General features: G+C 36.2%; 104 protein-coding genes and 2 tRNA genes (1 of these 106 running past the window's edge). 51 read left to right on the top strand and 55 right to left on the bottom strand.

Features of this window, described 5'->3' with window-relative positions; all coding sequences use genetic code 11:
* A protein-coding gene (locus DUT69_RS07675) for a SusC/RagA family TonB-linked outer membrane protein (protein ID WP_240186678.1) crosses the window boundary here: on the bottom strand, window positions 1–526 show its start. Its footprint begins 2,795 nt before the window's first position; the window shows 526 of its 3,321 coding nt (coding positions 1–526); its start codon is at window positions 524–526; its stop codon lies beyond the left edge, outside the window.
* Window positions 527–825: 299 nt separating this feature from the next.
* Window positions 826–1,590: a DeoR/GlpR family DNA-binding transcription regulator gene (locus DUT69_RS07670; RefSeq protein ID WP_113652653.1), complete on the bottom strand. Its 765-nt coding sequence runs from the start codon at window positions 1,588–1,590 to the stop codon at window positions 826–828.
* Between the two features lie 153 nt (window positions 1,591–1,743).
* On the opposite strand from DUT69_RS07670, the gene DUT69_RS07665 reads away from it, so the two are divergent.
* Genes DUT69_RS07665 through DUT69_RS07655 form a run of 3 tightly spaced genes read left to right on the top strand, consistent with a single transcriptional unit; the run spans window position 1,744 to window position 5,607 of the window.
* A complete protein-coding gene (locus DUT69_RS07665) occupies window positions 1,744–3,333 on the top strand; it encodes a glycerol-3-phosphate dehydrogenase/oxidase (protein WP_113652652.1) in 1,590 nt (529 codons plus the stop codon).
* A gap of 21 nt (window positions 3,334–3,354) precedes the next feature.
* The gene (gene glpK / locus DUT69_RS07660; RefSeq protein ID WP_113652651.1) at window positions 3,355–4,845 is read left to right on the top strand and encodes a glycerol kinase GlpK; all 1,491 of its coding nucleotides are present in this window, start codon (window positions 3,355–3,357) and stop codon (window positions 4,843–4,845) included.
* A gap of 21 nt (window positions 4,846–4,866) precedes the next feature.
* Window positions 4,867–5,607, top strand: a complete 741-nt coding sequence (locus DUT69_RS07655) for an MIP/aquaporin family protein (RefSeq protein WP_113652650.1) — start codon at window positions 4,867–4,869, stop codon at window positions 5,605–5,607.
* 376 nt (window positions 5,608–5,983) lie between these two features.
* On the opposite strand, the gene DUT69_RS07650 is transcribed toward DUT69_RS07655, so the two are convergent.
* The 9 genes from DUT69_RS07650 to DUT69_RS07610 all read right to left on the bottom strand — a co-directional run bounded on the left by DUT69_RS07650 (window position 5,984) and on the right by DUT69_RS07610 (window position 15,418).
* Window positions 5,984–6,964: a phosphotransferase gene (locus DUT69_RS07650; RefSeq protein WP_113652649.1), complete on the bottom strand. Its 981-nt coding sequence runs from the start codon at window positions 6,962–6,964 to the stop codon at window positions 5,984–5,986.
* 77 nt (window positions 6,965–7,041) lie between these two features.
* On the bottom strand, window positions 7,042–7,386 hold the full coding sequence (gene rplT, locus DUT69_RS07645; protein WP_113652648.1) for a 50S ribosomal protein L20: 345 nt from the start codon (window positions 7,384–7,386) through the stop codon (window positions 7,042–7,044).
* A 70-nt stretch (window positions 7,387–7,456) separates the two neighbouring features.
* Complete coding sequence (gene rpmI, locus DUT69_RS07640) at window positions 7,457–7,657, bottom strand: 50S ribosomal protein L35 (RefSeq protein WP_113652647.1); 201 nt, start codon at window positions 7,655–7,657, stop codon at window positions 7,457–7,459.
* A 25-nt stretch (window positions 7,658–7,682) separates the two neighbouring features.
* Window positions 7,683–8,252, bottom strand: coding sequence for a translation initiation factor IF-3 (infC, locus tag DUT69_RS07635; protein ID WP_113652646.1), 570 nt, complete (start codon window positions 8,250–8,252; stop codon window positions 7,683–7,685).
* A 12-nt stretch (window positions 8,253–8,264) separates the two neighbouring features.
* A complete protein-coding gene (thrS, locus tag DUT69_RS07630; protein ID WP_113652645.1) occupies window positions 8,265–10,190 on the bottom strand; it encodes a threonine--tRNA ligase in 1,926 nt (641 codons plus the stop codon).
* Window positions 10,191–10,341: 151 nt separating this feature from the next.
* Complete coding sequence (locus DUT69_RS07625) at window positions 10,342–11,220, bottom strand: hypothetical protein (RefSeq protein ID WP_113652644.1); 879 nt, start codon at window positions 11,218–11,220, stop codon at window positions 10,342–10,344.
* Window positions 11,221–11,407: 187 nt separating this feature from the next.
* Complete coding sequence (locus tag DUT69_RS07620) at window positions 11,408–12,136, bottom strand: (Fe-S)-binding protein (protein ID WP_113652643.1); 729 nt, start codon at window positions 12,134–12,136, stop codon at window positions 11,408–11,410.
* Between the two features lie 22 nt (window positions 12,137–12,158).
* Window positions 12,159–13,472, bottom strand: coding sequence for an MFS transporter (locus DUT69_RS07615; RefSeq protein ID WP_113652642.1), 1,314 nt, complete (start codon window positions 13,470–13,472; stop codon window positions 12,159–12,161).
* Window positions 13,473–13,525: 53 nt separating this feature from the next.
* Window positions 13,526–15,418, bottom strand: coding sequence for a RecQ family ATP-dependent DNA helicase (locus tag DUT69_RS07610; protein WP_113652641.1), 1,893 nt, complete (start codon window positions 15,416–15,418; stop codon window positions 13,526–13,528).
* Between the two features lie 120 nt (window positions 15,419–15,538).
* On the opposite strand from DUT69_RS07610, the gene DUT69_RS07605 reads away from it, so the two are divergent.
* Window positions 15,539–18,784 carry an amidohydrolase family protein gene (locus DUT69_RS07605; protein WP_113652640.1) on the top strand — a complete coding sequence of 1,082 codons (3,246 nt, stop codon included), beginning with the start codon at window positions 15,539–15,541 and terminating at the stop codon, window positions 18,782–18,784.
* A 232-nt stretch (window positions 18,785–19,016) separates the two neighbouring features.
* On the opposite strand, the gene DUT69_RS07600 is transcribed toward DUT69_RS07605, so the two are convergent.
* From DUT69_RS07600 to proS, 6 genes are all read right to left on the bottom strand, one after another.
* Window positions 19,017–21,236: a B12-binding domain-containing radical SAM protein gene (locus DUT69_RS07600; protein WP_240186677.1), complete on the bottom strand. Its 2,220-nt coding sequence runs from the start codon at window positions 21,234–21,236 to the stop codon at window positions 19,017–19,019.
* A 151-nt stretch (window positions 21,237–21,387) separates the two neighbouring features.
* Window positions 21,388–21,900 (bottom strand): YdeI/OmpD-associated family protein, encoded by a 513-nt coding sequence (locus DUT69_RS07595; RefSeq protein WP_113652638.1) that lies wholly within the window; start codon window positions 21,898–21,900, stop codon window positions 21,388–21,390.
* A 59-nt stretch (window positions 21,901–21,959) separates the two neighbouring features.
* Window positions 21,960–22,850 carry a TIGR02757 family protein gene (locus tag DUT69_RS07590; RefSeq protein ID WP_113652637.1) on the bottom strand — a complete coding sequence of 297 codons (891 nt, stop codon included), beginning with the start codon at window positions 22,848–22,850 and terminating at the stop codon, window positions 21,960–21,962.
* A 3-nt stretch (window positions 22,851–22,853) separates the two neighbouring features.
* Entirely contained in the window at window positions 22,854–23,993 is a 1,140-nt protein-coding gene (locus DUT69_RS07585) for a cystathionine gamma-synthase (RefSeq protein ID WP_113652636.1), read from the bottom strand.
* A gap of 1 nt (window position 23,994) precedes the next feature.
* Window positions 23,995–24,687, bottom strand: a complete 693-nt coding sequence (locus tag DUT69_RS07580) for a hypothetical protein (RefSeq protein ID WP_113652635.1) — start codon at window positions 24,685–24,687, stop codon at window positions 23,995–23,997.
* Between the two features lie 75 nt (window positions 24,688–24,762).
* Window positions 24,763–26,235, bottom strand: coding sequence for a proline--tRNA ligase (gene proS / locus DUT69_RS07575; RefSeq protein ID WP_113652634.1), 1,473 nt, complete (start codon window positions 26,233–26,235; stop codon window positions 24,763–24,765).
* A 162-nt stretch (window positions 26,236–26,397) separates the two neighbouring features.
* On the opposite strand from proS, the gene DUT69_RS07570 reads away from it, so the two are divergent.
* A complete protein-coding gene (locus tag DUT69_RS07570; RefSeq protein WP_162796213.1) occupies window positions 26,398–27,366 on the top strand; it encodes a hypothetical protein in 969 nt (322 codons plus the stop codon).
* A gap of 20 nt (window positions 27,367–27,386) precedes the next feature.
* Window positions 27,387–28,901, top strand: coding sequence for an OmpP1/FadL family transporter (locus DUT69_RS07565; RefSeq protein WP_113652632.1), 1,515 nt, complete (start codon window positions 27,387–27,389; stop codon window positions 28,899–28,901).
* A gap of 56 nt (window positions 28,902–28,957) precedes the next feature.
* On the opposite strand, the gene DUT69_RS07560 is transcribed toward DUT69_RS07565, so the two are convergent.
* Window positions 28,958–30,790, bottom strand: coding sequence for a UbiD family decarboxylase (locus DUT69_RS07560; protein ID WP_113652631.1), 1,833 nt, complete (start codon window positions 30,788–30,790; stop codon window positions 28,958–28,960).
* 260 nt (window positions 30,791–31,050) lie between these two features.
* On the bottom strand, window positions 31,051–31,530 hold the full coding sequence (locus tag DUT69_RS07555) for a Dps family protein (protein ID WP_113652630.1): 480 nt from the start codon (window positions 31,528–31,530) through the stop codon (window positions 31,051–31,053).
* Between the two features lie 176 nt (window positions 31,531–31,706).
* Between DUT69_RS07555 and DUT69_RS07550 the strand changes: the two genes are divergently transcribed.
* Window positions 31,707–33,083: a LysM peptidoglycan-binding domain-containing protein gene (locus tag DUT69_RS07550; RefSeq protein ID WP_113652629.1), complete on the top strand. Its 1,377-nt coding sequence runs from the start codon at window positions 31,707–31,709 to the stop codon at window positions 33,081–33,083.
* A complete protein-coding gene (locus DUT69_RS07545) occupies window positions 33,070–33,705 on the top strand; it encodes a uridine kinase family protein (RefSeq protein WP_113652628.1) in 636 nt (211 codons plus the stop codon). The genes DUT69_RS07550 and DUT69_RS07545 overlap by 14 nt, the downstream gene beginning before the upstream one ends.
* On the opposite strand, the gene DUT69_RS07540 is transcribed toward DUT69_RS07545, so the two are convergent.
* A complete protein-coding gene (locus tag DUT69_RS07540; protein ID WP_113652627.1) occupies window positions 33,706–35,334 on the bottom strand; it encodes an acyl-CoA carboxylase subunit beta in 1,629 nt (542 codons plus the stop codon). It lies immediately after the preceding gene.
* A gap of 218 nt (window positions 35,335–35,552) precedes the next feature.
* Between DUT69_RS07540 and DUT69_RS07535 the strand changes: the two genes are divergently transcribed.
* Both DUT69_RS07535 and DUT69_RS07530 read left to right on the top strand, forming a co-directional pair.
* Window positions 35,553–36,263 (top strand): hypothetical protein, encoded by a 711-nt coding sequence (locus DUT69_RS07535; RefSeq protein WP_113652626.1) that lies wholly within the window; start codon window positions 35,553–35,555, stop codon window positions 36,261–36,263.
* Window positions 36,264–36,311: 48 nt separating this feature from the next.
* Window positions 36,312–36,752, top strand: a complete 441-nt coding sequence (locus tag DUT69_RS07530; protein WP_113652625.1) for a DUF2721 domain-containing protein — start codon at window positions 36,312–36,314, stop codon at window positions 36,750–36,752.
* Window position 36,753: 1 nt separating this feature from the next.
* Here the strand turns inward: DUT69_RS07530 and DUT69_RS07525 are convergent, their stop codons facing one another.
* From DUT69_RS07525 to treZ, 6 genes are all read right to left on the bottom strand, one after another.
* Window positions 36,754–37,338 (bottom strand): LOG family protein, encoded by a 585-nt coding sequence (locus tag DUT69_RS07525; protein ID WP_113652624.1) that lies wholly within the window; start codon window positions 37,336–37,338, stop codon window positions 36,754–36,756.
* Window positions 37,339–37,494: 156 nt separating this feature from the next.
* On the bottom strand, window positions 37,495–40,083 hold the full coding sequence (locus DUT69_RS07520) for a TonB-dependent receptor (protein WP_113652623.1): 2,589 nt from the start codon (window positions 40,081–40,083) through the stop codon (window positions 37,495–37,497).
* Window positions 40,084–40,677: 594 nt separating this feature from the next.
* Window positions 40,678–42,147, bottom strand: coding sequence for an IMP dehydrogenase (gene guaB, locus DUT69_RS07510; protein WP_113652621.1), 1,470 nt, complete (start codon window positions 42,145–42,147; stop codon window positions 40,678–40,680).
* 97 nt (window positions 42,148–42,244) lie between these two features.
* On the bottom strand, window positions 42,245–42,904 hold the full coding sequence (locus tag DUT69_RS07505; RefSeq protein WP_162796212.1) for a hypothetical protein: 660 nt from the start codon (window positions 42,902–42,904) through the stop codon (window positions 42,245–42,247).
* A gap of 104 nt (window positions 42,905–43,008) precedes the next feature.
* The gene (gene treY, locus DUT69_RS07500; RefSeq protein ID WP_113652619.1) at window positions 43,009–47,094 is read right to left on the bottom strand and encodes a malto-oligosyltrehalose synthase; all 4,086 of its coding nucleotides are present in this window, start codon (window positions 47,092–47,094) and stop codon (window positions 43,009–43,011) included.
* A complete protein-coding gene (treZ, locus tag DUT69_RS07495; RefSeq protein WP_113652618.1) occupies window positions 47,081–48,934 on the bottom strand; it encodes a malto-oligosyltrehalose trehalohydrolase in 1,854 nt (617 codons plus the stop codon). The genes treY and treZ overlap by 14 nt, the downstream gene beginning before the upstream one ends.
* A gap of 179 nt (window positions 48,935–49,113) precedes the next feature.
* On the opposite strand from treZ, the gene DUT69_RS07490 reads away from it, so the two are divergent.
* From DUT69_RS07490 to DUT69_RS07475, 4 genes are all read left to right on the top strand, one after another.
* Entirely contained in the window at window positions 49,114–50,271 is a 1,158-nt protein-coding gene (locus DUT69_RS07490) for a zinc-dependent alcohol dehydrogenase (protein ID WP_113653430.1), read from the top strand.
* Window positions 50,272–50,554: 283 nt separating this feature from the next.
* A complete protein-coding gene (locus DUT69_RS07485; RefSeq protein ID WP_113652617.1) occupies window positions 50,555–51,190 on the top strand; it encodes a response regulator transcription factor in 636 nt (211 codons plus the stop codon).
* Window positions 51,191–51,277: 87 nt separating this feature from the next.
* Window positions 51,278–51,994 (top strand): DUF481 domain-containing protein, encoded by a 717-nt coding sequence (locus DUT69_RS07480; protein WP_113652616.1) that lies wholly within the window; start codon window positions 51,278–51,280, stop codon window positions 51,992–51,994.
* Between the two features lie 132 nt (window positions 51,995–52,126).
* A complete protein-coding gene (locus tag DUT69_RS07475) occupies window positions 52,127–52,495 on the top strand; it encodes a response regulator (RefSeq protein WP_113652615.1) in 369 nt (122 codons plus the stop codon).
* A 10-nt stretch (window positions 52,496–52,505) separates the two neighbouring features.
* Here the strand turns inward: DUT69_RS07475 and DUT69_RS07470 are convergent, their stop codons facing one another.
* Window positions 52,506–52,706, bottom strand: coding sequence for a hypothetical protein (locus DUT69_RS07470; protein ID WP_113652614.1), 201 nt, complete (start codon window positions 52,704–52,706; stop codon window positions 52,506–52,508).
* Between the two features lie 201 nt (window positions 52,707–52,907).
* Between DUT69_RS07470 and DUT69_RS07465 the strand changes: the two genes are divergently transcribed.
* Window positions 52,908–53,540: a response regulator transcription factor gene (locus tag DUT69_RS07465; RefSeq protein WP_113652613.1), complete on the top strand. Its 633-nt coding sequence runs from the start codon at window positions 52,908–52,910 to the stop codon at window positions 53,538–53,540.
* A gap of 49 nt (window positions 53,541–53,589) precedes the next feature.
* Here DUT69_RS07465 and DUT69_RS07460 read toward each other — a convergent pair whose 3' ends face one another.
* Both DUT69_RS07460 and DUT69_RS07455 read right to left on the bottom strand, forming a co-directional pair.
* A complete protein-coding gene (locus DUT69_RS07460) occupies window positions 53,590–54,333 on the bottom strand; it encodes a DUF72 domain-containing protein (protein ID WP_113652612.1) in 744 nt (247 codons plus the stop codon).
* 9 nt (window positions 54,334–54,342) lie between these two features.
* Window positions 54,343–54,948, bottom strand: a complete 606-nt coding sequence (locus DUT69_RS07455) for a hypothetical protein (protein ID WP_113652611.1) — start codon at window positions 54,946–54,948, stop codon at window positions 54,343–54,345.
* A 142-nt stretch (window positions 54,949–55,090) separates the two neighbouring features.
* Between DUT69_RS07455 and DUT69_RS07450 the strand changes: the two genes are divergently transcribed.
* Window positions 55,091–56,059: an SDR family oxidoreductase gene (locus DUT69_RS07450; protein WP_113652610.1), complete on the top strand. Its 969-nt coding sequence runs from the start codon at window positions 55,091–55,093 to the stop codon at window positions 56,057–56,059.
* A gap of 1 nt (window position 56,060) precedes the next feature.
* Here DUT69_RS07450 and DUT69_RS07445 read toward each other — a convergent pair whose 3' ends face one another.
* On the bottom strand, window positions 56,061–57,866 hold the full coding sequence (locus DUT69_RS07445) for a sensor histidine kinase (RefSeq protein WP_113652609.1): 1,806 nt from the start codon (window positions 57,864–57,866) through the stop codon (window positions 56,061–56,063).
* Window positions 57,867–58,038: 172 nt separating this feature from the next.
* Here DUT69_RS07445 and DUT69_RS07440 point away from each other — a divergent pair, with 172 nt between their 5' ends.
* A complete protein-coding gene (locus tag DUT69_RS07440; protein ID WP_113652608.1) occupies window positions 58,039–60,141 on the top strand; it encodes an ATP-binding protein in 2,103 nt (700 codons plus the stop codon).
* Between the two features lie 57 nt (window positions 60,142–60,198).
* A complete protein-coding gene (locus tag DUT69_RS07435) occupies window positions 60,199–60,726 on the top strand; it encodes a DUF421 domain-containing protein (RefSeq protein WP_113652607.1) in 528 nt (175 codons plus the stop codon).
* 52 nt (window positions 60,727–60,778) lie between these two features.
* Here the strand turns inward: DUT69_RS07435 and DUT69_RS07430 are convergent, their stop codons facing one another.
* Window positions 60,779–62,710, bottom strand: coding sequence for a family 43 glycosylhydrolase (locus tag DUT69_RS07430; RefSeq protein ID WP_113652606.1), 1,932 nt, complete (start codon window positions 62,708–62,710; stop codon window positions 60,779–60,781).
* A gap of 13 nt (window positions 62,711–62,723) precedes the next feature.
* On the bottom strand, window positions 62,724–63,764 hold the full coding sequence (locus DUT69_RS07425) for a glycoside hydrolase family 43 protein (RefSeq protein WP_113652605.1): 1,041 nt from the start codon (window positions 63,762–63,764) through the stop codon (window positions 62,724–62,726).
* A gap of 179 nt (window positions 63,765–63,943) precedes the next feature.
* Between DUT69_RS07425 and DUT69_RS07420 the strand changes: the two genes are divergently transcribed.
* Both DUT69_RS07420 and DUT69_RS07415 read left to right on the top strand, forming a co-directional pair.
* Window positions 63,944–65,929, top strand: coding sequence for a DUF3857 domain-containing protein (locus tag DUT69_RS07420; protein ID WP_113652604.1), 1,986 nt, complete (start codon window positions 63,944–63,946; stop codon window positions 65,927–65,929).
* Window positions 65,929–67,824: a DUF3857 domain-containing protein gene (locus DUT69_RS07415; RefSeq protein WP_113652603.1), complete on the top strand. Its 1,896-nt coding sequence runs from the start codon at window positions 65,929–65,931 to the stop codon at window positions 67,822–67,824. Before DUT69_RS07420 ends, DUT69_RS07415 begins: the two co-directional genes overlap by 1 nt.
* Window positions 67,825–67,856: 32 nt before the next feature.
* On the opposite strand, the gene DUT69_RS07410 is transcribed toward DUT69_RS07415, so the two are convergent.
* Genes DUT69_RS07410 through DUT69_RS07400 form a run of 3 tightly spaced genes read right to left on the bottom strand, consistent with a single transcriptional unit; the run spans window position 67,857 to window position 70,833 of the window.
* Window positions 67,857–68,315: a GNAT family N-acetyltransferase gene (locus DUT69_RS07410; protein ID WP_113652602.1), complete on the bottom strand. Its 459-nt coding sequence runs from the start codon at window positions 68,313–68,315 to the stop codon at window positions 67,857–67,859.
* 12 nt (window positions 68,316–68,327) lie between these two features.
* Window positions 68,328–69,602, bottom strand: a complete 1,275-nt coding sequence (locus DUT69_RS07405; protein WP_113652601.1) for a M16 family metallopeptidase — start codon at window positions 69,600–69,602, stop codon at window positions 68,328–68,330.
* Window positions 69,595–70,833 (bottom strand): M16 family metallopeptidase, encoded by a 1,239-nt coding sequence (locus tag DUT69_RS07400; protein WP_113652600.1) that lies wholly within the window; start codon window positions 70,831–70,833, stop codon window positions 69,595–69,597. Before DUT69_RS07400 ends, DUT69_RS07405 begins: the two co-directional genes overlap by 8 nt.
* Window positions 70,834–70,965: 132 nt before the next feature.
* Here DUT69_RS07400 and DUT69_RS07395 point away from each other — a divergent pair, with 132 nt between their 5' ends.
* Window positions 70,966–72,090 carry a CofH family radical SAM protein gene (locus tag DUT69_RS07395; RefSeq protein ID WP_113652599.1) on the top strand — a complete coding sequence of 375 codons (1,125 nt, stop codon included), beginning with the start codon at window positions 70,966–70,968 and terminating at the stop codon, window positions 72,088–72,090.
* A 168-nt stretch (window positions 72,091–72,258) separates the two neighbouring features.
* Here the strand turns inward: DUT69_RS07395 and DUT69_RS07390 are convergent, their stop codons facing one another.
* The 6 genes from DUT69_RS07390 to DUT69_RS07365 form a co-directional block, all read right to left on the bottom strand.
* Window positions 72,259–72,573 carry a hypothetical protein gene (locus tag DUT69_RS07390; RefSeq protein ID WP_113652598.1) on the bottom strand — a complete coding sequence of 105 codons (315 nt, stop codon included), beginning with the start codon at window positions 72,571–72,573 and terminating at the stop codon, window positions 72,259–72,261.
* A gap of 61 nt (window positions 72,574–72,634) precedes the next feature.
* Window positions 72,635–73,087: a GNAT family N-acetyltransferase gene (locus DUT69_RS07385; protein ID WP_113652597.1), complete on the bottom strand. Its 453-nt coding sequence runs from the start codon at window positions 73,085–73,087 to the stop codon at window positions 72,635–72,637.
* 93 nt (window positions 73,088–73,180) lie between these two features.
* Entirely contained in the window at window positions 73,181–73,570 is a 390-nt protein-coding gene (locus DUT69_RS07380) for a response regulator (RefSeq protein WP_113652596.1), read from the bottom strand.
* A gap of 108 nt (window positions 73,571–73,678) precedes the next feature.
* Window positions 73,679–74,056, bottom strand: coding sequence for a YchJ family protein (locus DUT69_RS07375; protein ID WP_113652595.1), 378 nt, complete (start codon window positions 74,054–74,056; stop codon window positions 73,679–73,681).
* Window positions 74,057–74,506, bottom strand: a complete 450-nt coding sequence (locus DUT69_RS07370; protein WP_113652594.1) for a hypothetical protein — start codon at window positions 74,504–74,506, stop codon at window positions 74,057–74,059.
* On the bottom strand, window positions 74,507–75,178 hold the full coding sequence (locus DUT69_RS07365; protein WP_113652593.1) for an arylesterase: 672 nt from the start codon (window positions 75,176–75,178) through the stop codon (window positions 74,507–74,509).
* A gap of 103 nt (window positions 75,179–75,281) precedes the next feature.
* Between DUT69_RS07365 and DUT69_RS07360 the strand changes: the two genes are divergently transcribed.
* Window positions 75,282–75,971, top strand: coding sequence for an ABC transporter ATP-binding protein (locus tag DUT69_RS07360; protein ID WP_113652592.1), 690 nt, complete (start codon window positions 75,282–75,284; stop codon window positions 75,969–75,971).
* A 1-nt stretch (window position 75,972) separates the two neighbouring features.
* Window positions 75,973–78,504, top strand: a complete 2,532-nt coding sequence (locus tag DUT69_RS07355; protein WP_205314234.1) for an ABC transporter permease — start codon at window positions 75,973–75,975, stop codon at window positions 78,502–78,504.
* On the opposite strand, the gene DUT69_RS07350 is transcribed toward DUT69_RS07355, so the two are convergent.
* Window positions 78,505–80,451, bottom strand: coding sequence for a sensor histidine kinase (locus tag DUT69_RS07350; RefSeq protein ID WP_240186676.1), 1,947 nt, complete (start codon window positions 80,449–80,451; stop codon window positions 78,505–78,507).
* A 297-nt stretch (window positions 80,452–80,748) separates the two neighbouring features.
* Between DUT69_RS07350 and DUT69_RS07345 the strand changes: the two genes are divergently transcribed.
* Together DUT69_RS07345 and DUT69_RS07340 are read left to right on the top strand one after the other, a co-directional pair.
* Window positions 80,749–81,036 carry a hypothetical protein gene (locus DUT69_RS07345; protein WP_113652591.1) on the top strand — a complete coding sequence of 96 codons (288 nt, stop codon included), beginning with the start codon at window positions 80,749–80,751 and terminating at the stop codon, window positions 81,034–81,036.
* A 159-nt stretch (window positions 81,037–81,195) separates the two neighbouring features.
* The gene (locus tag DUT69_RS07340) at window positions 81,196–81,558 is read left to right on the top strand and encodes a response regulator transcription factor (RefSeq protein ID WP_113652590.1); all 363 of its coding nucleotides are present in this window, start codon (window positions 81,196–81,198) and stop codon (window positions 81,556–81,558) included.
* Between the two features lie 65 nt (window positions 81,559–81,623).
* Here the strand turns inward: DUT69_RS07340 and DUT69_RS07335 are convergent, their stop codons facing one another.
* Complete coding sequence (locus DUT69_RS07335) at window positions 81,624–82,580, bottom strand: YihY/virulence factor BrkB family protein (RefSeq protein ID WP_113652589.1); 957 nt, start codon at window positions 82,578–82,580, stop codon at window positions 81,624–81,626.
* Window positions 82,581–82,711: 131 nt separating this feature from the next.
* On the opposite strand from DUT69_RS07335, the gene DUT69_RS07330 reads away from it, so the two are divergent.
* Window positions 82,712–83,131, top strand: coding sequence for a hypothetical protein (locus tag DUT69_RS07330; RefSeq protein WP_113652588.1), 420 nt, complete (start codon window positions 82,712–82,714; stop codon window positions 83,129–83,131).
* Between the two features lie 2 nt (window positions 83,132–83,133).
* Here DUT69_RS07330 and DUT69_RS07325 read toward each other — a convergent pair whose 3' ends face one another.
* The 5 genes from DUT69_RS07325 to DUT69_RS07305 all read right to left on the bottom strand — a co-directional run bounded on the left by DUT69_RS07325 (window position 83,134) and on the right by DUT69_RS07305 (window position 88,200).
* Window positions 83,134–83,475 (bottom strand): HopJ type III effector protein, encoded by a 342-nt coding sequence (locus DUT69_RS07325; protein WP_113652587.1) that lies wholly within the window; start codon window positions 83,473–83,475, stop codon window positions 83,134–83,136.
* Window positions 83,476–83,616: 141 nt separating this feature from the next.
* On the bottom strand, window positions 83,617–85,023 hold the full coding sequence (locus DUT69_RS07320) for a hypothetical protein (protein ID WP_113652586.1): 1,407 nt from the start codon (window positions 85,021–85,023) through the stop codon (window positions 83,617–83,619).
* A 12-nt stretch (window positions 85,024–85,035) separates the two neighbouring features.
* Complete coding sequence (locus DUT69_RS07315) at window positions 85,036–85,395, bottom strand: hypothetical protein (RefSeq protein WP_113652585.1); 360 nt, start codon at window positions 85,393–85,395, stop codon at window positions 85,036–85,038.
* A 123-nt stretch (window positions 85,396–85,518) separates the two neighbouring features.
* Window positions 85,519–86,265, bottom strand: coding sequence for a LytR/AlgR family response regulator transcription factor (locus tag DUT69_RS07310; RefSeq protein ID WP_113652584.1), 747 nt, complete (start codon window positions 86,263–86,265; stop codon window positions 85,519–85,521).
* Window positions 86,266–86,283: 18 nt separating this feature from the next.
* Window positions 86,284–88,200 carry a histidine kinase gene (locus DUT69_RS07305; RefSeq protein ID WP_113652583.1) on the bottom strand — a complete coding sequence of 639 codons (1,917 nt, stop codon included), beginning with the start codon at window positions 88,198–88,200 and terminating at the stop codon, window positions 86,284–86,286.
* 252 nt (window positions 88,201–88,452) lie between these two features.
* On the opposite strand from DUT69_RS07305, the gene DUT69_RS07300 reads away from it, so the two are divergent.
* The gene (locus tag DUT69_RS07300) at window positions 88,453–89,454 is read left to right on the top strand and encodes a glycoside hydrolase family 43 protein (protein ID WP_113652582.1); all 1,002 of its coding nucleotides are present in this window, start codon (window positions 88,453–88,455) and stop codon (window positions 89,452–89,454) included.
* Between the two features lie 7 nt (window positions 89,455–89,461).
* Here the strand turns inward: DUT69_RS07300 and DUT69_RS07295 are convergent, their stop codons facing one another.
* The 6 genes from DUT69_RS07295 to DUT69_RS19180 form a co-directional block, all read right to left on the bottom strand.
* On the bottom strand, window positions 89,462–89,746 hold the full coding sequence (locus tag DUT69_RS07295; protein WP_113652581.1) for a hypothetical protein: 285 nt from the start codon (window positions 89,744–89,746) through the stop codon (window positions 89,462–89,464).
* Between the two features lie 88 nt (window positions 89,747–89,834).
* Complete coding sequence (locus DUT69_RS07290; protein WP_113652580.1) at window positions 89,835–90,824, bottom strand: hypothetical protein; 990 nt, start codon at window positions 90,822–90,824, stop codon at window positions 89,835–89,837.
* Between the two features lie 109 nt (window positions 90,825–90,933).
* Entirely contained in the window at window positions 90,934–91,326 is a 393-nt protein-coding gene (locus DUT69_RS07285; RefSeq protein WP_113652579.1) for a VOC family protein, read from the bottom strand.
* 4 nt (window positions 91,327–91,330) lie between these two features.
* A complete protein-coding gene (locus tag DUT69_RS07280) occupies window positions 91,331–92,200 on the bottom strand; it encodes a DUF808 domain-containing protein (RefSeq protein WP_113652578.1) in 870 nt (289 codons plus the stop codon).
* Window positions 92,201–92,310: 110 nt separating this feature from the next.
* Window positions 92,311–93,051: a DUF3108 domain-containing protein gene (locus DUT69_RS07275; protein WP_113652577.1), complete on the bottom strand. Its 741-nt coding sequence runs from the start codon at window positions 93,049–93,051 to the stop codon at window positions 92,311–92,313.
* 1 nt (window position 93,052) lies between these two features.
* Window positions 93,053–93,229: a hypothetical protein gene (locus DUT69_RS19180; protein ID WP_162796211.1), complete on the bottom strand. Its 177-nt coding sequence runs from the start codon at window positions 93,227–93,229 to the stop codon at window positions 93,053–93,055.
* A 116-nt stretch (window positions 93,230–93,345) separates the two neighbouring features.
* Here DUT69_RS19180 and DUT69_RS07270 point away from each other — a divergent pair, with 116 nt between their 5' ends.
* The 6 genes from DUT69_RS07270 to DUT69_RS07245 all read left to right on the top strand — a co-directional run bounded on the left by DUT69_RS07270 (window position 93,346) and on the right by DUT69_RS07245 (window position 98,316).
* The gene (locus DUT69_RS07270; protein ID WP_162796210.1) at window positions 93,346–93,615 is read left to right on the top strand and encodes a hypothetical protein; all 270 of its coding nucleotides are present in this window, start codon (window positions 93,346–93,348) and stop codon (window positions 93,613–93,615) included.
* Between the two features lie 81 nt (window positions 93,616–93,696).
* Entirely contained in the window at window positions 93,697–94,779 is a 1,083-nt protein-coding gene (locus DUT69_RS07265) for an AI-2E family transporter (RefSeq protein ID WP_113652575.1), read from the top strand.
* 99 nt (window positions 94,780–94,878) lie between these two features.
* Window positions 94,879–95,169: a hypothetical protein gene (locus tag DUT69_RS07260; RefSeq protein WP_113652574.1), complete on the top strand. Its 291-nt coding sequence runs from the start codon at window positions 94,879–94,881 to the stop codon at window positions 95,167–95,169.
* A gap of 117 nt (window positions 95,170–95,286) precedes the next feature.
* A complete protein-coding gene (locus tag DUT69_RS07255) occupies window positions 95,287–96,210 on the top strand; it encodes a lysophospholipid acyltransferase family protein (protein WP_113652573.1) in 924 nt (307 codons plus the stop codon).
* A 43-nt stretch (window positions 96,211–96,253) separates the two neighbouring features.
* Window positions 96,254–96,673 carry an acyl-CoA thioesterase gene (locus DUT69_RS07250; RefSeq protein WP_113652572.1) on the top strand — a complete coding sequence of 140 codons (420 nt, stop codon included), beginning with the start codon at window positions 96,254–96,256 and terminating at the stop codon, window positions 96,671–96,673.
* Between the two features lie 218 nt (window positions 96,674–96,891).
* Entirely contained in the window at window positions 96,892–98,316 is a 1,425-nt protein-coding gene (locus DUT69_RS07245) for an MATE family efflux transporter (RefSeq protein ID WP_113652571.1), read from the top strand.
* 371 nt (window positions 98,317–98,687) lie between these two features.
* Here the strand turns inward: DUT69_RS07245 and DUT69_RS07240 are convergent, their stop codons facing one another.
* Window positions 98,688–99,671, bottom strand: coding sequence for a D-alanine--D-alanine ligase (locus tag DUT69_RS07240; RefSeq protein ID WP_113652570.1), 984 nt, complete (start codon window positions 99,669–99,671; stop codon window positions 98,688–98,690).
* Between the two features lie 118 nt (window positions 99,672–99,789).
* Here DUT69_RS07240 and DUT69_RS07235 point away from each other — a divergent pair, with 118 nt between their 5' ends.
* The 18 genes from DUT69_RS07235 (at window position 99,790) to DUT69_RS07150 (ending at window position 115,014) form a co-directional block, all read left to right on the top strand.
* Entirely contained in the window at window positions 99,790–100,557 is a 768-nt protein-coding gene (locus DUT69_RS07235) for a PASTA domain-containing protein (protein ID WP_113652569.1), read from the top strand.
* Between the two features lie 22 nt (window positions 100,558–100,579).
* The gene (gene mltG / locus DUT69_RS07230) at window positions 100,580–101,635 is read left to right on the top strand and encodes an endolytic transglycosylase MltG (protein WP_113652568.1); all 1,056 of its coding nucleotides are present in this window, start codon (window positions 100,580–100,582) and stop codon (window positions 101,633–101,635) included.
* Window positions 101,635–102,045 (top strand): acyl-CoA thioesterase, encoded by a 411-nt coding sequence (locus DUT69_RS07225; RefSeq protein WP_113652567.1) that lies wholly within the window; start codon window positions 101,635–101,637, stop codon window positions 102,043–102,045. The genes mltG and DUT69_RS07225 overlap by 1 nt, the downstream gene beginning before the upstream one ends.
* 3 nt (window positions 102,046–102,048) lie before the next feature.
* Window positions 102,049–103,041 (top strand): YihY/virulence factor BrkB family protein, encoded by a 993-nt coding sequence (locus tag DUT69_RS07220; RefSeq protein WP_113652566.1) that lies wholly within the window; start codon window positions 102,049–102,051, stop codon window positions 103,039–103,041.
* A 94-nt stretch (window positions 103,042–103,135) separates the two neighbouring features.
* A tRNA-Ser gene (locus DUT69_RS07215) sits at window positions 103,136–103,223 on the top strand.
* A gap of 232 nt (window positions 103,224–103,455) precedes the next feature.
* Complete coding sequence (locus DUT69_RS07210) at window positions 103,456–104,547, top strand: hypothetical protein (RefSeq protein ID WP_162796209.1); 1,092 nt, start codon at window positions 103,456–103,458, stop codon at window positions 104,545–104,547.
* Window positions 104,548–104,677: 130 nt separating this feature from the next.
* Window positions 104,678–104,762, top strand: a tRNA-Ser gene (locus tag DUT69_RS07205).
* A 69-nt stretch (window positions 104,763–104,831) separates the two neighbouring features.
* Complete coding sequence (locus DUT69_RS07200) at window positions 104,832–105,140, top strand: hypothetical protein (protein ID WP_113652564.1); 309 nt, start codon at window positions 104,832–104,834, stop codon at window positions 105,138–105,140.
* A 36-nt stretch (window positions 105,141–105,176) separates the two neighbouring features.
* On the top strand, window positions 105,177–106,364 hold the full coding sequence (locus tag DUT69_RS07195) for a DUF1624 domain-containing protein (protein WP_113652563.1): 1,188 nt from the start codon (window positions 105,177–105,179) through the stop codon (window positions 106,362–106,364).
* A 122-nt stretch (window positions 106,365–106,486) separates the two neighbouring features.
* The gene (locus DUT69_RS07190; protein WP_113652562.1) at window positions 106,487–107,245 is read left to right on the top strand and encodes an ROK family protein; all 759 of its coding nucleotides are present in this window, start codon (window positions 106,487–106,489) and stop codon (window positions 107,243–107,245) included.
* The gene (locus DUT69_RS07185) at window positions 107,245–107,853 is read left to right on the top strand and encodes an HAD-IA family hydrolase (RefSeq protein WP_113652561.1); all 609 of its coding nucleotides are present in this window, start codon (window positions 107,245–107,247) and stop codon (window positions 107,851–107,853) included. Before DUT69_RS07190 ends, DUT69_RS07185 begins: the two co-directional genes overlap by 1 nt.
* A gap of 1 nt (window position 107,854) precedes the next feature.
* Complete coding sequence (gndA, locus tag DUT69_RS07180) at window positions 107,855–109,279, top strand: NADP-dependent phosphogluconate dehydrogenase (RefSeq protein ID WP_113652560.1); 1,425 nt, start codon at window positions 107,855–107,857, stop codon at window positions 109,277–109,279.
* Between the two features lie 11 nt (window positions 109,280–109,290).
* Window positions 109,291–110,805 (top strand): glucose-6-phosphate dehydrogenase, encoded by a 1,515-nt coding sequence (gene zwf, locus DUT69_RS07175; RefSeq protein ID WP_113652559.1) that lies wholly within the window; start codon window positions 109,291–109,293, stop codon window positions 110,803–110,805.
* A 199-nt stretch (window positions 110,806–111,004) separates the two neighbouring features.
* Window positions 111,005–111,727, top strand: coding sequence for a 6-phosphogluconolactonase (gene pgl / locus DUT69_RS07170; protein ID WP_113652558.1), 723 nt, complete (start codon window positions 111,005–111,007; stop codon window positions 111,725–111,727).
* 303 nt (window positions 111,728–112,030) lie between these two features.
* Window positions 112,031–112,639 carry an alpha-ketoglutarate-dependent dioxygenase AlkB family protein gene (locus DUT69_RS07165; RefSeq protein WP_113652557.1) on the top strand — a complete coding sequence of 203 codons (609 nt, stop codon included), beginning with the start codon at window positions 112,031–112,033 and terminating at the stop codon, window positions 112,637–112,639.
* A 588-nt stretch (window positions 112,640–113,227) separates the two neighbouring features.
* Window positions 113,228–113,872: a DUF5343 domain-containing protein gene (locus tag DUT69_RS07160; RefSeq protein ID WP_205314233.1), complete on the top strand. Its 645-nt coding sequence runs from the start codon at window positions 113,228–113,230 to the stop codon at window positions 113,870–113,872.
* Entirely contained in the window at window positions 113,865–114,458 is a 594-nt protein-coding gene (locus tag DUT69_RS07155; protein ID WP_113652555.1) for a Swt1 family HEPN domain-containing protein, read from the top strand. The genes DUT69_RS07160 and DUT69_RS07155 overlap by 8 nt, the downstream gene beginning before the upstream one ends.
* A 166-nt stretch (window positions 114,459–114,624) precedes the next feature.
* Complete coding sequence (locus tag DUT69_RS07150) at window positions 114,625–115,014, top strand: hypothetical protein (protein ID WP_113652554.1); 390 nt, start codon at window positions 114,625–114,627, stop codon at window positions 115,012–115,014.
* The last annotated feature ends 329 nt before the right edge of the window (window positions 115,015–115,343 follow it).

The raw sequence follows: 115,343 nt of genomic DNA, 5'->3' as shown, positions 1-115,343 counted from the left end.
AGGTAGTACTATCTAATTTAGTAATAGCATAACCTAGCGCTTTCTCCTCTCTTTTTATACCCAAAGCCGTTACCACAACAGCATTTAAAGTGTTAGTAGATGATTTTAATCGTATTACTACGTTGCTCTGATTCTCATTAAAACTTCTGGTAACGGCCGTATAACCTATCATACTGAAAGAAGCTGCACCACCCTTTGATAAAATGATGGTAAACTCTCCTTTTTCATTTGTTAAGCCAACCACCTTCCTGTTGTTATCTACAATGCTAATACCAGGGATGGTAGTGTTGTCATCATCATCAACTACTGTACCCTTGATAGTAATATTTTGTGCAGCCGGCTGCTGAGCAGTAGCTTCTGTTGATACCAAAATACAAATTAAGGTACTAGGTAAAACAAAGTTGATGAGCAATGCCGAAACAAAAGATAATTTTCGAATCTGTTTAAATGGCTTTTCTTTGTTTTCGCTTTCGATGCGTAAGCATTGCATCCACGTTGCAAAATGTCGAGTAAATGTTTTAATCATAATTATGTATCTGGTTAGAATTTTCTTAAAACAATCTTTAAGTATGGCAAAACCTAGATGATGCAAAACTATTACATCAATGTTAAATTAAAGTTAATAGCAATATATAAGTATAAAAACTTTCTATCCATTGCGAATTAACAAAAACCTACTTATTAACTATTTCGTTATAAAAATATAAAAACAAATTGAAACTTCAAGTAATTTTTATTTTACTTAAAAAAACATAACGAAACCTCAAGGCAAAATAAAAGCGTCGGCAATTTAGTGCCGACGCTTAAAAAAAATGGCGCAGAATTTTAAACTATCGTAACAGTAACACCTAGGCCCTCTAAATGATTTACAATCTGCTGCGAAATACCTTTATCTGTGATAATATGGTCAACATCCTCTAAACCGCAAATTTTACCAAACCCTCGTTTACCAAATTTTGTAGAATCCGCCAATACAATTGTTTTTTGCGATACGTCTATCATTTTTCTATTTAAATGAGCCTCCATAGCATTCGTGGTAGTTAAGCCATAATCCAAATCGATACCATCTACCCCAAGAAACAAGGTATTGAAATAAAAATCCTCCAAAATCTGCTCCGCATAAGCCCCCATTACAGAAGAAGAGCTTTTCCTCATCATTCCACCTAACTGAATTACTTCAATACCAGGTTGTTGCGCTAGCTCTAACGCAATATTTAACGCAGATGTTACCACAGTTAAATTTAGATCGGGCTGAATATTTTTCACAAAATACTGCAACGTTGTGCCCGAGGCAATTACGATTGAATCATTTGGGGCCAACAATTTCGCAGCTGCTAAACCTATTTTATTTTTTTCTGCCGACTGAAGTTTCTCCTTTTCATTTACAGGCCTATCTACCGTATATGGATTATTTACTGTAGCGCCTCCATGTGTTCTAAAGAGTAATTTTTTATCCTCCAGCAACTTCAAATCTTTTCGAAGGGTTACCGAAGAAACCTTAAGTTCTTTACAAAGCTCTACAACATTAATGTACTGATCTCGCTGTATGCGAGTTAAAATAAACTGGTGCCTTTCAGCTAAATTCATCATTGGTTTGAGATAATCGTTTTGTGCAAATTAGTAAAAATTAAACTTAAGTCAGTCCAAACACATAATTTAATAAATACTTAATATTAAATAACATAATTTCGATTACTATTTTTTATACTTGCGTATTGTTTCTTTTTATTACTTTTTAATTTAATGCAACGTTTACATCAACATAACATAGAAAACAACGGCAATTGGGATGTCATTATAATCGGTGGTGGCGCAACTGGGCTTGGAAGCGCATTAGACGCAGCGAGTAGAGGCTTGAGAACTTTGCTTTTAGAACAATCAGATTTTGCAAAAGGTACCTCTAGCAGAAGTACAAAATTAGTGCATGGTGGCGTTCGCTATTTAGCACAGGGTGATATTGGACTTGTTAAGCATGCTTTACGCGAGCGTGGTTTGTTAGAAAAAAATGCTTCGCATCTAGTGCAAAAAGAAGAATTCATCATCCCATGTTACGATTGGTTTTCTGTTGCCAAATATTTAACGGGTTTAACGCTTTACGATTGGCTGGCCGGAAAATACAGCTTCGGCAAATCTAAATTCCTATCGAAAAAACAAACCTTGGCTTTGATGCCGGGCATTAAAGAAAAAGGGTTAAAAGGTGCAATTAGTTATTTTGATGGAAAATTTGACGATGCTAGATTGGCGGTAAACATTGCCCAAACAGCCAAAGAACAAGGTGCAGTGTTGGCAAACTATATGCGTGTTGTCAATTTAATAAAAAACGGAGAGAAAGTTGTTGGTGTAGAGGCAGAAGATAGCATAACTAAGGAAGTTTTTAAGGTTTATGCCAAAGTGGTAATAAATGCTACAGGAATTTTTGTAGATGAGATCCTGAAAATGAACAATCCGAATGCTAAAAAAATGGTTAGGCCTAGTCAAGGTGTACACATTGTGCTAAACAAGCATTTTTTAGATAGCGATTCCGCGTTAATGATTCCAAAAACCGCCGATGGTCGTGTACTTTTTGCTGTGCCTTGGCATAATCATTTATTAGTTGGCACAACAGACACACCACTAAACGAACATAGTTTAGAACCAAGGGCATTAAAAGAGGAGACAGATTTTATTCTATCAACCGCTACTTCTTATTTTAATACAAAACCTACAGAAGCTGATATATTGAGCGTATTTTCAGGTCTAAGGCCTTTGGCGGCGCCTACCGATTCTAACAGCAACAGCACAAAAGAGATTAGTAGAGACCACAAACTAATTGTGTCTGCCAAAGGTTTAATTACAATTACCGGCGGTAAATGGACTACTTACAGAAGAATGGCAGAAGAAACCATCGATCTTGCTATTTCGCAAGGCGAATTGAAAAATACCGCTTGTATTACAAAAGAGCTTAAGATACATGGTTGCCAGGATAGGGAAATTGGTAATTACTTGAGTATTTATGGTTCAGACCAACGTAAAATTCAACAATTAATAGATGAGAATCCTTCATTAAGCAAAATAATACATCCTAATTTTCCGTACACTGAAGGCGAAGTTTTGTGGATTGTTAAAAACGAAATGGTAGAAACTGTTGAAGATGTGTTAAGCAGGCGATTAAGAATTCTTTTTATTGACGCAAACGCCGCTATTGAAATGGCTCCGGCAATAGCAGCCATAATAGCCAGAGAATTTAATAGAGATAAAGCTTGGGAAGAAAATCAAATAGAATTGTTTAATAAATTAGCTTGTGGCTATATTTATAATATTAAAGCTAAAGACATTCCTGCATTAGCAATGTAATACCTAACCAAATTTAAACGTATGAGCAAGTATATTTTATCTCTCGATCAAGGAACCACGAGTTCGAGAGCTATAGTATTTAATCACGATGGAGAGATTGTGGCCATCGCCCAAAAAGAATTTACCCAGATTTACCCTAATGCTGGCTGGGTAGAACATGATCCACTAGAAATATGGTCCACACAATTAGCAGTGGCAGCTGAGGTAATCGTAAAAGCGGGCTTATCTGCAACCGACATACAAGCGCTAGGCATCACCAATCAGAGAGAAACTACCGTAGTTTGGGATAGAGAAACTGGTAAGCCAATTTACAACGCTATTGTTTGGCAAGATAGGCGTACATCAGATTACTGTGATAGTATCAGAAAGCAAGGTTTATCTGAAAAAATCCAGGAAAAAACTGGCTTAATAATAGACTCCTATTTTTCTGCAACCAAAGCAAAATGGATTTTAGAAAATGTTGAAGGTGCAAAAACCAAAGCTGAAGAAGGAAAATTGGCCTTCGGTACCATCGACACTTGGCTAATATGGAATTTAACCGGCGGAAAAACACATGTTACCGATGTGACCAATGCATCGAGAACTATGCTCTACAATATCAAATCCTTAAGCTGGGATGAAGATTTATTAACGCTTTTCGGTATTCCAAAATCTATGTTGCCAGAAGTAAAATCGTCGAGCGAAGTTTACGGGGAAACTGCAGGGAATATTCTTGCTGCTAAACTTCCAATTGCAGGTATTGCCGGCGATCAACAATCTGCACTTTTCGGCCAGATGTGTACAGAAGTTGGCATGGTAAAAAATACTTACGGAACAGGTTGTTTTATGTTAATGAACATTGGTGAGGAACCTAAGATATCAGCAAACAATCTTTTAACAACAATTGCTTGGCAGATTAACGGAAAAGTTAATTATGCGCTTGAAGGCAGTATTTTTATTGGCGGAGCTGTTGTGCAATGGCTTAGGGATGAGTTAGGAATGATTTCTCGATCTGCCGATGTAGAAACACTTGCATCGCAAGTTAAGGATACACAAGGTGTTTACATTGTGCCTGCTTTTGCTGGATTGGGCGCACCTCATTGGGACCAACACGCTCGCGGAACAATTACCGGATTAACTAGAGGAACGAATAAATCGCACATAGCTAGAGCAGCTTTAGAAAGTATAGCCTACCAAACTATGGACGTTTTGAAAGCAATGGAGGCAGATGCTGGAGTTGGCATAGCCGAACTTAGGGTTGACGGTGGCGCTACCGCGAATAATCTGTTGATGCAGTTTCAGGCAGATTTATTAAATTGTAAAGTAATTAGACCAGAAGTAACGGAGGTTACCGCTATTGGCGCTGCTTATTTAGCAGGTCTGGCTACCGGATTCTGGGAAAGTATTGATCAAATTAGAGCGCAATGGAAAGTAAATAAAACATTTGTCGCGGAAGAAGGAATAGACAATACCCAGAGAGTTAAAGGTTGGAATAGGGCTGTAAAAGCAGCTAGAGTTAACGCAGAAGACTAATTAAACCAAATAATACTAAATATGAACGTTTATCTTGCAGAATTTATTGGTACTGCGTTAATGATTTTATTGGGCAACGGTGTTGTAGCAAATGTTGTTTTAAAAGGCACCAAAGGTAATAGTAGTGGATGGATTGTGATTACCACAGCATGGGCCTTGGCAGTTTTTGTGGGCGTAGTTGTTGCTGGTCCACATAGTGGTGCGCATTTAAACCCAGTGGTTACGCTAGGGCTTACTATTGCAAAAGGATTTGATGTTGCTTTAGTGCCTGGATACATTTTAGCACAAATTGCCGGTGCAATGACTGGATCCTTTATCGTTTGGTTGATGTACAAGGATTATTTCGATGCAACTGAAGATGTGGGCCTAAAAGCGGCACCCTTCGCCACGGCACCTGCAATTAGAAACTACGGTTCTAATTTAATTTCTGAAATTGTTGGAACTTTTGTACTAATCTTCGTAATATTTTATTTTACAGAAGCAAGCATGGGCACCAAAGATGCAACCACTCCTATCGGACTAGGTTCATTAGGTGCTATTCCAGTTTCGTTTTTAGTTTGGGTAATCGGTCTATCTCTTGGTGGCACAACAGGTTATGCAATTAACCCGGCTCGAGATTTAGGACCTAGAATTGTTCATGCGCTTATACCGATGAAGGGTAAAGGCGGAAGTGACTGGGCTTATGCATGGGTCCCAATTTTAGGGCCAATTATAGGCTCAACTTTAGCGGCACTCGCCTTTTTAGCAATCAACTTTAAGTAAGATTTTTCAATTTAATTTTTGAGCCTCGATTTATCGGGGCTTTTATGTTTATATCCTCTGACTATTTGAAAGGAATGTCTAATTTACGCATCCGATTCAATTGCCAGCTACAAATTAGCAAAATTGGTCTTTAATTACGCTCAGACTGATAAATTTGATAATGGAGCTTTGCCAAGCAAACGTAAATAGTTGTACAGTAGAAATTAATTAAACCTGATTGAAATGAAAAGCCCGCAGGTGAGTTCTTCACGAACCGAGGACTTGTAATGAAAAGCAGGGCTGACTTAAGTTTTTAGCAACGAGCTGATTTTCAAAAATTACAAATAAACATGATTTCGAATTTCCCTACAGTGCTGAAGAATAAATTTTTAGGTTATCAAAAAGCCAATTTATTAAAATCAAACCAGCGTTTAATTCTCAAGTCAATCAGTCGTTTTAAATGCATTTCATTAAGGAAAACGTTGCTCCAATCATCAAATCTCTTACACTGCACACCTACATAAAAAACGTAAATAGCTAGACCTAAAACTGGCAACAACCTACGTTCTTCCGTTGAAATTTTAGTAATACTTTCATACCCATTTAAAAAACTGCTCACTTTCAACTCATAGTCTGCCGTGCTAACTTCCGTGCTATGAATTTGCATAATGTAGTAGGCTAAATCGTAAATCAGCCAACCGTTTCCGCAAAAATCGAAGTCAAATATTGTGATATCATTTCCATCAATATTCATGTTATCAAACCAAACATCTAAATGAACAACGCCTTTTCTCAACTCTTCCACTTTAGCGTAAGAAATTGCTTGTTTTAAATAAACGCTAAGTTTTGATAAAAATTGATACTGATCGGTATCTTCCGGTAAAAAGTTAGGAAGATAATTGAAGGTATCCGTTAATAGGTTGTCAGCATTATAACTTATCCTATCAATATATTTATCCATACCCACTTTATGCATTTTCGCCATTATCTGACCAGTTCTAAAATGCAAATCTTCAGAATATGTCAATAATTTTTCGCCTTTTGCGTAAGAAAACAGCACTCCATACCTCAACCCTTCTACAGCGTTAATATTGCAAATAAATTTCCCTTCACTATCCGATATCGGATACGATATTGGTATTCTATTTTCTTTTAACAGATTCAGATAATCTACCTCTGCTTTTATTTCAGTTAAGGATCTCCAATTAAAACTATAAATTCTAAAGACAAATTTTTGATCTATATTACTTACCAGATAGCTGTGGTTAACACCCGCTTTCAGAAGCCTCACATTACAATTGAAACCGTATTTTTCATTTAGAAATTCGGCCACTGCAATTGGATCGATTGTGGCGCAGATAGGTTTTAAAGTTTTCATAAATAAATTTGTGTGAGCTGGCTATAAATAAAAAAAGGGGAACAAATTGCTCCCCTTTTTCGTAGAAATTAAATTTCTTATTTTACTGCATCAATGATTGCTTTAAAAGCATCTTTATGATTCATAGCTAAATCTGCTAAAACTTTACGGTTTAAGCCGATGTTTTTAGTAGCTAATTTACCAATTAATTGAGAGTAAGATACACCATGCTCACGTGCACCAGCGTTAATACGTTGGATCCATAAGCTACGGAATTCTCTTTTCTTAACTTTACGGTCACGGTAAGCATATTGCAAACCTTTTTCTACCGTGTTTTTAGCAATGGTAAATACCTTGCTTCTTGATCCCCAATAGCCTTTGGCCATATTTAGGACTTTTTTTCTTCTGCGTCTAGCAGCTACTGCGTTTACCGAACGTGGCATAGTGTGTTGTTTTTGATAAGCGGTGTTGCATTAAGCAAACTTGGAAACCGAGTACCTGGTTAAAAAATTTTTATTTACCGATTGCAAGCATACGTTTAACGTTGCCCATATCAGCATCACTTACCAGACTTGTCTGGCCTAAGTTACGCTTACGTTTAGTGCTCATTTTTGTTAAAATGTGACTTTTGTATGCGTTCTTTCTTTTGATTTTACCTGTTCCAGTAAGCGAAAAACGCTTTTTAGCACTGGAATTGGTTTTCATTTTTGGCATAACCTTGTTTTAATTTATATATGTATTACTTCTTTGCTACTTTAGGCGCTAAGGTTAAGAACATACGTTTACCTTCTAATTTAGGCAACAATTCTACCTTCCCTATTTCTTCTAATGCTTGGGCAAACTTCAACAATAAGATTTCGCCTTGTTCTTTGTAAACAATAGCTCTACCTTTAAAGTGTACGTAAGCTCTCACTTTTTCGCCGTTTTCTAAAAAGCTAACCGCATGCTTTAACTTAAATTGAAAATCGTGATCATTGGTGTTAGGACCAAAACGAATCTCCTTAATTACAGTTTGTTTAGCATTTGCCTTAATCTCTTTTTGCTTTTTCTTTTGCTCGTAAACAAATTTGCTATAATCGATAATACGGCAAACAGGTGGAACCGCGTTTGGAGAAATCTCAACCAAGTCCAATTCCAACTCATCAGCAAGTGCCAAAGCTTTTGCCAAAGGGTAAATTCCTGGCTCAACATTATCTCCAGCCAACCTCACCTCTTGAGCTCTGATGTACTGATTAATATTATGTTCTGCTTCTTTTTTCTTAAAAGGAGGACGTGGTCCCCTATTAAATCCTGGTCTTCCTAATGCCAAATGTAAATCCTGTTAAACTGTTATTTCTTTAATAATTAATGCACTAAATTCTGCCAAAGTCATCGAACCTAAGTCCCCTTCGCCATGTTTACGTACCGATACTTTCCCTTCTTCCATCTCCTTCTCGCCAATTATCAGCATATAAGGCAATTTTTTAACTTCAGCATCTCTGATTTTTCTTCCAATCTTCTCATCTCGAAAGTCTATCAGCCCGCGAATATCGGAATTATTTAGTTCATCTGAAACTTTTTTTGCATATTCTTCATATTTTTCAGAGATAGGAAGAATAATGTATTGTTCTGGAGAAAGCCATAACGGGAAATTACCTGCACAATGCTCAATCAAAACAGCGACAAAACGCTCTAAAGAACCAAATGGAGCACGGTGAATCATTACCGGACGATGTTTTAGGTTATCACTACCAGTATATTCTAATTCGAAACGTTCTGGCAAATTATAATCTACCTGAATTGTTCCTAACTGCCATTTTCTACCCAACGCATCCTTAACCATAAAATCTAGTTTCGGACCATAGAAAGCAGCTTCGCCAAGTTCAACTACGGTCGGCAAGTTCATTTCTTCGGCAGCTTCAATAATTGCAGTTTCCGCAAGCGCCCAATTTTCATCGGTGCCAATATATTTTGCTTTATTTTCTGGATCGCGAAGCGAAACTTGAGCAATGTAATTATCAAAACCTAAAGATTTGAAAACGTACAATACCAAATCTATTACTTTTTTAAACTCTTCTTTAACTTGATCCGGACGACAGAACAAATGCGCATCATCTTGAGTAAATCCACGTACTCGGGTTAATCCATGTAATTCTCCACTTTGTTCGTAACGGTAAACTGTACCAAATTCGGCAAAACGAACCGGCAAGTCTTTATAAGAACGAGGTTTAAATTTATACATTTCGCAATGGTGCGGGCAGTTCATCGGTTTTAAGAAAAACTCCTCTCCTTCTTGAGGTGTTTTTATAGGCTGAAAACTGTCTTTCCCATATTTATCGTAATGTCCGGAAGTTACATAAAGGTTTTTATGACCAATGTGCGGGGTAATTACTTGTTCGTATCCAGATTTAATTTGTGCTTTTGTTAAAAACTGGGCTAAACGCTCACGCAAAGCAGTTCCTTTTGGCAACCACATTGGTAAACCAGCACCTACTTTCTCAGAAAACATAAACAACTCTAATTCCTTACCAAGTTTACGATGATCACGCTTTTTAGCTTCTTCAATCATTAACAAATACTCTGTTAATTCGCTTGCTTTAGGAAAAGTTACGCCATAAATACGGGTTAATTGTTTTTTAGTTTCATCTCCACGCCAGTAAGCTCCAGCAACATTCATCAATTTAATGGCTTTAATAAAACCAGTGTTCGGAATGTGTGGTCCACGACATAAATCCGTAAATTCACCCTGTGTATAAAAAGTGATTTTTCCATCATCTAAGCCTTCAAGAAGGTCTAGTTTGTACTCGTCTCCTTTTTCAGTAAAATATTTTATTGCATCAGCTTTGCTTACACTTTCTCTTTTAAAAGTTTCCTTTTGTTTAGCAAGTTCAAGCATTTTAGTCTCTATAGCTTTGAAATCGTCTGAAGAAAATTCTCTATCGCCAAAGTCAACATCGTAATAAAAACCAGTTTCTATAGCAGGCCCGATACCGAATTTAGTGCCAGGATATAGCGCTTCTAAAGCTTCGGCCATAATATGCGCAGACGAGTGCCAGAATGTAGCTTTACCGGCTGTATCATTCCATGTTAGTAATTTTACATTCGCATCGGTTTCTATTGGGCGTGAAGAATCCCAAACCTCTCCGTTTACTTCTGCAGCTAAAACGTTTCTTGCTAAGCCTTCTGATATTGATAAGGCAATTTGATGGGCAGATGTGCCCTTTTCATACTGACGAGTAGAACCGTCAGGTAAAGTAATGTTAATCATCTACAACTATGATTTAGAGTTTAAAAAAATTATTAGAAAATCACCTACTACGTGATTTTTGGAAAGCAAAGATAAGATATACCTACATTAAATAATAGTGTAAAATAAAAAAGCCCCAGATAAATCTGAGGCTCAATATTATTTAAATAAATTAGTTTATTCTGATACTTCTTGGTTGACCGCCACCTGAAAATCTTTTCATCATTGCCTCCATTTTAGCTTTGTACTCTTCTTGAGTTATAGGCAATGCTTTTTTAGGGGCAGTTACATCTTTTGCACTTACATTTCTGTACTCTATGCTGGTAGCAGTGGTAGCTTTACCCTTGTTTTCAATTGCTAATACCACTCCTTCTGTCCATAAATTTGGGTCTGGAGAAAAATTAAAACCTAAATCTGTAGTGTACCATAAAGCAGTTTCATCGGTAACATCTTTATCTTCTCCTAAAACTTTCGCTTTGCGGATAGATTTAACAATCACCTTTTTACAGTTAAAATCTAGGATCTTTTTAGTTTCGTCAGTCTTTACAACTTCTAAAGTTGGTGGACCTGGTAAAAACTGAACTGCACTATTGTTTTGTGGTGCATTTTGGTTTTGTGGCCTATTCATTGCCAAACTTGGTGGGTTTGCAACGGTTAACTTGCTTGGCATTGCATAGGTTGTATCGCTAACGTCAAAAACCTCTACCAGTTTCTGATCTGCAAAGGTGTAATAGTATTCCCTAGCCCCACCAGCGCCACCAAAACGCATCATCATGCGTCCCATGCCGCCACCGCCACCACCATTGCTATCTTCTGTATCTTCTACTGGCATGTAACTTGCGTTAGTGGCATTGTATAATAATTCGAAATTTGTTTTAACCGATTTTGGCATTCTCGCTTTCATTTCGTCATTCATTTGAAAGCCGTTAGCAGCAGCAACTGCAACTGGATCTGTAGAACTAACGAACTGGATAGCTCCGGATTTTTTTTGTGCTTGAGTTGTTAAAGCCAATGATAATAAGCCAACAATGGCTACCATAGTTTTTTTCATGGGTATTTTTGTTTTGATGCTACAAATTTATTGTAGTTTTTAGACAAGAAATGTTAAAAAAAGTTAATTTGTTTGATTATCACTAATCTTTTTACAAAGGATTATTTGCTGTAAGAATTAGTTAATAGTAGACGGATTTTCTACATTAAAGTTTAAAGCCAAGAAATATTTTTGCTAAAGATTGATTTTAATAGTCCAACCAGCCATTGGCCAATACATCTGCAATGTGCATGGTTTTTATCGGGATATTATTTTTTTTAATGTAACCATCCAAATGCAATAGACAAGATAAATCTGTGGAGATAATGTACTCTGCCTCCATTTCTAATGCGTTATTTATTTTTTGTTCGGCCATGGCCGATGAAATTGCATCAAACTTAACGGCAAAAGTACCACCAAAGCCACAACACATATCGGTATCTTTCATTTCTACCATCTCTAAACCAAGCACCTTCGAAAGCAATTGGCGTGGCTCCTCTTTAATTTTGCACTCCCTTAATCCACTGCAAGAATCATGATAAACGGCTTTACCATCTAGCTCAGCTCCAAAATAGTCCTTTTTTAAAATATTGACTAAGAAATCTGAAAGTTCAAATATATTAGCTTGAACATTACGGCATTTATTATGAACTATAGTATTCGTAAACAAATCATTGTATCCATTTTTTACCATTCCAACACAAGATGCGGATGGTGCAACGATGTAATCAGTTTCAGAAAAATCTTCTAAAAACTTGCCACCAATTTCCTTAGCCTGTTCCCAATAACCTGCATTGTAAGCAGGTTGGCCACAACAAGTTTGTTTGGAATTATAAAAAACCTCACATCCAGCCTTTTCTAAAACTTTAATGGTATTAAAAGCAGTTTCTGGGTATAATTGATCTACAAAACAAGGTATAAATAATTCTATCTTCATTGGTGGATGTGTTCTATCGGGCTTAATCTACTTTAACGGACTTAGGCTCGACCTTTTTCAAAGCCAGCAAAAATAGCAAACCTAAAACGAAAAACACCGTTAAAGCGATAACAGAATTTCGCATTCCTAATTGTTCGTCTATAAAACCGAAGATAAATAAACCAAAAACAAGCGCAACTTTCTCGGCAACATCGTAAAAACTAAAGAAAGAAGTATGATCTGGACTATCTGGTGGCAGAAATTTAGAATAAGTTGAACGAGATAAGGATTGAATTCCGCCCATAATTAGACCTATAACAGCAGCTAGAATATAAAACTGCATTTCGGTGTTGATAAAATAAGCGGCCAGACAAGCACCTATCCAAATCACAACCACACCAATTAACACGTTTACGTTACCATATTTTTTTGACGATAGATAAGACATTAACATAGCTCCAGGAATAGCTACCAGTTGCAATATTAAAATAGTCGCAATAAGTTTTTCCGTCGGCAAATGCAATTCCTTTTCGCCGAAAATGGTTGCAATTAACATTACTGTTTGCACGCCCATAGAATAGAAGAAAAACGAAAACAGGAATCTCTTCAAATATTTCATTTCTTTTACTTGAGACCACACCTTTTTCATTTCTACAAAGCCACTGGTTACCACGTTTTTTGTTTCACCTTTAAAGTTAGGGCTCCCCTTTGGCAGGTTTTTAAAAGGAATCTGCGCAAAAACTATCCACCAAACACCTACCATAACAAACGAAAGCCTTGCAGGAATTGACTCATCGGTTATACCAAACCAATCTGGCTTAAATACAAAAACGAAACAGATAATTTGCAAAATTATACTTCCAATGTAACCGTAGGTAAATCCCTTTGCGCTTACGTTATCCTGCTGATCTACAGTAGCAATTTCTGGTAAATAAGAGTTGTAAAAAACCAAACTACCCCAAAAGCCAATGGCTGCAACTACACATAAAATTACGCCTATCTCTAAAGTTTTTGCTTCGAAGAAAAATAATCCACAGCAAGCAAACGAGCCCAAGTAGGTAAACATCTGCATAAATATCTTCTTATTTCCCCTAGTATCTGCTATAGACGATAGGATTGGCGAAAGTATAGCAATTACCAAAAAAGCAAATGCCATAGCGTAGCTGTATAAAGCTGAATTAACAAATTTTCTACCAAAAAACGTTACGTAATCTATCGTGTCGTTGTTTTTATCTGATGTTATTGCAGAATAGTAAGCGGGAAAAATTGTTGAGGTAATTACTAAATTATAAGCAGAATTGGCCCAATCGAAAAAAGCCCAAGATCTAATTACTTTTTTATCGTTTTTCTGTAGCATAAATTAAAGCGAGACTAAAAGTAGATAAAAGCTAATTAAATAGCCTTCAAATTTTACAAATAATATTTCTTCCCATCGGTTTTAATTTTTCCAGCATCCAGCAAATCTCTAATTCTTTCAATTTTATCGTTTTCATTTCCACTTGATATTTCCCTAACCAAATCATCTAACAAGAAGTGTTGCATTTTAAGCAAGGTTACGATTTCAAAATCGATTTTATCTTTTAGCTGCGCTTGTTCCTCAATTTTTCTTTCTGCTAAGCAAATGTCGCAAAAGCCACATTTCTCTGCACTTAGCTCACCAAAATATATAAGTAATTGTTTACTCCTGCAGAGCGATGTTGATGCATATGCTAAAACGGCTTTAAGTTGGTCGTTTTGTATTTTTTGCCTTAAGGCGATGTATTTCGCATCGATATCTAAATGCAAGTGATCTACTCTAGGCACCACAAATTGCAATTGAGGCTGATCTGTTTGAGGCAAGTACGAAATTATTTCTAGCTGTTGCAAACGCTCCAAAAGTGCAACTACATCGTTAAAAGAAATTTTTAAACGGTTTGATAGATCGGACTCTTTTATCTTAACGTAAGCATCAAAAGCACCGCCATAAGATCTTTGGATTGTTTTTATCAGGGCATCATAACCAGAGTTTTCAATTTGAAAACGGTAAACATCTTCGTGGCTTGCTGTAAACATTATCCTCGACTGCAGAAAAATATTTTCAGACAAAGCTACGTATCCATCTCTTTCCAGAAATTTTAAGGCACCTAAGGTTTTAATTACGCCAATGTTAAAACGCTTACAAAAATCGGCCAAATCAAATGCCAAGCTTAAACCTTCTCCGGCACCATAACCCAACTGAAAGTAACTGCCCAAATAATGGTAAACCTTTTTAATTTCATCAACCGTAGGGAAGCTATCTGCGTACTTTGCATTTAAAATAAGTTGATCTGATTTGTTGGCCAACAAAACTGCAAATGCCCTATTTTCATCTCTCCCTGCCCTGCCTGCTTCTTGGTAATAAGCTTCCAAACTCTCTGGCAAATCCATATGAATTACAAAACGAACATCGGGTTTATCTATCCCCATACCAAAAGCGTTGGTTGCCACCATTACCCTAATAATATCTTTTTTCCAATCTTTTTGCTTTTTAAAACGAAGATCCTTTTCTATTCCTGCATGATAGAAATCTGCAACTATACCGTTTCGCTGTAAAAAATGTGCTATTTCGGCAGTTTCACGTCTATTGCGAACGTAAACTAAACCACAACCCTTTACATTTTTAATAATTTCAACAAGTTTTTTATGCTTGTCTTCCAAATCATAAACTACGTAGCTAAGATTTCTCCTGGCAAAGCTTTTTACAAATACTTTAGCGTCTTTTAGTTCGAGTTTTTTTATAATATCTTCTCTAACAAATGGCGTTGCCGTTGCCGTTAATGCTAAAACAGGCTTATCAGGATGAATTTCTCTAAGCTCCTTAATTTTAAGATACGGTGGTCGAAAATCATATCCCCACTGGGAAATACAATGCGCCTCATCTATCGCTATCAAATTAACATTCATGTAAGCTATTCGCTTACGAACGATATCAGAAAGAAGTCTTTCTGGCGATAGATATAGAAATTTGATGTTACCGTATATGCAATTATCAAGCAAGATATCTATTTCCCTTTTGCCCATACCCGCATAAATCGCAATCGCTTCGATACCCCTGGCCTTTAAATTTTCAACCTGATCTTTCATCAAGGCAATTAAGGGAGAAACAACAATGCAAATACCTTCCATTACCATCGCCGGAACCTGAAAGCAAATAGATTTTCCGCCACCAGTAGGCAGTAATGCAAGCGTATCGTTATTATTTAAAACAGACTGTACAATTTCATCCTGCAAAGGTCTAAAATTATCAAATCCCCAGTATTTTTTTAAAATCTCAGCTTGCGTCATAAAAAAGGTAGCATCAAAACTAACAAAAATGGTCTGATATTATTAAATTGCGAGCTTAATATAGCTAATTTAATAGAACAGGGTTTAATAATGATGTTCTGTTACTAACCTTTCCGTAAAATGAAGAAAAATCTCCTTTTTGTTAGTTGCTTATTTTCTGCACTTAGTTTAACAGCACAAACTACAAAAGATGCCACAAAGTGGGATGTTGAAAAGTACAAAGGCCCCACAAAAACATTTACCATAAATACAAATGAAGGTACTTGGATGAATTTAGATGTGAGCCCAGACGGACAAGAAATTGTTTTTGATCTATTAGGCGATATCTACAAAATGTCTATAAATGGAGGTCCGGCTAAACTTGTTAGTGGTGGCATTGCATGGGAAGTACAACCTCGATTTAGCCCAAATGGAAAATACATCTCGTTTACTAGCGACAGAAGCGGTGGCGACAACATTTGGATAATGGACAAAGAAGGGGGTAACAAAAAACAGATTACCAAAGAAAGCTTTCGTTTGCTAAACAATGCTACTTGGATGCCAAATAGCGAATATATAATTGCCAGAAAGCATTTTACGGGTTCTAGATCTTTAGGTGCTGGCGAAATGTGGATGTACAGTATTTATGGTGGTGATGGCGTTCAATTAACTAAAAGAAGAAATGATCAGCAAGACTCTGGCGAACCAAATGTATCGCCCGATGGAAAATTCTTATATTTTAGTGAAGACGTCTCTCCTGGTCCGAACTTCGAATACAGTAAAGATCCCAACGGATTGATTTATGCGATTAAACAATTGGATTTAACGACTGGAAAATTAAGCAATCTAATTGCCGAACAAGGTGGCTCGGCTCGTCCACAAATATCGCCAGATGGAAAGTTAATGGCTTACGTAAAACGTGTTCGTTTAAAATCTGCTTTGTATGTGCAAAATATCAAAACTGGAGAACAGTGGCCGTTAACAGAAGATTTAACCCACGATCAGCAAGAAACCTGGGCAATTTTTGGTGTTTATCCAAACTTCGCTTGGACACCAGATGCTAAAAAAATTGTTTTTTACGCGAAAGGAAAAATCAAGCAAATTGATTTAAGCAATTTGAATATTACCGATATTCCCTTCGAAGTTAACAGCCAACAAACTGTACAAGACGCAGTTCATTTTACACATCCGGTTTATATGCCAGAGTTTACTGCTAAAATGATTAGACAATTAACTACTTCGCCTGATGGCAAAACGGTAGTGTTTAACGCGGCTGGTTTCCTTTACAAAAAAGAGCTTCCAAATGGCACACCAGAACGTTTAACAAACAGTATTGATTTTGAATTTGAACCTAAATTTAGCCCTGATGGCAAATTTGTGGTTTATACTACTTGGAGCGATGAATTTAAAGGTTCAATTAAAAAAACTGATATAAAGAGTGGAAAAACTACTTTAATAACAGATGAAAAAGGCTATTATTATTCTCCATCCTTTTCTAGCAAAGGAGATAGAATTGTATTTAGAAAAGGTAGCGGAAACGAAACTTTAGGCTTAACCTATGGCAAAAACACAGGTGTGTTTATTGTTTCTGCAAACGGTGGTGCTAAAACCCTGGTAAGCGAAAGTGGCATTAAACCAACGTTTAACCAAGACGATACCCGTATTTTTTATCAAGGATACGAGGCTGGAAAAAAGGCTTTTAAAAGCATGGACCTAAATGGAAACAACGAGCGTACGCATTATACTTCGCAATACGCAAATCAATTTGTACCAAGTCCGGACGGCAAATGGATGGCTTTTACAGAATTATTTAACGCTTACATTACACCGATGGTTACCACAGGTTTACCGATGGATTTATCGGCAAACAACAAAGCTATTCCATTGGCCAGAGTTACTAAAGATGCTGGGACATTCTTGCACTGGAGTGCTGATAGTAAAAAACTACTTTGGACGCTGGGTGAGCAATATTACAATCGCGAGGTTAAAAATTCTTTCACTTTTGTTGAAGGCGCACCGCAAATATTGCCAGAACTTGATACTGCGGGTATTGCTTTGGGTTTAAAATTGAAAACAGATATCCCGACAGGACTTTTAGCGCTTAAAGGTGCTAGAATTATTACTATGAAAGGTGATGAAGTAATTGAAGAAGGAACAATCCTGATAGAAAACAATAAAATTACATCAGTTGGTAAAGACATTTCCATTCCGGAAAATGCAAAAGTTGTTGATGTAACAGGCAAAACAATTATGCCTGGAATGATTGATGTTCATGCACACTTACGTACAAGTCCAGATGGAATTAGTCCGCAACAAGACTGGTCTTATCTGGCAAATCTCTCTTTCGGCGTTACCACATCCCACGATCCAAGTAGCAATACCGAAATGGTTTTTAGCCAAAGCGAAATGCTAAAAGCAGGCCGAATGATTGGACCACGTTTATATTCTACAGGTTCTATTTTATACGGTGCCGACGGCGATTTTAAGGTAACGATTAATAGTTTAGACGATGCACTATCGCACTTAAAAAGACTGAAAGCCGTTGGTGCATTTTCAGTAAAATCTTATAACCAACCTCGTAGAGATCAGCGCCAGCAAATTTTAGAAGCTGCACGCCAGTTAAAAATGGAAGTTGTGCCAGAAGGTGGTTCAACCTTTTTCCATAATATGAATATGGTTGCAGATGGACATACAGGTATTGAACATAGTATTCCGGTAGCGCCAGTTTATAAAGATGTAACTAGTTTCTGGAACAAAACAAATGTTGCCTATACTCCTACACTAATTGTTGCCTACGGTGGCCAATGGGGAGAAAATTATTGGTACGATAGAACTAACGTTTGGGAAAACGAAAGGTTATTAAGTTTTACGCCACGGGCGATAATTGATTCTCGATCTAGAAGACGAACAACTTCTGAATACGGTGATTACGGCCATATTGAAGTTGCAAAAGCGGTTAAGCAAATTGCTGACGGCGGTACCAAAATTAACTTAGGTGCACACGGACAAATACAAGGTTTAGGCGCACATTGGGAACTTTGGATGTTTGTACAGGGCGGTGCTACGCCGTTGCAGGCTATTAGGTATGCAACTTTAAATGGCGCTTCTTATTTAGGCATGGATAAAGAAATCGGCTCGTTAGAAACTGGAAAACTTGCTGACTTAGTTGTTATGGATTCGAATCCTTTAGATGATATTAGAAACTCTGAAAAGATAAAATACGTAATGGTTAACGGTAGATTATATGACAGCTTAACCATGAACGAAACCGGCAGTAGAGAGAAAGTACGTAGTAAACTTTGGTTTGAATTAGATAGAGGCGTTGCGTTTTCTATTCCTTATAAAATGTCTGAAACTTGGACCTATACTATTCCTAATTGCGATTAAGAAACACCAATTTTTGATAAATGAAATCTGCGAAACAAAATTCGCAGATTTTTTTGTTTAGTGGAAAACCTGTAAAATCGTCACGCTGAATTTCTTTTTTAATCTATAACGACCTTAGGATAAATGTAAAATAAGGTTAACGTGAACAAATAGAGCTGTTAAAAAAATGCTAATCGATATTTGTAATGTCGATTTTCCTATAGTAGCAATTTTAATTCTTAATCGGCGATTATCAAAGCACTAACAATCCGAACTCTCTTAATTTATAAATCGGCTTTGCGTACCAAAACAGCTCGAAGTGTTCTAAATTAGTTTCAAAATCTGCCTTTAAATCCTGAAATGTAAAAACCTTCTCGTTTGATACAGCAATTTTAGCGAGCACAGAAACTAACCACGCCCCTTCGTTTTGGTTCAGCTGAATAGAAAAAGTTTCTTTCTTATGATGGAAAGTTAAGGTCATCATCTGCCAAGAACTCCCTTTCTTAGATTTAGTAAAAACCTCAGTAAATGGTTTTCCACCTAGCCAAACAACTTTAGCAGTAGATTTAGTATTAAAACTATCATCCGCTTTTAAAGCACGATCAATAAAATCTGAGGCGACAGTTGTGCGAGGAATTTTGAAATCGAACCAATCTTGCAATTTATAGTCGAAACAAATGCCGTGCATAAAATTATAAAGCGATTTCTTTAAGCCAAAACTAAACTTGTTATGATCGATGCCCGTTTTGTCTGTGTAGTTGATATCATTATTGGCAAAAGTACCTATCTTTTCGGTTTCTTTAACAACACCAAACCTATCTGGATACATACCCACCGGGCTATGTGCAGTCATGGCAAACTGGTGCCAAAAACCAGATTGTAGAACACCAGCTTCAAATAACTGGCGTACCATTTCTAAACTATCAACAGTTTCTTGAATTGTTTGAGTAGGATAACCGTACATTAAGTAAGCATGTACCATTATTCCCGCTTCGGTAAAGTTTCTAGTAACTTTTGCAACTTGTTCTACCGTTACACCCTTATCAATCAGCTTTAGCAACCTATCAGAAGCAACTTCTAGGCCACCGGAAACTGCAATGCATCCAGATGCCTTTAGTAGCATACACAAATCTGCTGTAAAGCTTTTTTCGAACCTGATGTTCGTCCACCAAGTAACCGAAATCTTTCTGCGTAAAATCTCTAGTGCAACTTCTCGCATTAAGGCTGGTGGTGCAGCTTCATCCACAAAGTGAAATCCATTTTGCCCCGTACTAAGTAGCAGGTCTTCTATCCTATCTACAATCAGCTTTGCTGCAACTGGTTCGTAAACTTTTATATAATCTAAAGAAATATCGCAAAAAGTACATTTACCCCAATAACAGCCATGTGCCATCGTAAGTTTATTCCATCTTCCATCGCTCCACATTCTGTGCATCGGGTTTACAATCTCAATTACTGAAATGTAATTATCCAACTTTAAGTCGCTATAATCTGGTGTACCCACATCGGCTTGCTTATAATCACTCCTTAAAGCATCATTCCTGTAAACAACCTTTCCATCCTCTAACAAAAATGTTCTTTTATATAAATTAAAAGAAAGATTTTTAGTGACTGCTTCGTATAACAACTCTATCGGAAGTTCGCCATCATCTAAGGTAATGAAATCGAAAAACTCGAAAACCCTAGCATCAGAAAGCGAGCGCAATTCGGTGTTGGCAAAACCGCCACCCATAGAAATTTTAACTGCCGGAAAGTGTTTTTTAACGTATTGCGCACAGCGGAAAGCAGCGTACAAATTTCCAGGAAATGGAACCGAAATCAGAAAAATTTTAGGAACTACAGCTTCCACTCTTTCATGCAGAATCCTCATCAAAATTTTATCAATATAAGTTAGTTCCTGATTTAAAATACCGTAAAGCTCGTCGAATGAGTTGGCACTTCTCCCTAATCGCTCTGCATACCTACTAAAACCAAAATTAGGGTCAACACATTCTACAATGAAATCTGATAAATCTTCTAAATAAAGGGTTGATAAATGCTTTGCTTTGTCTTGTGTGCCCATTGCTCCGAAAGCCCAGTCTAATTCCTCTAATTGGGCAAATCGAGATGCTTCTGGCAAATAATCTTCAAGGCAAATTTGTAAGGCTAGCGTTGGATTTTTACCCTGCAAAAATAGGATTACCGGATCTATGGTTTTAAGATACTCTTCTTTTAACGCAATGATTCGCTGTGCGTTAAAAGAAAGGGCAGCATTATTTGAATAAGCCTCGGCATGACTAAATAAATCTGTTAAACCTTCTTTAGAAAATAGCGCAAGGATTACTTCAATACCTAGATCTGCCTGTACAGAACTAATATTTTTTGTATTAAGAAAACCTTTAATATACGCAGTAGCCGGATACGGTGTATTCAGTTGTGTAAATGGCGGGGTAATTAAAAAAAGGTCGGCTTTCAAAAGATTTATTTTCTGCAAAAATACAGTTTTTATAGTTTCAACCGAACAGAGATTTTGGAAGATTCTCTTTGGGTTTGATTTTTTTATCCTTTCACCTTACCAAATACAAGAGGATAAAGACTTTGGATGTTTGCAAGGCCAGAGGAATATTAAAAGTTATTAGAGCTGATTAAATAGCTGTTTTCTTATTACTTCTAAGCATTAAACCGAAATCTTGTTTCTTTGCCATCGCATCAACAATCATAATTAAACGTTTTGTTCTGGTAGCTTCAGTTTTTGCTGTATTTAACCATACAATAAAATAATTTTGATGAGACTTTGTGTAGGATAAAAAATGTTCTAGCAAGCCTTCTTCTTGTGCTAAACAAACCTCTAAATCTTCTGGCATATCAATTTTAAAATCAATATCGTGCTCCAAAGAAACGCTAACTGGATTACCCGCAACCTTATTAAGTTGTTTACGAAGTTTTGCATCGAGTGTTAAAATAAAATCGCCACCACCTATGGGCAACAAACTTTTCCCAACGATCGATATGTTATCAATCGTTCCACGCACCCGCATTCCACGCTTATCATCAGGTTTAATTTGTTGGGCAATTTCTGCCGGTATAAAAACGTAAGACCAGCCGGTTTTTTCGCCGTTGGCATCAAACTTTTCTATCTCCGATTTCAATGTAATCATGATTAAAGATAAAAGAACAAAAATAAAGGAACAATGATTAAAATAAAAAATTATAGCGCTTAAAACCGCTCTTCTATCCCTAAACCAAAAAGTGCGAAATCATATTTAACAGGATCGTTTGGATCAAGTTTTTTCAGGTTTTCCGTAAGTTCAACGGCAGTTAACCAATCTGTCTGTTTTCTTTTGATCAATTCTAATCTTCTCGCAACACGATCTACATGTAAATCGCAGGGACAAACCAAACTTGAGGGTTTAATCGTATTCCATAAGCCAAAATCTACGCCTGCATTGTCTTTTCTTACCATCCACCTTAAAAACATATTTAAACGTTTGCAAGTAGACTTTTGCAATGGCGAAGAAATGTGTTTCATCGTTCTACGCGGAAAATCTGGCAAGCTGAAAAAATAGGCTCTAAAATAATTAAGTGCTTGCTCAGCCGAAACTTCAGTATTAGAAAAATTGCTTATTGCACATGGTGATGAAGTCAACTCAATTTCGTTAGATGCTAAATCTGGCAAATAGCCTGAAATAATGCGGTTACTTGGAAGAAATGCAGTTTCTAATGAACTTGAATTAGTATAGTGATGCTTAAAAAATGAAACGAAATAAAGCAAATCGGTATCGTTAAAAGTTCGATGCTTAAAACCCAACAATCCTTTTAAATCCGCATCGCTGTGATTGAGCATAAACTGATAAGGCTGATTATCCATCCTTAAAAAAAGCTCATTACACTTATTAATAATAGTTTTGCGTTGGCCCCAAGCTAAAATTGCCGCAAAAAATGCGGCAATTTCTATGTCTTGCTTTAATTGGTACTGGTGCGGAATACAGATTGGATCATTGGCTATAAAATCAGGCTGGTTGTATTGCTCAACCTTTGCATCTAAAAATGTTGCCAATTCTTGTCCCCTAAATTTCGATAAAGGGATTTGTACTTTAATGCCCGCCATTTATTAAGCTAGAGCTTGCTCCAAATCAGCCAACAAATCGTCTATATCCTCTACTCCTACGCTTAAACGCAAAAGATTGTCGGTTACGCCAACCTTTTCACGTTCTTCTTTCGGGATAGAACCATGCGTCATTGTGGTTGGATGATTAACTAGAGACTCTACACCACCTAAAGATTCTGCCAATGAGAATACCTTGAATCTTGATGCAATTCTAAATGTTTCCTGCAAATCCGCATCTTTTAACGTTATGGAAACCATACCTCCAAAACCACGCATTTGTTTTTTAGCGATGTCATGGTTTGGATGATCTTCAAAACCTGGCCAGTAAATTTTATCAATTTTTGGATGTTTTTTAAGATAATGCGCTACTTTTTCTCCGTTTTCGCAATGCGCTTTCATACGCAAATGCAAAGTTTTTATCCCTCTTAATACCAAGAAAGAATCTTGTGGACCTGGCGTGGCGCCACATGCGTTATAAATGAAAAACAAATCTTTGTAAAGTTGTTCGTTATTGGTTAACAAAGCACCCATTACCACATCAGAGTGACCACCGATATATTTAGTAACCGAATGCATAACGATATCGGCTCCCAGATCTGCTGGATTTTGCAAGTATGGTGACGCAAAAGTATTGTCAACCGTTAACAAAATGTTTTTCTCTTTAGTGATTTTCGCAACACCTTCTATGTCTATAATACGCATAGTTGGGTTGGTTGGTGTTTCTATCCAAACCAATTTTGTTTTTTCATTCACATAAGGAATAATATTTTCTGGCTTAGATAAGTCTATGAAGTGGAATTTAATTCCATATTTAGCATATACCTTGGTGAAAATACGATATGAACCTCCGTACAAATCATCTCCTGTAATTACCTCATCACCAGGTTGCAATAGTCTTAAAACAGTGTCTGTTGCTCCCATTCCGCTACTAAAAGCTAAGCCATACTTACAATTTTCAAGCGCTGCTAAACAATCTTCTAGTGCCTTGCGAGTTGGGTTTGTACCTCTAGAATATTCGTAGCCCTTATGTTCGCCTGGCGATTTTTGCCAGTAAGTAGAAGTTTGATAAATTGGGGTCATTACAGCGCCCGTTGTTGGGTCTGGTTCCTGACCAGCGTGTATAGCTTTTGTTGCAAATTTCATGTTATAATGTATTATTTTGCTGAATTTCTGAATTAAATAAATAGCCTAAACGTTTACCCGTTGGATAACCGCTTGCAGCGATTAATGATTGTTTTTGATGCAATGTTACATCTTTAATTTGTGCAAACGGTGGTAAAATCAAATCGGCATTAAGGCATAATAATATAGAACGTTCTAAAATGTCGGTTATTTTTTCTTCGGTAATTATGTTTGTAGCCAGATCGTCATATAAAAAACCGAGAGCGCCTTCTCCTTCTACCACAAAATGTTTGTCTTTATTTACTAAAATCCTAGCAATTAAACTTCCCTCATCAGCTAGACGATTATATTTTATAGAATCTGCCAAAAAGTTGTGTACGTAAATTGCACCGCAAAAGCTTAAGCTCTCATCTGCTTTAACGTAACTGGTTTGAAAAATAGAATGAGCCTCATCAAAAGTAAAAACATTACTATGCATAGAAAGCATGAGCATATCTCCAGAGAATTTTAATTGCGCTTCAAACTGGTTGTTTTCCTTATAATTTATCTCTACAGAAGAATCTTTACTTGTATAATCATGATGAAGTTTAGATCCTAACTTTGAAAGTACCGTTTTAGTTAAAGCAAAAACTTCAGCTGTGCTACGATATATTGATTGTTTCAAAGACGCCTTACTCGCTAACTTTGAAAGTATCTCTTGGTAATTTTCGTTCATATTTTAGGTACGAAGTAATAAAGATTAAGAATTAGAAAAATTAAATTTCCAATTCTTAATCCCGAGCCTTACAATCTAGTAAGCTCTAGCAAATAATACTCTCTGAATAGAAGGTTTTCCTGTAACCATACAAACACCATCTTCCAATTTATTATCTAGTGGGATACATCTAATCGTTGCTTTTGTTTCCTCTTTAATCAACTTTTCGGTCTCGGCTGTGCCATCCCAATGTGCCGCAATAAATCCTGTTTTTGTATCTAAAAGCTGTTTAAACTCTTCGTAAGAATTAGCCTCGGTAATGTGTTCTTCTCTAAACTTGTGCGCTTTATTAAAAATATTTTCTTGTATCTGGTGTAGCAGTTGCACGATATAGATATCCAAACCCTCTTGCGGAACGGTCATTTTCTCCCTAGTGTCTCTACGAGCAAGTTCTACAGTGCCATTCTCCATATCTCTTCCACCAATTGCCAAACGTACTGGCACACCTTTAAGTTCGTATTCTGCAAATTTAAAACCTGGTCTTTGGCTATCGCGATCATCGTATTTTACAGAAACGCCTAAACCTTTTAACCTTGGAATCAATTCATCAACAAATCCAGATATTTTGGCTAAATCTTCTTCTCCTTTATAAATCGGAACGATAACTACCTGAATAGGAGCTAATTTTGGTGGAAGAACTAAACCTGCATCATCACTATGTGACATAATTAACGCACCCATTAAACGCGTTGAAACACCCCAAGAAGTTGCCCAAACGTGTTCTTGCTTACCTTCTTTGCTGGTAAATTTAACGTCAAATGCTTTAGCAAAGTTCTGACCTAAAAAGTGCGATGTTCCGGCTTGTAAAGCTTTACCGTCTTGCATCAAAGCTTCAATACAATATGTATCTAATGCGCCAGCAAAACGTTCAGTTGGTGTTTTTTTACCTTTAACAACAGGCACAGCCATCCAATTTTCTGCAAAATCGGCGTACACATCTAACATTCTTTCAGTTTCCTCGATTGCTTCTTTTGCGGTAGCGTGTGCAGTGTGTCCTTCTTGCCATAAAAATTCTGTAGTACGCAAAAACAATCTTGTTCTCATTTCCCAACGTACCACATTTGCCCATTGGTTAATTAATAAAGGCAAATCACGGTAAGATTCTATCCAGCCTCTATAAGTGTTCCAAATAATAGTTTCAGATGTTGGACGAACGATTAGTTCTTCTTCTAATTTCGCGGTTTCGTCAACTATAATGTTGCCATTTCCGTCATTTTTAAGACGATAATGTGTCACTACGGCACACTCTGTAGCAAAGCCTTCTACGTGTGCTGCTTCTTTACTAAAATATGACTTTGGAATGAACAAGGGGAAGTAAGCGTTACTGTGACCAGTATCTTTAAACTTTTGATCTAAAACCGCTTGCATCTTCTCCCAGATAGAGTATCCGTACGGCTTAATAACCATACAACCCTTAACTGAAGAATGCTCTGCTAGGTCGGCTTTTATAACAATGTCGTTATACCACTGAGAATAATCATCATTTTTGCTTGTAATACCTTTGCTCATAACTATTTGGAACGTTTTTTGTGTTAAAATTCTTGTAAAGTTGTTTACAAAGCTATAAATTTATAGCTACAATTTGATTCAACATACAAACAAAACACATAGATCAAGAAATAAGCCATTCGCTAATTTCTTGTGGCAATTGATAACATAAACAAAACACACATGAAACCTAACCATTTATTCACCAGTTTGCTCGCAGCAACCGCCTTGTTGGTCGCTTCGTGCTCTACATCAAAGATGGCAAGTAATGCTAGTCACGATGATGTTTACAATACAACGGCACAGGCTAAGGAATATAAACCGGCACCGCCTGTTCAAAATCAAATGTCAGATCAGTATGCAACAACCGATGAGGTTGATGAGTACTACGGTAAAAGTGATCCATATTACGACATGGATTATTCTTCGCGTATAGACCGTTTCTATTATGGTTCTCCATACAGAAACTACTATGATCCATTTTATAATTACTACGGATATAACTCTTTCTATAGCCCATACAACAACTACTACTTTGGTGGTGGATTTGGATTAGGATTTCAGTTTAATAACTGGTTTAATAATCCTTGGAACGGTTGGGGTTTCAACTACGGTTGGAATCCTTACAACAACTTCTGGGGTCCATACTCTTGGGGCGGTGGCTTTTACGGTGGCGGTTTCTACGGCGGTGGCTGGGGAGGCGGTTGGAATAATGGTGGCTATTGGGCCGGCAGAAATACCTACAACCCTAACTATGGCGCTAGACCAAGCAGAGGTTCTGAAAATGGTGTAAGTAGACCAGGAAGAGCTAATGGTTATTTTGGTGGTGCTAACGGCGTTCCAGCTCGAGGCAATAGCGGTCTTGGTAATAACAATGCCATTGGTGGTACTAGATCTGAAAGATACAATCCTTCAAATAATGGAGGTGCAGTATCTCGCCCAAATCCTTCTAGCAACACCAGACCAACTAGAGGTGGTGAAGTTAACAGATCTGCACCTACCAGAAGCGAGGCACCAACTAGAACACAACCAACTTACACTCCTCAACAAAGTTCTCCTCCACCATCAAGCGGTGGATCTAGAGGTGGTTCTTCTGGAGGCAGTAGCGGTGGTAGCTCTGGTGGCGGAAGACCAACTAGAGGTGGTAGATAATCTAATTAACGCATACACAAATGAAAAAAATGATATTAATGCTTGCGGTAGCTACAGTAGCTACCGCCGGTAATACTTACGCTCAATATGCGAATGACGCATTAAGATTCTCTCAAACCAATTATGGAAGTACAGCCCGTTTTAAAGCAATGGGTGGCGCACAAATTGGTGTTGGTGGAGATATGAGTTCTTTAGGTGGTAACCCTGCAGGACTTGGTTTATTCACTAAATCGGAATTTAGCTTAACGCCAGAGTTTAATCTTAACAATGTAAAAGCCTCTTATTTAGGTGAGAACACCAATACCGACAAAAGTAAATTAAATTTAAATCAAGTTGGTGCTGTTTTCTATGCTCCAGTTTATAAACAAACTGGTCAAGACACCAAAAAAGGTTTAATAAGTTCGGTTTTTGGTATTGGATATAACAGAACTAATGATTACACCATGGAAGCGAATTATGGTGGTAGAAATGGAAGCAACTCTATAACTGATTATTTTGCAGAATTAGCTGGCTCTACCGCACCAAATAATCTTGCAACCGGAAGTTTGGAACGCATGGCGTATGATAATTACCTGATCACGAGAGATGACGTAGCAAACAACTATTTTTCTGAAACATTTGTTGATGGAACATTAAATCAGTTTAATAACCAACAGAAGAACGAGATACGTTCTGGATCAGTTTCTGAATTTAATTTTTCTGGTGCTTTAAATATCTCTAATCAGGTTTACATTGGTGCTACCATTGGTTTAATTGATTTAAGATACAATTCTGATGCGCAATTTAGAGAAACAGGTACTGCAAGAGAATATAATAACGATGCACTTACAGGTAATAATATCAATTATGATTTATTATTCAACCAAAGCCAAGAAACTAGAGGTTCTGGTATAAACGGTAGATTAGGTATAATTGTGAGACCTGTTGGCGATTTGAGATTAGGTGCCACCTTACAAACGCCTACTTGGTTCGCGATAGATGATCGTTACTCTGAAGGTTTGGATAATAGAGGAACAATTAGAGGAACAAATCAGAGTGAAACATATGATTTCAGCTACAATCTTAGAACTCCCTTAAAAGGTTCATTCGGTGCTAGTTATATTATAGGCGGACAAGGTATTATCTCTGCTGATATTGATTATGTAGACTACGCTAGTATTAAATTATCATCTAACGATGGAATTGGAAATAGTACTTTGTTCAGAGAAAACAATGCTCAAATTAGAGAAAACTATCAAGGTGCGATAAACTACAGGGTTGGTGGCGAGTACAAAATTGAAAATTTGAGTTTGAGAGCCGGTTACGCTGTAAACGGTAGCCCTTACAAAAATGACGATGATGGAAAATTTGATGTAAAAATTATCAGCGCTGGTTTAGGTTATAGAGTAAGTAACTATTCTATTGACTTAGCTTACCAACGTATAAACAGCGACTTAACATCAAGCCCGTATACTTTAAATAATTTTACTGAGCCTGTTGCCAATATTAAAAACAGCATGAACAATGTATTTTTAACCTTAGGATTAAGATTCTAAAATTTATAATTACATAAAAAAGCGTCGCTAAATAATTTAGCGACGCTTTTTTTATTTTAGATAATTCCAAACAAGGAACCACCTTTTTCGGCAAGGCGATTTATGCGCTTCTCCACCGCTTCATCTTTAATTAACTCTGGTGCATGATGTGGCTTTTTCCGAGCGTCAATAATAACAGGTCCTTTGCAACCCCAATGCTTGTTTTCGGTAAAGGCATTTACACCATCAATATCACTTGCCGGATTACTTCTTGTAAAGGTTACCCAAACCAGATTATTTATATTTTCAGCAGTAAATTGCGCATCGTCGCATACTACTATTAAAGGCAAATCAAAGAGATCAAATTCCTTTAAAACAGTTTTCAAATTTTCAATATCCTTCAAGGCATCAGCTTTGCTTAAAAAGCCGGGCGCCGTTACAGCCAAAACTCCAGGTATAGCTATTTTATAATCAAACCCCTTTGGTAGAGAAAACTCCTTTGGCAAAATACGCATCAGGTCTCTTCGCTTCTGCCCTGCTGCTGCAAAAACAACTTTCGATCCAGCGTTCAATCCCTCGCCACTATAATCAAGCGTATCTATTGTTGTATTGGTATAAAAGTGTAAATCTTTCTCTAAATCGATACGTTCTAAAACATGGGTTATAAAGCCTTCAATGTTATTTGCACTTAAGGTTTCATCGTCTTCCCTAGCAGCGATAAAAAGATATTTAGCTAAACTTAATTGGTTTTTACCTAAAATATGATTGGCGATTGTTAAAATTTCCTGCGGTTTGCGGTGTTTTAAATACGGAGTATATCGCTCGCTACCAATAGCAAACAATAATGGATGTACACCAGCAGCATCTACCGCGTTAACTTCTTTTAAACCATGTATTTCTTTTGGAATCGCAGAACCGGTTATTTCATGAATTAGCGCACCAAAACTGGTATCTTCCTGCGGTGGCCGACCAACAACTGTAAACGACCAAATTGCATCTTTTTTATGATAAACGTTATGCACTTTCATCAAAGGAAACGGATGAGTCAAGCTGTAATAACCTAAGTGATCTCCAAAAGGACCTTCTGGTTTATTTTCTTGTGGATAAACCGTTCCGGTAATTACAAAATCAGCATCTGCTGAGATGCAAAACCCTTCCTCATCTCTAAAATACCTAAATCGCCTTGCGCCTAATGCACCCGCAAAGGTTAATTCAGACAAACCTTCTGGTAAAGGCATTACAGCTGCTAATGGGTGTGATGGTGGTCCACCTACAAAAATACTCACCTTTAAAGGTTCCCCTTTGGCATTTGCTTTAGTTTGGTGTACCCCTATTCCTCTATGAATTTGATAATGCAAGCCAATTTCCTTATCAGCGATATAATCATTTCCAGCTAGTTGGATTCTGTACATACCCAAATTGCTGTTCATCACCCCTGGTTTATCAATATCCTCCGTAAAAACTTGGGGCATCGTAATAAACGGACCGCCATCCATGGGCCAATTTACAATTTGAGGCAAACTACTTATGGTTGTTTTCTCAAAAGTGCTTTTAAATAACGATTGTTTTAGCGGAAGTGCAGTTACTGCTGTTAAAGCGGTTCCAGCATATTTAACTGGATTTTTCAACGCCTTCATAGGGTCGTTGCGCAATGAAACTAGATCCTCAACTTTTGATAAACTATCTCTAAACATAAATTTAGAGCGTTCTAAAGTGCCGAAAAGATTAGATACTGCGGGGAATTTGCTGCCCTTCACTTTTTCAAAAAGTAACGCCGGACCTTGCTTTTCATATACACGTAAATGTATGGCAGCCATTTCCAAATAAGGATCAACTTCTTCCTTTATTCTAATTAAATGTCCGTGCTTTTCTAAATCGGCCACGCACTCTGCTAAATTCTTGTATCCCATTTGCCACAAATATATATAATTGAGTTTTGCGAATGCATTTGATTTTTATAGGAAAAGGAATTTTTGTGCACTATTTTACGTCAGTCTGGCATTACACTGTATCTTTTTATTCCTTGCAGAAATAAAAAGGATGCCGCTTCATTCCAGTTTAGTTATCAAATTAATTGCTACTAGGTAACAAAAAAAAGAGCAATTAGCATAACCTAATTACTCTTTGTAAATCGAAATCACGAAGATTCAGGATAATCTATGGTATCGTTTTATTTCTTGCCTGCGAAAGAACGCAACATCCAAGTTGTTTTTTCTTTAAACTGCATAAATCTGTTTACCATATCGTTACTTCCATCGTCACTAGCATCTGCGGTGGCTTCTAACAATTCGCGTTCTAGCTCAATTAATTTGGCCATATCTTCTAAAACAGCATCAACCATATCCATATCTTTCATTCCAATGGTGTCTACTTCTTTTATAGCAGATTCTTTAATATAATCTGCGAAACGGCTGTGAGGCGGTTTTCCTAAAGTAAGCACACGTTCTGCAATCTCATCTATGGTTAACTGAGCGTTCGTATATAATTCTTCGAACTTAATATGCAACGTAAAAAAGTTTTGCCCTTTAATATTCCAATGGCAACCTCTCAATTTTTGGTAATGGATATGATAATTAGCTAAATAATCGTTTAACATATCAACAATTGGTTTAACTTCTTTTTCGTTTAAGCTTATTTCTTTTGCGTCCATAATGGTGTTTTTTTTATGATTTTTAAATCTTCCTTAACAACAAATCAGTGCTACAAAAGGTTTCATAAAAATACTCCATCAGCACAATAGATGTGTCATCACATCGTTTTATATTCGCAATTGTGCAAGCAAATTTTTCGTATAATTGTCTTTTCAAACCGAGAATTAAAATTTTAATGCATAAAATATATACAATTCTATTAGCTACCTCTCTATCGGGAGCATCCCTAGCTAAAGCAAGTACTGTTGTAGACTCTGTTGGGGTTGAGAACAACAAGGGAAAAAAATTAATCATCCACAAGGTTGATCCAAAAGATACCTACTATTCTATTGCAAGAAAATATAACGTTAACTATAAGGATGTTATGGCTTTTAACGAAGCAAAACAATTACAAATTGGTATTACGTTAAAAATACCTACCGAGCTTCCGTTTAGCAATATTTCTAGTGCTCCGGTAGTTGGCAATAGTACAGGACTTACAGAATATACCATCAAGCCAAAAGATAACTTGAACATGTTAGCCGAGCGTTTTGGCACAACGGTAAATGAAATTAAAAAGGTTAATAATTTAAACTCCATCAATTTACAAGTTGGTCAGGTTTTAAAGATACCTAGTGGCACACCTACTGAAGTTGTAAGCGCACCTGTAAAAACAGCTACCTACACACCAACGCCTGTACAGAGCCAAACTACAGCTTCCACAAACATTCCATCAACTTTAAACACAATTGAACATACAGTTGCGCCTAAAGAAAATTTAAATTTGTTAGCGCAAAAGTATGGTACAACTATAGATGAAATCAAAAAATTAAACGGGTTAACTTCAAGCAATTTAAGAATCGGACAAGTTTTAAAAATTGGCACTAATAATACCGTAGTTACGGAAACTGTTCCTGCCGTTACACAACCTGTTGTTACAAAGCCTGTAGTCGAAAAAGTTGTAACACAGCCGGTAAGCAAACCAGTTATTACAAACAACAACAAACCAGAAACTGTAAACGGTTTTGAGCACATAGTTTTAACTGGCGAAACCATTTATTCGATAGCTAAAAAATATAACCTTACAACTTATCAAATTAAAACGGCTAACAACTTGCCAGGCAACGAGGTTAAAGTTGGTCAGAAGTTAATAATTACAGCACCAAGATCTGTTGCAGTTGCAAGCATCAATAACGATGAAGATGAGGATGATTCGGTTGGTACAAATGCAAACACCATCAAAGATCCATCTTTAAGATTACCGGCTAGCAGATACGGCCTTACGCAGTTTGAAGAAAAAGGAACAGCTGTTTGGATAGCAGACCAAGATTTAGACCCAGCGAAAATGTACGTTTTACATCGCACTGCGCCAATCGGAACCGTAATAAAGGTAACCAATCCGATGAGCAATCGCTCGGCATTTGCAAAGGTTGTTGGTAAATTTACCGAGAACGAAACCACAAAAGATGTTATAATTGTAATGACAAAAGCGGTAGCAGATGCTGTTGGCGCTTTAGACAAGCGTTTTTTCTGCAATATAAATTACGGTGCTCAAGAGAATGAACAACAATAAACCATTAATTATCGGAATTGCAGGAGGTAGCGGTTCTGGCAAAACATTTTTTTTAAACAGCTTTTTACATCATTTTAAAAATGACGAGGTAACGTTATTATCGCAAGACGATTATTATATCCCGGCAGGAGAAATGACGCAAGAAGAAAACAAGCTTTATAATTTCGATCTTCCGTCTACAATTGACGATGAGCAATTTTTAATAGACATTAAAAAAATTGTAAAAGGAGAAGTAGTTTATAAAAAAGAGTACAATTTTAATAACCCTTTGGCTGTTGTTAAAATTCTGGAGATTAAGCCTGCTCCCATTTTAATTGTTGAAGGTCTTTTTATTTTGCACTTTAAAGAAATTGCAGACCTATTAGACATTCGTATTTTTATTGAGGCCGATGAAGAAGTTGCATTACAACGCCGTATAAAACGCGATGGAATGGAACGTGGCTATCCGGAAGATGATGTGTTGTACAAATGGCACAATCACGTGGTACCGGCTTATAAAGAGTTTTTACTACCTTACCGCGATGAATGCAATAAGATAGTAGTTAACAATCATGATACGCCTGATGATATCATCAGAATTACAGAAGAAATTACGGAGGAATTAAAGTCTAAATTCTGCTAGTTAAGTTTGAATAACACCTACGTTAAAAGCTTTTTTAATTGGGGATTGATTAGCTGCTTCAATTCCCATTGAAATAACTTTTCTGGTTTCTAAAGGATCGATTATTCCATCAACCCAAAGCCTTGAAGCTGCGTAGTATGGCGTAGTCTGACTGTTGTAACGGTCCGTTATCTCTTTCAACAATGCTTGTTCTTTTTCTGGCGTAATAATTTCGCCTTTGGCTTTTAATGATGCTTGTTCCATTTGCAAAATCACCTTGGCAGCTTGTGCACCGCCCATTACGGCAATTTTGGCGGTAGGCCAAGCATAAATTAATCTCGGATCATAAGCTTTTCCGCACATTGCATAATTACCTGCGCCATAAGAATTACCCATAACAATTGTAAATTTTGGCACTACAGAATTTGAAACAGCATTAACCATTTTTGCCCCGTCTTTAATAATACCGCCATGCTCCGATCTGCTACCCACCATAAAACCTGTTACATCCTGTAAAAACACCAGCGGAATTTTCTTTTGGTTGCAGTTCATTATAAACCTTGTAGCTTTATCCGCACTGTCCGAATAAATTACACCGCCAAACTGCATCTCGCCTTTTTTAGATTTTACAACGTTGCGCTGATTGGCTACTATACCAACTGCCCAACCATCAATACGGGCTAAACCACAAACAATGCTCTGCCCAAATAACTGCTTGTATTCTTCAAATTCAGAGTTATCTACTAATCGTTTAATAATTTCACGAACTTCGTAAGGCTTTTCCCTATTTTCAGGTAAAATCCCGTACAATTCCTTTTCGTCTAATTTTGGAGCCAGAGGTTTTATTCTGTCAAAACCAGCATTTTCGGGTGCCCCAATCATGCTCATTATTTTTTTAATACTATCCAGGCAAGCTTTATCGTTAGGATGCTTATAGTCTGTTACGCCAGATATTTCGCAGTGCGTTGTAGCTCCTCCCAAAGTTTCGTTATCTATATCTTCGCCTATGGCCGATTTGACTAAATAAGAACCAGCTAAAAAAACCGAACCTGTGCCTTCTACAATCATCGCTTCATCGCTCATAATTGGCAAATATGCACCGCCAGCTACACAAGAGCCCATAATTGCAGAAATTTGAACAATTCCTTCAGAACTCATAATAGCATTGTTCCTAAACATGCGTCCAAAATGTTCCTTATCCGGAAAAATTTCATCCTGCATGGGCAAATAAACGCCGGCGCTATCCACCAAATAAATTACCGGCAAACGATTTTCCATCGCAATTTCTTGCGCCCTAAGGTTTTTCTTGGCCGTCATCGGAAACCAGGCGCCAGCTTTAACAGTTGCATCATTGGCAACAATCATACACTGCCTGCCACTAACATAACCTATTCCACAAACCACACCAGCACTAGGGCAACCGCCTTGCTCAGCATACATTCCGTCCGCTGCAAACGCACCCAATTCTAAAAATTCGCGTCCCTCATCTGTTAAATATGCAATTCGCTCTCTAGCAAGCAACTTACCTTTCTCTTTTTGTTTAGCTGCATTTTTTTCGCCTCCACCGGCGTATATTTTTTTTAATTTGGTTTTAAGTTCATAAACAAGTTGTTTATTAACATCCTCGTTTTTATTGAATTCTATGTTCATGAAAGCAAGTTACTTGTTAATTTTAGAAAACTAAAACCCATATCGGTCTAAAGTTTTCAGTCTCCAGTAAATTAGTAGAAAATCAAATGCAGTACATTACACAAAATCAGTCCGGCTATCCATTATGGCCCTCGTTCCTCGGGGCTGCCATTTCTATCCGGTTTATTTAACCCAATACATTGCTACAACAAACAGCACTGTTTTGCGTTAGCATAATTATGAAATACCTGTTTCTCCTATTATTCTGCAGTGTACAAATCAGCTTTGCGCAACAAAACTTTTATTACCCAAACTTAAATAAACAAGGCACAGACATTGGTTCAATAACTCCTAATAAATGGACCGTGATTGACACCGCTTACGGGGATTTAAACCACGACGATCTGCCGGACATGGCTATTATTCTGGAACACAATTTGGCCATTACAGAACATAGGGCTTATGGCGATAATAGCACGGAGATTATAAAGGAATTTCAGAAACCTAGAATGTTAGCGGTATATTTTAAAGACGCAAAAGGGAAATATACCCTAGCATTGCAGAACAATAATTTTATTTTACGCGAAAACGAAGGAGGAGAAATGGGCGAACCTTTAAAATCGCTCAAAATATCAAGCAATAGTTTGCATTTGGGCTTTGAAGGTGGCGGTGGTTGGCGCTGGAAATTAGATTATCAATTTAAGTTTCAGCAAAAAACTTGGAATTTAGTGGCTGCAAACAATACTTATTACAACCCAACTTCTGGCGAGGTTAGCGATGTAAAATATGATTTTATCATAAAAAAATTGAAGCATACTACAGGGAACATGTTTGCTAGGAACGTTGCCAATCAAGTTTACGAAGAACCGTTAAATACAGGAGCACTTAGAACTTTTCAGACATTTAAAAAACCTTGGACTTGGGAAATTATTAAAGACAACTTTTTATAGGCTTATTAGTGATTATTTGATATGTTTGACCTATAAATTGTTCCTCGCATGAGTCTTAGCATTAACGTTCCCGCTTTGTTGTTTCCGGCAATTAGTTTAATTATGTTGGCCTACACCAATAGATTTTTAGCCTTGGCAAGTTTAGTAAGAAGCTTGCATGCTAAGTACAAAGCAGAAGAAGAAAATGCATTGCTACACCACCAAATTAGAAATTTACGTTACCGGTTAAGGCTAATTAAAAATATGCAGGCCTACGGTGTTTGTAGTTTTTTAGCCTGCATTGTATGCATGTTTTTCATCTATATAGAAAACGAGATGATTGCAGAAATTCTATTTGCCATCAGTCTAATTGCCTTTTTAGCATCGTTAATTACTTCTTTAATTGAAATACAATTAAGTACAAAAGCTTTAGAATTTCAGCTTAGCGACATGGAAGATCTGAAAGACCCATCTATAGTAAGTTACATTAAAAACAAATTCGACAAATAGTTTATACTAGATTTCTATCCTTAAACCAAACTTCATCGGGCTTTGCCACAAAATGCTCCATTTTGTTTATTAAGTTTTGCACATCTGTTTCGTTAAAAATCAAATCTCTATTTGCTTGTTTTAAAAAACGGTTTTCTACCATCACATCCATTTGCTTAAACAAGAAATCGTAAAAACCACCTACGTTTAACACGCCAATTGCTTTACCATGCAAACCTAACTGCAACCAAGTAAGCACCTCAAAAAGCTCTTCTAACGTACCAAAACCGCCCGGCAACACTAAAAATCCGTCAGATAAATCGGCCATTTTCTGTTTGCGTTGATGCATATTTTCGGTTACAATCATTTCGGTTAAACCTGTATGTCCAACCTCCTTATCCATTAAAAACTGTGGAATAACCCCTATTGCCTTACCATTTAATTTCAAAACTTCGTTTGCAATTAAACCCATTACGCCAACACTTCCACCACCGTAAACCAGGGTAATATCTCGTTCTACCATTGTTCTGGCTAAGCTCTCAACAGCTTGCAGCACTGCCGGATCGCCATTAAAATTAGACCCGCAATAAACACAAAGTGATTTCATCTTTTATAAATTTTGGCTCAAAAATAGCAAAAAGATTCCTCGTTCATTGGCTCAATAGTTCATTGGTCAATAGTCATTGGTTCAATCTATCATGCTGTAATTCTATAATTTATAGCGCATCACAACAAATGAACAAATTAAACTATTGAAAAGTACTTAAAAACTAAAACGTAAAGTAGCACCATAAGTTCTTGGATCTCCCAATACACCAGCATACAAACCTGCGTTACCCGCAGCAGCCTGTAATTGCTCGTAGTAATTTTTGTTGGCAATATTTCTGCTCCAAACAAAAATCGAGAACTTTTCTGATTTGAAACCCGCTCTAGCATTCAGCAATGCATAAGCGTCAATATTTAATACGCGTGATGGTGTTGGATTAGATGAATAGCCAGAACGGTAAGATGCATCAGCTGCAACAAAATATCTTCCATTTTTTGTCGCTAAAGACCCGGCAGTGCTTAATTCCGTTCCACCAGAAATATTCCATTTTGATATCCCAGGTAATCTTCCTCCAGAAGCATCTTTAAAGGCAACTTGCGTAGCCACTCCATTAATCAATTCTGTATGCCCAGTTTCTTCTAAAGGTAATGGTGCATTTGTAAACTTAACATATTTGCCATCCAAATAAGCTAGTGCAGCATTTAACGTTAGGAATCTTTCCAATTGTAAACTACCATCAATTTCCAATCCCCTAACATTAACTTTCTCGGCATTAGAAAGATATCCTCTATTTACACCCAACTGTGGCGATTGCACATTAGTTTGATAATCTTTTATGTCGGTATTAAATGCAGTTACGTTTACCAATAACCCTTTTGCTGGTTTGGTTTTTACTCCTAGTTCGTAGTGTTGCACGTACTCTGGCTTTACAACGGCTAGAGATAAGTCTGCATCGCCGGTTGATGTAGTTGGGAGACCACCAACATTTACGCCGACAGGTTTGTAAGCGGTAGAGAAAGTTCCGTAAGCATTTAAATTGCCATTAGGACGATAAGATAAAGTGATGTTACCCGACAAATTGTTATTATCTGTATTGGTGTTAAACTGCTGGTTACTGTAAACCGCCGCCTTTAATGCCAGTAACGCTGCATCGGTAGTCTGCAGTCCGCCATAAGTATTTCTGTCGTAATCCACGTCTTTCTTATCGTAGGTATATCTTAAACCCGGCAAAATATGCAGATGATCTATAAATTCCCAATCGGCTTGTGCAAATACCGCAGCACTTAAGGATTTGATGGTAGAATTTGTTGTAATTCCATATCCATCTAATAGCCCAGGTGTGCTGTACAAAGCTTGGCTTCCAGTATTAGAAGTTTGAACAAACCTCCACTGATCTTTACCAACTTCCTCGGTTTGGCCGAGGCCTTGCAAATTTTGACCAAGCACAAACACACCAACTACACCACTCAATTTTTCGGCTATATTACCCGCGTACCTAACTTCTTGAGAATATTGATCGTGGCGAGTGTTTCCTTGAGATTTTGTAAGTGCAGAAAACTCCGAAAAATCCCTATCATTTGTCGGATCCCAATTCCAAAAACGCCAGGCTGTTGTTGAAGTAAGCGTACCGTTTCCAATTTTATAATCTACGTTTAAAGAGATTCCGCCGATAGATTGATTGTGTCGCCAAGGTGTATTGGTGGCAATTTCACGCGAAAAAGGATCTACTTTCGGTTGCTGATAACCTAAATCTGAAATTATTTTGGCATATTGGCGGTACGCACTTCTTTCTGTTGTAGTTATTCCGGCGATAACTAAAGGATAGCCAGCCGGATGCTGTATGCTTACATCACCACTTAATAAAACCTGTAGTTTATCAGATGGCGTGTAGTAGAGTTGTCCTTTAAAACCAAGATTATTTTGTCCGCTGTATTTTCTTTCTTCTATTGTATTCCAAATTGTACCGTCTCTTTGCGTGCCAGAGATCGACAGCTTTGCAGCTAAATTTGTGGCTAAACCACCAGAAACCGATGCTTTAGCTTGTATAAAATTATAATTTCCAACACTTAGTTCAGCCTTTGCAGTTGGTGTTTGCGTAGGTTTTGTGGTCGTGATGTTAAATGCACCGGCAGTTGTATTTTTACCGAACAATGTACCTTGGGGTCCGCGTATTACTTCAATCTGCTCGATGTCCAAAAAATCAGTTGAGGTTGCAGCAGGACGAGCATGGTAAACGCCGTCTACATAAAAGCCCACTCCCGGATCAATACCGTCGTTAGTTAATCCAAATGTTGAACCTAGGCCTCGAATATTTAAAGTAGTGTTACGAGCGTTAGATGCGTAAAGTTGTACAGAAGGCACCAATTCCTTTAAGCGGTTTACATTAAACGCACCAGCATTTTCAGCTGCCTGCCCGCCAATTACAGTAATTGCAATAGGCACATCTTGTAAAACTTCAGAGCGCCTTCTAGAGGTTACTACAATTTGATCCAGCAAGGCGTTTTCTACTAATATCAACTCCAATGCCGTATCTTGAAGTTTTAGGATCTGAAAATCTTGTGGCTTGTAGCCAACTGAACTTATTTGAATATAAAATGGAGGTTGTTGCGTTGTGCTAATATTAAATTTACCCTCTCCATCTGCAGCAACGCTTAAGTTTGTGCCACGTATTTTAATGGTTGCATGTGGTACAGGTGTACCATCGCTTCTTTTAACAATACCAGTAACCGTATTCTGTGCAAGCACAATGTTTGATAGTAGCAAAAAGGAAAGTAGCGTTAGAAATGATAAGTACGGTTGTTTCATTCGTTTGATTTAATATTAGATTTAATCTTCATTATCTACTAATTCTATAGATTATATAGACAAATGTATTTTAAAAAATTTATTTACCAAATTTTATTTTGAATTTATAGGCAAATTATTTTACTCAACAAATTAAATATGGAGAGGTGGAACTTATATGAACTCGTCAATTTAGTACGAGTTGGACATAGATGGATTTTATGATATTTTTTTTGGAAAGGCAATAGTGAAGCTTTTACCAACGTTCGCCGGGCTTTTTACTACAATCTTTTTAATATTAAAACCAGATGAATCTGGTCTTCGTAAAAAGGATTTCCGTTTCAATCCCGTTTATTACCTCTCTGAAGTGATGCTATTTGACGTTGCAAATTTCAGAACTTAAATAATTGCAAAAGCTTTGGTTTTTTAAACCCGATTGCAGTGGAAATACTTTTTGTTGTACTGCCACTCCGACTCGCTTGAGTGTGGCCATACAAAAAGATTGTAACAAAAAGCGGGGCTATCGTAACCGATGCCCCGCTGTATTTGCTTTTCCCTAAATCTCCTAAAGGGGACTTTCAATTATTTCCCCTTTCATGGGGCCAAGGGAGTTTTTTATCTTGTATAATTTGGTGCTTCTTTAGTGATGGTGATATCGTGCGGATGACTTTCTCTCATACCGGCAGCGGTGATTTGTACAAATTGTGCTTCTTGCAATTTATCGATTGTTGGCGCTCCACAATAGCCCATACTTGCACGTAAACCACCAATGTATTGGTACATTACTTCTGCCAAAGTACCTTTAAACGGCACACGACCTACAATACCTTCAGGCACTAATTTTTTAATATCGTCTTCTACATCTTGGAAATAACGGTCTTTAGAACCTTGCTCCATTGCTTCTATAGAACCCATTCCACGATAAGATTTGAACTTACGTCCTTCGTAAATAATGGTTTCACCTGGCGACTCTTCTACTCCGGCAAATAATGAACCGGCCATTACCGTACTTGCACCAGAAGCAATTGCTTTTGCGATATCTCCAGTATGTTTAATTCCACCATCAGCAATTACCGGAACGCCAGTACCTTTTAAAGCTTTCGCACACTCGAAAACTGCATATAATTGAGGTACACCTACACCAGCGATAATTCTGGTAGTACAAATAGAACCCGGACCAATACCCACTTTTACGGCATCAGCACCTGCGTCAGCTAAATATCTAGCTGCATCGCCAGTTGCAATATTACCAACAATTACCTGTAAATCTGGGTATTTTGCTTTTACTTCCTTAAGTTTATCTACTACACCTTTTGAGTGTCCATGGGCAGTATCAATCGTAATAACGTCAACGCCTGCTTTAACCAACGCATCTACCCTTTGTAAAGTGTCTGCTGTAACACCAACCGCAGCGCCAACACGTAAACGACCTTTTTCGTCTTTACATGCTACAGGATAATTTTTTACTTTAGAAATATCTTTGAAGGTGATTAGACCGCTTAAAAAGCCATTAGCATCAACTACTGGAAGTTTTTCGATTTTATGGTTTTGTAAAATTTCCTCTGCTTGAACTAAATTTGTTCCTTCTGGCGCAATAATCAAATTATCCTTTGTCATTACCTCTGTGATAGGACGAGCCATATTTTTCTGGAAACGCAAATCGCGATTGGTGATAATACCTACTAATTTGTTATCGGCAGTTACCACAGGAATACCGCCAATTTTATGCTCTTTCATAATTTTAAAGGCATCTGCAACTACAGCCGTTTCCAATAACGTAACCGGATCTTGAATCATGCCGCTCTCAGAGCGTTTTACTTTACGAACTTCTTCTGCCTGACGGTCTATCGTCATGTTTTTGTGCAACATGCCAATACCACCGTTTTGAGCTATAGCTATAGCTAATTCCGCTTCCGTAACTGTGTCCATTGCGGCAGAAATTAAAGGAACGTTTAGCTTGATCTTCTTAGTTAAATACGTCGAAGTATCTACATCACGAGGTAAAATGGCCGAATAAGCAGGAACTAACAATACATCGTCGTACGTTAAACCAGTGGCAATAAATTTTTGGGGATCGAGTTGCATAGCAAATAAATTAGGAGTTCTTATTTGCCGGGCAAAGATACAATATAAAAACTGATAATTAAAACCGCGATTTGTTTTTTAAATGTAAGGATTGTTGTTACCTGCCAAAACAATCTTTTTTAGGCTGATTTTTAAAAGCTATAAGTTTTTTGAGAGCATCAATTAAAGGTTTGGAAGAGCTACATTCTACAACTTTGTTTTCTGCATTATTTACATTAGGTTTCTTATCTTTTGATGAAACGGAGAATTTTTTCTCTAGACATTGGACAGGTTTGTTATCAACTAGATAAAATCGCTGTTCGGTAATGTCGTCTTTAGTTGCACCCTCAGCCGCAGCGCCAGATTCAAAACTCCAATTAACGCGATTGTAAAAAACGAAATAAGGTACTTCGTCAATTACAAAAAACTGATCTGTAGCGTTATGATGATCATACTCTGCATAACTATGCTTAATCAACCGCAACTTTCCTTTAGCTGTAAAATAAGTTATTGTACCACTTTTCTCGTTATAACAATTGTATTTGTAAGAAACAGAATCTAATTCGCCTTTGGCTAACTGATTATTTGTTGCCGTATAAACAGACTTAATTTCGTCTACATTTTTAGGTATTTCAATAGCGTCAGTCCGCGTTAACCCAATCGAATCTACCTTAACGGTTGTATCAACTGAATTAGCATTTCTACTATCTGAATTTTGCTTTGGGTTATTGCAAGCCATAAAAAACAGCATGCAAAAAAGGCTCAACAAGTTTTTCATATATACGTTCTTTATTAAAGCAACAAGCGTATTTATTTTTAGTTTGATTTTAACAGAAATGAAAAAAACAGTTAGAAAACATTATTTGGGTTTTGTTAAATAAACTAAGACCTTCTAAAAATTACTGTGTTTCTGGTCAGCCATTGCCTAACATCCTCATTTAATTGACCAGGTTTTATACGCCAAATCCAGTTTCCTTCTATAGTTCCTGGTGTATTAAGTCTTGCATCGCTATCTAAACCTGTCAAATCCTGCGCCTGTAAAATCGCAATATTCGCATTGCTAGAAAGTGCCAATCTATTCATCACAAAGTGGATATTTCGTTTCGTAACCTTATGTCCAAAATAGGCTTTCAATCTTTTCTTATCTTCTTTTTCTAGACTTTTGTACCAACCTATAATCGTATCGTTATCATGCGTGCCGGTATAAACGGCATAATTTTCATTTTCATGGTTATGCAAAGTATGTTCTGAGTTAATTAGATTTTTTCCGAAACCAAATTGCAGCACTTTCATTCCCGGCAAACCTAACTCCTCCCTAAACGCTAGGGCTTCCTCCATTTCTGCGCCCAAGTCTTCGGCTATAAAAGGCAAACTTCCGAAAGTTTTATACACGGCATTAAAAAAATGCTTTCCAGGTCCTTTTTTCCAAACGCCATTTTTTGCAGTTTTCTCGGTAGCTGGTATTTCCCAATAGGTGTGAAACGCTCTAAAATGATCTAGACGGATAAGATCGAAATGAGCTAAATTTTTACCAATTCTCTGCATCCACCATTGGTAACCGTCTTTTTTCATTTCATCCCAATTAAAAATAGGCATTCCCCATAACTGCCCATCATCTGAGAAAGCATCTGGCGGAACTCCAGATACAACTTCTGCTGTTAATTTATCGTCCAATTTGAATAGATTCGGGTTTGCCCAAACATCTGCAGAATGGTATGAAATGTAGATAGGTAAATCGCCGATGAACTTAACGCCATACTTTTTTGCATAAGCTTGTAATTCTTTCCACTGCAGGTCGAAAACAAATTGCTGCCATTTAATCTCATTCAATTTTTCGGCATTTTCTTTAGAGAATCTTTTTATCGCCTTTTCTTGCCTCACCTTAAGTTCCGCTGGCCATTCGCTCCATTGTTTTTCTTGGTGATGTTGGCTAATCAATTTAAAGAGTGCAAAATCATCAAGCCATGAGAACTCTTTAGCGCAAAAGTCTTCGAAAAGCTTTAAATAAACGCTACTGCTCTTTTTATAGTTTTCATAAGCTTTTGCCAAATATTGCTTTTGTAGTCGCTCTGCTTCTTGGTAGTTTATTTCAGCATTAATTTTGGGATTATGCACTAAGTCTTTTTCCGCTAGCCAACCTTTCTCAAATAACAACTTTGGGCTAATAAGTAAAGTGTTTCCAGCCATCGACGAGCTTGAGCTGTAAGGAGAGTAAGCATTACCTCGCCCTACCGGATTGTGAGGCAACAGTTGCCAATACCTTTGTTTTGTTTGATGAAGAAAGTCAATAAACTTATAAGCCTCTGGCCCCATACTGCCTACTTCCTGATCTGAAGAAAGTGATGTAACCGGTAAAAATACGCCGCTACCTCTACTGCCTTTGTGAGATTGCAACTGCAAGATGGCTATCGGAAACTCGTCAAATAAATCGCTGAGTTTAATTTTTTGATTAAGTACGAATACGTTATCTTCTTCAGGGCTTAGCAAATTTTTCCATTCGCCTAAATGTGTACTATTAAGCTGTAAAGCTGTATTTCGCCAATCAGTTTTTAGTAAATCCTCAACAGCACCTAAACCCAGCGGCAGTACAACTAATATTTTTTCCCCTTCGTATTCTCTTAAAAAAGAGAGCACGTGTTTTTTCAATTTACCTCTTACCTTAACAGGAATATATTTTCCATCTTCGAAAAGCGACTTATTTGTTTTTCTGATAGTTAATAATTGTTTGGTTAACCAAAGTTTTATCTCTCCGGTTGTTCTGCTTTCCCACAAATGTGAAAGATTATGCGTTTTCGAAAAGTTTTTAAGTAGTCTTGATCTTAAATTATAATCAACCGGTCTTCGGTTATCTGGGTCTACTAGCGAAAAATCCCATAATTCGGTTCCTTGATAAATATCTGGAATACCGGGTGAAGTTAGTTTCAAAACAGTTTGCAATACAGCGTTAAACAATCCTTCATCTTCTATATCACTTAATACTTGCTGTAATTTATCTGATTTAGAAATGGGCTCGATCAAACTAGTAGCAAAGCGCTTTACAACTTCCTCATAATTACTGTCTGGCTTAGCCCAATCAGATCTCCTCTTAGCTTCCCTAAGCACCTTTTCTAAGTATTCTTGCACCCTAATTTTAAACTGCTTAAAATCTTTATCATCCAATGGAAGTGTACCTATAAGCGTTTGATAAACAAAATAAGCATCGTTTGGATGAATCGTCGGCGTGTCGATTAACTCATCCAATGCTGCAACTAAACGCTCCCACCTTTCTGAATTCTGTGCCAAAGCAATTAACCTTGCCCTTGTATCTTCTCCGCGTTTTGTATCATGTGTTGCCGTAGCATTCATGGCATAGGGAAAATTAGCATAACGCTTATGCATTTCTCTATGATAATGCTTTATGCTGATGCCAAATCGGTTTAATGAATCTCCAACTTCGTTATGCGCTAACAATCTATTGTAGTTGTACATTAGCGTATCTTCTACACCTTTTGCCATTAAAGGCCCAGAAAACTGCATACATCTGTTGTAAAAAACACTTCTATTTTTTAGTATAGCTTTGTCAGTCGTTTCCTTAAACAACGATGTTTCTAAAAAGCTTAGAGCGGATTTATTGGAACTATGTTCTTTAGCTTTCTTAAACGTGTGTGCTAAAGCTGTTTTTGCATTTTTACTTAAAGGAAATTTGGTATCATAAAATCTGTAAACAGGGCAGTGTACAAGCAATTCGCCTATTGCTGTTTCTAAATCTTTTGCCGTCAAAGCCGACAATTTCTTATGATTTCCGAAATCTAAATCCTCAAAAAGCTTACGCAGGTTAGCGAGCTCACCTCCCATTTGCTCGTTAAGAATATTTTTCTTCTTTTTAGGAACAAGTTCGCTGGGCGATATATCTTCTTTAATGTATTGCTTGTAAAATTTTGTCAATTCGCTTTCGGCAGTTGTATTTGTAAGTACGTTATTTGCCAATTGCAAAAAATCATAACCCGTATCGCCTTGAGTGCTCCAATTATTTGGCAACTGCTCATCAACAGCTAAAATTTTCTCTACAGAAATGTATATATCTTCTCCAACTACCTGCCTCAACCTTTCCAAGTAAATTTCCGGATGAGCTAATCCATCAATATGGTCAATTCTTAATCCCTGAAAAACGTCTTTTTTTACCAGCTCTACAATATATTTGTGGTAATGATCAAAAACGTCTTCATGCTCTATATTTAAACAAATCAAGTCGTTAACCGTAAAAAAGCGCCTGTAATTTAGCTTTTTCGTTGTATCTTGCCAATCGCACAAGCGGTAAAATTGCAAGCCCGTAAGCTCATTTAAAAGTTGTAGGTCTTGGTTAAGCGAATCCAGCTTCTTCCTTACCGGATTGCCTTTCTTCGTACCATTAAAATTATCAACGAAATATTTTTTGCCGTTTTTTTTGCCAAAAATAAAATCATATGATTTTTCATTAATCGGCCAATTAGAATCGCCGTAAGCTAAAAAAAGTTTTTTTTCTTTAGCTACGATCGAAATTTTCCTTTCATTAATCGCATCTTCCAAACATTCGCCTAAAAAAGGAACCATCAATCGTTTATCCTCTATATCGTTTGGAAAATTGATATCAAAATAATGATAAAATTCAGATTTTTTACCATTTTCCAGCACATCCATTAACCATTCATTTTCAGGACTAAATGCCATGTGGTTAGGCACAATATCTTGCAACCAAAACATATTGTTCCGCTTTAATATTTCAGAAAGCTCGACAAGTTCTTCTTCGGTACCAATTTCAGGATTAATTTCTAGCGGAGAAACGCCATCGTATCCATGTTGACTGCCAGTTATAGCCTTAAAAATTGGCGATGCATAGATGGTATCTATTCCTAGGGAATTTAAGTAAGGGATGATTTTTTTTAAAGCTTTAAAATTAAAATCTTTATGTAGTTGTACGCGATAGGTTGCGGTAGGTTTAAATACTTGCATGCTCAAAAATTAGGGCGGATTGTGGTAGAATATTAAAGTTCTTATTTAATGGTATTTCTCGATGTTCAGACCTATCATTTCCGAAATAAGCTACTGATGATGAATTGATTAAACAATTCCAATTACCAGAAAAGTTTAAATCTATATTTTGGGATTTACGCGAGAAATTAATTAAACAAATCAGTTGTTCATCTTCTTGCCATCTGCGTATTAAAAGCACATTTTCTAATTCGAAAACTTTAACATCTAAATTTGCCAGATCCAAGGCTCGCAAAGCGGGATGAAGTCTTCTTAATGCGATTAAATCCTTATAAAAACTAAACATTTTCTGATGTCTATCTTCTGCTAATAACTCCCATTGTAATTTCGAATTCAGAAATGTTTTTTCACTTTGTGGGTCTGGTGCTTCGCCATTTGAATTAAACGACTCGAATTCGTTTGCACGCCCCTTACGTACTGCTTCAATCAATTCTTCACTACCGTGACTAACGAAATATTGAAATGGATTTGTTTCGCCCCACTCCTCGCCCATAAAAAGCATGGGTACAAATGGTGAAAACAAAACTGCCGTTGCAAGAACTTTACTCATTTCAAAGCCATAGAGTTGCAGAGAACGCTCTCCTAACATTCGGTTACCTACTTGATCGTGGTTTTGCGAGCAAACTATAAACTTATTACCAGCTAAATCAATTGGCTTGGAACCGTAGCATTTTCGTCTAACTGCAGAATAATTTCCATCGTAAACAAATGCTTGTTTATAAGATTTTGCTAAATCGGTTATGCCATTAAAATCTTTATAATAACCTAATCTCGGTTCGCCTGCTGTTACTCGTAATGCATGATGAAAATCATCAGCCCATTGCGCATCCATACCGTAACCGTTTTCGCTTAGCGATTCAAGATACTTTACATCGTTTAAATCGCACTCCGCAATCAAATGATATTCGCGTTGCATAACAGAACTTAGCTCAGCTACGTAAGCCTTTATTTCTGCTAAAATATGCGTTGCGCTAAAATCATTAATTGCATGTACGGCATCCAATCGGAGCGCATCAACATGGAAATCTCTCATCCACATTAAAACATTTTCGATGAAATAATTTCTAACGCCATCGCAATATGCGTCGTCAAAGTTTAGAGCCTCACCCCAAGGTGTTTTATATTTTGCTGTAAAGTAATTCCCAAAATCCGGCAAGTAATTTCCCTCGGGGCCAAAGTGATTATAAACTACATCAAGAATAACAGCGATGCCCCTATTGTGACATTCGTTTATAAAATGCTGGAATTCCGTTGGTCCACCATAGCTTTCTTGCACAGCGAAAGGAAATACACCATCATAACCCCAATTTCTCTCACCAGGAAAAGATGATAAAGGCATAACTTCTACAGCGTTAATCCCTAATTCTAACAAATGATCTAGTTTGTTTATCGCACCTAAAAATGTACCATCTGGAGAAAAAGTTCCAATATGCAGTTCGTAAATAATATAATCTGCCAGAGGGATACCTTTCCAACTCTCATCAGAAAATTTAAATGCATCAACATCAAATGCGGTGCTTTCTTGGTGCACTCCTTTTGCTTGACGCAAAGAAACGGGATCTGGTCTTTCGATAATGCCTTGCTCAGTTTCTAGTTGCAAAATATATTCATCAGCTATGCTAATAGGAATGTTTATAGCAGACCAATATCCATATTCTGCAGATTTTAACTTAACCGTTTGATTGTTATTAATTTTTAAGTGGACGTTTTTAGCTTTTAGCGCCCAAATATCTATACGGTTATTAATACCGCTAAATTTTAAGCCTAAACCTCTATTAAGAACATCTATTTTTTTTATCATCGATTATCGGGAACTGTCTGCATTTTTTAACAAGTTGATTGCCGGCTTGTTTTTAAAAACATTGGTCGATTAATTAATTATTTGAAAACAAAGGCATTTAGTAAGTGTTCGAAAATCAGAATCTAATCCGCTCTGCAATAATTCCATTTAATTATAATCCCTATTTAAAACAGAACAAAATGAAAGCAGCAGTATTTCACAAACCAGGAGACATTAGAGTTGACAATGTACCGGATCCGGTAATTTTAGAACCTAGAGACGTAATTTTGAAAGTTACATCAACCGCTATATGTGGTTCGGATCTGCACATTTTAAGTGGTGCAGTACCGCAAAAAGACCCAATGATTATGGGCCACGAATTTATGGGGATAGTTGAAGAAGTTGGCTCAGCTATTACAAACCTAAAAAAAGGAGATCGCGTTGTGGTGCCGTTTCCAATTTCTTGCGGAAGTTGTTTCTTTTGCACACATGAGGCCTCGCCAGCTTGCGAGAACTCCAATTATAAAAATTACGGGCCAGCGGGCAATTTAATGGATCAGAAGGGTGCAGCACTTTTCGGTTACACTGATCTTTATGGCGGATACTCTGGCGGACAGGCGCAGTACGTAAGGGTTCCGTATGCAGATGTTTCTCCAAGAATTGTGCCTGACGATTTAACCGATGAGCAAGCCCTATTTCTAACTGATATTTTTCCTACCGGATGGTCGGCAATAGATTGGGCGCAATTAAAAGGTGGCGAAACCGTAGCTATTTTTGGGTCCGGACCAGTTGGCTTGATGGCTCAAAAGGCCGCTTGGATAAATGGAGCTTCAAGAGTAATTGCCATAGATCCGTTAGATTATCGTTTAGATAAAGCGAGAGCGGTTAATAAAGTTGAAACGCTTAACCCTAACAAGGTTGATGTTGTGGAGGCAATTAGAGAAATGACAGGTGGACGTGGTGCTGACGTTTGCGTAGATGCGGTAGGTTTTGAGCCAGAAAGAAGTTTTATGGATAAAGTTAAAGCCACTATTAATTTCGAAAAAGGTTCAATGAAGGTGTTGGAAATGTGTTTCGAATCAGTGCGTAGAATGGGTACGGTTTCTATCGTTGGTGTTTATGGCTCACCTTATGACAATTTCCCGTTCTTTAGAATGTTTGATAAAGGAATTACCATTAAACAAGGTCAAGCACCGGTACTAAACTATATTGATAAACTGATTGGATTAGTAGAAGAAGGAAAAGTTGTTTTAGATGATATTATTACACACTCTATGCCGTTAGAAGACGCTGTACATGGCTATAAAATATTCGATGACAAGGAGGATGATTGCGTAAAAGTGATTTTAAAACCCTAGTCCAACTTTCAACAACACCTCTAACTATAAGAGAGGTGTTGTTTTTAAAATTATAGTTTATGTTAAATGTATTAGACGTTAACATCCTCTAGCTAAAACTATTTTATAATCAATTAACACTCAATGCATTTATTGTTTTTGCGGTAAATATTGCGTATTATTTCATCAATAATAGGTATTTATACAACCGCTTGTTGTAACCCTCGTTCTTATCTTTGACATCTAGAAATGCACTTAAAATCTGCGTTTCAGCGATAAATTGACGTATTACACAAAATTGTAGATGATCAGAATAATACTTGCAGAAGACCACCCAGTGGTAAGAGATGGAATTAAAAGCATACTTGAAGCAGGCGGAGATATACAAGTAGTTGGAGAAGCGGAGAATGGATTAGAGGTAATTCAATTATTGAAAAATAATGTACAGGCCGATCTGATTTTAACCGACATAAATATGCCAGAAATGGATGGCATGACTTTATTAAAAACATTAGCAAAGGACTATCCCGGAATGAAAGTTTTGTTCTTGTCTATGATGGACAATGAAAAATACCTTTTCGATGCTTTTGAGATTGGTGCTGTAGGTTATATACTAAAGAGTGCTAACGTAGATGAATTATTGTTTTCAATACGGCAAGTTTACAACGGACATAAAGTTATTTGCAACGAACTCTCTTTAAAATTGCTTCATCTGTCTTCTAACTTTGCGAAAGTGATCCAGCCCTCTATTTTACTTACCGAAAGAGAGCAAGAGATTTTGGCACTCATTTCTGAAGGTTATACTAACCAACAAATAGCAGATAGAATATTCGCAAGCCGGAGAACTATTGAGGGGCATAGACAAACGCTTATCGAGCGAGCAGGCGTTAAAAACTCAGCGCAGTTAGTAAGATACGCCTGCAAAAACGGACTGCTTTAGCATTTTGGCTAACAGAAAACATCTTTCTGTTTTTTTAATACTACTAATTACGCCGAACATATTTCTGAGTTAGCTGTTCTTTTGACTATGAAGAAATATGTACTTGGCTGTTTTCTGTTAATATCACTGGAGGCAAATGCGCAATTTTCTGACACTACGGCGCACCACCTTAAACTTTCTGCAGCTGGCTCGGTAAACAAAACAAATACAGAAAATGCTTATTTACTTAACAACGCACTAACGTTTGGAATACAGCGAAAAAGCATAGTGTTTAATTCTACGAATACTTGGCTATATGGTAAACAGAATAGCAAATTAAGTAACAACGACTTCTCCTCTACTTTAAATTTTAACCTCTACAAAACACTTCCTCATTTCTATTATTGGGGATTGCTAAATTACAATACAAGTTACTCTCTTAAAATTAACCATCAGGTATTGGCAGGCCTTGGTATAGCTTACAACATAGTTGATAGGGAAAATGCTTACCTTAATGTAAGCAATGGTGTACTTTATGATAAAAGTAATCTTTTAAGCAACGAAATTTACGACACTTACAGAAATTCTTTTCGCATTCAATATCGCTTTACCATTAAAGAATTAGTTGTGTTTGAAGGGGGAAATTTCTTACAAAGTTCTTTTGAGCGTGAAGGAGATCATATCATAAGATTATCTAATAGCATAGGTATAAAACTTAGAAAATGGATTAGCTTAAATACCACTTTAAATTATAACAAAATGAATATTACCGACAGGGAAAATTTAAACATCACTTATGGAATTACGTTAGATAAATACTTCTAAATAAATAATTTACTAAATTTTATAGAAAAAAAAGCGATAAATACGTGTTTTTACGTTTTTCACCGAAATAGTACGTAATATTAAAAACAACATAGTACTGGTTTCCGTTAGTTCACTATCAACCCAGCACCTATGAAACCTAAAATATTTATATTAGAAGATGACGAGAGCATTCGTGATCTTTACCCCTACATACTTGGAGAAGAAAATTATGACATGAGCACTTTTTCCTGTGCTAAAGATTTTAAAGAAAATAGCAACGAAATTCCGCAAATGTATATTCTGGATGTTATGTTACCAGATGGTAACGGTTTAGATATTTATAGAGAACTGCAGCAAAACCCCGCTACAGCAGATGTTCCGGTGTTGATTATGTCTGCACATGAAGACCCCATTTATGTTCGTAAGCAGTTTCCTAGAGCCAATTTCCTTTCCAAACCCTTCGACATAACGAAGCTGATTGACTCTGTAGCTAAAAACATTCGGCTTACAGGAGCCTAATATTAAACCTTTATTCTTCTGTTTTTAGATCTGGAAAACTTTTAGAAGAACTACCGGTACCGCTCTCGCTGTTTCCATTTTGTTCAGCGGGCTTTTTAGAACTTCCAGTAAACGAATCATCTGAGAGAGAATCTTTACCTTGTGTTCCAGTGTTGTCATAACCATCCCTAGGCGCAACATTATCTTTTGATATTTCTTTCTTTTTAGACATAAAAATTATTTTTAATTAATAGCGATTACCTTCAAGAACAACTTTAGCATAAAAAAGTTTAACCCGTAACATAGTTCAAATTATTGTAGTAGATAATAGCGACTTTAAAACATTAAGCACCCTAAGTTTGTTGGAAGCTTGGTTTATATGTTGAAAAACGAATCAGTTTTAGTATAGTACCTTTTTAGCAATTTACAGCAAATGAATATTATTTTATTAGATAGCCAATTATTGGTTGCCTCGGGGCTGAAACAACTTATTTCTCAGATACCTGATATGCATGTTTTAGATATTTTTGCCGAAGGCAAGGAAGCTCTAGACTATTTAGACCAAGCCAATGTTGATCTGCTAATAAGTGATTTGTCACTTAAAGACATGACTGGATTAGATGTTTTAGAACAGATCAAACTCAGTCACCCTTCAGTTAAAGTAATGTTTTTAACAATGCATGATGAACTTCCTATTGTGGCTAACTGCATGCAGGCCGGAGCAGATGCTTTTCTTTCGAAAAAAACAGATATTGCCGAGATGTCTTTTGCGATAGATAGGATATTAATGGGAAGGAAATATATCTGTAGCCTCATTACTTCTAAAGCATTTAGCCAAAAAGGAATAATTAGAGAACCAAGTACAGACCACTCAGTATTTAGCGATAGAGAAGTTATGGTGTTAAAGCATGTCGGAAATGGTTTAACCAATCAAGAAATTGCAGAAAAAATGTTTTTAAGCAGACGTACGGTAGAGGGTCATAGACAAAATCTACTTAGAAAAACCAATGCCCTAAATACAGCCACTTTAATAAAATTTGCTGTAAGCAACGGCTTGATAGAATAAGCAGAATTTATAAGTGAAAATTACCAAACCTCGATACAACCCCTAAAACTTAACCTAACATTTTTTTAAGGGATTGTAAATTCTCATAAACATTACCCATTGTATTGTTGAAGTAAACATAAACTCTTTTTTCCATCTGAAGCCATTCAGAAATCAGCACTGCATACTCGGAAAGCGTATCATAAGTATATGTGCCCTTATAATCGCCTTGCGGACCGTGAAATCTTACGTAAACAAACTCATCTCCTAGCGTGATCATGGGGCTGGCAACTTTTGCTTTATCTTGTATTACCATTGCCATGCCGTGCTGTTTTAAAACTTCATAACTTTCTGTCATATAAAGAGATTTGTGTCTAAACTCAACCGAAAAATCCCATAAATTTTCCTGATCGACACGTTTAAACTGCGCTAGTAATTGATCAATTTGACCTAGGTATTTTACCGTTACGCTAGGTGGAAATTGAATTAATAAACTACCAGTTTTATCACCTACATTGGCTACAACATCCATAAATCTATTTACCGTATCGATACTATAAGCCAACTGTTTAAGATGCGTAATCTCTTTAAAAACTTTAAATGTAAACCTAAAATCATCAGGCACCTCATTGGCCCACTTCAAGACTGTTTTTGCTTGCGGTAATTTGTAAAACGAACTATTTATTTCTATGCTATTTTGTAAAGAAGCATAATAGCTTAACCTACTTTTTTCTTTAAATGCTTTTGGATAATATAGCTTGTTAGGCACAGGTAAAATAAGCCCGCTAGTACCTGCATAAAATTTCTTCTCCATAGCACCATCTCATGAATCCGTTTTTACCAAACCGTCTACCAGAAATTTCCACTGTGGATAAGACAAACCCATTTTTGCCGACCAGCCCACAATTGTATTTCTAATTCCGTCTACTATTTTATCGTTATCAACATTTGGTGTTTCATTACGTCCGTGCATCTCTGCAACAACCTTATTTTCTATTCTTTTAACAATAAAAGTAGATGTTGCGGATTCAGAGAAAAAATGCGCTGTAGCTTCATCACTATTGGTCGGACTTGCGCAAGGTCGCACCCTAAACCCCATCCATTCTTCCAAGTCATTTTTGTCGCTTTCTGCAATCTCTTCTATACGTACCCAATCATAGCCGTCGCCGGTTATCGTTCCAGGCCCGGGAATGTCTATTCTTATTAAATTTCCAACCTCTAACCTAAAAGACGGTAAACCATCGGCTAGCATTAACTGAAAAGTTGTTGCGGTTGTGCCACAGGTTCTTTCCCAATTGTTAACGTCTAGCAAACGTAATTTTGCTAAAGAGTAAAAGGACTTTGCATCAGCTAAGCTATTAAATTTACTTTCAGATTGAATGTTTACCTCACTTCCAGATTGTTGTTGTGGTATTAGTGTATTTTTCATTTTCTTTTAGGTTAAACTGAAGTTATGCGTCGCAAAACTTAACGTTGTAAGATCAACATCCTAGACTGGTATTGGTTCTAAGAATTTTACACAGATTAAAATTAACCTTAAACAATTTCATTTTACTTGGGTTATTCTGGGTATGAAAGATGGTACTAAAACGATTGTGATAACTGGAGCATCAAGTGGTGTAGGACGTGCAATTGCATTGGCATTTGCAGAACGTGGAGAGCGACTGATACTAGCTTCTAGAAATGTGGTTGCCTTAGAAGAATTGGCTACAGAGTGTTGGCGATTAGGTGCAGAAGTAAAATTTGTAGAAACAGACGTATCAAATTATCGCTCGGTTATTAACTTGGCAGCAGAGGCTGATGAATTTGGCCAAGGCATAGATGTATGGATTAATAATGCCGGCGTGCTGGCGGTTGGAAATTTCGAATCCACACCAATGGAAATAAACACACAAGTAATCCATACAAATCTTTTGGGATATATGCATGGCGCACATGCGGTTTTACCCTATTTTAAAAAGCAAAAAAAAGGAATAATTATTAATAACATATCGATAGGTGGATTTCTACCAGTACCATTTGGGGCAGCCTACAGTGCAAGCAAATTCGGCTTACGCGGTTTCGGCGCAGCTCTAAAAACAGAGCTATCCTCTTTCCCATCTATACATATTTGCGATGCATACCCTGCATTTTTAGATACGCCAGGTATTCAGCATGCGGCAAATTATACCGGCAAACAAATTAAACCAGCACCGCCAGTTTACGATCCTGTTAGGATAGCGCAAAGCATAGTTAGCTTAGCCGAAAGGCCAAAGCCAGAACTAATGATCGGAAGTACATCAGTATTATTGCGATTGTCTCATTCCTTGCTTCCAACCCTGACAAGAAAAATTGCAAATGCAGTAATTAGCAATTATTTAAAGCATGCAAAACCAATGGAAACGAGTTCCGGAAATTTGTTTAACCCGGTTGGTTTCGGTAATTCTGTTCACGGAGGTTGGGGTCTGCCAGGCAAACCAAAGGCCCACAGAAAATTTATTGCAGGCGGACTATTAGCTGTTGCGGCTTTAGGTTTTTTAATACTTGGCAGAAAAGATTAGTCTACCGTGATGACGATGGCAAGGTGAAAAAGAACTTACTTCCTTCACCCAACTCGCTTTCGACCCAAATATGGCCATTATTAGCCTCAATAAACTCTCTGCACAACATCAAACCTAAGCCTGTGCCAGATTCTTTGTGCGTACCTACTATAGTGTATTTTCGGCCGGCCTCAAAAAGCCGTTTGCTTTCAGTTTCAGCAATACCAATACCTTGATCGGTTACGGTGAATAGACAGTTAGATCCATCTTGTATGGCGCTTACAGTTATCAAGCCACCTTCATAACTGAATTTAATGGCATTAGAAATCAAGTTTCTTAAAATTGTTTCAAGCATTTGCTGATCCGCCAGTACGCCAATCTCATCAGCAACGCTAAACTTAAGCGCAATAGCTTTAGCTTGAACTGCCGGACCCATGAGTTTTTCTATGCCTGTAAAAAGAGTTTTAATACAAATAGGAACTGGGGTGGCCTTTAACATTCCAGATTGCAAACTTGCCCAATTCAGTAGATTTTCTAGCAAGGCATATGCTTCTTTGGCAGCTTGGTTCATGCTTTTAGCAATTTGGCTAACCTTTTCAGTACCTAAGGTATGCGCTTTAACCTGTATAATTTGGCTGTAGCTGAGTAGCGAAGTAAATGGGTTCTTTAAATCGTGCGCTACAATAGAATAAATTTTATCTTTCGTTTCGTTTAAGGCTTTTAATTGTTGTTCTGCCTGTTTAAGTTCGGTAACGTCTTGGCAAATTACCAAAAAGCTAGTTACTTGTTTATTTGCAGAAAACTCTGGTACAATGTGCACTTTATAGAAAACAATATGGTCATCATATTCCAAGCGTAAATGATCTTTATGTTCTGCTTGATTTTGTCTAGCTATCAATAGCAAAGGCTCAAGCAACATAATTAACTTATTATTTTCGCTAGCTCTACCATCCCGATTGGTAAAATTTGAGAAGATATTCTGTAGATCTTCGTTAAAACGCATAACCACATCTGGCAAATTATTGGCTAACGTTTTATACTCCTCTTCACTAGCTTTTAAGTTACTAAAAATTAAACGGGTTGGGTTTGTAAATCCAGTTTCTACAATAGCTTTGTAAATTAAAAAATAGGCAATAAGCTTTCCATAATGCCCTAGTTCATTTGCCAAACCATCATTAACGGTGTAAACCGTAAAACAGATTTCGCTAAGCGCAGTAATAATAACCGACACCAGAATTAATTGGTAAACTGTTTCGCTAAAGTTATTTCTCTTCAGGTATAATAGTACCGCAACTACTGTTAATAATCCAATTATAACATATTCAGCATAAATTTTAAATGGCGTTTGTCCTACGCCTTCTATAAAACAAACCGGGAAGTTTTTCCATACCAAAATCGAAAGTATTATTAATATCGATGTGATAAGATAACCTAAAAAAATCAAATCAGAATTTATGCGTTGTTGTCTTTTTAACAACGCAAAGCCACCGAGTAAGGTTAACGCGGCCATTATTCTAGTTGCAATCCAGAACTGATTAGAAAGATAACCGTCTACATTGAACACCTGCATACCCCTAAAGCCCAGCATGTGCATCAAATCCAATCCACCAATAAAGATATACGAGATGCCTAACAAGTGTAAGTATTTATTGTCTTGCATACTTCTAGAATTCCAAGTAACAATAAATACAGCAAACGCAACCACGATAGAAAACAGCTCAACCAAGCAGTGAAAAAGCATGTAGCTATGCAACGAAGCAAGGTAAAGGGATACGACAACAAAAGTACTGGCAAAAACCGTACGATAATTGTTTCTCAATAACTGCATTAATTTAGGCAAAAGCGTTTGATTTATGGATTTACCAAATCTACAAAAATTAATACAATTGAAATAGATTGCAATGTATTCTTATATTCTAAATAAGAGTAATTTTCAACTTTATTAGGTTCAGTTTGTTAAGCATTTTAATTATTTTTGTTAAGCCCCTATCTGTATAAATATGGTTAATTTCCCCGGCGCATTAGCTGATGATGTGCTATTGAAAATTCTTTTATTATCAAACGATGCTACCGCGATTTACAGCGATAGCGACCTTACCATTAGATTTGCAAATAAGGGCATGCTACAGATATGGGGAAAGGGCGAAGATGTTATAGGCAAAAGTTTTGAAGAGGCTTTACCAGAAATGAAAGGGCAGCCTTTTACCACGTTGTTAAAAAATACTTGGAAAACCGGAGAATTGTACGAGGCGAAGGATACCCCTGCAACATTATTGGTTAATGGAAAACTAGAAACATTCTTTTTTGATTTCGTTTATCGCCCGATAAAAAATGCGCAAGGCGATGTTTTTTGTATTTTGCATACCGCAACCGAAGTTAGCGATAGAATAAATGCGTGGAGGGCAGTTGCCGAACGCGAAGCTACCGAACAGAAGTTAAAAAACGAGCTATTAAAAGCAAATCTAGAGTACGAAGCTATAAATGAAGAATATCAGACAATAAATGAAGATTTAGCCACACTTAATGAAGAGTATCTCTCTACCAACGAGTTGCTGGAAGCCGCCAATAATCAGTTAAAAGTTTTTCATAAGGATTTAGAAAAAACTAATCAAGTTTTACATCACTCAAATTCTATTTTAATTGCAGATAACCTTGCACTTTCTCTAAGCGAGAAACAAGCGCTTGCAACACTTTCTGATGCGCCTGTAGCCATTGGGATTCTTTCTGGTCGAGATTTGATCATCGGCTCTGCCAATAGGGAATTGTTATTTTTGTGGGGTAAATCAGAAACTGTACTTGGCTTGCCTTTAACAGATGCTATACCGGAATTACGTGGCCAAGAATTTTTACAGCTTTTAGACGATGTTTATACCTCTGGAGTAAGCTTTGAAGGCAATGGAATGAAGGTTAGTTTGATGCGTAAGGGAAAATTAGAAGATTGTTACTTCAATTTTATTTACAAACCAATAACTGCCGACAATGGCAAAACAATTTCTATTATGATTGTTGCCAATGAGGTTACTGAACAAATAGTTGCCCGAAATATTATAACCGAAACAAACGAACGGTTAAATATGGCGCTTAATGCTGGCAAATTAGGTTCGTATGATCTGGATTTACGAACCGGAAAGATTACTTCGTCTGCACAAAGCAGGTCTAATTTTGGCCTAAACATTAATCAGGATTTTGACTTGGAAGATTTTTACGCTTCAATAGTTTCATCTCAGCGAGAAACAGTTAGAAAAAAAATCGAAGATGCTATTGCAAATAATGACATTTACGAAGCAGAATACCAAATAAATTCGCCCAATGGCGCTTTGAGATGGATACATGCAAATGGAAAAGTTAAGTATGATGATAATGGAAATGCAACGAATTTAATCGGCGTTACGCAAGATATTAGTGATAAGAAAGTGCATGAACAACGAAGAGACGACTTTTTAAGCATCGCTAGTCACGAATTAAAAACACCCATTACTGCATTACAAGGCAATATTCAGTTATTAGATAGACTGAAGCAAACACTAAACTCTCCCAATGCCGAACGATTAATTACATCATCAAAAAAAGTAATTGAAAAAGTTACAACGTTGGTTGATGACTTGCTGAACATTAGTCGTTATACGGAAGGAAAACTTCAGTTAGAAAAAACAAAGTTTAAGCCTTGGGAACTTTTAGAAACCTGCTGTACGCATATACGTGCCGATAATTATTACGAATTGAAGTTAGAAGGCGACAGAGAAGTAGAAATTATTGCAGATGAGCACAGAATAGATCAGGTGATTACAAACTTTGTGAACAATGCGGTAAAATACGCACCAAACTCTAAAGAAATAGTACTTAAGGTGCAACGATTTGAAAACGATGTTCGAATTTCGGTTAAAGACAATGGACCAGGAATGCCAAGCGAACAGCTCCCCTATTTATTTGACAGATATTGGCGTGCAGATAGGTCTAGCAGAGATTATTCTGGTTTAGGTTTAGGACTTTTTATTTGTGCTGAAATTATTAGGAATCATCAGGGTGAAATTGGAGCATCAAGTACACTTGGGCAAGGAAGCGAGTTTTGGTTTACCATACCCTTAATTGGGGTAACAAATTAACCTATTCTAAAACATTTCTATTCGGGGCTTGTACTACTATCAGCTAATGTATAAAGCATGATAGAAAAATACCTTTTTAAAGATTGGGAAACACTTTACCATATTGCCATCTGTGCATCTATTTCATTTTTAGCCCTTTTCATCTTTATCAGAATTTCTGGTAAAAGAACGCTCGCTAAGTTAAATGCTTTCGATTTTGTAGTATCGGTTACCTTGGGTTCCACACTTTCATCGATGATGTTGCTAAAAACAACTGTAGCCGAGGGCTGTATAGCATTAATTGTTATTATTGTTTTACAGTATCTATTGGCTTATCTCGCTAAAAAATCTACCATGTTAGAAAAGGCAATCAACTCAACTCCATCCCTCCTTTTTTACAACGGCAAGTTTGTAGAGGAGGTGATGAAGCGAGAATTGATTACTGAAGAGGAAGTATATGCTGAAATAAGACAGTATCGAATCGAGAATGTTGATGACGTTAGGGCCGTTGTTATGGAACTAAATGGTGAGTTAACCGTTATCAAAAAATCAGATGATGGAGCTTTAAACACATCGTTAGAAGATCTACCAAAACAAGCTAATTAATTTTGCTTCCAATTTATCGTTTGGCTCAACATCACGCTTTTATCAAATACACTTATTTTCCGTTTACCCCTTCAGTAGTCATAACAATTTTTTTAATCGTACCATCCGCATTATAAAATAATTCTTCTATAGCTATCGATCTACTGTAACTGCTACCGTCGGTTTGTAACGCACCATTATGGTATATAAAGTAAGTCTTCCCTTTAAAGTCTATAATTGCTTGATGATTAGTATTACTATTTCCAGCAATCTCATTCAAAAGCCCTTTGTATTCCCAAGGACCGGTAATACTTTTGCTCATCGCGTAAGCTAATTTTTCTGGGAAACCGCTAGCATATGTCAGGTAATACCAATCGTTACGTTTGTGTATCCATGGTGCCTCAGTAAAGTCGAAACCATCAAATTTCACTTGTTTAACCTCGCCATCAATTTCAATCATATTTGGTTTAAGCTTTGCGTAATAACACTCTCTATTACCCCAAAATATCCATGAGTCACCCTTTTCGTCGGTGTAAATGGCTGGGTCTATACAAGCCCATGAATGGGTTGAAGCAAAACAATCTTTATTTGTAAGTAACGGTTTTCCCAGCGCATCTTTGTAAGGACCTTCCGGCTTATCAGAAACTCCAACGCCAATACCCGACCAATTGGTACTTATATACCAATAGTATTTACCGTCTTTTTTGGCAACATGACCGGCAAAAGCATCTCGACTTTTAGCCCATGAAAAATCTGTAATTTTCATTGGAACAGGGTATTCCGTCCAATTATTTAAATCTGTAGTTGAATATACCAACCAATCTTTCATCTTGTAGTTTTTCTGTCCGCCAGCAAAATCATGACCCGCGAAAAGCCAAACCTTGCCATCTTCGACCAGAGCGGCAGGATCTGCTGTATAAGAGTGTTTTATAATAGGATTTCCAGTAGCCTTAAATTCATGGCGTTCGCCAACCATAAGAGGCTGTAACATCGATTCTCTAACGCCACCCCATTTATTATTTAAACGTCTTGCTTCTTCCCTACTAATACCAATTACGCTGCCGTGTCTAGGATTAAAATCTTTCGCAAATCCTTCTGTTTTTTTGGTAAACGTATTTAAATCTTTACTTCTCTGAAACTCATATTTTCCGTTTTTATACAAATCATACATCAAAATATAGTCATCGCTAATGTTTAGCTTAAAAATACTAGAGCCTTCAACTGCAGTTTGCGTACCTGCATAAACATCCAAGTAATCAAAACCTTCTATCCAAGGGCCTTGCAAAGATTTACTAGTTGCCTTTTTGATGCCGTTTTTTACTTCCTTGCCAGCTTCTTTTGTATTTCCTTTAAAAAAGAAGTGATAAGTACCATCCTTATAAACTATATCGCCGTCAATTGCGCCATCTTTAGGCGCAAACATTAGTTTGGGTTCTTTTTCAAAACCGGTAAAGTCTTTGTTGGCATAAGCCGAATAAAAATTCAATTTTTCATCGCCCTTAAAACGAATAGTAAAATATACCAAGTATTTTCCAGCCTTTGCATCGTAAATTGTTTGCGGAGCCCAAACCCATTTTACATTGCCAAATTTCTTTGGATACAATTCTGCCAAATCTACTTTCGAAGATGTCCAATCTGTTAAATTACTCGATTTAAGCAAAACTATTCCCGAATTATGCTCCCAACCATTTTTAACGGTGAACATATCCGTTGCGGTAAGATAAAAGCTTTTTCCATCATTAGCACGTAATAAATGAGGATCTCTAATTCCTCCCGTTTTACTAATATCGGCAGCTTTCAAAACCGGTTTATTGCCATTAAGTGCAAACCACTCGGTACCATTACTACTTGTTGCAAAACGAAGTTGTTCTTGTAGCTGATTATCGCCATAACCTTCAAAATAAGCAAATAAGTAACCAGAAATTGCTTTTTCATCATTCTGTTGCTGTGCAAAACTATTAAATGATAATAGGAGCAGAAACGCCAATGGGATTATTTTATTCATATTTATTATCGTGTTATTTCTTCCAATGTTTTTGCAGGCTGTTAATTTCTTTTTTGGTTAGATGTATAACGGCGCCATGCTTTGGCGAAGTAAAATTTGTCGTTTTCATTACTCCCTCGTTAAAATGGCCTAAATCAGTAAAGTTTACAAAATCTCTAGTTTCGCTAAAGCCGAAATTATGCGGATTAATTCCGTAGATATCATACATCAAAACCCATTTATCTTCATTAATACGTTTCCAAACTGTTGGCGCTTCGCATGCTTTAGGCTCTGGATCGTACCATTTATCGTTGTAAACGTAATCTGAGTTAATATTTTTAGATGAAGCCATTTTTATCCCGGGCGTACCATCATGTGCTACGTAGAACATTTTATAATGATCCTTAAACTTAATAATGTCCGCATCAATAGCGCTTTTATCTTTTTTAGGATATTGGAAAAGTGGCTGTGGAGCCGAGTAAAGCGTTTTAAAATCATCGTTTACGTAAGCGTAATAAAGTTGATTAGCTCCATTGCCAAAACGAAGCGTAAAATAAATCATCATTTTACCCACTGCATCATCATAAATTAACTCTGGCGCCCATGCACAGCCAATGTTTTCGAACCCGGCAAAGGCTTTGTCAATTCTTATAGAATGGTGTGTCCAATTAATCAAGTCTTTAGAACGCATTAAAACCAAGCTCTGATTGTTCCCCCAGCCAAAATCTCTCTCAGGTCGCTCCCACTGCGTGCTTCGTAATTTGTTTTCCTTAGCGAAAATATGCAAATCTGTTGCTACCATATAAAAATAGCCGTCATTGCCTCGGGTAATATATGGATCTCTAATTCCTTTTTGTGTAGCAATACTGTCTCCGGTGATAACAGGTTTATTACCATTTAAGGCTGTAAAGTTATAGCCATCAGTACTTAGCGCAAAATGTACTCCATGGTTGTCATCCTTAAAATAAACCATCAAATAGCCTTTCATATCCTTTTCAGAAGTAAGCTTTACTTTTTGTCCAAAAGCTATTTTAACGCAAAGCGACAAGAAAATAATTGAAAAGATTTTGTTCATAATTTGGTTATACCGGCCTACCAAATTTACAACAATAAATTAAACGTCAAAGTGACTTTTATTAGCAATAGCACGGATGTTACAAAATAGGATTCTCATCACGTTGTGAAAAAAGATTCTTGTAAGCTCTTTAAATATTATTAAAACTTTAGCATATTAGAATAATAAATTACGCAATTATGAAAATTAAAGCTCTCTTGATTATTCTAGGGATATCTCTGTCCTACTGTTTTGTCTATGCACAAAAAAAAGAATTTAAATTCGGTAAAATTTCACCAGAAGAATTTGAACTAAAAGCATCTGGTCAAGACTCTGCTGCTGCAGCTCTTAAAATTTTCGACATCGGAAATTGTTATTTCGAATATACCATTGGTAGTGGCTGGGTTTATGTTTATGAAAGACATATTCGTTATAAAGTATTAAATAAAAGTGGCTACGATTTAGCCAACTATAAAATTAATTTATACAGAAGTAGCAATAGTGCCAAAGAAGACTTGAACAATATGGAAGCTGCAACCTATAACATGGTTGATGGCAAAATGATTACCAGCAAAATTGGAAAGGACGCTAAATTCTCTGAAGAGTTTAACAAAAAGTTCACCATTAAGAAATTTACCCTGCCAAACGTTAAGGAAGGTTCGATTCTAGAATATAAATATAAAATCAAGTCCGACTTCATTTTTAATCTAAGAGGTTTTAGTTTTCAAAGTGATATACCAACATTATATACCGAATACAACGTAAGCATTCCAGAGTATTTTGTTTACAAAAGTAATTTCACTGGATACTTAGATGTAAAGCGCACTAAGCACGAGCAAGTTAATGCCCATTACCTTGCTGGATTAACGTCTGCTGCTACGCTTGATCAATTTGTGCTAGAAAATGTTCCGGCGCTTAAAGATGAAGCTTACATTACGACTTTAGACGATTATAGGCCAACAATTGATTTCGAACTGCAAGGCACTCGTTTTCCTGGCGAAGCATTTAAAGATTTTAATGGAACTTGGCCAAAACTTATCGACGGCCTATCTACTGATGAAAATTTCGGTGCGTACATCACTAAAAATTCAACTGCAAAAACGCTTCTACCTACAATTTTAAAAGGCGAAAAAGACACTGCCATAGTCACAAAACTGATTTTTGATTATGTGAAAAACAACATAAAATGGAACGATGAGTACAGCTTTTATGCTACGAGTACAAATCCAAAAACCATATTTGAAAAGAAATCCGGTAGCTCTGGCGATATAAATTTATGTTTGTTAAATCTATTAAAAGAAGCCAAAGTAACGGCATATCCTGTTTTAATAAGCACTCGAGAAAACGGAGTACACCCAGGAAATCCAATTATATCAAAGTTCAACAATGTGATTGCACTGGTAAACATGAATAACAAACAAGTTTTGCTAGATGCTACTGATAAAGATCTTCCGATGGGCATGATACATTATGATAATTTGAGTCACCAAGGTTTTGTTACCAATTTAACCACAAAAACCGGAAACTGGATTACCACAGAGCCGAGCGTGGCGACTGAAAAAATTTATAATTATTTTTTAACATTGGATAAAGAAAATAAGCTTAATGGTAATCTGAGTTTATATTCAAAAGGATATTCTGCTCTTAATCTTCGTAATAGGTACAGAACAACAAACAACGAGGCTGAATTTTTAAAAAATTATAAAAAGGATAAAACTGGATTAGAAATAAAAAACTACAAAGTTGTTAATTTAGATAGTCTAGATGCGCTTTTAACAGAGTCTTTTAATATTGCAATTGAAGATAACGTAGAGGAAGCCGGTAACCTAGTTTACTTTACTCCTTTGCTTTTCGAAAGAACCAAAGAGAACATGTTTAAGCATGAAGAGCGCTTGTTTCCTGTCGATTTTGCTTACCCCTTAAAAGAAAGTTTTCGAATTACTGTAAATTTTCCGGAAGAATATGAAATTGATAAACTGCCAAAAGGTGGAGCTTTTAAAATTCCGGATAACAGAGGAAGTTTTATTATAAGTTACGTTTCTGAAGGAAAATCGCTTCTTGTAAAAAGCGTAATAGAAATAAACAAATCATTTTATACGCCGGAGGAATATTTTCACTTAAAAGAATTGTTTAAAGCAATTGTACAAAAACAAGCAGAACAAATTGTATTTAAAAAGAAAGCCTAATGAGAACACTATTTATAGCATTATTATTTTCTGGAGTTTTTTTAAGCGTTAAAGCTCAATCCAATTACGATGCAACTAAAATTCCGGAGAGCTTATTAAAAGATGCGGTTGCAGTGGTTAGAAATGAAGAACAAAGTTTCGAACTTAAAAGTATAGGTGCAGGAAAAGTTGATTATAAAATTGCGATAACTATACTAAACAAAGCCGGCGACGACTTTGCGGAAATGGCTGAGGTTTATGATAAATTCTCAAATATTTACAATATTAAAGCAACTCTTTATGATGCTTCTGGCAAAAAAGTTAAAGAATACAAAACTGCGGATATCAGAGATCAGAGCTTAATTTCTGATTACTCAATTTTTGAAGACAACAGGTTAAAGCATTTAAAATTCTACAGCACATTCTATCCTTACACTATCGAGTATAGTTATACTCAGGATTTTAGAGGCATACTCTCTATACCGTCGTGGAGAGCTGTAAAAGGCTACGGTATTTCTACAGAAAAATCTGCCTATAATCTTTCGAAAAATGCTGGTATAAATATTAAATTTTTAACGAGCAAAGGTCTTGTCACAGATTCTGCAAAAGTCGGCGATAAGACACTGTATAAATGGTCGAGCACTAATGCGCCGGCAATTGTAAAAGAACCTTTAAGTGTAGGAATAGAAAATATTATCGATTGGGTTAAGGTTTCTCCAAATCAATTTGAGTACGATAATACTACGGGCAACTTTGATAATTGGAAAAACTTTGGTGCTTGGATGCACAAATTAAACGAAAATGCAAATACGCTTCCGCCAGCTACAAAGTTACAAGTTCAGCATCTGATTAAAGACGCTAAAAATCCGAAAGAAAAAATTAGCAAACTTTATAATTATTTGCAACAAAACACACGTTACGTAAGTGTCCAACTAGGTATTGGAGGCTTTAAGCCAATATTAGCGGAGAAAGTTGCACAAGTAAATTACGGAGATTGTAAAGCCTTATCAAATTACATGAAAGCTTTATTAAATGAAGCTGGAATTAAATCGAATTTAATCGTTATTGGAAATGGAATGCCCGGCTTAAATCCTAACTACGCCAGTATGGGCCAGGCAAACCATATGATACTTGCAGTGCCGTTGGCAAATGATACTACATTTTTAGAATGTACAAGTCAATATAACCCGATGGGATTTATTGGGCATGATAATGCGGATAGAAACGTCTTAATGATTACAGAAGATGGTGGAAGGATTGTGAGAACTCCAATTTATAATGCAAAAGACAATTACCAGCGTAGAAAAACAAATGTATTGTTTAGCGAAGATGGAAACGCTACTATAGCTATAAAATCAATCTATGCAAATGCACAATTTGAAGATAACATGCAAATGCTATTAATTGAACCTACAGAACAAAGGAAGCGAATTAATGAAGGGAATAACATTCCGGCAAGTGAGCTTACCTCGTTTAAGTTTGAGCAACCTGACAAAGCTTTGCCAATAATGAATGAAGAATTGAAATTTAAGACGAACCAATTATTAACCAAAGGAGGCGACAAGGCTTTTTTAACCGTAAATTTAACTAACAGAAGAGAAAGCGTACCTGCTAAAATTGATAATAGAAAAACACATTTTGCAGTGTCTTTTAGTTATGAAGATGAAGATGAAATCATTTATTCCCTACCAAAAGGCTATAGTATAGAATTCTTACCAAAAGACGTAAACATTGCCTCTGAATTTGGATCTTACAGCGCTAAATTTTCTAGTAAAGAAAACCAAATTGTTTATACACGTGTGCAAAACATGACAGCTAAGAGCTTTCCGCCAGAAAAGTATAATGAATATGTAGAATTCAACAAGAAAATTGTTGCGGCCGACAAGTTAAAAGCAGTACTTACAAAAGCAGAATAAAAACAAACGCCCCAAATCAGGGGCGTTTATTTTTATTTCTCAGGCTCGCAATGTTGCCGTAACTGTTTTGGACCCTGTGGCCAAATAAAAGCTGTGGTTTGTTTTTTCCAGCCCATGCTTTTATAAAAATCATCAGCTCCAGGTGCCGCACTTAAATTTACGAAATGGTAATTTTCAAGCTGATTATTCAACCTGGTTACCAAATATTTTCCTAAGCCTTTACCCTGATAAGCTGGATCTACCACTATATCGGCAAGCATGGCATAATATCTCCCATCTCCTATTACCCTACCGAAAGCAATTATCTTTTCTTCGTGATAAACAAAAAGCGTAGTGGTACTAAGCTTAAATGCTTTAGCTATTTCTTCCGCAATGCGATGTTTCCAATTAACTTCTTGAAACAGATGCAGTACATTATCCCAATCAATAGTTGATAAATCTGGGTTTAGCACGTACTGATAAGCCTCTTTTTCCGCTAGGATGTTATTCATAAAACTTTACAACTATTTTTTACCGACTACAACTTTTGTCATTGCATCCCAATTTAAATAGGTATTTGCAATACTTTTAATTTCTGTTGCGGTAATGCTTTTAACGGTTGCAATGTAATTGGTGTAATAATCGTAACCCAAACCAGAGAAGTAGATATTTTTAAACTTATCTGCGTGAGAAAAAGCATTTTCCAAACTACCTAACAACGACCCTAGCATAAAGTTTCTAACTAAATTTAATTCTTCGTCTGCTACCAAATCCGTCTTCAGCAATTCTATTTCTTTCTCAATTTCTTGCAAAGCACTGGCACAAACATCTGTGCCAACTTCTGTTGCGATAAAGAAATAGCCGGCATCTTTTAAGGATGCAATGCCAGAGCCAATGCCGTAAGTGTAGCCTTTATCTTCACGAATGTTTGTCATTAAACGCGAACCGAAATAGCCGCCTAAAACCGTATTAAGAATTTGCAATGAAGGAAAATCTTTGTGCGTTCTGGTAATGCTTAAATTACCCATTCTAATGGCAGATTGAACAGCATCTTCTTTCTCTACATAGATTTCATTTCCGCCAATTGGCGAGAAAGCGAACTGATTTGAAGTAGATAGCTTATCATTCTCCCAGTTTGTTCCGAAGAATTTATTCAACAAATCAAATTCTTGTCTTTCAAACTTACCTGCTGCAACAATTATACAGTTGCTCGGTTTAAAAGCTGCGCTATAGTAGGCTAAAAGATCGGTTTGCATTAAAGCATCGTAATCTTCTATCTTAATATCTACACCGTAGGGAGTTTGCCCAAAAATCGCATTAGCAAATGCTTTTCGTGCTAAGAAATCGTTTTTTTTGAGGTTTACCTGTAACTTCTGCTTTTGATTTTGCACAAAAATTGCTAACTCCTGCGCCGGGAAAACACTTTCGTTTAGTATAGACCAAATAATCGGCAATACGGCTTCAAGATGTTTATTAAGGCTATAAAGTGTAATAACTGTATGGTCGGCCCCATATTCTGTTTGCAAAAATGCACCATAGTAATCTACCTTTTCGGCAATTTCCTTAGCAGTTAATGTTTTTGTACCATTATTAATTAAGCTATTTACACTAACAGCTTGTAAGGGCTTTTTCTCATCCCAGTTTACGTTTTCGAAAATAAACTCAATTCGTACCAGCTCTTGCTCGCCGGCATTTACCGTAAAAACCTTAATGCCATTATCTAGCTCTTGTTTTGTAGGTTCAATAAAATTGATATCGTTAACCTGTTTAAAATCAGGTGCTGTTGTTCTATTAAGCATTAGCTAAATAATATAAAGTAGATGATTTTTCTTTTTTGAAAGTGTCTTTTGCCACAGTTTGTAATTGCTCGGCAGTAATAGCTAAATATTTATCAATTTCAATATTTAGATCTGCAGCATCGCCTAAAAGTTCGTAGTATGCTAAATTCATAGCTTTGTCTAGCAAACTCATCTCGCCAAAAAGCATGATAGATTCTGATTTATTCTTAACCTTGGTTAATTCATCCTCAGTAACCTGGTTATCTACCATTTTTTGCAATTCCAACCAAATTGCCTTTTCTGCAGTTTCGGTGCTAACACCCGCCACCAACTTACCTTCAACAATAAACAAACCTTCATCTAAACTACTGGTTATGTAAGCATTAATATCGCTAAACAACTGTTGTTCTTTAAGTAAACTATTGTACAAACGAGAAGACTGCCCTTGCGAAAGTATATCAGACATTAAATCAAAAACTTGATAATTAGCGTCTTTTCTTGCTGGCATTTTAAAAGCAATGTATATTGCATTTAAGGGTACATTTGCATTTACCGTTAAAGTTCTCGCTTCCGTTTGTGGCAATTCCTTAGGTAAATTTCTAACATACTTTTCTCCGGCCGGAATAGGTTCAAACCATTTTTCGGCCAACGCTTTAACATCTTCTGTATTTACATTTCCTCCAACTACTAAAATCGCATTTTGAGGATTATAATGCTTTTTGAAAAATGCTTTTACATCTTCCATTTTCGCATGTTCTATTTGAGCTAAATCCTGTCCTATTGTTGCCCATTGATAGGGATGCGTTTGATAAGCCAACGGACGCAACTTTAACCAAACGTCGCCATAAGGCTGATTCAGATAGCGTTGTTTAAATTCTTCCATTACCACATTACGCTGGGTGTCTAAACTTTTTTCAGAAAAAGCTAAGCTCAACATTCTATCACTTTCTAACCAAAAAGCAGTTTCTATATTGGTTGCAGGTAAAGTAATGTAATAATTAGTAATGTCGTTGCTGGTAAAAGCATTGTTTTCTCCTCCCACTCGTTGCAATGGTTCATCGTAACTTGGAATATTTACAGATCCGCCGAACATTAAATGCTCAAAAAGATGTGCGAAACCAGTTTTTCCAGCTTCTTCATCTCTTGCGCCCACGTCATATAATATATTTAAAACAGCCATTGGCGTTGTCGGATCTTCATGAACCAAAACTTTTAAGCCATTAGCAAGTGTAAAACGATTGAAATTTACCATAGTATTTTTTAGAGCCGTAAATATAGGATAAATGATTACACAGACTAAAAGGATTATTTAGAATCTGAACTTTTTTACAAACCTTAAACCATCAACCCGCAACCTTCATCCCTTTTTTATTTATCTTTGTGAATGAATACCGCAGATTTACTACAGAGAGCGTTAAATTTTGAGTTTTTAACACAAGAAGAAGGCGTTTTTTTATATCATAATGCAGATACTGCCGAGCTGGCTTACGTTGCTAACGAACTACGAAAAATTCAAGTTCCGAGTGGTAAGGTTACCTGGCAAATTGATAGAAATGTAAACACTACAAATGTTTGTATTGCCAACTGTAAATTTTGTAATTTTTTCCGCAGACCAGGGCACGACGAGAGCTATATTACCGATATTGAAACCTACAAAGTAAAAATCGAAGAAACTTTTCGTTTAGGTGGCGATCAACTTTTACTTCAAGGTGGGCACCATCCAGATTTAGGCTTGCGTTTTTATGCTGATTTATTTAAGCAGTTAAAAGATTTATACCCAGATTTAAAGCTACATGCATTAGGTCCACCAGAAATTGCTCACGTTGCTAAATTGGAAGGCATTTCCCATACTGAAGTTTTAAGAGAGCTTAAAGCCCACGGTATGGATTCTTTGCCTGGTGCTGGTGCAGAAATTTTAAACGACAGAGTTAGGCGTTTAATTTCTAAAGGAAAATGTGGCGGTAAAGAGTGGTTAGATGTAATGAGAGCAGCACATCAACTTGATATTACTACTTCTGCCACAATGATGTTCGGACACGTAGAAACTATTGAAGAACGTTTTGAGCATTTGGTTTGGATAAGAGAAGTGCAAAGCGAAAAACCTGAACATGCAAAAGGATTTTTAGCCTTTATTCCTTGGCCTTTTCAGGATGATGGAACTTTGTTAAAACGCTTAAGAGGCATTAGTAACAACGTAAGTGGCGATGAATATGTAAGAATGCTTGCTTTGAGCAGAATTATGTTGCCAAACGTTAAAAATATACAAGCAAGCTGGTTAACTGTAGGTAAATCTGTTGCACAAATGTGCCTACATGCTGGCGCTAACGATTTTGGCTCGATAATGATTGAAGAAAATGTTGTCTCTGCTGCTGGTGCACCACACCGCTTTACAGCAAACGGAATTCAGACGGCAATTGCAGAAGCTGGTTTTGAACCACAACTACGTGGACAGCAATACAACTATAGAGAATTGCCTGCACATTTAGAAGAACAGGTAATTACATATTAGTAGATTTTTCTTATATGCCATTAGTTTTTAATTGGAGGTTAAAAGCTAATGGCTTTTTTGTAGTCGTAGAATTAGTTGAAATATAACTTTAGCTTTCCTAAAGGTATCAATTTTAATATTTGGAAGCTATTTTGACAATTCTTTAAATAAGGCATACTTAGACAAAGTCTACTTATTAATTTGCTTAAAAATATTTAAAGAGGCATTTTTCCACGGAATGTATCCTTTTAGCGCACAGATTTGTGCTATTTCCTTTTCAATAAAGTCAGGCACATCGTTAACAATACTCCACCTTACGGCATATTTTAAATTATAGCTGATATAAATTACCACATCGCCATCCATAGGTGGCATTTGCATAATAGGCTTAAGATGTATTTCTTGTAATTCGGTAGCCATGCGCAACAATCTCTCTCTTAATACTTTGGCTAATGGCGCTTTATTGTCGAACTCATCAAATATGGCAAGGACGGTAACTATCATATAAAATACTATTATTTTTAGCAAATGTAACCAAATAATTGTGCCTTGCAAGTACAAAAAGTCAAATTAATGTTTTATTTAGGCGCATTGATAAAATTGGGTACGGCTTACCTGCATCGTCAACCTCGAATCGATTTTCGACCTCAAAACCTAAATATTTATAAAAGCCCACCGCTTGTTCGTTCTGCTCATTTACATCAACATTGTTAATTCCTTTTTTCTTAATAGCGAAATTCACCAATGACTTACCTACTCCTTTTACCATGGCTTCTGGATGTACAAAAAGCATTTGAAGCATATCTCCGTTAATACCAATAAAGCCAACAATTTTGTTGTTTTTAAAGTAGCCAAAAAGCTTTACCATGTCAAAGTATTCGGTTAAAATTTTGTGTTTGTAATGAACAATATCATCTTCGGTTAAAAAATGATGCGTGGCTCTTACCGACTCTTCCCATATTTTAATTAGTACAGGATAGCCAGATTTTTTGACCAATTTAATTGATTTAAAAAACATTGTGTATTTAATTGATATACATCAAAGTTAAAAAACGATTGAAATATAGCTATACAAACAAAAACCCCGAACTTGATGCTCGGGGCTTGTATTTTAAGCTAATAAAAGCATGTGTATAAAGTCTTGAAACTTTTTGATATTTAGCGGCTTCTTTAAAAGATAATCTATACCAATCTCTTCCTTAAGTTGCTCTTCTGTAACATCTGTTGTAGAGATAACGATTATTGGCGTGGTACTAGAAATTTTTCTGATTTTTTTAGAAGCTTCGAAACCATCCATTTTAGGCATGTAAAGATCCATAATTACTAAATCTGTTTTTAGTTTTCTGAATTTCTCTACTGCATCTAAGCCATCAACAGCTATATGTAATTGAAAGTCGTAGGGTTTTAATATTTTCTCCAGAACCATAACACTCATTGGTTCATCTTCCACAATCAATATGCTCTTTCTTTCTTCCTCTGGCTTTTTGAACGTAAATTTCACTTTAGTTTGTTTGATGATTAGCGTAAATATAAAGCATGATTAGCTACATTCATAATTTCTTCAAAAGAAAAAAATTAAATATATGTTAAAACATTCTTTCAGTTACCATTAGCTAAAGTAGCTTCCCGAAAAATAAAACCACCTGTTTCCGTCTTTTTTAAATATAGAACGTTCATGATGGATTTCGAGTTGCAACTGATGCTCGTAGTAAGCTTTAAACGTTACAACATCATTATTTGTTTGGCAGATTTCCAATCTCAACCATTTATTTTTTTTCGCCCAATTTTCAATATCAACTTTGTTATAAAGTATCCGCTTTGCGGGATGTGTAGTTTCCATTAAATAATCTACCAAATGCATAGCATAAGCCGTATAACGAGAGCGCATTAAAGCTTCTGGTGTAGGCGGAAGCATTTTAATTTGGTGGTAAGGCTGGCAACAATCAATGTAACTAAAATTGCTTCCGCAAGGACAAGTTTTTTCCATTTATGGGCAGGTTATTCTATCAAAAATGAAACGGCCTTTATCGTAATCAATCGGAACTTTATCATTAAAAAATGGAGATCCCCAAATCATATTTATTTCGCCAACACCCATTAGCAATTTACCCTCTCGTTGTAAAAAAGCTACAGGATTACGGTACCATTTATCAACTTTGTTAACTTTAAAATCGTAATGTGCTTTAAGTGTATCACCTTTAATTTCTCCTTTTACTTGGCCATCCATAACTTTTTCGCCGCCATAGCTCATTTTAAAATAGCCATTAATTAGCTTGTGCGAGGTATCTATACTCAGCCAGGCTGTATCCTTTTCATCTATAGCCATAAAGCAAACTAATTTACTTTCATCTAATGGTTCTTCTTGTTTCTTAAAGTAACCGCAACTACTTACCAAAATAGTTGCAACTAATAAAAAAAGACAGTTTAACTTTTTCATTTACAATAAATCTGCTAAATACTTCCAAACTGTAGTTGCTAAAATCTTATCACCCTCTGCTGTTGGGTGAATACCGTCAGGTTGATTTAACTTAGGCACACCTCCTACTCCATCCAATAAAAAAGGTATCAGAACCATTTTATTTTTTTCGGCTAACGCCGGAAACATATCTTTGAAATTGTTGGCATAAGTTGCGCCCATATTTGGTGGCACCTGCATGCCTGCCAATACCATTTTTGCATTTGGATGTTTAGCTTTAACGGCATCGATAATAAACTGCAGATTTTTAGTCGTTTCATCAACAGGCAAACCTCTTAAACCGTCATTAGCGCCAAGTTCCAGTACAAAAACATCAATTGGCTGTTTTAACAACCAGTCTATTCTGCTTTTACCCGCTGCAGAAGTTTCGCCACTTAAACCACCATTAATTACTTTATATGGAAGTTTTAAAGAGTCGATTTTATTTTGGATAAGTGCAGGATAAGCCTCTGCCGGATCCAAGCCATAACCAGCGGTTAAACTAGTGCCAAAAAACAATATATTTTTCAATTCTTTCTTTTGCGTTGTGGCTGTAGTATCACTTTGTGCCGTATTTTTGTCATTTTCTGCATTACCGCAACCTAAAACAAAGGCAGTAAAAACAAACATTCCTATTAAACGTTTTCGTAACATAATCGATAACTGTTGCTCTAATTATTAATTGTTAACTTAACAGGCCAAAAGCGCTTTAGTTTGTTGCTAAAGGCAATAACCTTAAATATAAAACCCATCATAATTGGAAAATATATTAAACATCCGAAATGTAAGTAAAATTTACCAAAGTGCCGGTAGCGCCTTAACGGTTCTCAACCAAATTAACTTTTCTATAACAAAAGGCGCCACAGTTGCCATAACCGGCCCATCTGGTAGCGGAAAAACAACTTTATTAGGCTTGTGCGCTGGATTAGACAGTGCTACAAATGGTACCGTAGAACTGAACGGAATTGCACTGGAAAACCTAAACGAAGACCAGCGAGCCAATGTTCGAAATCAAAATATCGGCTTCATTTTCCAAAATTTTCAGTTGTTACCCACCTTAACGGCATTAGAAAATGTGATGGTACCAATGGAATTAAGAGGTGCCAAAAACATTAAAAAACATGCTTTAGAATTGCTTGATAAAGTTGGTTTATCAGATCGATCGCATCATTATCCTATACAGCTTTCTGGCGGAGAGCAACAGCGAGTTTCATTAGCCAGAGCATTTTCCAATCAACCGGCCATACTTTTCGCCGACGAACCTACCGGAAACCTAGACGCAGAAACCAGCGAAAAAATAACCAAACTGTTGTTCGACTTAAATAAAGATGCATCAACAACCTTGGTTATCGTAACTCACGATTTGGAGCTTGCAGCAAAAACATCGCGAACTATTAAAATTAAAGGCGGTGTAATTATAGCAGATCAAAGCAACAACGTTATTTAATATGCAAAGCGAAAACACAAAACTAAGTACTGCTTGGCTTTTTAAAATGGCGTGGCGAGATAGTAGAAAAAACCGTTCGAGATTATTGCTATTTATTTCTTCCATTGTTTTAGGTATAGCCGCATTAGTAGCTGTTTATTCTTTTAAGGATAACCTGCAACGCGATATCGATAATCAAGCTAAAGAATTAACCGGTGCAGATTTAATTATAGAAAGCCGAAAAGCAATTACACCCAAAAGACAATTGATTTTAGATTCGCTTGGCGAAGAAAGATCTAAGGAGAAGTCTTTTGCTTCGATGGTTTATTTTGTTAAAAACGGTGGCAATAGACTGATACAAATTAAGGCTTTAGAAGGTAATTATCCGTATTACGGCAACATAGAAACCCAACCAGCAATCGCAGCTAAAAGTTTTCAGCAAGGAAAAGATGCTCTAGTAGACCAAACTTTACTACTGCAATATGATGCTAAAGTTGGCGATTCTGTTAAAATTGGAGAAGTAACTTTTAAAATTGCAGGTAGTCTAATTAAAGCGCCAGGACAAACCGGAATTAGCACAACTGTAGCTCCTATTGTTTACATTCCACTTAAATATTTAGACGAAACAGCGCTTTTAAAAGTTGGCAGTAGAGTTAATTACAAATTCTTCTACCGTTTTAAAAATCCAAATACTGTTGATGAATTTGTAAAAAAGAACGAAAATGCTTTTGAAATTGAAGGATTAAGTGCAGATACTGTAGCTTCAAAAAAAGAAGAAACTGGCAGATCATTCAAAGACGTAAGCAGGTTTTTAGCCCTGTCGGGATTTATAGCTTTGCTTTTAGGGTGCGTTGGTGTTGGTAGCGCTATACATGTTTATATTCAGGAAAAACTAAGCGCCATTGCTACATTAAGATGTTTAGGGCTTAAAGCTTGGCAAGCATTTCTCATTTATTTAATCCAGATTTTTTTTATTGGATTAATTGCTGCCGTTATTGGTTGTGTTTTAGGCACGCTCATTCAGTTTTTATTGCCAATTGTATTGAAGGATTTCTTGCCAGTAACCATTACCATGCAAGTTTCTTGGAGCGCTGTTGCACAAGGTATTTTACTAGGCTTAGTTATCTCCGTATTATTTGCCTTGCCTTCGCTTCTTTCGGTTAGAAAGATATCGCCATTAAATGCAATTCGTGCATCTGTAGAACACGGTAAACGAAAGTTCGATCCGCTACAAGGTATAGTTTACGGTTTAATGTTTTTATTTATACTAGGCTTTACTTATTTACAAATGCGTGGTTGGATACAAACCGTAGTATTTACTGTAGGCATAGCCATAGCATTTGGGTTATTAATTGCATTCTCTAAACTTTTAATGTTCTTAGTTAGGAAACTGTTACCGCAAAGCCTAAGCTATGTGTGGCGACAAGGTTTTGCAAATTTGTACCGTCCAAATAACCAAACTTTAATGCTAACGGTTTCTATTGGTTTAGCTACTGCATTTATAGCTACGTTGTTTTTTGTGCAAGGTATTTTGATCAATCGCGTTACCTTATCTGCCGGAAGCAACCAGCCTAACATGGTTTTATTTGATATACAGAATACACAAAAAGAATCCTTAGCCAAATTAACTAAAGATTACAAATTACCGTTAATGAACCAAGTTCCTATTATTACAATGAGGATTGAAGAGATAAACGGCAAAAAAGCCAGTGGAGATAGTACAGATCGTGGCGCTTTTAGGGGAGAAATTAGAGCTACATACCAGGACACTTTAACTGCGGCAGAAAAAATTGTTGATGGAAAATGGCTTGGAAAAGTTGGCGAAAACGGTGAGGTACGAATTTCATTAGACCAACTCTATGCTCGTAGAATTAATGTAAAAGTTAACGACAAAATTGTTTTTAACGTACAGGGAATGCTCATCCCTACAGTTGTTGGGAGTTTAAGGGAAGTTAATTGGGGCAGATTGCAAACCAATTTCCGCGTTGTTTTTCCTTCTGGTGTTTTAGAGGATGCGCCACAATTCCATGTATTGATGACTCGCGTTCCATCGAGCGAAGTTTCTGCAAAATACCAAGGCGCTGTTGTAAAATCATTCCCAAATATTTCGGTAATAGATTTAGATTTAGTTTTGAAGCTATTAGACGAAATTTTAGATAAAATTGGTTTTGTAATTCGCTTTATGGCTGGCTTTAGTATGGTTACGGGCTGGGTAGTGTTAATATCAGCTGTGCTAACAAGTAAAAATCAGCGTATTAAAGAAAGTATTTTACTAAGAACTATGGGCGCTAGCAGAAAGCAGATTTTAAGCATTAACGCAATAGAATATTTCTTTTTAGGTGCACTTGCGGCAACAGCCGGATTAATTTTGGCACTTAGCGGAAGTTGGGCTTTGGCAAGGTTTAGTTTCGAAGCTAACTTTGTTCCGCCACTTGGCGCAACGCTCATATTGCTTCTTGGTGTAATTTTAATGGTTGTAGTTACTGGCATTTTAAGTACCAGAAGTATTTTAAACCAGCCACCGCTAAAGATTTTGAGAAATGAAGGAAACTAATTAGCCTTTGGGAATTTTGAAAGATACGATAACAAGATCGTTTTGCAGATTAATTTCGAAGGTACCTTTATTAGTCTCGATGTATTCTTTACATAATTGTAAGCCTAAGCCAACACCTTTCTCGTTTTCGGTGCCATAAGTTCCTTCTGTAACATTGAGCCCCAATAGTTCGGCCGCGTTTATTTTCGAGGCATCGGCCACTGGATTGGCAATTTCTAATAGCGCCTTATCTGCCAAATATTGTAGATTAATGGTGATTTTACTTCCCCTAGGGGTAAATTTAATTGCATTGTCAATCATATTTCGCAATACCAACCTTATTTGGTTTATATCTGCATAGGCAAAACAATTTGTTATTTGTGTAACCTTACATTCAATTTCTTTCTTCTCCAGTAAAGGTTGATAAATTAACATCAGCTCTGCTAAAAGCTTATTAAGGTCGATAGTTTTTGGTTCTGTTCTAACCTCTGTCATTTGGTCTTTTGCCCAATAAAGCAGGTTGTTCAATGTATTATAAATCGTTTCGATGTTTTGCTTGTTTTCCTTTAACATCAACCGTAGCTCGTCTATAGTAAGCGCTTCCATATCGTTTAAAGAAAGAATGCTTATTAAGCTATTAAGAGGACTCCTTAAATCGTGGGCAATGATAGAAAAAAGTTTATTTTTTATTGCGTTAGAGGATTCAAGTTCCTTAATGGTTTTGCTCAATTGCAGGGTTCTAACCATTACATTTTCTTCTAAACGTTGATTTTGAGTACGCACCAACATCAGATTCTCGTCTCTAACACTTTGCTCTTTTTGTATTATTGTTTTATAACGGTCGCCCAGTGCAAAAGACAGCAAAAGCAATTCTAATGTAGATCCTATTGGAACCAGTTGCATGGTAAACTCGGTGCTATCTAATACATTGGCTAAAGTTAAAGTTACTATTGCAACCGTAACCCAAATAAACGACCAAGCCAATATGTAATATTTTGCAGGTTTATGTCCGCGTTTATAAGCAACAATTCCAGAAATCCAAACTAATAGCGCAACTGTAATGGTAAGATACTGGGCTATTTGAGAACCAGTAGATTTAAATCCTGATAAGCTAACGATTAACAATATTAGACCTGCCGAACCTACAATATAATAAAGTGTCACAAAATTGGGCAAAAGTTTTCTTAAGGTTAAAAACTTCATACAAAAACCTAAAGAAGAAAATACAGACAAGCTTAAAAATACGTGTGGATAATGGTTTACTAAAATCCTAAAGTCTTCGCCAAACAAATAAGAATAACCCCTTATATAAAGGAGCATATAAGCAGAAAGTGTAAATACATAAAGTGTGTAGTACAAATAAGTTATATCTCTTACACTAAAAAACAAAAACAGGTTAAACAGTAATAGCGCTATAAGTATACCGATGTAAATGAACTCTATACTATCTTTATAAATACGCCCCTGCATAGTCTTATCTACTGCAGACAGCTTAAGCGGAACCATTAAAATATTGGCAGTTTTAACTCTTAAATAAATTGTATTTTCTTGACTTACATCTTGTATAGGCAAGTTAAAAACAAAGTTGTTAGTAATTTGAACACCGTCGGTTCCTTTTAAAAAGCAACCTGTATAAAATGTCTTTTTATCACCCAGGCTATTAAACCAATAAAGATCTATGTTTTCTATGTTTGGAACATCAACCGTGAAATAGTTCTGTACGTACTTAGAGGGTATGTATTTAATCTTTATCCAAAATGCAGATTTAGAATTTCCGAAGTTAAGAATGTCTTGCGTTCCAATGATAAATTTGCCAGCACTATCGGCCTGCCTAACGTTGGCTAACGTAAGGTTTGCAGTTTTATCTTCTAAATAAGTAACTTTTTTACCTAGACTAAGGTAGTCGAATTTAGTAATGGGCGGTAGTGAACTTGCAGATGCGTTAAACGAAATCAGACAGATAGCCAACAAAATAAGCTTGAAATAAGCTTTAAATTTGTTGTTTTTTACAAGGGAGATACGTTGCTTAAAAAACACTGATTAGCTAAAAAATGATTAGAGGTTTAAAAGTACCAATTTTTAATGAGTCTGAAAAGAAATTGCAGTTAAAGAATAAAATTTAATATTTAGTTAATTGTTGCTTCAGGATCCGCTACTTAAAAGAGAAAATTCAAAGCTAAATCTATGTTAAGTTAGTGTTAATCATTAACAAAATGATAATTTGAATTGCGACTGATTTTTTCGTTTCATTGTAAAAAATAAATCATGAGTAAATCCAAAAAGAATAAATCATTAAAAAAGGAAAACCGAAAAGCTATTTCGGCCACACTATTTACAAGTATAACCAGCCAGTTGGTAGAATTAGGTTTCGATACCAAAAAAATCAATAAAGACGTTAAAAAAACAGCTGATAAATTAGCGCAAAAAATATCAAAATTTACTATAAAAGAAACTTCCGCACCGACGACTGAAAGTAGCGAAGCGGTAGAAGTTAAAACGGTAACAATTGAAAGTGCAAAACAGGCAAAGCCGAAAAAATCGACAAAAAAATAAAATATTTTTAAAGTAAAACAGAAGGCATGGATTATTTATCTCCATGCCTTTTTTTATTTAACTGCTTTTAAAAAAGTTGATAACTCTGCTAAAGTTGAAAATTATTTTGAACTGCTAAAGCACTATCAGCGTTATGGTTATACATCAATACATAAAGCTATGAAAAAGTGCATATATGTAGTAGAAGACAATGCAGCCATTAGAGACATGATTGAGTTTTTATTGGTAGAAGAACAATACGATGTGAAAAGTTGCCCTAGTAAAAATAGTTTTTGGCAACAAATGGCGATGCAAAAACCTGATATGGTAATTTTAGATGTTATGCTACCAGATGGCAGTGGCGTAGAAATTTGCAATCAACTTAAACATAGTGTTAAAACCTACCAAATTCCGATAATGATGATGTCTGCAGGAAACCAGTTAAGTAAGGTTAAGAACGATTGCGATGCTGAAGATTATATTAACAAACCATTTGATTTGAATGATTTTGTAGTGAGAATTGAGCATCATTTGGCAAGTTAAACTTGCTATAACTTATACAAAACACATCGTCAATAGAATTGCAACCCTGAGGCTGCTAAAAAAGGTTATCCGTCTTTTTTAGCAGCCTCATTTGTTTGAATAGATTGCTGACCTGTTTCTACCTCTACCTCTCTTGTTGTAACAGCGTAATGGGCCGGATGAATTTCTGAACCGTAGGCAATTGCATAAGCCTTCGTAAATTCGGCACCAAAATATAATATTATAGATGAATAATAAGTCCACAAAAGCAATATAATCAAAGAGCCTGCAGCGCCGTAGGTACTTCCAACATCACTTTGACCGATGTAAAATGAAATACCAAATTTACCCAACATAAATAGTAAGGCTGTTACAACTGCACCTAAAACAACGTCTCTCCATTTTATTATGGCATCTGGTAAAACTTTAAATATTACGCCGAAAATTAGCGAGATAACGGCTAGCGTAACGATTTGATTAATGATGTAAATTACCACTACCGAAACTTCAGAGAAACGTGCTTGCAAACGGGCGCTGAAACCGTCTAAAACTGCGGTTACGCTAAGCGAGACTAAAAGCAAAAATGCCAAACTGATAATTACCGAAAATGATAAAAACCTGTTCTGCAACATTTTTAGCCAGCCTCTTTTTGGTTTCGGCTTTAATCCCCAAATCGTATTTATAGAATCTTGTATATCTGCAAAAACGGTTGTAGAACCTATTAACAAGGTTACTACACCTATAATAAACGCAACTGTACTTTTATCGCCAAGGGCAGCTTTTTTAACTAAATCTTCTAATTGCAAAGCTGTTTCTCTTCCCATAAAACCGGCAAGTTCGCCGTATATTTTTCCGTTTATAGCTTCTTGTTCAAAAAATAATCCGCAAAGCGAAATAATAACAACAAGCAAAGGAGCCATTGAAAAAACCGTGTAATAAGCCAAAGAACCGCTAAGTTTGGTTACTTTATGGTCGCCAAAACCGGTAAATGAATTTTTTAATACTTGCCAAATGCCTTTTATCGTTATTTTTTCCTTTTTCATACGTTCTTTTTAAAAAAAACATCAAAAATGCAGTTAATGTTTCACAAAAATCAAATCGAACAAACTAGTACATGTTATTGTTAAGGTTAATAAGTAACGCTAAAATTTGATCGACTAATTAAAAAAGCTTTATGAAATATTTATTCTCTTTACTACTACTCACTGTTTTTTTCTCAGACATTAATGCACAAGAAAAAGGCTCCAAAATTTACATCGAGAATCCTTCAAAAAACGATAATGCTATAAAAATAACGGAAGAGCTAAAAGCGAAAATTGGCGAATGGGCTTATTGGAGTGTTGTAAATACTGAAGCACAAGCAGATTTTAAAATCAATTTAACATCCAATACCTCTAAAGGCATAACGTTAACTTCATGGGGTGGCACGTCCTATCAGTTAATAGCTAAGATAATCGATAAAAAAGGTAACACAACCTGGGAATCGAATACTTATAAGTCTAGTCCGAATGGTACCAACGGGTTTAACTCTGGTACCGCAGTAGTAAAAAAACTAATGCGAGACCTAAAGAAAAAGTTCGGCGAAAATAAGTAATGCTACTTTTTCTTTAGCGCTTGCCTCTCAAAAGCTATTCCCGACCATCCGTTAACCATAAACTGTCTGATATTTTGGTGATCTAGGCCGTCTGGAGATGCTTTTACTGTAGCATAATGTTCGGCAAACAATGATAATGTATCTTCTTCACCTAACTCGTTCATCTGGGCAAATGAAAAAACTTTCGCACTACCTTGATTTTGGGTACTTTCATTAAATGCTTCGCCATTTTTAAAAGCTGTTGGCGTATGTTCGTAGTGTTGTTCTATAAATGCAATAACATCACTAAATTTAACTGTATCTGATTTTAAGTCTGCTAATAACTGTATAATTTGATCTTTCATTTGCTTTATTTATGAGTGCTCGTTTTTAATAACATCAACTTTACAAATACTCGCATGCATTAATTGCGCTGTTTTTGGAGCACGAAGGTAACTACAATTTTATCTTTTTTACAGCTTACAAAAATTATATCGATTTTACTATTATTTTTTTAGTTGATTTATAATTAGCTGTATTTCCTCAACGGTAAAATTGCCGGAGAACTGTATGGATTTGTCTGTGATTTTAAAATTTGCTTCTGCAATCCTTTTTCCATCAAGCATAAGAAGAATTTTATTAGCCGATGTTGCATCACGTTGTTTTAACTTGCCCATCCCCGAATCTGTTAACATAATGCTCAATTCGCCTTTAACTTTGGTGTCAGTTATCGATTTAATATCGCTTTGCTTAAATAAAGGAACCGATGAAACTATACCATCTTTTGTTAGATAAAAACCATCGTTTAACATATTTTTCACGGGCTTGTCAACTACAACATTCGGAATGGTTTGTAGCATCGGAGCAACCTCTACAGTAGATATTTTATCGTTTTCTATTTTAGTGTAGCCATTGTAGTGGTAAGAATTTTCAGAACCTTCTCCGCAAACAGTATAAAAAATAGTAGTTGGAGATATTTTTACCGAATTCGGATTAAAAGCGGTTTTAAATTTTGGATCGATCTTAACATATTTACGCAAGTAAAGGCCATCGTTATATTGATTATTAAGATAATATGCTTCGTTTTCATTAGCCATTTTACTAACAAATTGATTTGCCCTATCATCAAAAATGTGATCTTCGTTTGGCGCTGGAAATGCACTGTAATGCTTGTTTGCGTAAATCACATCCGCTTTGGTAGCTTTATTACTATCGTATTGCTTTTTGAAGCTTAAAATTTCCGCCCAACTTTTATCTTCTGGATCCACAGCTCTCTTAGCAAAACCATTTTCTCTAGCATAGTTAGATGTGCGTAAAATATCTCCTTCTTTAGTTTGTTCTATTATAGCTTCAAACTCCTCTTCGTACCTGCTTGGAGCGTTATAAATAAAGATAAAATCATTAAAAGTTTTAGGCAGTTCATACTCCCAAGAAAAACCTATTTTACCAGGAGATGGAAAATTACCTTCCAAATAACTTGACAGAATCGTTTTCCCCTTCAACTTTGTTGTTTGATAAACAAAAGGCGAATCAAAACAGTTAGCATCAGTATTAAAAACCCGAGTAATATCGTTATCGCCAAATTTTATAAAAGTATTGCCACCACGATCAAAGCCCTTAAAATTTGTTCTTGTGTTATCTCCAATATTTTTGTTAGCAGTGCCGTAAACTTCAAAAAAAGGAGGTACATCAGGTACAAACTTCATGTAATCTTTTTCAAAAGAATATTTACCAAAAACTGCAGTTGCGTAACCATACAAAAGAAATCTACCATCTTCAAACAAACAAATCCCTTCTGTTGTACTACCGTAACAACCACTTATTTCTTTAAATTTCAGTTTGTCATCCATAGTTTGAGCAACACTAAACTTTACCAATAAAAGCACTAAACAAATAGCTTGTAACCTTTTCATGCGTTTAATCTTTTACAATAGTTTTTTTTGCTTATTCCAAGCTTCATTAGCTTTTTGCAAATAATCTTCTAATTTTTTCTGGTCTTGTGCTGATAAATTCTGCTTAAAATCGATGGTTTTTAAAATCCAGTTGGAGAAAGATTTGCTGAGATCCGGAACAGAAGCTTTATCTGCACTGCTAACTGCCATACCTAGTTCATTATACAGACTTTCAAAATACTCAATGTGTTTATTTAACTCTTTATTTTTAAACTCAGGCGTTAAAATTTCGGCTTCAGCATAGTAATTTTTAATGGTGCCCGGATTATTCGCACTGCAAGAACCTAAAGCAGCAGAAATTAAAGCTAATGCAATAATTAACACGTTTTTCATGGGTAGATGATTGGTTAAACTTTCTAATATTACTGCATTTTGCCGGCAAGTACATGCATAAACATTTATTCGTTTTAGTTAAACGATTATTCGCTTGTGAGTTTCTATTTTTCGAAATCAGTTTTAGGCAATATTTTCTAAATAACGCATTACTTCTTCCTTCCTCCTACTAGAAACCGGAATCATTTCTTTATCCAATACTTGTAAAAAACCTTCTCTAAAGTATTTTTTAACATATTGAAAATTAACTAAAAACGATTGATGACATCTTAAATAACCAAATGGAGTAAGTAATAACTCATAATCTTTTAAGCCTTTAGAAACCACAATTTCGGTTTTGTTGTTTAAGTAAAAAGTGGTGTAACCTTTATCGCTTTTACAATAAACAATGTCTTCAATGGGTACAATTTCTATAAACTCCATACTTTTTAAAGCAATGCGTTTATTGTGCGCTATACCTTTATCTAAATAATGATCTCTAGCTATAGAAAGCTGTTGCTTGTTAAGCAATTCTTCTTCTTTATGCTGATAGCATTTTTGAATTGCCGACACCAATGCTACTTCATCAATCGGTTTAAGCAAATAAGCAAAAGCACCCATATTTAGGGCTTGTATAGCGTACTGATCGTAAGCTGTTAAAAATATAACCTGAAAATCTTCAGTTCCTATTTCATGAAACAGCTGAAAGCTATCACCGTCTTTCAGCCTAATATCTGCCAACACCAAATCTGGTTTCAACGCTGGAATTTCAGTTAAAGCTTGCGCAACTTCTGCCGATGTTCCTACAACTTCTACAAAAGAAATAGTTTTTACCACCTGCAATAGGTGTTGCATTATTAGTGTTTCGTCTTCTAAAATATAAAGTTTCATATTATTTTAGCTTTATTATTAATCCTTAAGTTCTGGCATTACAATATTAACCGTTACGCCATGTTCGTTATTTTGTTTTTTGTCTATAACATCAAACTTTGCCTCTTGCCCGTTTGCATTAAAAAGCAAGTCTAATCGTTCTTTCAAAATTATTCTAGCCAGCGATTGTTTTTTCGTTTCGTTTCCGGTCTTTTCCTTTAAACCAATGCCATTGTCGTCTACCAAAATAACCATTTGCCCATCCTTAACATTAAAAGAGATGGTTAGTTTGCCTTTATAGGCTATATTTCTAAAGCCATGTTCTATCGCGTTTTCAACAAATGGCTGTATAAGCATAGGCGGAATAATGATGCCAGATTGATAGATGTCATCGGCTACTACTATCTCGTAGTCAAAAAGCCCCATAAAACGCATCTGTTGCAATTGTAAGTAATTATCTAGCGACGCAACTTCTTCTTCGAGCGTAATAAAATCTTTTCTGTTTTGCTCTAACACGTTACGTAACAAGCCAGAAAAAACGGTTAGATATTTTACTGTTTCCTTAGCATTACCAGTAGCAAATAAGCTTTGTAAATTTGCAATAGAATTAAATATAAAATGTGGATTTAACTGCACTTGTAGCAACTTTTGTTCAATGTTTAGTCGCTTATTTTCTGACTGAAGTAAACTGTTTTTTTGCTTCAATTGCCGCTGTCTGTAAAAAACGTAAAAGAATAAAAGGGTTGCTAAAAACACTAACGTTGCCAAACCTAATGTATAACGCTGTTGGGCTATAACTTTTTCGTTAAGTTCGTTTCTATTTAAAAGCTCTGAAATGCTACGATCTTTTTTTTCGGCTTCATACTTTTCCTGGATTTCTGCAACCTTCACTGCTTCAATTTGCTTTATGCTTTTAATTTCGTTCTTAAACGCCAAATCAGACGCGTCTAGGGCACTTTTATAATCACCTAACATACTGTAAGCATCTATAAGCCCTTTTTGATAGATATACTGTGGTTTATCTGGATCTTGCTTTTTATTTATCGCGATAGCTTGTTTATAATAAAATACAGCCGAATCTGGTTGCTTATTCCTTATAAAACTAGTGGCCATATTATTATAGGCGATATCATTTAGACTATTTGTCTTTTTTAGATAATTAAAGTGCTTTCTGCTAGATTCTACCGCTTTACCAAATTCCAATTGCCTAGCATAAATCTGCGCTTCATTATCATACGTTCTCGCAATTGCCATACTATCTTTTATGCCTAACGCGAAATTTCGAGCCTTTAAATTGTACTCGGCCATTTTTTTATAGTTATCTGCTCTTGAGGCTAGCAAAAAAGAGATATCGTAGTAACGTTGTTTTATTACCGGATGCCAAAAATATGGATGCGCTTTAAAATACTTTTCTACGTAAGCTGACGAAGCTTTTTCGTTGTGATTCTGATAAAAAGCCTTCGCCAATAAATCGTAATAACGATGCGTTAATTTACTGTTTGATTTTTCGGCCAATTGTAATCCCGCTTGTATTTCGTTCATCAAATCAGCCTCTACTACTACTCCGTTATTTATACGCTGATCTAAAATGCTATATTCCTTCAGTAAAAAAACATCGCCCTTATTTTTGGCATCCATTTTTTCGTACATCTGCAGCGCACTGTCTCTTTTTTTTTCGATAAGGAATTTTCGAGCTTTAAAATAAAAAGAAAATGGATTAGCCTGCTGTTTTTGCTTATAATTTAATAAACTATCTTCCTTAATAATTGCTCTTTTTACTTCGGATACTGGCAGTGTATCTAAAGAAATTAAAAAAGCGATATAATCTTTTTTAACATCAGCTTTTGGCGCATACTGTTCTTTATCAGCTTGCTTCTTATTTTTGCAAGAGAAAAGCAGTACAACTAATAAAAATGATATCAGCTTAATGTTATTAAAGTTTATTAATCTGGGCATGTTTAGCGGAATGTATAATGATTCAAAAATATAAAAAGTAGTTAGCTAAAAAACTAAGTTTAAATATCTGTGGGTTTCCGTTCCATATCTAACAGTTTTCAGCAAATTTTCGTAACGCCAATTTTTAGATAATTACGAGAGTCTGATGATATTAAATTAGCAGAAACTAGTATTATTTTAACCTAAAATGGTTTACTCCCATTATTTAAATTACAAATTACCATTTTAGCCAAAAGATGTTAACCATATAATATGAAGAATTTAGTTTTTGTTTTTATGCTAACGCTGATGATACCAAACCTGGCTTCAGCACAACAGAAAATTACAAGCGTTGTTAAAAAGAACATACCGCTAGATTCTATACGACTCAGCGATCCATTTATTTTGGCTGATGAGAAAAGTAAAACCTATTACATGACCGGCACCAGCGGTAAGCTCTGGAAAAGTAAAGATCTGAAATTTTGGGAGGGACCTTTTGATATCTCTAAAACAGATCCAAATTCTTGGATGGGTGCAAAACCAATGATTTGGGCTGCAGAAATCCACCAATTCAAAAACAAATATTATTACTTCGCAACTTTTACTAATGAAGCTGTAAAAATAGATACTGTAAACAACATCCCAATTGAGCGTAGAGCCTCTCATGTATTGATAAGCGATAAACCCGATGGACCATATTTACCAATGAAAGACCCTGTTTATTTACCGGCAACTATGCCAACACTTGATGGGACATTCTGGATAGATAAAGATAACAAACCCTATATGATTTTCTGCCACGAATGGTTGCAAAACGGTAATGGAACTATGGAGAAAATAGAACTTAAACCGGATTTGAGTGGAAGCCTTGGAAAAAGTAAAATTTTATTCAGAGCTAGTGATTCTCCTTGGAGCAAAGAAAAAGGAAAGGATGGCGAGGTTAAACCGCATCAAGTAACAGACGGACCATATTTATTTACCACAGGAACTGGCAAACTTGGTATGATTTGGACAAGTTGGATTTACGATGTTTACACACAAGGCGTTGCCTACTCTCAAAGCGGAACTTTAGACGGGCCTTGGATACACGAAAAAGAGCCTATTACACCTCCTAACTTCGGTCACGGCATGCTATTTAAAACTTTTGATGGCAAACACTTAATGTCTTTGCACAGCCACAAAAATGTTAACGGTCGTTTCGTACGCATCCCTAAGTTTTTTGAAGTAGATACAACAGGCGACAGATTAGTTATTATAAAGCCCTATACGCCTTAATTCTTGGTTACTTGCCCATTTCTTCAAGTTTAGCTTCAATGGGCTTAAAATAATCTTCAAAATCATCAGCTGCGCCACGTGGCTGACCATAGCGTTCTATTGTTCCATCGTTGTCTTTGGTAAAACTTCCCAAATCCTCGCCATCTACGTTTATGTAATAGATTTGCGTATCTCTGCGTACAATAACATGTACCAATTTTTCTTTAATAACGATATCAAAAATGATTTTTTCTCCTACTTCCGGGCTGTCGCGAATAACAACTAGCGCTTCGCTTTTTTTATCTTGTTCCATAATTATAATGCTTTAAGATAGTTTAACAACATCCCTACAGGCTGTTTGTTTGCAGGCGATATTTTACTTGCTCTGCGTAACTTATTTTTTAAGCTCTGGCAAGGCGATATTCGTTGTAACACATTAAAATGTTAAAGCCTAAAAACAAAATCGCTTCTGAGCTAACTTTCAGGTTATCTGGATTAAAACCCAAAATAGACGAAAAAAACAAGGTGCTAAAAACAAGTATTGCGCCTAGAAATATGCTTAAATATGCCGATTTAAACAACAATGTTAAACGGAACCAGTTTCTCTTAAAGAACAAATCCGGAGTTCTTATCAACTGCATCAAATTCAAAAAAACATAAAAACCAATTAAAATCAAATAGCCATTCATCAGTAAGTTACCACCGTCCCAACTTGGAAAATTAAATAAACCATCGTTTACAAAATACGCTATTATCAAAATGCAAATTATTGCTTTAGCGGTTACCCAGTTTCTTTTGTCACTTAATAATTTATACCATTTTGGATATTGGACTCTGTCAATACGCTCTGCAAATCCCATTAATCTTTCGGACGGGCTTACAAAAGGATTGAATAAGCCGAGCAACATTAACATAATTGTACTATAAAATTGAAAAAAGGCGTCGCCAATTAAACGTTCCATTCTACTTTCATCTAAAATTACATCATTGCTATAAGTAAATATGGATAATGAAATTAGGATAATAACCACTAAATGAAATACTACACCAACATAACTAGCAATATTGGTATCGTTAATTTTCTGGGTTTCAACTTTTTTATTTTTCTCTTCGAAAAGTTTAGAGGATGATTCTTTTAAAGAATTTGCCATCCCTCTGGCAAATAAAGCAATTGCTAATACAAATACACCGATACCAAGTGTAAATGCTGTAAAACCTACCGCCTGGAAACCAAAAAAGCTTAAACAAATTAATAATACGAATATGCTCAGAAAAACGTATTTGTATTTAACCCTAGTAAAACCGTGGGCATTTAGTAAAAAGAAATAGAAAAGGCCAATGCCTGCACTAACGATAGCGGCTGTAAATAAACTAGGTAGTATATCGCCCATTTTAAGGTAGATTTTTAAAAATTGTGCTAATATCCTATAGAAAAGGTTATTCTTTAAACCGTAAATATAATTTTATTCTGCAATGCAACTAAATTAATCGCCGTAGTTTTTATACCATTGGCGTGCAAATCTCAATTAAAAACCCATCTAGATCTCTAATATAAGCTACAATTTGCCCCCAAGGTTTAGTTTTAGGATTTGCTACGATTGTTGCTCCAGCATCCAACGCATTTTTTAAAGTTTCGTCTACGTTTTCCGTCGTAAATCCAATTTCAATACCAAAAGGTTTGTTATTAAGATTACTTTCTACAAAACCGTCTTTTAAGTTCTCTTTTGCTAATTTTAATGATGCGAAAGACAAAGTTGTTTCACCGACAAGGAGTTCTCCATAGTCGTTATCTGGCGTTACAAACTTCCTGTTAAATGCAAAAGCTTTTTCATAAAATGATATTGCTTTCTCAACATCGTTAACGTAAAGTATGGTGTATGCAAATTTTATCATTATCTTATTTTGCCTTTTTGCTAGGAATAACTTTTTTGATTAATAAAATTACACCTACGGTTAATAATCCAGCAATTAAGCCTAATCCAAAATCAGTAACCATAGTTGGTATAGCAGGAAACAATCCGTGTAAAAACGGAATATTATGAGAGAAAATTCCGCCAGAAACCAAAACTAATGCGATTGTACCAACCACGCTCAGCATTTTTATAATAATTGGTAAAGCCTTAACTAAACCCAAACCAACCGTATTTAGAAAACCCTTTTCGTTAGAGCGCTTTATTAATTGATAACCTGCATCGTCCATTCTTACAATTAATGCAACAATGCCGTAAACGCCAACCGTAGCCAAAATAGCCACAACAGAAACGGTAAGAATTTGTATTGTTAAACTTTTATCAACTGCTGTTGCTAAAGCGATAATTACAATTTCTACAGAAAGAATAAAATCTGTGGTAATAGCCGATTTTATTTTTGCTTTTTCGGCAACCTCATCATTTTCAACGGCCTCCACTGCGGGCTTGTCTATATGCTTAGGTCTGTGAAATAAATATTCTACAATTTTTTCCACTCCTTCATAAGCGAGATAAAATCCGCCCAGAACAAGTATTATAGTTACTGCAAGAGGTAAATACGCATTTAACAACAACGCTACCGGAACAATAATTAGTTTATTTACAAAAGAGCCTTTCGTAATAGCCCATAATACAGGAATTTCTCTTGAAGAAAGAAAACCGGTTGCCTTTTCGGCGTTTACTGCGAGATCGTCTCCTAAAATACCAGCTGTCTTTTTAGTTGCCACTTTTGCAGCAACTGCAACATCATCCATTAATGCTGCTATATCATCTAAAATTGCGAAAATACCTGAGGCCATTCCTATTTGTTATTAAGCACGCAAAATACACATTCGGCCAACACTCGCCAAACCATATTTTTTAAATTTTAAGGTTAACGATTAGATTGACATTGAAGTTGAATAATAAATTATTCTTCAACCAATACCATTTCCATCACTCTAGCACCTACAATTATTTTTTGTTTGTAAAGTTGCCTGGTTAGTTTATCGAAATAATAAATACTTTTTGAATCATTACTAATCTCATCAGCCACTTCTACCTCCCAAACTTTTCGCTCGCCTAGTTTTCTGCTTATATAACTTGCTTCTTTTACATTTAAAACATTAGCTTTTAAAACTCCAATTTTACCTTTCGGGTTGTAATCGAAAATAGATAGCGTTGCCTTATAAGTTGTATTGAGCGGTAACCAACTAATTAGTATCGGATAAAAATTACTATCGAAATAGCCAGAAGGTACATTTTCATTTATGCTTGTAGATTTTCCAACTATTTTATCCAAATAAAATCCTTTTATATCCTTACCAAAAGCTAACGACATGTTACGTTGTGCGTTGTAAGAAGAGTGATAAATTGGAGATAAATTCTGTTTGCTAACAATTGTGGTATCAATCCAAGATGCTGGGCTTCCCTTCATTTTTACATCGGTGATTACTTGAATTTTATCATCAACTATTTTAATCCTGTAGTCTACTTCTCCAATGGCAACTTTTATAGTGTCTCTAACCATTAGCCAACGCATTTTATAGTCCTGGTTATGTATCCACTTTTGGTCTACTACGTTTTTATTTGGTACAATTACCTGCTGGCTCCAACCACTAATCGGAAACGCAATTACAAGCGTTAACAGCATTTTTTGTAATATCATCATTTTATGAAAACAAGCCTTGAGTAACTTCTTTAGTTTCGGCATAACCATAAAAAAAGATGGTAAACATACCTCCGTTTTGCGTGATGCTTAAAATGTTTTCTTTTTGGATATGGTTCTCGTTAACAAACCAAGTTAAGCGTTCGTGAGAAATGAAATAGTCTGATTTTAACACTAGCATATAAAGTTTTTTCTGATTTTGACATTGGAAAGTTTTAGATGTTACACCATTTTATTGCTTACCAAAATATTTTAATATCTGATAAACCTTTTTCAAAAAACAGTGTTAGAAGATGTATGACAAACAGCGAGTATATTTACATCCCATTTAACAAAGCTAAAGAGAACTATTTAGCAGAAATCGAAAAAATCTCCAAAGAAGAATTTGCAGTTAGCGTAGCACATAGCGCCGACCATAAATCGATATTTATCGAATCAGAAAACCATAATTTGGTTTCAATTATCACTAACCCGGTTTACGCTATTGTAACCAAGCTAGAAGAATCTGATTTGGCTAGGGAAATTTACGAAGCAATTACTTTACAGACGAAGAAAATTTGCCATTAACTTAATGTTAAGTTATCGGATTTTTCTTACTTACAGCAAACATTTTTGGCTTAAAAAAGTTAAAATAACTTAAACAGCTAAATGAACAACCTTACAAAAGACAATCTCTTCCGAACAGCAAGCTCACTAATTCTCTACACTGCAGGGCTGGTAATACTACTTTGGTTTTTATTAAAAATCATTAGCGTTTTACTATTGGGTTTATTTGCACTCATATTGGGTTTAATTATCAATTCGCCCGTTAGCAAGCTTGAAGCAAAAGGCATGAAACGATGGGTAGCTGCATTAATAGTATTTGTAATAATTTTCGGAATAACGGGCTTATTAGGCTGGTTGGTTGTACCACATATAAGTAATCAGTTAGATGTTTTAGTAGGCAACATTCCAAAATACTACCAAAGTGTTGATGGCTATATAGATTCGCAACTAAAAAACTTTCCAGAGTTGAAGCAAGAATTTAGTAAAGGTGGTTCTTCACTAACGTCGGCCATGCCATCAATAGGTAAAACCGTAATGGGTTTGGGTACGTTTTCTTTTTCTGTTTTAGGGGGGATTTTTGTTTTTATCGTTTTTATCTCTATCGTAGTTTTCTTTGTTGGCAATCCCCGCCCCATGATAGAACTCTATCTTTCGATTTTTCCGCCCAGAAGGAGAGAGAAAGCAGAATTAGCGTTAAGTCATACCTCAATTATGCTAACCGGCTGGATGAAATCAAATCTGATAGGTGGCGCAATACAAGCGGTATTAGTTTACGGATTTTTAACCCTAATGGACGTTCCAGGCGCTCTAGTTTGGGCGGCATTGGCTTTCTTTTCAGAGCTTATACCGAAAATTGGATTTTATATTATGGCCATCCCTCCTACGCTTGTGGCGCTTTCTGTAAGCCCGATTACAGCATTCTGGTGCTTGGTATTTTTTCTTTTGTTAAATGAGCTGGTGGCTGATTTTTTAATGCCCAAACTTCGCTCAAAGACCATGAATATCCACCCAGTATCACTTCTCTTTTTGCTTCTTGCAATGGGTGCTGCGTTTGGTTTAACAGGTGCTTTATTGGCAACCCCCTTGGCAGCAATTATTAAGGCCTATTATGAAGAGTTTTATACTGGGCAGTTTGAAGTTGACGAAGATATGGACCAGCGTGTTACCAACATACTTCGCTCGTAATCTATTTTTCGTATTTAGATTTAATTTTCTTCTATTTCCAAAACATTTTAACAACATTTTTTGGCGTTTTTAGCTATATTTGCAAACCCTAATCACGCAATGAAATACCATTACCAGTTTGCCTCAAAATCTGCTGCTCGAATAGAGCTTATTCCAGAAAACGATAGCGAAAGAGAATTGATTGCAAGTTTTAATAAAGATGAATCTAATCCTGAATTAACGGAACTTTTTGCAAAAGGATTTGAGAACTACCAAGCTAAAGCCCGATTAACAGAAACGGTGTTCATGAACTTCCCTACAGTAGCACTTTGCAGATTTCAAGTTATTAAAGAGTCGAAACCTAGCACTTTTGTAAATAGCACACAAGTGCAACTAAGGTTAGATTTTTAGTCAAATCAAATTGAATCTGTCATTTCAGTATCACAACCTTTAGCTCTAAGGTTAAATTACTTTCGTTAAAGAAACAAATTAACAATATCTAGTTAATTTTGCCTTAAAGCAATACAAATGTTAGCCAAAGGCATCTCTTATTTAGGAATATTTTTCTTAAACGCACTATCCCTACTACCTCTTCGCATCCTACACGTTTTCTCTGCGTTATTTTATTTACTCATTTACCACGTATTTGGTTATAGAAAAAATGTTGTCCGAGAAAACCTTGTTAATTCTTTCCCCGAAAAATCTGCAAAGGAAATTAAAGCAATAGAACAGAAGTTTTTTAAGTACCTAATCTCATTGATTTTTGAGGTTATTAAGATGAATAATATTTCTGAAAAGGAGTTAAAAAGACGTGTTAAGTTTAAAAATGTAGATTTAGTTGAAGCCTATTTACAGAACAACGAAAGTGTTATTTTCTGCTCTTCGCACTATGGCAATTACGAATGGGTTTGCATGGCAATTGGATTAACTTTCTCTGGTAATCATTACCCTATTTATAAGCCTTTGAGTAGCAAAGCTTTTGATAATTGGTTTTTAAAGATGAGAAGTAAGTACGGCACAACAATGGTGGCTATGAAACAGACCATAAGAATGATACAGGCCACTAAAAACCAAGCAACGATGTTTACTTTTGGTAGCGACCAAGCGCCGACTAGAAAGGACACAAAATACTGGACAACTTTACTCAATCAGCAAACATCTATACAATTAGGTGTAGAAAAAATTGCAAAAAAAACCGATAGACCTGTATTTTATTTAAAGACGCGATATGTAAAACGTGGTTTTTACGAAGTAGATTGTGTGCCGATTTGCTTGGACCCGAAAAATACGGTTGAATATGAAATTACCGAACTTCATACCCGTTTTTTAGAGGATATGATTAAAGAAGAGCCTGCATATTGGCTGTGGAGCCATCGCCGTTGGAAACGAAAACCTGAGGATTTTATCATCAAAAATCCTGAAAAAGAAGATTTATCGGAAGCGATGCTTTAAAAAATGGCTTTAAAAATGCAAGGTTTGTTTACTTTTGCGCTAGATGATAACTAACGAATACAGCATTTTCGAAACAGAGCTTACTGTTCGCCCAGATGATATAGACATGTTTAACCATGTGCATAACAGCAAATACTTAGATTATGTGTTAGCTGCACGTTATGAGCAAATGGAAAAATACTATAACATGAGCTGGGAAACATTTGAAAAAATGGGTTACGGCTGGGTTGTAGCAAAAGTTACCATCAACTTTAAACGCCCTCTAAAAATGGGCGATAAAATGATTGTACGAACAGGTATTTTAGAAATGAACGAAAAAGGTAGCAACGTACAGTTCGAAATTATCAATAAAACTACAGGTAAAGTCTCTTCTGATGGAATTTTTGATTATGTAATGATTGATTTAAAAACTCAACGCTCTTGCAAGGTGAACGAGGAAATGATTAAAGCTTACAGTATTTGAATACAATAAAATCTGATCTAAAAAATCCAGTATTGGAAATTGTTTTAGATCATATTTTTTGTAAGTTCCTATTTTTTAATACATTTGAATTATCAAATCGCAAAAAACCATGATAGTATTGAGGGCTCAATTTGGCTGTTAAAAGCTAAATCCACATTCTTTTTAATTAACTGATGCCTTGTTCTAGGTATCCCATGGTAAACATTTATTTTCTCCAAATGTCACATTCTATAAAGACTAACAATAGTCTCACAAACTTTTTTTCATTGCTTTGGCAAGCTATTATTGGTAAGGAAACCGATTATACTTCCATCAGCATCCGCAAAGCGATATTCCTTCTAGCCATCCCAATGATGCTGGAAATGATGATGGAATCTGTTTTTGCATTGGTAGACCTATATTTTGTTGGCCATCTGCCAAACAGTAGTGCAGCCATACAAACTGTTGGTTTAACAGAATCCGTTTTAACTATAATTTATTCTTTAGCTATTGGAATGAGTATGGCCGCCACAGCAGTTGTAGCTCGCAGAATTGGAGAGAAAAATCCAGAGGCTGCTGCAAGAGCTGGTATGCAGGCAATTGTTATTGCAGTTGCGGTAAACATAGTTATAAGTATTGCAGGAGTAGTTTTTGCAAAGGAAATTTTAATGCTGATGGGCGCTACAGAAAATACAGCGTCAGAAGGCACAACTTTCGTTCGGATAATGATGGGGAGCAGCATAATTATTATGTTGCTGTTTTTAATTAACGGTATTTTTCGCGGTGCAGGTAACGCTTCCATCGCCATGCAAAGTTTAATTATTGCCAACGTAGCCAACTGCATATTATGTCCGTTATTAATTAGAGGTTACGGACCAATACCAGCCTACGGGTTAACCGGTGCTGCACTAGCAACAACCATAGGTCGTGGGTTAGGCGTTTGTTATCAAATATTCCATTTAGCAAGAGGCAACAGTGCGCTAAAAATAAAACTAAGCTATTTTAAACCACAATTCGAACAGATTAAGGCGATTATTAAAATAGCTGCACCAGCTATTTTACAATTTGTAATTGCTTCTTGTAGCTGGATATTTTTAGCAGAATTAGTAGCTACAACGGGTGGCGATCATGGTTCTGCCGGTTACCAAACAGCGCTTAGGTTAATGATGTTTTTTATGTTACCAGCTTGGGGTTTGAGCAATGCTGCTGCAACTTTAGTTGGACAAAATATGGGTGCCGGACATATGGACAGAGCAGAGCAATCTGTATTTGTAACGATGAAGTTCTCGGTAATTTTTATGGCATTTGTTACTGTGCTATTTTTAACCTGCGGACCATATTTTGCAGCATTTTTTACAACCGATGCTCAAATTAAAGCAGTGGCTGTGGAAGCTTTGAGGATTTTAAGCTACGGTTTTATACTTTACGGAATAGGAATGGTTTTGGTAAGTGCATTTAATGGCGCAGGCGATACATGGACACCAACAAAAATTAACGTAGTTGCCTTCTGGCTTTTTCAAATTCCTTTCGCTTACTTGTTGGCTAAATACTTTAACCTTGGTCCTACCGGCGTTTTTATTGCCATACCGGTTGCGGAAGTTGGGATTACCATTGCAGCATTTATATTATTTAAGCGTGGCGGATGGAAGAAAAAAGTAGTTTAGATGGTTGTACATAGTAAATTATTGAATTGCCATATTGGTTGATAGCTTGACTGACTATTGCAATGGGTCTTTAGACTGGCGCAAGTATAACAGGCTAAACTAAGGATCGGCATTTTGCAACGGCAACTACGAAGCACTTAACGTTATTAACTAAACCCAATTGAAGCGAACACGCAGTAAAGCGTAAAGTGGGGCTGCAGATGCTATAAAAGCCTGACACTGTTTTTCAAATAGTTTATGGCAGCTATTAGAATACTCGTTAATTCAACTAGCTAATCTCGTCAGCAAAAAAAGATGCTGAAATAAATTCAGCATGACTATTATAGTAAAGCCACAGATTATTCATCTGTGGCTTTATTTTGAGTCAATACCTATATCGACTCCTCGATTACTTGCGTGTAAAACTCCTTTAGCTCCATGCCCATTGCGGCAACTTGTTGCGGTATAAAACTTGTGGCTGTTTGACCGGGAATCGTGTTAATCTCGATAAAGTAAAACTTACCTGTATTTTTCTCTAAGAAATAATCTATACGAACGATTCCTTTACAATCTAACTTCAGGTAAACTTGTGTAACTACTTCTTCTACCCTTTGTTTTTCCTCCTCAGTCATAAAACCTGGCGTAATTTCTTCAGTAGCACCCGGGGTATATTTTGCTTCGAAATCAAAAAATTCGTTTTTAGGAATGACTTCTGTAGTTGGCAAAACCACAATTTTGCCTTTTGTTTTAAACACACCGATAGAAAATTCCCTACCCTCTACAAACTCTTCTATTAAAACCTGATCATCTTCTTTAAATGCCTTGTCCAATGCCAACTCCAAATCATCTGCATGTTTAACCTTGCTCATACCTATACTGCTTCCGCCACTATTCGGTTTAACAAAAAAAGGTAGCTTTAGGTTATTCTTAATTTCAGCTAGGCTGTAATCGCCTTGCTTAAAAATCTGTACCGATTTAGCAACATTCAAATCTTTAATCCCATCAACAATTGCTTTTGTATAACCTTTGTTCATGGTAATAGATGAAGTTAAGGCATTACAAGTGGTATATGGCATACCAATCATATCAAAGTAACCTTGCAATTTTCCATCTTCGCCGGGAGAACCGTGTATAGCAATAAAAACACCATCGAATTTTATTTTACGACCATTAAAGTTTAGCGAAAAATCATTTTTGTCTACTTCTATTTTAACAGAATCTGCTGGCTCATAAAACCATCCGCTTTCGTTAAGCATTATTTTATAAACATCGAATTTTGCGGTATCTATATTTTGAGCGATGGTTGCTGCGCTTTTTACAGATACAACCCACTCTCCGGTTGTTCCGCCTGTTAGCAATGCGATGGTTTTCTTCATGGATATTGAAAATTTTGATTTCAAAAATATAAATTAGTTGATGCAGATTTGATTTTAATTGAGATAAAATATTTTTTTAGTCTAAATTTGAACTATTATACATCTATAAAAAACATAAATGAGCAAATTTATTGCGTACTTAAAAACGAAATCTTTTAGAAATACCTTTATAGCCGCTTTTTGCACCTTTGCTGCTATTTTGCTCATTGCATTTTTTAGCCTACGTTATTATACCAAACACGGTGAGGGTTTGGAAGTACCGGAGCTTAAGGGACTTAGTATTGCCCAAGCGGTTACCAAACTAGAAGATTTAGGTTTGCGTTACGAGGTAGATTCTGTTTATATTATGGATAAGCCACCCGGCATAGTTACCGATCAAGATCCAGATGCAAATACGTTTGTAAAAGGAAACAGAACAATTTATTTAACCATAAATACCGCTCAGGCTCCAAATGTTAAGTTTCCGGATATAGAAAATAAATCGTTAAGAGAAGCAAAAGCATTATTAGAAAGCTACCGTTTAAAGGTTGGCGATACAACCTACAAGCCAGATGTTGCCAAAGATGTTGTTTTGGAAGCGTTTTTCGGTGGACAGCTGATTAAAGCTGGCGAGGTTTTACCTACCGGATCGGTTATTAACCTTACTTTGGGCGACGGAAGAGGAAACGAAGATGTAGAACTGCCAAATTTAACAGGATTAACAATTGATGAAGCTAAATTTTCTTTACGCGGAGCGATGCTAACTTTAGGAACTATAACCTACGAAGGAGATATAATTGATACGGCAGATGCGGTTATTGTAAATCAATTTCCATTAGCAGCAGATACTGTTGTAAAAGTAAAAATTGGTACGCCAATTAATATCACACTAACTAAAAAACCTTAATTAATTTCTGCATATCCCTTATATGAACAACGAAGATAAAAAACCAATGACACCACGTAAAATAGCATTTATTCTTATCCCAATTGTGCTTTTAGCCGTGGGCGGGTATTTTGGCTTTAACCTGTACAGCACATTTTTAGCGCCTAACATTAGTGGTAACGAAAAATACATCTACGTAAGAACAGGTATGACGTATGATGAGTTTTTAAACGAACTTAATACTAAAAACACCTTAAAGAATATTGGTAAATTTAAAGCTGCTGCCGGCCAAATGAATTTGGCTAATAGCTTAAAACCTGGCAGATATGCGGTATCTGCTGGATTAAACAACCGAACTTTAATAAACAAACTTAAATCGGGCAATCAAGATGCAGTAAATTTAAAGTTTCAAGGTTTTAGAAAGAAACAGAATTTTGCAGCTTACTTAGCTAAAAACATGGAGGCTGATTCTTTAGCTTTCATCAGTGTGCTAGATTCGACCGCTTTGTTAGAAAAAAGTGGCTTCAATCCAGAGACGGTTTACACCATGTTTATTCCAAACACCTATCAAATTTATTGGAATACCTCTCCTACATCATTTTATGAGAAAATGTTAGGAGAATACAATAAATTCTGGACAGATGAGCGAAAACAAAAAGCAAAAGCACTTAACTTAACGCCTGTACAAGTTTCTATTCTAGCTTCTATTGTAGACGCAGAAGCACTTTACGACAAAGAAATGCCAACTATTGCTGGTCTGTACTTAAATAGATTGAACAGAGGGATTTTATTACAGGCAGATCCGACAGTAATTTTTGCTAATGATGATTTTACAGTAAAAAGAGTTACCAAAAGTTTGTTAGATGTAAGTTCTAAATACAACACTTACAAATACGCTGGTTTGCCTCCCGGACCTATTATGATGCCGAGTATTAACGCAATTGACGCTGTATTAAACAGACAGCAAAACAACTACATTTATATGTGTGCCAAAGAAGATTTTTCTGGCTATCACAATTTTGCGGAAACGGTTGAAGAGCATAATATTAATGCTAAAAAATATAGAGAAGCATTAAACAAACGTAATATATTTAGATAATGTTTATATACGAAAGTAAAGTTAAAGTAAGATACGTAGAGACTGATCAGATGGGTGTTGTGCACCATAGTAACTACGCACAATATTACGAAGTTGCACGAACCGAATGTTTTGAAGCTTGCTCTGGCATGACTTACGAAACGATGGAAAAAGAAGGTGTGATGTTGCCTATTTTAGATTTGCAGTGTAAGTTTATTAAACCGGCACTTTACAATCAAACTTTAACCATAAAATCTATCGTAAAACAATTGCCAACGGTAAGGTTGGTAGTAGATTACGAAATCTACAACGAAGCGGAACAGTTAATTAACACCGGACAAACTACTTTGGTTTTTGTAGATAAAAACACCAGAAGACCTTGCCAACCTCCTAAAAATTTTATGGAGAATGTGCGTAAATATTTCGACTAATAAATGAACTGGCTACATAAACAGCTTTTAAAACTAAAAATCTATTCGTTGTTTATCGAGTGGACGAAAGTTTGTGTACTGCCAGGTTTTAGTCCCTTGCCTATTTATACGGTTGCAACTTTCTTTTTTAAGGAAATTGGAAAATCGACTTTAGTAAACAAGGCTTCTTCTTTGGCGTACAACTTCATGTTGGCTATTTTTCCAGCCATCATCTTTTTATTTACGTTAATTCCTTATATCCCTAAAAGGATTGGTTTTCAGGAAACGTTGATGTCTTTAATAGCATTGGTATTACCCAACAATGCTTATTTAGCTTTCGAAACCACTTTAAATGAAATCGTAAATATCCAAAATGGAAGTTTACTATCCTTCGGTTTTTTCCTTTCGTTGTTTTTTGCTACCAATGGCGTACACAATCTCATGGTTGCTTTTAATAGGTCATCATTAATTGTAGAAACCCGAACTTGGCTAAAACAACGCTTAGTGGCCATTATTTTAACTGTAATTATTGCCGTATCGGTAATCATTTGTATTGCAGCAATGGCTATTAGCGTAATTTTGTTAAATTATTTAAAACAAGAAATTGAATACGACGGAAATTTAATTTACTACGTTATTTTACTTACACGTTGGGCACTTTTGGGCACCCTCTATTTTATTACGGTTTCTATACTTTACCGTTATGGGCCAGCACAAACAAAAAAATGGAGATTTTTTAGCGCTGGCTCTTGGTTGGCAACTGTACTGGCATTTTTAACCATCTGGGGGTTTTCTTACTACATAAACAACTTTGGTGCGTACAATAAAATTTATGGTTCTATTGGAACCTTAATTGTAGTAATGATTTGGCTTTACCTAAATTCTCTAATCCTTTTAATAGGATTTGAGCTAAATGCTAGTGTAGATTTATCAAAACGAAGCGTAAAAATTATCCGCCCGAACTTTAATATGTTCAAAAAAACGCCTGCCGCAGAGGATAAGTTAAGCAAATATTAATTTTTTATTGCTCTGTGTTAAGGCATTAGCCAAAAACATCAAAAAAAAGCATTTAGCAGTTTGCAGATTTAAGCAGAGTTCGTACTTTTGTCGCGGAGAGCTGGCAGAGTGGTCGAATGCGGCAGTCTTGAAAACTGTTGACTGTAATAGGTCCGGGGGTTCGAATCCCTCGCTCTCCGCCACTCAAAAAACATAAAGCCTTAGAGAAATCTAAGGCTTTTTTTTTACAGTTTATATTCTCAAGTTTCGAGGGATCTGCATACGTATTTCCTTCTTTCCCTCAGGTTATCTTCATTCGAAACATCCAAACAAAAGCTGGGATTTTTTCATTCATTTTTATATGTCGCCTATTGTTTGTATATTCCGTATCAACCTAAAGTACAATGAAATATAAATTAACTTAATCAAATTAATATGAGACGACTCTTAAAATTTTTATCCCTGTTGGGGTTCACGTTTATACTATCTTGCAAGCCAAGTGTTGACAAAGAAATCGGAACGCCTAAAATACAGTTAGGAACAGCGAAAATTACTGGCTCGGTAACAACGCAGCAGAAAGCTAATGGCGTTTCTTTAGAGATTTTTGTTACACACCCAATTTCTGGCGAAACGGTTACACATAAAGTGGAAGTTGACCAAGCGGGTAAATTTTCTATCGATGTTGATTTGGAGACAGACCTCTCACTAATTGCTTTGAAAACCAACTTAAATCCCGAAAAACCTTTACTAATTAATGTTAAAAGTAATGACGTAACAAACATCGACATCACCTACAATGCGAACTCCGAAATTGAGGCAATTAAGACGGATCCTGAAATGAACACTAATGATGTAAAAGAAAGCTTACCAATTGTTTATCAAATGGTTGGTATTTACAATAATGTACCCGACCCTCAAAATCAGCTATATGATAAAAGTCCCGACGCACACCTTAATTTTATTAAAACTACGGTAGCAGATAAATTAAAAACGCTCGAAACGGATTCCTTAATATCAAAAGAACGCAAGGAGATTTTAGCTAGGGATTTTAGAATATGGAACTACAGGATACGTGCTTTCAACTACGAAAGATCTATGAGAGCTAACTTCATATATTATACAAAGGATACGGTTACAATACCTAAAATTCAGAAAGTAGATAGGACTTACTTTAATTACATGAAAGATTTGGACCTCAACAACTCTCAATATTTAGTTTGCTCGAACTTTGTAGATTTCCAGAAAGAAGTTCTTAAAAATGAAATATTAGCTATCCCAGAAATAGCTGAGCGAGATATTCCTTCTTGGCTAGCGATAGTGAAGACAAATTTAGCAACAGCATTAGGTTTTAGCGACGGGAAATATTACGATATATTGGCAGCAAACGCTTTTGGCATGCAACTAATTGACGGAAAGAAACCACTAACTGACAACCAAAAAAAGAACATTAAAGCTTACTGGAAAGAGGGAGAAATTGCAAAAATACTGTTGCATAAAAATGAGCAACTCGTTAAAAGACTAAAGTGATAATCAAAATTCCCGAAATTTTGAATTTTATCTAACTGAAATTACGGCTATAGTAGTCGGTTTAACAAGCATTTTAATAAAAAAGCAATTTACAATTTGCAAATATGAACAGAGTTTGTACTTTTGCGGCGGAGAGCTGGCAGAGTGGTCGAATGCGGCAGTCTTGAAAACTGTTGACTGTAATAGGTCCGGGGGTTCGAATCCCTCGCTCTCCGCACAAATAAATGCTGTTAATCTTTTAGGTTAGTAGCATTTTTTGTTTGTAAACATTTCTATTTGCAATCATGTTTTACGCTAACAAAAAAGTATCTTCTAAAGCTAATACTGCGCAACAAACGGCAAAAATAATTGCTAATGTAAAAACGCTCGAAGAAAAAAATGTGATAAGATTAGAAACAGATACCGTGCTCCTATATCCTGCTATCTGGAAAGACAAACCCACAGCGCTAAACTGGATGGTTTGTTTACATCAGTACTACTGCATGAAAAAACAATTCAAAAGTACAGACACTTTGTTGTTCAAAAACATAGAAACCGATGAACTGCTCGGTAGTGCTGTTGGCAAAAAAGCTAAAGTTTTAATTTTTGATTGATTATCGTAATTTTAGGAGATCAATCCTCCCAACTTTATGCAATCAACTAGTAAACGAATTCTTTCTATTGATATTTTAAGAGGAATCGTAATGGTAATTATGGCATTAGACCATTGCAGAGACTATTTTCATGGAAACGGTAGCATAATGAATGATGCGATGAATCCAGAAACCACCTTCCCTTTTTTGTATTTTACACGTTGGATTACCCATTTTTGTGCGCCAACATTTGTTTTTCTATCGGGCATTTCCGCTTACTTATCCTCAAAAAACAAGGAACCTAAGCAAGCCAGTAATTTCCTTATAAAACGAGGATTATGGCTTATCTTAGCAGAAATAGTATTAGTAACATTTGGATTAACCTTTAATCCGTTTTTCAATATTATTATTCTTCAAGTAATTTGGGCTATTGGCTGCAGTATGATTTTGCTCGGCCTAATCAGCCGAATTTCTTATAAAGCCGTACTCGTTGTTGGTATAATTTTATTCTTTGGGCACAACATATTAAACTACATCAATTTACCACCAGCAAATACGCTAAGTGGTGGATTAATTTCAGCATTTATTACTGGCAGCGCAACATTTTTACCCATTGCAGATAACCATTTTATCTTGGTGCTCTATACCGTTTTACCCTGGACAGGTGCCATGTTTCTCGGTTTTGCAATAGGAAAATGGTACGAAAGTAGTTTCGAAGCAAACAGACGTCAAAAATTACTTTTAACTATCGGATTAAGTCTTACGATCGGTTTTGTCGTTCTACGTTATTTTAACCTGTATGGCAACCCAACACCTAGACAAGATTTAGCATCGTTAACACAAAGTATTTACTCTTTTTTTAGCGTAAGTAAATATCCTCCATCGTTACAGTATTACGGCATGACCCTTGGTCCTGCGCTAATATTGCTTTCCATACTAGAAAAAACAAAAAATTGGTTTGCTAGGGTAATGATGGTTTATGGAAACGTACCCTTCTTTTATTATGTGCTACATTTTTACCTCATCCACATTGTGCTGGTAATTCTGTTTTATCTGCATGGTTATGGCGCAAAAGATATTGCCTACCCACAAAGTCCATTTTTATTTCGCCCGGCAACTTTCGGCTACTCACTTCCTGTGGTTTACGTAATTTGGTTATTAATTGTTGCAACACTTTATAAGCCCTGCATTTGGTTTAAGGAGTATAAAAGCACTCATAAGCAATGGTGGCTAAAGTATTTGTAAGTCAAATTCTACATTAAAAGATGTGAATAAAAATTACTAAATATTACAGAATTATTAGTTTAAACTAACTTTATGATTGTATTTTTGTTTGTCTGACAACTACTTAATCACTAAAAAACATTATGCCAGCAAAATTCAAAGTTCCAGCAGGAAACATTTTATCTATAGACATTGGCGGTACCAATATTAAGGCTTGCATATTAAGCGAAAAAGGAAAACTACTTACTGAGTTTACAAAAACACCAACTCCTAAAAACTCTACTCCCGACGCCGTTCTAAAAGCGATTAAAAAACTTACAGCGCCGTTAAAGGATTTCGAAAAAATATCTATCGGCTTCCCAGGCTATGTAAAAATGGGCATAGTACAAACAGCGCCTAACCTTGCAGAAAATAAATGGGCAAATGTAAACTTGGCGCAAGAGGTTGCAGATTTATTTAAAAAACCCGTTCGCCTAATTAACGATGCCGATCAACAAGGTTTAGGTATTGTAGCTGGTAAGGGTTTAGAAATAGTTTTTACCCTTGGAACAGGATTTGGCACTGCCCTATTGTTTGACGGAGAGTTATTGCCACATCTTGAATTGGCGCATCTACCAATAAACAAAACCGAAGATTACGATGATTTTATTGGTGATAGAGGCTTTCATAAAGTTGGAAAAAAAGACTGGAACAAACGTTTACAGTATATTATAGAAATTTACAAAACCGTTTTCAACTACGATAAACTTTACATCGGCGGAGGAAATTCTAACGAAATAAATTTTGCTTTAGATAAAAACATAAAGCTGGTATCTAATAAAGACGGTATAAAAGGTGGTGCTAAGTTGTGGTTGGCAAAAGAAAAATACCATGTGCACACTACCCTACCAAAAAAGAAATAATGGAAAATATTAAAGTTCTGTTTTTAGACATCGGAGGCGTTTTGTTAAGCGATGGCTGGAATCATCATGCAAGAAAAGAAGCCATCGCAAAATTTGGATTAGAAGAAGTTCAGTTTCAAAAAGATCATTCGGTAGCATTTCCACTTTTCGAAAATGGTAAACTAACCTTAGATGAATATTTAGAATGTGTGGTTTTTAACGTAGAACGAGATTTTACCAAAGCTGAATTTGCCGAATTCATGTTCAGTCAATCTACGCAACTGCCAGGTTTTTTACCTTGGTTGGTAGAGTGGAAAAAGCACAACAACATCAGAATTTTCTCTATAAACAACGAAGGGAAAGAGTTTAACGATTATCGCATTAGTAAATTTAACCTGCACCAGGTTTTCGACGCATTCATTTCATCTTGCGAAGTTGGCTACTCTAAACCCGATCCATCAATTTTTAAGCTAGCCTTAGGGATTGTACAAATAGAACCACAAAACTGCCTTTATTTTGACGACCGAGCAATACACGTATCAATTGCAAAACAATTGGGCCTTAACGCACACGTACACCAAAGTTTTGAGCAGACTAAACAAATTTTACAACAACTAAAAACCGCATAAAATGAATAACGATAATAAAGCAAAATTTGCCTTTGGCATGGTTGGTTTAGGAACCATGGGCAGAAACTTGTTGCTAAACATGGCCGACAACGGTTTTGCCGTAACCGGATATGATAAGAGCGAAAAAATGCTTCAGTTTTTCGAAGAAGAAGGAAAAGAACATAACCTGAAGGGTTTTGCAGACATTAATCAGTTTGTAGAAAGTCTACAATCACCAAGAACCATTATTCTTTTGGTACCTGCCGGAGCTATTGTTGATAGCGTTATAACAGAATTACAACCTTTGTTAGACGAGGGCGATATTATTATAGATAGTGGAAACTCGCATTTTACAGACACCAGCAGAAGATCTTTAGAGCTGAAAGATAAAGGCATCCATTTCTTTGGAATGGGAATTTCTGGTGGCGAAGAAGGTGCAAGATTTGGTCCTAGCATGATGCCAGGTGGCGATAAACAAGCTTATGCTGTTGTAAAGGATATGCTTGAAGCTGTTTCGGCAAAAGTTAACGGCGACCCATGCGTTACCTACATTGGCCCTGGTGCCTCTGGCCACTTTGTAAAAATGACCCACAACGGAATAGAATATGCCATTATGCAGTTGTTAGCAGAAGCTTATGAAATCCTAAAAAATGGCTTAAACTGCAACAATCAGCAAATTCAGCAAGTTTTTGAAAGCTGGAACAATGGACGTCTACAATCTTTCTTAATGGAAATTACCAAAGACGTTTTCTTGTTTAAAGACGTTAAAACTGGTAATCTTTTAGTGGATGAAATAAAAGACGAAGCAAAATCTAAAGGAACTGGTAAATGGACTTCGCAAGTTGCCATGGATGTTGAAACGCCAATCCCTACTATCGACGCAGCGGTATCATCTAGAAACTTATCAAAACTAAAAAGTTTAAGAGTAGAATTGGAAGAAGTTTATGGTCCATCAACCAAAATTGAAGCTAACGAAGATTTTATAAACGATTTAGAAGAAGCATTTTACTTTGCAATGGCAACCGCCTATGCGCAAGGCATGCACTTATTATGGCAAGCTTCAAAACAGTTTGAGTACGAACTTAATTTGGCAGAAATTGCTAAAATTTGGCGAGGTGGATGTATTATCAGAGCTACATTTTTAGAAGATATTTATCAAGCATACATTACCAATCCAGATTTGCAACACCTATATGGCGATGCTGGTATCCAAGCAAAGATTAAACAAAGCATAAAAGGCACTAGAAACGTAGTAAGCTCATCAATTAATGCGGGCATTGCTATTCCTGCACTTGCATCAGCATTAACTTATTTCGATACTTTAAAAACAGGCAGAATGCCATCGAACTTAACACAAGCTCAAAGAGATTTCTTTGGTGCTCATACATTCGAGAGAATTGATAGCGAAGGCGTTTTCCACGCCAACTGGAACGATAAAAATTTATAATCTCTAAAAAAATGAAAAAGAGAAGTAATCTCCACCCAACCATATTTGTAATTTTTGGTGGTACTGGCGACTTAAATAAAAGAAAATTGGCGCCTGCGCTTTATAACCTTTACACCGAAGGTTACATGCCAGAGAAATTTTCGATCATTGGCACAGGCAGAACATCTTTTACTGATAAAAAATATCAAGAGGAGATTTTAAGCAGTGTAAATGAATTTTCTAGAAACGGAAAGGTTAAAAAAGAAGAATGGGATAAATTTGGACCTAATATTCAGTATTGTTCGGTAGACATCACTTCTCAAGAAACTTTCGAAAACCTTAAAAAGGATATTGAAAAATACCAAAAAGATTTTGGACCAGATACCCAAGTAATTTATTATTTAGCCGTTGCACCTAACTATTTTCCACTTATTGCCGAGTGTTTACATAAGTATAAGCTTACACAGGATGAAAATAACAGTCGAATAGTTATAGAAAAACCATTTGGACACGATTTAGAAACCGCAAAGGAACTGAATAAGTTGTTGAGTGGCATTTTTACCGAGAAACAAATCTATCGCATAGATCATTACTTGGGGAAAGAAACGGTTCAAAACATGATGGCTTTTCGCTTTGCAAATTCTCTATTTGAACCACTTTGGAACAGAAACCACATCGAGCATATCCAAATATCGGTAACAGAGCAGTTGGGTGTTGGCGATAGAGGTGGCTATTACGAAGGTGCGGGAGCATTGAGAGATATGATTCAAAACCACTTGTTGCAATTGCTTTGCCTAGTTGGTATGGAAGCTCCGATTAACTACGATGCCGACGAGATTAGAGACAGAAAAGTAGAAGTTTTAAGAGCCATGCGTCCGTTTAAGCCCGAAGAAATTAGCGCAAGTGCTGTTCGCGGTCAGTACAGCAAAGGTTGGGTAGAAGGCAAAGAAGTGCCAGGTTACAGGCACGAAAAGGGTGTTGATCCACATTCTAACACAGAAACCTTTGCAGCCGTTAAGTTCTTTATAGATAACTGGCGTTGGCAAGGTATTCCGTTTTACTTAAGAACAGGAAAACGCATGAACCAAACTTCGTCTATCATTACTATTCAGTTTAAAGATGTGCCACACCATATTTTTTCGGCCGGTGCAACAGAAACTTGGCAACAAAATAGGTTAATTATCAGCATCCAGCCCGAAATGAGTATTCGTTTGCAAGTACAGGCTAAAAGACCTGGACTAAAAATGGTGCTAAATCCGGTTGATATGGTTTTTGATTATAAAGGAACTTACGACACAGATACCCCGGAAGCTTACGAAACCCTACTTTTGGATGCCATGAACGGCGACCAAACCTTGTTTATGCGTGGCGACCAAGTTGAAGCTGCATGGGAATTAGTAATGCCAATTATAAACACTTGGGAGAGTAAAAAATCTTTAAATTTCCCTAATTACCATGCAGATAGCTGGGGACCAGAAGATGCAGAAGCATTAATCGCTAAAGATGGTTGCCATTGGTTTACGCTTCCATTAAAAGACAAAGAATAAGTATTATTACACAGACCAAGTTGTCATTGCAAGGCCAACAAAATTTGCGTCATTGCCAGCTTTACTGGTAATCGTAATGCGACAGGAAGTTTAAAATACATACATATCGCTTTAATTCCCGTTTGCACGGGATTGACAAAGTTATTATACCAACGGAGCAAGCTGAATTTGCTCCGTTTTAATTAAATACCCTAAACGTATGAACTTACATATTTTCGATACCCAAACCGAATTAAACGAAAAACTCATCCACTATGTGATAAAAATTGCCAACGAAGCAATTGCTAGCAAAGGCAGATTTGATTTCGTATTAACCGGTGGAAACTCGCCCAAAGAACTATACAAAGCCTTGTCAACTACCTATGCCGATAAAATAGATTGGACCAAGGTTTACTTCTTTTTTGGCGATGAGCGTACCGTATTACCCAACCATAAAGATTACAATGGTTTAATGGCAAAAGAAAATTTGTTCGATAACCTGAATACGCCAGCAGACCATATTTTTTATGTAGATACCACACTAGCGCCAGAAGACGCCGCCAAAGCCTACAAAAACGCTATAGACAAACATTTTGCAGGCGAAGAAATTGTTTTCGATTTAATTCTTTTAGGCATGGGCGATGATGCGCATACCGCTTCTATTTTCCCATTTACGGATTTGGTAGCCAACCAAGAAAAAACCGTAAAAAGTGTCTATGTCGAAAAACTAAACACCCATCGCGTTAGCTTAACGGCACCTTTAATTAACCAGGCTAAAAATGTAGCTTTCATTACTTTTGGCACCAACAAGGCAGAAGCATTAAAACATGTAATTGGCGATACCGAAAAAGATTACAATACTTATCCCTCGCAGTTAATAGCACCTTTAAGTGGCAATCTGGATTGGTTTGTAGACAAAGAAGCTACCGCAAAATTGAATTAATCAATGTGAGTTAGTTTTAAGCTACTTAGCTGTTGGATTATCTCCAGCCCTGGCACTACTTCTTCGTTCAGCAAAAATCGACCTTGGCTGATGCGGATGGCAGTGTTTTGCCAAAGTAGAAACTTTAATAGCATCAGGCGCAGTCGTGGCTTTTTTTGCATACTTTTTTTTCAGCTATTGGAAAAAAGTTTGTCCGCGAAGCGACTGACCTTAAAATAAGGATGCAAAACGGTGTATTTTTTTTTGTAGAGGCCACTTGTTATGAATTAAAAATATTTCTTATCCTGAACTCCTATTAATTACATGAATTTATTCGATAACCAACCCGTACACAACAAAAATTTACTACCACAAAACGGTACTGTAAATTATTACGGCAAGGTTATCTCGCAAAGCGATTCTTTAGCTTATTACGATTATTTACTAAACGAAATTGCTTGGAAAAACGATGAAGCCATTATTTTCGGCAAACATATTTTAACTAAAAGAATGGTGGCTTGGTATGGCACAGAGCCATTCGAGTACACCTATTCTAATATCACCAAATTAGCCCTTCCTTTTACGCCACAATTATTGGCGTTAAAAGATTGTTGCGAGTTGCATAGCGGCGAAACCTATAACTCTTGCCTACTTAACCTTTACCATAATGGCGATGAAGGCATGGCTTGGCATAGCGATGGCGAAAAAGACTTGAAAAAGAATGGCGCCATTGCTTCCTTAACTTTTGGCGCAGAGCGAAAATTTGCCTTTAAGCATAAAGAAACCAAACAAACCATTTCGCTTGTCTTAGAAAACGGTAGTCTGCTAGTAATGAAAGACGAAACACAACAGCATTGGTTGCACCGCTTACCTCCTACTAAAACAGTTAACAAACCCAGAATTAACTTAACTTTTAGGACGATAGTGAGGTAATAGGTCTCGCAAGTTTAGGTTGAAGTTAAGATTGAGGCGGTTCAAATAAGCGCACAAACTTTGCAAAGAACGGCTTGGCCTAGCAGATATTTTGAGGAAAAATTGTTGAAACAACCTGTATTAGCCTTCAAATTGCAATGCATTAAATAATTTTCAGCCGTGCGATAGCAAGAAGCGAAGACAAGGCCTTAAATTATTTTCAGTATTTGTTTGACAAATTTTTACCAAAATAGATGCAAGCCTTGATTTTTGCTCCACTTTTTATCAAGAAAAAGTGGAAAAACCTGTCTAGTAAGACAAAATAATTTTAATGCGTTTAACCTGTATAAGTTATAACTCCCGTTGTTTTTCTTAAATAAGTAACTTATATTAGGCTAACAATTACACGCTCCTCATCTTTGTAATTTTCTTTCCATTCTGGAGAATGAACGCTTTTATGGCGGGCTGTAATATTTTTTTGAATAAGGTCAAATTTTGTATACCTGTACTGCGGAAAATTGCTGTATAGGTCTGCCTGAGTTAGACTTATATATTAGTTAGTGGCAATTTTACAAAGACAACAAAAACTGACAACAAAAGAAAATAATTATGGCAACAAATTTACCTTTTATGGTTTCATACGGAACCTTAACCAAGATTTTAAATAAAATTTGCGAGGCTTCCATACCAGAAAATTTCAATGGAGACTTTTTAGGAACAAAATTAGGTTTTCCTGGTGGTAACCAAAAAGCATTTATTCCTTGGGCAAAAAAATGTAAATTAATTGGAGAAGACGGAACTCCAACACAACTTTACAAAGATTTTAGAAATCCTACATATCGAGGAGTTTCTATGGCAAAAGCCTTAAAAATTGGCTATGAAGAACTTTATGTAAGAAATGAATATGCTCACGAATTAAGTAAACCTGACTTTGTTAAGTTAGTAACAGATGCTACAGGTTTGGCTCACGACAACCAAACAGTAAAGGTAATTGTTGGTTCATTTTTTAACGCTAAAGAATTTGCTGATTTTGATAGTACATTGAAAACGGATGAAAAAAATACCCGAACTGAAAACATTAAGGAAACAAATTCAAACGAAGATGCGAGTGAAACCACCCAAAAAACTATAAGAAGAAAACAAATCGATTTAGGAATTAACTATACTATTAATCTAGTTTTACCCAAAACAGATGACCCAGCTATATATAACGCAATTTTCAAATCACTTAAAGAAAATTTGTTAAATGAATAATATTCAACAAGACCAATTATCGAAAATAAAACTATTTGCACTTGCAAATTCTCTAGCTGAAAATGAACTTGACAAAATCGAGAACGAACTTGATTTAAATCTTGGAAGAATTGAAAAAAAGGAAGTTCAAGCAAAAAGTTATTATTTGCAATTTAATTCTGATTATCGGAAAGAAGCAAGAATGATGGCTCAACACTATGAAGTTTTTTATTGCTTAGAAAAATCAATTAGAAGTTTAGTTGTACAGCTTATGTTTGAAAAATACGGAGAGAACTGGTGGGAGAAAGTCAAAGAAGAAATTAGAAAAAGTGTTGACCTAAATATAAAACGTGAAGAAGAGTCTGGATTTACAATTCGTTCCGAAGAAAAAATTGATTACACAACATTTGGTGAATTAAGCCAAATTGTTACTGGAAATTGGGAAGCATTTGAAAATCTATTTAAAAGAGGACAAAGGTCATTTCAAAAAATAATGACAAACTTAAATCAGTTAAGAGGCCCAATTGCTCATTGTTGTCCATTAGCAGAAGATGAGATTGTAAGGTTAGAATTAACAGTAAAAGATTGGTTTAGAATAATGGAATAAAACCTGCCACTAACAAGGGTTTTGCAATAGTGGGGCGAAACTGCAAAGTTCAAGAGTTGTTCTTCGGTTCACCCTTTGTACAAAATTGAAGATTTGTGCTTCTTTTGCCCCACCATCGCAAAGCCCCGAAACGTTATAAGTAATTGCCCCGACAACATTCATACATATGAAATCTAAAATAATGTACATAGAATTAAAGACAGGTTATTCAGATAATGGACCTGCTTGGATTGGTACGGTTGAATTTTCAAAATCTGGAAAAACTGTATATTTTGACAACAAGGCTGTAAAAAAAATGGGGACACCTAGCGGAGGTGGAAATCATTACGACATTGAGACTGGTGATGCATATTGGGTTTCTGGAATTAAGAAGAATGGTGCTGACAGACATTGGGCTGGTGGTGGAAAAATAATGATTGATCGAAAATCAATCGACGAATATCTAACCTTAGTCGACTTCAATTCCATCGAAGAAAAATACTATAAAATAATTGACTTTGAACCTACTGACAAAGAAAGATTTAAAGAACTAGAAAACTCTGAAATAGAACTCTAAATAGCATGTCTTATTTGCAACTACTTATTACAGTGGTTTTGCAAATTTTTGGGCGACAGCCGCTGGGCAAATTCAGTAATTATTTATTAAGTTAGTGCTTGGGATAATTGTAGTAAGTAAAACAAAAATTCGCAAAGCCCCAAACCGTTGGCAGTAATTTTACAGAGACAGCAGAAATGAACAATCCGCCAAGACGAAATAAAAATATCGGAACTGCTAAACAAGGTTTTGGACAGAATAACAAATTGACAATTCCTGAATCTTGTTGCGTATTGAAAAGTTTTTATGAAAGACTTGTTGACTACCAAAAATTCAAATCGGTTATCAAT

It is taken from the genome of Pedobacter namyangjuensis, assembly GCF_003313325.1.
Classification (GTDB): Bacteria; Bacteroidota; Bacteroidia; order Sphingobacteriales; family Sphingobacteriaceae; genus Pedobacter; species Pedobacter namyangjuensis.
This window is presented reverse-complemented; position numbering and strand designations above follow the sequence as displayed.

Bases quoted from the DNA above. Each gene is read 5' to 3' on its own strand.
- DUT69_RS07325 (WP_113652587.1), bottom strand. From the start codon at position 83,475: ATGAAAGATCAAATTATACAGTTATTAGCAGACTTAAAATCAGATACA.
- DUT69_RS07520 (WP_113652623.1), bottom strand. From the start codon at position 40,083: ATGAAACAACCGTACTTATCATTTCTAACGCTACTTTCCTTTTTGCTA.
- thrS (WP_113652645.1), bottom strand. From the start codon at position 10,190: ATGATTAACATTACTTTACCTGACGGTTCTACTCGTCAGTATGAAAAG.
- DUT69_RS07470 (WP_113652614.1), bottom strand. From the start codon at position 52,706: ATGTCTAAAAAGAAAGAAATATCAAAAGATAATGTTGCGCCTAGGGAT.
- DUT69_RS07405 (WP_113652601.1), bottom strand. From the start codon at position 69,602: ATGCTTAATAGAACAACAGCACCTGATTTTAAACAGGTTAACGATATC.
- DUT69_RS07585 (WP_113652636.1), bottom strand. From the start codon at position 23,993: ATGAAATTTGCAACAAAAGCTATACACGCTGGTCAGGAACCAGACCCA.
- DUT69_RS07225 (WP_113652567.1), top strand. From the start codon at position 101,635: ATGTTTATATACGAAAGTAAAGTTAAAGTAAGATACGTAGAGACTGAT.
- DUT69_RS07255 (WP_113652573.1), top strand. From the start codon at position 95,287: ATGTTAGCCAAAGGCATCTCTTATTTAGGAATATTTTTCTTAAACGCA.
- DUT69_RS07265 (WP_113652575.1), top strand. From the start codon at position 93,697: ATGAACAACCTTACAAAAGACAATCTCTTCCGAACAGCAAGCTCACTA.
- DUT69_RS07150 (WP_113652554.1), top strand. From the start codon at position 114,625: ATGAAATCTAAAATAATGTACATAGAATTAAAGACAGGTTATTCAGAT.
- DUT69_RS07365 (WP_113652593.1), bottom strand. From the start codon at position 75,178: ATGTTACGAAAACGTTTAATAGGAATGTTTGTTTTTACTGCCTTTGTT.
- DUT69_RS07590 (WP_113652637.1), bottom strand. From the start codon at position 22,850: ATGGCGGGCATTAAAGTACAAATCCCTTTATCGAAATTTAGGGGACAA.
- DUT69_RS07440 (WP_113652608.1), top strand. From the start codon at position 58,039: ATGGTTAATTTCCCCGGCGCATTAGCTGATGATGTGCTATTGAAAATT.
- DUT69_RS07625 (WP_113652644.1), bottom strand. From the start codon at position 11,220: ATGAAAAAAACTATGGTAGCCATTGTTGGCTTATTATCATTGGCTTTA.
- DUT69_RS07235 (WP_113652569.1), top strand. From the start codon at position 99,790: ATGAGCAAATTTATTGCGTACTTAAAAACGAAATCTTTTAGAAATACC.
- DUT69_RS07425 (WP_113652605.1), bottom strand. From the start codon at position 63,764: ATGAACAAAATCTTTTCAATTATTTTCTTGTCGCTTTGCGTTAAAATA.
- DUT69_RS07610 (WP_113652641.1), bottom strand. From the start codon at position 15,418: ATGACGCAAGCTGAGATTTTAAAAAAATACTGGGGATTTGATAATTTT.
- DUT69_RS07540 (WP_113652627.1), bottom strand. From the start codon at position 35,334: ATGAACATAGAATTCAATAAAAACGAGGATGTTAATAAACAACTTGTT.
- DUT69_RS07335 (WP_113652589.1), bottom strand. From the start codon at position 82,580: ATGAAAAAGGAAAAAATAACGATAAAAGGCATTTGGCAAGTATTAAAA.
- DUT69_RS07155 (WP_113652555.1), top strand. From the start codon at position 113,865: ATGAATAATATTCAACAAGACCAATTATCGAAAATAAAACTATTTGCA.
- DUT69_RS07550 (WP_113652629.1), top strand. From the start codon at position 31,707: ATGCATAAAATATATACAATTCTATTAGCTACCTCTCTATCGGGAGCA.
- DUT69_RS07240 (WP_113652570.1), bottom strand. From the start codon at position 99,671: ATGAAGAAAACCATCGCATTGCTAACAGGCGGAACAACCGGAGAGTGG.
- DUT69_RS07460 (WP_113652612.1), bottom strand. From the start codon at position 54,333: ATGGAGAAGAAATTTTATGCAGGTACTAGCGGGCTTATTTTACCTGTG.
- DUT69_RS07665 (WP_113652652.1), top strand. From the start codon at position 1,744: ATGCAACGTTTACATCAACATAACATAGAAAACAACGGCAATTGGGAT.
- DUT69_RS07185 (WP_113652561.1), top strand. From the start codon at position 107,245: ATGGAAAATATTAAAGTTCTGTTTTTAGACATCGGAGGCGTTTTGTTA.
- DUT69_RS07310 (WP_113652584.1), bottom strand. From the start codon at position 86,265: ATGAAACTTTATATTTTAGAAGACGAAACACTAATAATGCAACACCTA.
- DUT69_RS07605 (WP_113652640.1), top strand. From the start codon at position 15,539: ATGAAGAAAAATCTCCTTTTTGTTAGTTGCTTATTTTCTGCACTTAGT.
- DUT69_RS07490 (WP_113653430.1), top strand. From the start codon at position 49,114: ATGAAAGCAGCAGTATTTCACAAACCAGGAGACATTAGAGTTGACAAT.
- DUT69_RS07560 (WP_113652631.1), bottom strand. From the start codon at position 30,790: ATGGGATACAAGAATTTAGCAGAGTGCGTGGCCGATTTAGAAAAGCAC.
- DUT69_RS07250 (WP_113652572.1), top strand. From the start codon at position 96,254: ATGATAACTAACGAATACAGCATTTTCGAAACAGAGCTTACTGTTCGC.
- DUT69_RS07565 (WP_113652632.1), top strand. From the start codon at position 27,387: ATGAAAAAAATGATATTAATGCTTGCGGTAGCTACAGTAGCTACCGCC.
- DUT69_RS07445 (WP_113652609.1), bottom strand. From the start codon at position 57,866: ATGCAGTTATTGAGAAACAATTATCGTACGGTTTTTGCCAGTACTTTT.
- DUT69_RS07435 (WP_113652607.1), top strand. From the start codon at position 60,199: ATGATAGAAAAATACCTTTTTAAAGATTGGGAAACACTTTACCATATT.
- DUT69_RS07545 (WP_113652628.1), top strand. From the start codon at position 33,070: ATGAACAACAATAAACCATTAATTATCGGAATTGCAGGAGGTAGCGGT.
- gndA (WP_113652560.1), top strand. From the start codon at position 107,855: ATGAATAACGATAATAAAGCAAAATTTGCCTTTGGCATGGTTGGTTTA.
- DUT69_RS07430 (WP_113652606.1), bottom strand. From the start codon at position 62,710: ATGAATAAAATAATCCCATTGGCGTTTCTGCTCCTATTATCATTTAAT.
- DUT69_RS07465 (WP_113652613.1), top strand. From the start codon at position 52,908: ATGAATATTATTTTATTAGATAGCCAATTATTGGTTGCCTCGGGGCTG.
- DUT69_RS07275 (WP_113652577.1), bottom strand. From the start codon at position 93,051: ATGATGATATTACAAAAAATGCTGTTAACGCTTGTAATTGCGTTTCCG.
- DUT69_RS07410 (WP_113652602.1), bottom strand. From the start codon at position 68,315: ATGAATAACATCCTAGCGGAAAAAGAGGCTTATCAGTACGTGCTAAAC.
- glpK (WP_113652651.1), top strand. From the start codon at position 3,355: ATGAGCAAGTATATTTTATCTCTCGATCAAGGAACCACGAGTTCGAGA.
- DUT69_RS19180 (WP_162796211.1), bottom strand. From the start codon at position 93,229: ATGCTAGTGTTAAAATCAGACTATTTCATTTCTCACGAACGCTTAACT.
- DUT69_RS07315 (WP_113652585.1), bottom strand. From the start codon at position 85,395: ATGAAAAACGTGTTAATTATTGCATTAGCTTTAATTTCTGCTGCTTTA.
- DUT69_RS07300 (WP_113652582.1), top strand. From the start codon at position 88,453: ATGAAGAATTTAGTTTTTGTTTTTATGCTAACGCTGATGATACCAAAC.
- DUT69_RS07580 (WP_113652635.1), bottom strand. From the start codon at position 24,687: ATGAACGAAAATTACCAAGAGATACTTTCAAAGTTAGCGAGTAAGGCG.
- DUT69_RS07400 (WP_113652600.1), bottom strand. From the start codon at position 70,833: ATGGTAAATTTCAATCGTTTTACACTTGCTAATGGCTTAAAAGTTTTG.
- DUT69_RS07420 (WP_113652604.1), top strand. From the start codon at position 63,944: ATGAAAATTAAAGCTCTCTTGATTATTCTAGGGATATCTCTGTCCTAC.
- DUT69_RS07555 (WP_113652630.1), bottom strand. From the start codon at position 31,530: ATGGACGCAAAAGAAATAAGCTTAAACGAAAAAGAAGTTAAACCAATT.
- DUT69_RS07595 (WP_113652638.1), bottom strand. From the start codon at position 21,900: ATGATTACATTGAAATCGGAGATAGAAAAGTTTGATGCCAACGGCGAA.
- DUT69_RS07390 (WP_113652598.1), bottom strand. From the start codon at position 72,573: ATGATAGTTACCGTCCTTGCCATATTTGATGAGTTCGACAATAAAGCG.
- DUT69_RS07220 (WP_113652566.1), top strand. From the start codon at position 102,049: ATGAACTGGCTACATAAACAGCTTTTAAAACTAAAAATCTATTCGTTG.
- DUT69_RS07290 (WP_113652580.1), bottom strand. From the start codon at position 90,824: ATGGGCGATATACTACCTAGTTTATTTACAGCCGCTATCGTTAGTGCA.
- DUT69_RS07245 (WP_113652571.1), top strand. From the start codon at position 96,892: ATGTCACATTCTATAAAGACTAACAATAGTCTCACAAACTTTTTTTCA.
- DUT69_RS07320 (WP_113652586.1), bottom strand. From the start codon at position 85,023: ATGAAAAGGTTACAAGCTATTTGTTTAGTGCTTTTATTGGTAAAGTTT.
- DUT69_RS07395 (WP_113652599.1), top strand. From the start codon at position 70,966: ATGAATACCGCAGATTTACTACAGAGAGCGTTAAATTTTGAGTTTTTA.
- DUT69_RS07535 (WP_113652626.1), top strand. From the start codon at position 35,553: ATGAAATACCTGTTTCTCCTATTATTCTGCAGTGTACAAATCAGCTTT.
- DUT69_RS07200 (WP_113652564.1), top strand. From the start codon at position 104,832: ATGTTTTACGCTAACAAAAAAGTATCTTCTAAAGCTAATACTGCGCAA.
- DUT69_RS07355 (WP_205314234.1), top strand. From the start codon at position 75,973: ATGCAAAGCGAAAACACAAAACTAAGTACTGCTTGGCTTTTTAAAATG.
- DUT69_RS07340 (WP_113652590.1), top strand. From the start codon at position 81,196: ATGAAAAAGTGCATATATGTAGTAGAAGACAATGCAGCCATTAGAGAC.
- guaB (WP_113652621.1), bottom strand. From the start codon at position 42,147: ATGCAACTCGATCCCCAAAAATTTATTGCCACTGGTTTAACGTACGAC.
- DUT69_RS07165 (WP_113652557.1), top strand. From the start codon at position 112,031: ATGAATTTATTCGATAACCAACCCGTACACAACAAAAATTTACTACCA.
- DUT69_RS07305 (WP_113652583.1), bottom strand. From the start codon at position 88,200: ATGCCCAGATTAATAAACTTTAATAACATTAAGCTGATATCATTTTTA.
- DUT69_RS07655 (WP_113652650.1), top strand. From the start codon at position 4,867: ATGAACGTTTATCTTGCAGAATTTATTGGTACTGCGTTAATGATTTTA.
- DUT69_RS07280 (WP_113652578.1), bottom strand. From the start codon at position 92,200: ATGGCCTCAGGTATTTTCGCAATTTTAGATGATATAGCAGCATTAATG.
- DUT69_RS07385 (WP_113652597.1), bottom strand. From the start codon at position 73,087: ATGTTTTTTAAATCAATTAAATTGGTCAAAAAATCTGGCTATCCTGTA.
- DUT69_RS07190 (WP_113652562.1), top strand. From the start codon at position 106,487: ATGCCAGCAAAATTCAAAGTTCCAGCAGGAAACATTTTATCTATAGAC.
- proS (WP_113652634.1), bottom strand. From the start codon at position 26,235: ATGAGCAAAGGTATTACAAGCAAAAATGATGATTATTCTCAGTGGTAT.
- DUT69_RS07285 (WP_113652579.1), bottom strand. From the start codon at position 91,326: ATGATAAAATTTGCATACACCATACTTTACGTTAACGATGTTGAGAAA.
- DUT69_RS07620 (WP_113652643.1), bottom strand. From the start codon at position 12,136: ATGAAGATAGAATTATTTATACCTTGTTTTGTAGATCAATTATACCCA.
- DUT69_RS07375 (WP_113652595.1), bottom strand. From the start codon at position 74,056: ATGGAAAAAACTTGTCCTTGCGGAAGCAATTTTAGTTACATTGATTGT.
- DUT69_RS07270 (WP_162796210.1), top strand. From the start codon at position 93,346: ATGACAAACAGCGAGTATATTTACATCCCATTTAACAAAGCTAAAGAG.
- DUT69_RS07370 (WP_113652594.1), bottom strand. From the start codon at position 74,506: ATGAAAAAGTTAAACTGTCTTTTTTTATTAGTTGCAACTATTTTGGTA.
- rpmI (WP_113652647.1), bottom strand. From the start codon at position 7,657: ATGCCAAAAATGAAAACCAATTCCAGTGCTAAAAAGCGTTTTTCGCTT.
- DUT69_RS07485 (WP_113652617.1), top strand. From the start codon at position 50,555: ATGATCAGAATAATACTTGCAGAAGACCACCCAGTGGTAAGAGATGGA.
- DUT69_RS07525 (WP_113652624.1), bottom strand. From the start codon at position 37,338: ATGAAATCACTTTGTGTTTATTGCGGGTCTAATTTTAATGGCGATCCG.
- zwf (WP_113652559.1), top strand. From the start codon at position 109,291: ATGAAAAAGAGAAGTAATCTCCACCCAACCATATTTGTAATTTTTGGT.
- mltG (WP_113652568.1), top strand. From the start codon at position 100,580: ATGAACAACGAAGATAAAAAACCAATGACACCACGTAAAATAGCATTT.
- DUT69_RS07475 (WP_113652615.1), top strand. From the start codon at position 52,127: ATGAAACCTAAAATATTTATATTAGAAGATGACGAGAGCATTCGTGAT.
- DUT69_RS07480 (WP_113652616.1), top strand. From the start codon at position 51,278: ATGAAGAAATATGTACTTGGCTGTTTTCTGTTAATATCACTGGAGGCA.
- DUT69_RS07210 (WP_162796209.1), top strand. From the start codon at position 103,456: ATGAGACGACTCTTAAAATTTTTATCCCTGTTGGGGTTCACGTTTATA.
- DUT69_RS07295 (WP_113652581.1), bottom strand. From the start codon at position 89,746: ATGGAACAAGATAAAAAAAGCGAAGCGCTAGTTGTTATTCGCGACAGC.
- DUT69_RS07160 (WP_205314233.1), top strand. From the start codon at position 113,228: ATGGCAACAAATTTACCTTTTATGGTTTCATACGGAACCTTAACCAAG.
- DUT69_RS07615 (WP_113652642.1), bottom strand. From the start codon at position 13,472: ATGCTACAGAAAAACGATAAAAAAGTAATTAGATCTTGGGCTTTTTTC.
- treZ (WP_113652618.1), bottom strand. From the start codon at position 48,934: ATGATAAAAAAAATAGATGTTCTTAATAGAGGTTTAGGCTTAAAATTT.
- DUT69_RS07670 (WP_113652653.1), bottom strand. From the start codon at position 1,590: ATGATGAATTTAGCTGAAAGGCACCAGTTTATTTTAACTCGCATACAG.
- DUT69_RS07455 (WP_113652611.1), bottom strand. From the start codon at position 54,948: ATGAAAAATACACTAATACCACAACAACAATCTGGAAGTGAGGTAAAC.
- DUT69_RS07415 (WP_113652603.1), top strand. From the start codon at position 65,929: ATGAGAACACTATTTATAGCATTATTATTTTCTGGAGTTTTTTTAAGC.
- DUT69_RS07505 (WP_162796212.1), bottom strand. From the start codon at position 42,904: ATGAAAAACTTGTTGAGCCTTTTTTGCATGCTGTTTTTTATGGCTTGC.
- rplT (WP_113652648.1), bottom strand. From the start codon at position 7,386: ATGCCACGTTCGGTAAACGCAGTAGCTGCTAGACGCAGAAGAAAAAAA.
- DUT69_RS07650 (WP_113652649.1), bottom strand. From the start codon at position 6,964: ATGAAAACTTTAAAACCTATCTGCGCCACAATCGATCCAATTGCAGTG.
- treY (WP_113652619.1), bottom strand. From the start codon at position 47,094: ATGCAAGTATTTAAACCTACCGCAACCTATCGCGTACAACTACATAAA.
- pgl (WP_113652558.1), top strand. From the start codon at position 111,005: ATGAACTTACATATTTTCGATACCCAAACCGAATTAAACGAAAAACTC.
- DUT69_RS07570 (WP_162796213.1), top strand. From the start codon at position 26,398: ATGAAACCTAACCATTTATTCACCAGTTTGCTCGCAGCAACCGCCTTG.
- DUT69_RS07260 (WP_113652574.1), top strand. From the start codon at position 94,879: ATGAAATACCATTACCAGTTTGCCTCAAAATCTGCTGCTCGAATAGAG.
- DUT69_RS07195 (WP_113652563.1), top strand. From the start codon at position 105,177: ATGCAATCAACTAGTAAACGAATTCTTTCTATTGATATTTTAAGAGGA.
- DUT69_RS07530 (WP_113652625.1), top strand. From the start codon at position 36,312: ATGAGTCTTAGCATTAACGTTCCCGCTTTGTTGTTTCCGGCAATTAGT.
- DUT69_RS07330 (WP_113652588.1), top strand. From the start codon at position 82,712: ATGAAATATTTATTCTCTTTACTACTACTCACTGTTTTTTTCTCAGAC.
- DUT69_RS07345 (WP_113652591.1), top strand. From the start codon at position 80,749: ATGAGTAAATCCAAAAAGAATAAATCATTAAAAAAGGAAAACCGAAAA.
- DUT69_RS07450 (WP_113652610.1), top strand. From the start codon at position 55,091: ATGAAAGATGGTACTAAAACGATTGTGATAACTGGAGCATCAAGTGGT.